The following is a 92,988-nucleotide window of genomic DNA, read 5'->3' as shown; positions in this document are numbered from 1 at the left end:
TCAATCGCTACACGGCCCTTGGCATACCCATCACAGAGCCCGTAGGATAAGTCCGGCTGGGGAAGGGGAAGTCCGTTCAAACCCCGATTTGTGCAACAGAGCCCATCGCCGATATTGCTTGTCGTGACGCCGACCGCGCGGATCTCCAGTGTTTCCTCATCCATACCGAGATGAAGCTTGCGCCACAGGCGTTTCTTTGATCCGCCATGTTTGCGCGCGTTCCATTCTCCTTCGCCCTCGGCCTTGATCCCGGTGGCATCGATCAGCAGGTGGAGCGGTCCCGATCCGCCCCGGTACGGGATGGCGACGTTCAGTGTCTTCTGACGGCGGCACAGGGTGCTGAAGTCCGGGACTTTCCAGTCCAGTCCTGCCAGACGGAGGAGGCTTTCGACGAACCCGGTGGTTTGCCGGAGGGGCATGCCGAACAACACCTTCATCGTCAGGCAAATCTGGATCGCTGCATCGCTGAACTCGGGCTGACGCCCCCGCTTGCCTGTCGGCAGCGCATGCCACGACATCTCAGGATCAAACCAAATTGATAGCGAACCGCGCTGCTTCAGCGCCGTGTTGTACGAAGGTCAGTTCCTGGTCTTGTACCTCGTAGGGGACCAACTGCTCATGCACCGTTGCTACCCCACTGGATTCAAACAGTGAATCCATCTCACCATTTGTGCAACAAAGCCCCCGAAGACCCTGGGCGCGATTCTGTATCAAAGGGCTGACCTGCCGGAATCTTTGGAAATCTGACCTGCCAACGCATGCATCATCCAGATTGCCGCCTTCGGGCGGCATTTTTTTGGAACTTTCGATGGCAGATAATCCCGTGGAAAATGGCAGAAAAGCCGCCCCGGTTGGTTTTGCGCAGATCTGGGGTGTTTTAAAACAATGACTTACAAGGTGCGCGCTGGCATCAATGGCATTTTTTCAGTGGTCCCGACATGCACAAGACACGAAAGGCCGGGCAAATTGCCCGGCCTTTTTGGTAGTGACATTAAGGTACCGTCTGACCGGCCATGCCCAGTTCAGAGAAGGGCGCGGACCTTTTCCAGCAGGGCGGCATTGACGGCAACCCCGTCGCTGGCGGCGCGAATGCGGGCCTGGTGGCGGCCGTCACCGGGCAGACGCGCCCCATCCTGATCCCGGAAAGACGCGATCAGCTCGCTCAGCTTTTCCTGAAACAGCCCTCCCGCTGTTGCCTGCGGGTCTATCGCAATGAAGAATTGGCCAGTCTTCGGCGGCCCGCCTGCGGTTCCGGAAAATGGGCTGGCAACCGCGCCAAGCGTGGCACCCGTCATGGCCGCGGCCATCAGTTCAACCGTAAGCGCGATGCCAACACCTTTGTACCCACCAGAGGGCACCATGGAGCCCTTGAGCCCGGCCTCGGGGTCGGTGGTTGGCTGGCCCTCTGCATCCAGAACCCAACCTTCGGGCACCGGGTTGCCTTCGCGGGCGTGTTTCATCACCTCGCTTTTGGCGATGGTGCTGGCGGATTGGTCGATCAGCAGCGCCGCGTTGCCCTCTGCATCGGGAGCGGCAATCGAGAACGGGTTGGTCCCCACGACCGGTTTCGCCCCGCCAGAGGGGGCAATGGAGGCAGGCGCATTGGTGAACCCGATCCCCAGCAATCCTGCCTGTGCCAGTCGCTGGGTGTGAACCCCAAGAACACCGCAGTTATAAGAGTTGTTGATCGCCAGAACCGCCACGCCCATTTCGCGTGCAAGCGGGATCAGTTTTTCAAAACCCGCATCAATCGAGCTGTGGGCAAAGCCTGTGCCACCATCAACGGTGACCACTGCCGGGCGCGGGGTATCCAGTTTTGGCACGGCCTGGCCATCGACCTTGCCGCATTCCACATGCTGGGCGTAGATCGGGATATAGGCGAGACCGTGGGATGCAACGCCGTCCGCTTCTGTCATCGCCGTCGCAACGGCAAGAGGGCGGGCGTTGGCCTCGGATGTGCCTGCGTTCACCAGCGCACGGAAAGCGAGATCTTCGATCTCGGTGAGGGTCAGCGTTTCGGTCGCGGTCATATCAGTCTTTCTGTTTGATGCGATAGGAAGGGGCAGCTCGGGCCAAAGGGCCCTGGCCTGCCCCGGCTCAGTCGTTGTCGCTTACACCTGCACCGGCACCTTTGAGGCGGCTTTCTTCCGTCGCCGGAGCAAAGGTGCGGTGGGCAAATTTCTCAAGCTGCGACCAGCTGTCTTCACAGACCTCGGCGCGCAACAGCGGTTCCTGCTGGCCCGTCATCTCGGCAGGTGCGGAAAACACCAGCGTCGGAGCCTGACGCAGGCGCAGGGCCTCCGGACTGGCCTGAACGCAGAGCCGCTTGCCGTCTGTGGCCAGGCGCGCCCCCTCCCACTCGGCAGCGACCGGCAAACCCAGGCGCAGGGCCGCACCACCCATGAACGGAACCGCAAGCAATGGCAGGCTCACGTTCTCCATCGTGATCTTGCCACGTTCAAGGAGCCGTGCCGCGCAATCGCTGAGAGAGGCGCCCGCAATCAGCGGGCTCATCCGGCGGGCCGGCGCATGCCAGACCTCCGCCCGCAGTGACACCGGAGAGACATCAATGGCGGGAATTCGATCATTCAGGTTCAGCAGCTCAGCCAGAAGCTCGGTGCCGGGAAAGCCAAAGGAGGACAGCCAGCGTGTGCCTTTGGCCGCCTCTTCTGCCAGCCCCCAAGACAGGCCCGCACCGCGCGCTGCCCGTTTGCTCATGGCTTCGATTTCATTCAGCGAATGGCTCACGCGGCGGTCTCCTGCAGATTGGGAAAGACCCAGAATTCAGCGTTCTCAGAGGTCAGTTCAAAAGGAAGGGGGGCATTGCCATACATGCAGATCCGAACCCAGCGGTCAGACCGGGGGTCAAATTGTGTTGCCCCGAAAAAGGACAGTTTGCAGCGCAACATGTCGATGGGTAGCACCCGGTCCGAAATGGTGTTGTCGCGGATTTCAGCGTAGGGCGCGCGCCCGACAATCTGGGCCCGCCGCAGGACGTGGCGGTGTTCGGGATGGCGCAGCAGAAACTCTGCCACTTGCGCCTCGTCCGGCCAATGGGCGAGCGCCCGGTAGAGCATCGCCGCATCCCGCCCCGGTGCGAGGGGTTGTTCGTATTCCTCGATCGGCTCTTCGAACCGTTCACCCAGACGCGGTTCCAGCTTTTCTTCGGAAACATACCAGGCTCGTGCCTTGTTTTGCGGGGCCTGCCAGTCCGTTTCGATGGCCCAGGAATAAATCTCGTGCAAAAGCCCGCGCAGATCACCGATGGTCATGGCCCCGGAAATCCGGAAGGTTGCGGTGTTGTCGGCGGACATTTCTTCGGCATAACCATCGACCAATGCGCCGTAGGGCTCCAGCATCAGCGAGGCGATCCACTCCTGGCCTTCAACTGTCAGCGCGTCTTCGGCCCAGCGGTACAGACCATCCCAAGGGTTCATCCCGGTCAGGGCATGGGCCTCGAGGTAGTGGTCGGTTTTCGCGACATCACTGCGCAACCCCGCCAGTTTCTCAATCTGGATGGGATGGTCGGAGTGCCATTTGGCAATGGTGATTTTGCTGCGTTCGACCAACCCGCGAAACAGGCTGACATCCTCGGGGCTTGCCTCGGCGATGTTGCGCACGGTCTGGATCGCCCGTTCCCGCGCGGCAACCCAGTTGTTGAACAGAACGGGATGGTTCAGCAGAAATGGCGCCATGCCAAGACCGGTGGAATTGCCGATCCCCATGGACCTTGCGATCTCGATATCCAGTTTGGCGGCGGTGGTGCCTGTGGCCGCCGCCCGGCAGTTGGCCATATGCTGAACCAGATCCATCACAAACCACCGGGTCAGATAGACAGACAGCATTTCAACCTGGAAAGGCGCGCGAAATTCGGGGCGGTCGGCAATCATCTCGCGGTCAGCTGCGCCCAGCTTGCCAGAGCCATAGACCGCCGTCGTCCGCATCAGATAACCCACCGCATCGATCTGCGCGCGATCAGGTTGCACCCCCGATGCCAGGGCCGTGACCACATGTTCCCACAGACGAACCGACCGGTTCGCCCGCGACACGGACAGTTCGCTTCCGCTCACACGGCCTGCTTCCTGCACAGGGATATTGCGGGACAGACGGTCGATATCGTCAGCGGTCGGCACGCCATCAAACAGGGTGAAGGTGGCATCCCATGCCTCGGCGATCACCCGGTCGGATCGTTTTTCAGGCGGAAGATCATGGGCAAATGCAATCAGGGAGTAAGACCGCTCAGGCCCATGCGCGGTATAGACGGCGTGGCCCTGCCCTGTCTCATCAATTTCAAACGCGGTCTGTTCAAATCGCCACTGCTCGCGCGCCAGACGGCGCGTCAGCACCCGCATGAAAGACAAACGCGACTGATGCATAGAGCCAAGACGCGCCAGGCGCATGACGGTATTAGGGTCGCGGCATAGGATCTCGTTCATTCAAGTTTGCCCTTGCTGTCTAGACGTTTCACGATGACCCGCCGACCTGTGCCAGCCGATCATCGCAGACGATACGCCGGGTGCAGAGACACCCGGCACATTGCTCAGCTATCTTTGCCTTTCGCCAAGGTGATGCGCAGCGCATCCCAAAGCGACGGCAGCAGGATCAACGACACTGGCACGGCGGTTACGACGATGAAGCTCTGCAATTTCGATACGCCACCCGATCCGACAGAGATCAAAATCACGGCCATCACGCCCATCGCCACGCCCCAGAACACCCGTACAGCGGTGCTTGGGCTGTCGCCTTCGCTCATGGTAGCGGAAATCACGTAGCTCATCGAATCCCCGGTCGTGGCCACAAAGATCGTGGTCAGGATCAGGAACAGGATCGAAATCACAAATCCCATCGGCAGGTTTCCGGTGATCGCAAGCAGCGCCGCAGGCAGGTTGAAGCCTTCAAACGCTGCCGAAATGGTACCGGGATCGGCCAGTTCCATGGCAATGCCGGTCCCTCCGATGATGGTGAACCAGAAATTGGTCACGATGGGCGCGATGACCGACAGCATGATGACGATCTGACGGATCGACCGCCCCCGCGACACCCGTGCGATGAACATGGCCATCAGCGGACCATACCCCATGAACCAGCCCCAGAAGAACACGGTCCACCAGCCCAGCCACCCCGGCTCGCCGAACAGACCAGCATCGCCACGGTAAAGCGCCATTTCAAAGAAGCTGCCCAGATAGGCGCCAAACCCGGCAAAGAAGGTGGCAAAGATAAAGCCGGTCGGCCCAGCCAGCAGAACGAACATCAAAAGCGCAGCGGCCAGGATCACGTTGACTTTGGACAACAGCTGAATGCCACGGGACAGACCCGTCATGGCCGAGATGGTGTAGATCGCCACGAGCCCCGCGATGACCACTGCCTGGGTTGCAAAAACATCCGGAAGTCCGAAGAGGTCCGACAATCCATAACTCACCTGCAGCCCCAGGAAACCGATGGGGCCAACGGTGCCAGCAACCACTGCGATGATGGACGACGCATCTGCTAGCACACCAATCGGGCCGTTGATCGCCTTGTCGCCAAACACCGGATACAGAAGGGTCCGCGGGGCCAGTGGAAGACCTTTTTCATAGTGGTAATGCATCAGCATCACGGTCGTCAGCGACCCCAAGATAGCCCAGGCAAGAAAGCCCCAGTGCATGAAGCTCTGCGCGATTGCGGGCGTGACTGCGGCCTCGCTGCCGCCTTGCGCAGCAAACAAGGGCGGAGAATAAAGAAAATGGGCGATCGGCTCCCCCGCGGCCCAGAACACCCCGCCCCCTGCAAGCAAGGTGCACATGATCATGGAACCCCACTGAAAGGTGGAAAACTCAGGTGCGCTGAGCCCGCCAAGAATGGCGCGGCCACCGGGCAGGACGCAAAGAACAAGTCCGATCAGAAACGTCGCGAGCAGCAGAACCTGCCAGTACAGGCCAAAGTAGGTCGCAGAGACATTGAAGCCCCAATCGACCATCGCAGAAAGACCTTCCAGATCGACCAGAGCCGCGGCGCAGAACAGCGCAATGAAACCACCCGACAACAGGAACAGCGGCGTGTTCAGCCCCCTGCCCTTGCTGCTGTGTTGTGTGTTGATAGATGTCTCAGACATCTGAACCTCCCCATCTGACCGGATCATTCTGTCACCGGCCCTGTTGTGTGCTGTCGCCCCAGATCAGGTCTTGGGGCCGAAATTCTCCGCAAAGAAGCGATACCAGTTGTCCCCCATGACACCGGCCACTTCGTCTTCATTCATCCCCACAGCCCGCAGGCCGTTCTGGATGTTGTCGAAATCACGATTGTCCCTGAACCAGCTGGGCATCTCCGGGAAACCCGGCGCGGCGGCTGATCCTTCGCCGTAGTCGATTTCCTTGGTCCAGCGACCGACGCGCATCCATTCGACAATGCTGTCGGGCTGATCCTGGCAAAGGTCGGTGCCGATCCCGAGGTGCTCCACCCCGTATTTGTCGGCGGTGCGTGCGATCATCTCGCAGAAACTTTGCAGGGTGCAGTCGGACTTGTCCTTGAGGTGGTGGGGATAGACCGAAAAGCCCAGCATGCCGCCGTGGCCGGTCACTGCGCGGATCACATCATCCTTCTTGTTGCGCAGCGCGGGCGACCATTCGTGCGGATTGGCATGGGTGATCGCGATCGGGCGGGTGGACATCTCCGCCGCCTCGATGGTGGAGCGGTCGGCAGAATGGCTCATGTCCACGACCAGGCCGACCCTGTTCATCTCCTTGATCACCTGCTTGCCCATACGGGTCAGCCCCATGTCCTCAGCCTCGTAACAGCCGGTCGCCAGCAGCGACTGGTTGTTGTAGGTGAGCTGCATGAAACGGGCGCCGAGCGTGTGCAGGATCTCGACCAGCCCGATGTCGTCCTCTATCGGCGAGGGGTTCTGAAAGCCAAAGAACACCGCGGTGCGCCCGGTTTCGCGGGCCTTGTCGATGTCGCTGGCCCACTGTCCCTTCATGATCAGATCCGGGTACTGCTCGAACCAGCGGTTCCACTTTTCGAAGTTCAGAACCGTCTCGCGGAAGGTCTCGTGATAGGCAATGGTGACATGGATCGCGTCCACACCCCCCTCGCGCAGCTGGCGAAAGATCTTTTCCGACCAGTTGGCATATTGCAGGCAGTCGATACGGTATCCGGTCATTCTATCCCTCCAATTACGCGGGATGGGCGCAGCCATCGGCGCACGCGCCGATAGCAACCAAGTTCATCTGCCCTTGCATCAGACCGGCTTACCGGCGCTGATGTAGGCGGTCTTGACGGTGGTGTAGAACTCCGCCGCTGCCTTGCCCTGCTCGCGCGGGCCATAAGAGCTGTCGCCGCGCCCACCGAAGGGCACGTGATAGTCCGTGCCAGCGGTCGGCAGGTTCACGGTCACCACACCGGTGCGCGCGTTGCGGCGGAAGTGGGTGGCGCGGGCCAGTGACTGGGTGACGATGCCCGAGGTCAGGCCAAAGTTGGTGTCGTTGACCACCGCCAGCGCCTCGTCATAGCTGCCGACCTTGATCACGCTGGTCAGCGGCGCAAACATTTCCTCGCGGTTGATGCGCATATCGTTGGTGGTGTTCAGGAACACGCCCGGCGACATGTAGAAACCCTCGTGCGGCATCTCCAGACGCTGGCCACCGCAGGCCAGTTCGGCGCCCTCGGTCTTGCCGAGGTCCACATAGGCCAGGTTTTCGTTCAGCTGCTGCTCGCTCACCACCGGGCCCATCTGCACGCCCGCTTCCAGCGCGTGGCCCACTTTCATGGCCTGTGCGCCTGCCACCAGTTTCTCAACAAAGGCATCGTGCACAGCTGCGTGAACCACGAGCCGGGAGGAAGCGGTGCATTTCTGCCCGGTCCCGCCAAAGGCACCCCCCAGCGCCAGGGAGACGGCCAGATCCAGGTCAGCGTCATCCATCACTGCCAGCGCGTTCTTCGATCCCATCTCCATCTGCACCTTGGTCAGGTTCTGGATGGCAGCAGCGGCAATCCCTTTGCCCACCGGCACCGAGCCGGTGAAGGAAATGGCGTTCACCTTGGGGCTTTCGACCAGGCGCTGGCCGATCGAGCGGCCGGAGCCCATCACCAGCGAGAACAGACCCTTGGGGATGTCCTGACGCGCGATGATCTCGGTCAGGGCAACAGCCGATGCAGGAGTGATGTTGGCAGGCTTCCACACCACGGCATTTCCATAGCAGAGCGCCGGCGCGATTTTCCACGAAGCCGTTGCGGTCGGGAAGTTCCAGGGCGAAATGATCGCCACCACGCCCACCGCCTCGCGGCGCACGTCCACTTCGATGTCCGGGCGCACGGAGTCGGCGTTTTCACCGATCTGGCGCAGGCACTCGGCAGCGTAATAGGTAAAGAACTGGCCGGCGCGGTAAACTTCGCCCTTACCCTCGGCCAGCGGCTTGCCTTCTTCGCGGCTCAAGAGCGTGCCCAGTTCTTCGGCCCGCGCCATCAGCTCGTTGCCGATGTTCATCAGAACCGCCTGTTTGCGCTCCAGCCCGTAAGCAGCCCATTCGCGTTGCGCCACCTGCGCCTGATTCAAAGTCGCCTCCAGCTGATCGGCGCTGGCTTGGGCGAACATGCCAACCAGATCGCTCAGATCCGACGGGTTGCGGTTTTCGATTTCGCTCTCGCCCGCCAGCCATTCGCCGGCAATCAGGTTTTTCTGGAGATCGGTCATGGATGCATCGCCTCTGACAAATTTGAGTTGCCACGGGTATGGACACTGACCCACCATTCAATCAAACTAAAATTACTGAACCCAACTTCAAGCAAACTGAAGCAAAGAGCGTGACCATCAAAATCGAACTCCTGCGAGGCTTTGCTGTTGTGGCACGCAGCGGAAACCTCAGCGATGCGGCTGACATTCTCGGGCGCACCCCGTCGGCCGTCTCCATGATGCTGAAGCAGTTGGAAACCCACCTCGGGGAGCCGCTGTTTGAAACCGACCGCAAGAACAAACTTACGGCGCTTGGCGCATATGTTCTGGAGCAGGCCGAACGCGAGTTGCAGCAGTTCGACAATATGGTCAAGGCAATCGAAGGCTACGCCAATGCCACCCATGGACATGTGCGTATTGCCACTGTCCCATCCGTAGCCGGATCCATCATGCCCGTGGTGTTTTCAAAGTACATCAAGGACTTCAGCAAGATGGACATCGAGTTGCGGGATATGGATTCCAACTCCATTCTGCATGAATTGTCCCGGAACCGTATCGACATCGGCATCGCGACCATGGGGGAAAACAGCGCGGGACTACACAGCCAGCATCTGCTGTCAGATGCCTTCGGCGTTATCTGTCACCCCTCTCATCCCCTTGCGCAGAATCGTGGGCCTGTCGACTGGCAGGCCCTGACGGGAGAGAGACTGATAGCAAACAGTCTCTCTGCGGGTATCGATGTGCCTGCCTGTAAAACACTACATGCAAATGCCCTGCTGACCGCACAGAACCTGACCTCCATCATGGCGATGGTACATGCCGAAATCGGAATCACGATTCTGCCGGAAATGGCTGCGCGGGCGGCAAACGCGACCGGGCTGATCTTTCGCCCATTGGCCGATTCGCTGGCAAAGCGGCAGATTCACATGCTCCGGAAAAGAGAGGCCGCCCTCTCCCCTGCCGCGCGGCTGGTCGAACAACACATTCTCGCCTGTACTGCAGACATGATCCAAGGACCAACGGCATGACCGATGCCCCTGCCCCCATTTCCCTCGCCATCCTGATCTTTCCCGGATTTCCGATGGCCTGTCTGACCTCCTGCATAGAACCGCTGCGGGCGGCGAATGAAATCTCCGGACAGGAAGCGTTCCGCTGGACCGTCGTCGCCGAAACAGAGGAGCCGGTGGCCTCTTCTGCCGGGGTGACCTTTGCGCCGGACGCAAAATTGTCCGATCTGCAACCGCACGACTATCTTCTGTTCACCGCAGGCCCGAACGCCCAGTTTGCACATCCCTCGCGGGCCAATGCAGCCCTGCAACGGCTGATGCGCAACAGAACCCGGCTTGGGGCCTTCAGCGGAGGCGTGTTCCCGCTTGCGCGGACCAAAATGATCGACACCAATCCACTGTCTGTCCATTGGTGCTATGAAGCCGCCTTCGAGGCGGAATTCCCCGAATTGGATGCACGCAGCACCGTTATCTGCGATGAAGGCGACTTTCTGACGATCTCTGGCGCATCAGCCGTTTTTGACCACATGCTGACCTTGATCGAAACCCATCTGGACGGCAGCGTCATGGCAGAGGTCGCCTGCTGGTTCCAACACCCCTACGTGCGCAGCGCCACCTCGGCTCAGAAAACCCCTGCCTTCTCCACGGCCAAGAGCATGGATTTGATGCCCAAAAAGGTTGCTCAGGCCATTGAGCATTTCGCCGAACATATCGAAAGCCCGATCCAGATCAGTGATGTCGCGGATGCCATCGGTGTTTCACCACGCTCGCTGGAGCGCAGCTTCAAGGAAGCCACAGGGCAAAGCCCGCTGAAGTACTATCGCATGATGCGCATGAACCAAGCCCGCCAGCTGGTGCTTTATTCCAGCACCTCGGTGACGGAAATCGCCTATATGGTCGGCTATGGCACGCCCGGTGCCTTTTTGCGGATCTACCGCGAAACGTTCGGCGTGACGCCGATCAACGACCGGCGTGCCAAGAACTCTCTTCGTGTCAAAAGCGGCGACGCTCTGCCCGCGGGATGACGCGGACGCGCCATTCTCAGGCGATGGAGCGCGCGGCCGTCACAAGGGCATGATGGAGCGATGCCGCAGAAGAGCGCGGCCCGAGAACCACCATCTGGTCCTCAGCCGTCCGCCACAGAAAAACGCCCAGATGCTCCACCGTGCTGCGACAGGCGCTGCCAGGGGGCATTGCACGCACATCAGCCTTGGTCAGGCGCTCAAACAGATCACACAGCTTCTTCCCGGTAACATCAAAGCGGCACCATGCGTCCGTCTGTTCCACCACCGAGGCCCTATCACCGAGCGTCGCCTTCAGTTGCTGCGCCAGCAGCTCGTGCGTTTCGTGCGGAGCCGCGCACATCCACTGTGACGGGCTGATCCAGAACGCAGCCAGTTTCCCCGCCTGCGCCGCCTTGCCAGCAACCGGCAAATCCAGACCGTGGTTCTGCGCCATTGCCGAGATCACGGCCGCCTCCTGCCCGTTTCGCGCCGCCACTGACGCAAACGCCGTCTCGACGGTCTCGGCGATTTCAAACGGCCCAATCCGGTCAACACGCGGCGTATGAGACCCAAGCGGGGTCAGTGGTTTCAGTTTATGCACGGAGCTTCTCCCCTTCCGGGTCCACAAAATGGGCGCTGACAATCTCGACCAGCATTTCCTGTTTCTCCAACGGGTTGACCAGACGCAGCTGCTCTCCCAGGCGCTCTGCCCCGCCTTTGACAAACCCAAGCCCAATGGCCGTCCCAAGAGTGGGCGAATAGGCAGCAGAGGTCACATATCCCTGATCATGCGCCGCATCGACAGGGCCCGACGCAGCCATCAGATGCCCCCCGGCAGGGAGGCTCTGTGCTGGGGTCACGGGCTTCAGGCCGACCAAGCGCAGGGCATCATCGGTGTTCATGCCCTCTCGGCGGCTCAGCACGTTGCCGATGCAGTCCTTCTTGCCAGACACCATCCGCCCCAGGCCAAGGTTCAGCGCGGTGGTCGTTCCGTTTAGCTCATTGCCCGCGGCATGTCCTTTTTCGATCCGCATGACCCCCAGCGCCTCGGTCCCGTAGGGGGTGACGTCAAACGCCTCGCCTGCGGCCATCATTTCCCGCATGAGCGCATCGCCATACCGGGTCGGCACCGCGATTTCATAGGCCAGTTCACCAGAGAACGAGATCCGGAACAGCCGCGCCCGGCAGCCCCCGCAAACAGTGATTTCACCGCAGGCCATAAAGGGAAAGGCGTCATTCGAGATATCAAACTCAGGATCAACGATCTTTTGCAGGAGTTTGCGCGCATTCGGCCCTGCAACCGCGTATTGCGCCCAGGCTTCGGTGGTTGAAATCAGCTGAACATCCATGTCCGGACACAGACACTGGCGGACAAATTCCATGTTCCGATAGACCAAAACGGCGTTGGCCGTGGTTGTGGTCACAACAAAATGGTCCTCAGCCAGGCGCGCGGCCGTGCCGTCGTCATAGGCAACACCGTCTTCGCGCAGCATCAGACCATAGCGCACCTTGCCAACTGGCAGCTTTGCAAAGCCATTGGCGTACATCATGTTCAAAAAGGCTGCCGCATCCGCCCCCTGCACATCGATTTTACCCAGCGTAGTGACGTCACAGATCCCGACAGAGCGACGGGTCTGCTGCACCTCGCGATCCACAGACTGGCGCCAATGGGTTTCACCCGGTTTCGGAAACCACTGCGCCCGCAGCCAGTTGCCAACCTCGACAAAAACGGCGCCCTGTTCCTCCGCCCAGGCGTGGCTCGGCGTCAGGCGGGTCGGATGGAAATCCTTGCCCACTGCGCGCCCAGCAAGCGCCCCCATGGCCACCGGCGTATAAGGCGGACGAAAGATCGTGGTTCCCGTCTGGGGAATGGACTTGCCGGTCAGCTCTGCCATCACCGCGAGGGCGCCGACATTGGACGTCTTACCCTGATCGGTCGCCATCCCAAGCGTGGTATAGCGCTTCAGATGCTCAACCGCGGTAAAGTTCTCCTGGTGGGCCAGCTTGACGTCCTTGACGGTGACATCGTTTTGAAAGTCGAGCCAAGCGCGCTTGGCGCCCTGCACGTGCCAGAAGGGCGTCAGAGACACGGGCGCGTCCTCCGCCTTTGGCAGCTCTGGCGCAGGCACTGTGAACCCCAGATCTGCCAGCGCCTCCCCTGCCTGCTCTGCCCCGCTGCGCAGGGCGGCGTCGGTGGACATGGCCCCCATCGCGGCCCCTGCAACATGCTGGCCAACTGGCAAGTCCTGCCCGGGGACAAAGGCATGGAGATCGCCATCCCAAACCGGGCGCCCCCGCTGATGGCAGGTCAGGCCAAGGTTCGGGTTCCATCCGCCGGACATGGCCAGCGCACCACAGGGGATGATCCGGGTTTTACCATTGGCCATCCGCACCGTGACAGAGCGGAGCCCCAACCGCCCGGCGGTTTCCACGATCTGTGCACCCGCAAGGAGCTCAATTCCGGGGATTTCAGGGGCATCTGGGCGTACGTCGACCACTGCAGGCACATCCACGCCTTTGGCCTGCAGGTCACGCGCGGTTTGATGAGCATCGTCATTGTTGGCAAAAATCACCACCGAAGACGCCGGTGTCGCAGCCCAGCGATTGGCAAAAGAGCGCACCGCCCCAGCCAGCATGATCCCCGGTCGGTCGTTGTTTTCAAACGCAATGGGCCGCTCAATTGCCCCTGTCGCGATGATCGCCCGCTTGGAGTAAATCCGCCAGAGCGTCTGGCGGGGCTTACCCGCATCAGGCGCTGCGACATGATCCGCGTTGCGTTCGACCGCGCCGTAAATCCCATGGTCATATGCCCCAAACACCGTCGTGCGCGGCAGAATGCGGACATTGCCCATCACTGCAAGCTCTGCCTGGACCTGACCCGCCCAATCTGCGCCCGCAATGTCCGCCAATGGCTGTGCTTCGCTCAACAGGCGACCACCCAGCAAGAAATCTTCATCTGCGAGGATCACCCGCGCACCCGCCCGGCCCGCCGTCAGCGCCGCCGCCAGCCCCGCAGGCCCAGCCCCGACCACCAAAAGATCACAGTGCAAAAACCCTTTGTCATAGGCATCCGGATCAGCGTCTCCTGTCAGGCGCCCCAGCCCTGCTGCCTTGCGAATAATGGGTTCATACAGTTTCTCCCAAAATGCCTTGGGCCACATGAACGTCTTGTAATAGAACCCGGCGGTCAGGAAATTGGCGAACCGATCATTGATCGCCATCATATCGCGTTCCAGCGAGGGCCAGCGGTTCTGCGACCGCGCGTCCAACCCGTCATAAAGCTCTGCGACCGTGGCACGGGTGTTGGGTTCCTGCCTGCCGCCGGTGCGCAATTCAACCAACGCGTTTGGCTCTTCGCTGCCCGCGCTCAGCAAGCCGCGCGGCCGGTGATATTTGAACGATCGCCCCATTAGGCGCACGCCATTCGCCATCAGCGCCGAGGCCAAGGTATCACCACTGCAGCCCTGATAGCTCTGCCCGTCAAAGCGAAAGGATAGCGGCTGACCACGATCTACCAGACCTCCGCTCAGCCGGTTCACCTGCTGCGTTGATACCGCGCTCATTGCGAGGGCTCCTGGACAAGGTTGGCCGCCTTTTGCGCAAGGGCAACATCCCGGGCCAGCTCGACCTTGAGGATCTCATGGGTGACAGTGTTGCGGGTCACGACCAGCCAGGAGCGATCCCCCTGTTCATGAAACCAAAGTTCACGATGCTCACCAGCCGGATTTTCGCGAAGATACAGATAGTCGTGGAACTGCTGCAGCGCGGTCTCAGACAGCCAGTACGGGCGGTTCATCAGCCCCGCATCGCCGAGATAGGTGAACTCCTGCGCATCGCGCGGCCCCAATAGCGGATGGTTGATAATCATCTCGTCTTGTCCTTAGTGCAGGTTGGGTTGGGCGCCCTGGCCCTTTTCGTCGATCATGTGACCGCTCATGAACCGGTCCAGGCGATAGGCCGTGGCGGTTTCATGGGGGCGGTCGGTTTTCAGGAGATGTGCAAAACAATAGCCCGCGGCAGGCGTGGCCTTGAAGCCGCCGTAACACCAACCGCCATTGAAATAGAGCCCTTCGATATCGGTCCGGTCGATGAAGGGAGAGCCATCCATCGACATATCCATGATGCCGCCCCAACTGCGCAGCAGCCGCGCCCGGCCCAGCGCCGGGATCAGGGACATGCCGCTTTCGACCACATCCTCGACCACTGGCAGATTGCCGCGTTGCGCGTAGGAATTATACATGTCGATGTCGCCACCAAAGACAAGGCCGCCCTTGTCCGATTGGCTGCAGTAAAAATGCCCCGCACCATAGGTGATGACGCCGGGAATGAACGGTTTCAGCCCCTCAGAGACAAACGCCTGCAGCACATGGCTTTCGATGGGCAGACGCATCCCTGCCAAGGCCATCACCCGGCTGGAATTGCCCGCAACCGACACGCCGACCTTGCCCGCGCCGATATAGCCACGAGAGGTCTCCACCCCTTGAACCTTGCCGCCCTCGATCCGCAGGCCGGTGACTTCGCAGTTCTGGATAATGTCGACGCCGCGCATGTCGGCGCCGCGGGCGTAGCCCCATGCCACCGCATCATGGCGCACGGTTCCGCCCCGGCGGTGCAGCAGCCCGCCCTTGATGGGAAAACGCGCATCATAAAAGTTGAGGAACGGGTACATCGCCCGCACCCCGTCCGTATCCAACAGCTCTGCATCCGAGCCGTTCAGGATCATCGCATTGCCGCGTCTGCGCGCTGCATCACGCTGGGCATCGGTGTGAACCAGATTAAGGATGCCGCGTTGGCTCACCATCGCGTTGTAGTTCAGATCCTGCTCGAGGTTTTCCCACAGCTTGAGAGAAAACTCATAAAACGGCTCGTTTCCGTCCAGCAGATAGTTCGAGCGGATGATGGTGGTGTTGCGGCCGACATTGCCGCCCCCAATCCAGCCCTTTTCCAGCACTGCGATCCGGGCAGCGCCAAACACTTTCGCCAGATAATAGGCCGTTGCCAGACCATGACCGCCGCCACCGATAATCACATAGTCATAGTGCGATTGAGGCGCGACATCCCGCCATTGCGGGCGCCAGCCCTTGTGCCCCGTCAGGGCCTCTTTGATCAGTCCAAGCGCAGAGTACCGCATGCCAGCTCCTGTTCCTTGCAGGAGCATTTGCCCAATAAGCGCGCCGACTGACCGTGGCGGTTCCGGACGAGTTTATATCCGGAACCGACATCGACCACCGATTGTCGCCCTTGGCGTGACGGGCAGTGGCATATGTTGTGCCGGCGCACCCTGTATCAACAAGAGCCCGTCTTAGGCTGAGCGCGCAGAAGAGGCAGGGAATGGAGCTGATTCTACGTGGTAATGCACCGTTTCTGACAGCGCTGCATCAATGGGGTCCGCCCCTCCCCGCGCAGCGCCGCCTGCAGAGCTGATCCTGAACTTGTCCACCAGATCCGCAAGTTTCGTAGCATCGCCGTCCAGCATATGCCCGGCGGCAGTCGCTTCCTCCACCATTGCGGCGTTTTGCTGGGTGACCTGATCCAATTGGCTCACGCCGGTGTTGATTTCGTTGAGGCCGGTTGATTGCTCAACCGCCCCTTCGGCGATCTCTGACACCAGTTGCGAGACATGATTGATCCGCTCGACAATGCTGGTGAGGGCATCACCTGCTTTCCCGACCAGCTCTACGCCGTGATCGACCTGACGCGAGCTGTCCTCGATAAGCGTCTTGATTTCCATCGCCGCATCAGAGGACCGCTGCGCCAAGGCGCGCACTTCGCTTGCGACCACCGCAAACCCACGCCCCGCCTCGCCTGCACGGGCGGCCTCTACCCCGGCATTGAGAGCCAGAAGATTGGTCTGAAAGGCAATATCATCGATCACCGAAATGATCTGAGATATCTTACCTGAGGATTGCTCGATCTCAGTCATGGCAGACACGGCGTTCTGCACCACGACCCCGCTGGTCTCTGCTTCCTGACGGGTTTCGGCCATCGTGTGCTCTACCGTGCGGGTTCGCTCGGCGCCAGAGCGGATGCTGGCGGTCATCTCTTCCAACGCTGCTGCGGTTTCTTCCAGCGTGGCAGCCTGGCTTTCGGTGCGATAAGACAGATCACTGGAAGATTGCCGAATTTCGGCCGCGCCGTTGCGAATACTGGCTGCCGCATCTGCGATCTGCCCGAACGTCGCCCCAAGCGTTGCAAGGGTATCGTTGAAATCGCCGCGCAATCCCTCGAAAGACGGCGGAAAGGGCGTGTCGATGGTTGCTGTCAGATCTCCATCCGACAGGCGTGTCAAATGCGCCTTCACGGTCTGGAAAACACCTGCCTGCTCTTCCTCTCTTTGTTTCTGGGCCGCCTCCAGGGATTGCGCAGAGGTGCGCATCGCCAGGGACTCGTCCTTGAAACCATCGACCGCGCGCGCCATGCGGCTCAGTTCATCATTGCCGGTCGTCCCCTTGATTTCGACATCAAAGTCACCGCGGGTAAAGGCGCCGACTGCCATGGTCAGGGCACGGATCCGACGGATCATCAGCTCAAAACAACCGATTGCAAACAGCATGACCGCGATGGAGGCCGCAACCGCAACCATCACGAGGCGATTGAGCGCAGTGCCGCTGCGCACCTCAACCTCGCGGGCGAATTCAACGATGCGGGTGTTGATCTTCTGCTCCTCGGCTCTCAGCAGGTCGATCCAGGCGGAAGATGCCTGAAACCACGCGCTGCCGGAAATATCCGCGGCCTGCCCTTTTTCGTAGTTGGCAACAAGTTGGCGGCGCAGCGTTTCCAGTGTCAGATACTCAGGTGACTGCTGCAAACCAGCAATCCAGCTGCCCTCGTCCAATGCTGCTGAGGCCTCAGCCAATAGAGCATCCTGCCCCCCGACAAGGGATACAAACCTGTCGTGCAGGGCCAGATCAAATCCCTGCCCAATTCCCACAGCACCCGTTGCACGTTCCAGACCGGCACGTTCTTTGGCGGTGCTCATCAGGAAGCGCGCCTGCAAGAGCGCCTGAAACCGGCTGGAATTGTCCACGCTGATCGCCGCCCGCGACACATGCAGCAGATTGTTGATGATGCCGGTGTAATAAGACGCCATGTCCGGCACCGGAATCGCCAGCCCGTCCACATTGGCCCGCATCAACGACAATTCAGCAAGGGCAGTTTCTGATGTGCGGTAGGCGTCTGGGTGGTCAGCTGCCAAGCGCGAAACCTGCCCCAACGTCCGCCCCAGCACGGCGTCGGTCGCTGCGCGTTGGCTTGTCAGATCCGCTGCGAAATTCTGCCCCTTGGAGGACAGAAACCCAGCCGAGAATCCGCGCTCTCGCTGGAGTTCATGGATCAGATCACCGATCAGCCCATCTTCCGCGGTCTTTTCAGCGGCAATGACAGCAACCTGATGGTTTTGTCGCTGATTGTTGATCTCCATCAGCACGAAAACCCCAGCCAGTGCCAAGAGGGGTCCAATTACCAGTAGCATTACAAGTCTAAGCCGCATGAAAACACCCAAAACAACCCAAAGATACACGCGCCATCCTGACAATCCTGGATTTACAAATGGTAACCCTAACAACCCTTGCGTGCAGATGATCGGATATCGTCCAAACTGTCCGTAATTGTGGCAAGAGGCGGCAGAACAGGACTAAACCAGAATGGTGATGTGCTCCGGTTCGGAGAGCCCCCCTGCGGGATCTGCCCGTTGCCGCGTCACGTTGCCGTGATCGCGCCCACAGATAGAGCCAAATTTTCCCGTCTTTTCAGATGCCTGAAAATACGGCGCGCACCCTGCGCGTTCGTTTTTGGCTGGGCCGCCGCGTCAGGGCATCGGCTGCGCTCTTGATTTCCGGCAGTGTTAGCGATAACGATGCCGCAAACATCACACTCTAGAGGCCGGATTTTTTGCACCGGCCTGCATGACCCAGTCGGAGTTGCACTTATGACCTTGAAAATTGCGATCAATGGATTTGGCCGGATTGGCCGTGGCGTGATGCGCGCCCTGCTGGAAAACAACGTCGAGGACGTCACCGTTGTTGCGATCAACGACCTGTCCCCGGCGGACACGCTTGCACATCTGCTCAAGTACGACAGCGTGCACGGCCGCCTCGCGGCAAAGGTCACGGTCGACGGCGACACCATGCAAGTCGGCAAGCACAGCATTCGACTGACCGCGATCCGCAACCCCGAAGAGCTGCCCTGGCAGGACGTGGACATTGCCTATGAATGCACCGGTCTGTTCACCACACGCGACAGCGCAGCCAAGCACCTGCAGAATGGCTCCAAGCGGGTTCTGATCTCTGCCCCCGGCAAAGAGGTCGACCGCACCGTTGTTTATGGCGTGAACCACGGCGATCTGACCAAGGACGACATTATCGTCTCCAATGCCTCTTGCACCACGAACTGCCTCGCACCGGTTGCCAAGGTTCTGGATGACGCCTTTGGTATCAAGACCGGCTACATGACCACAATTCACGCCTATACAGGCGACCAGCCGACCCATGACACCAGCCACAAGGATCTCTATCGGGCGCGCGCTGCGGCGCTATCGATGATCCCGACCTCGACTGGCGCAGCCCGCGCCATTGCCGAAGTGCTGCCCCACCTCAAGGGCCGCCTCGAAGGCTCTGCGATCCGGGTGCCGACACCCAATGTGTCTGTGGTTGACCTGAGCTTTGTGCCGGAAAAAGACGCCACAGTCGAAAGCGTGAATGCCGCGCTCAAGGCCGCGGCCGAGGGCGACTTGGCCGGCATCCTGTCCTACGAAACTGACCCGCTCGTTTCGATCGACTTCAACCATGACCCGCATTCGTCCTGTTTCGCCGCACCGCAGACCGCTGTCACCTCCGAAGGTCTGGTCCGTGTCGTAAGCTGGTACGATAACGAATGGGGCTTCTCCAACCGCATGATCGACACCGGCCGCCATATGGGCAAGGTGATGAACGGCTGATCAGAGCCGAGGCGTACAACCGCGCGTCACAATCGAAAAGGGCTGCCAATTGGCAGCCCTTTGTCGTTTCACAGGCCCATTTCGTCACGGGCACGCGGTGTTCAGATCCGAAAGATCGGCTGCAAGAGGCGCGGAACAAGGGAACGGAACCGCAACGCTGCGTCCGTCGCCGCAAGGCAGATGCACGCCACGCCGTCTTCGGCCACCGGGGTATGTTCCAGGTCATCGTCAGCCACCTCCAGATCGCCAACACCAAAGCGGCCGGTTTCGTCCCGAAACGCGCCCTGCAGGACCAGCGTCAGCTCCAAACCGTTGTGGCCGTGGTCTGGAACGGCTTGTCCTCCGGGGATGTACAAAAGTCGGACACTGCCGCCCTCGTCATGGCTGAGAATGGACTGGCGCACCCCCATGCCGAGGCTCTTCCACTTGGGCGGCAAGCCGCCGAGCGCCTCCATGACCGGTGCGGGAAAGATGCCGGACCGCTCATAGCGCGGGGTCTCAATGACCGGCTCGTCCAACATGTCAAAGACGCGCTGACGCAGCCCGCCGGAGAGATCGGCAGTGCCGCAGCTTTCCAGGATGGATCCCCCAACCGCCTCATGTGCGGTGGCGCGGGCGCGACAATCATCGCACATGGACAGGTGGGTTGCGACCACCAGCGAATAGGCCTGTGGCAGCGATCCTGACACATAGGCAACCAACAGAGGGTCCGGGATATGATGACGCACACCGGTCATGTCAGTCCTTGTTCCTTCAATTCGTGACGCAGCCGCTCTAGACCGAGACGGATGCGCGATTTTATCGTACCAAGCGGCAATCCGGTCTGGTCCCGGATATCCGAATGAGTGAGCTCCCCAAGGTAGGCCTTTTCGACCATTTCCCGCTGGGCGGGTTTCAGACGGCGCAACGCGGCGCGCAGTTTTTGTGTTTCCTGATCCAGCGCCAGCACCTGGGCTGCATCTTCCTGTGTCTCTTCCGGCAGCTTCAGCTCTTCCGGGACCGGCCTGCGCTCCTTGCGGATGACGTCGATCTGGCGGTTGCGGGCGATCTGAAAAATCCACGCAGACACCTGCGCACGCTCTGGATCAAACATCGCCGCCTTGCGCCACACGGTCAGCATGACATCCTGCACGACATCCTCCGCCTGACTGGGTGACATGCCAGAGCGGCAAATCACGCCTTTCAGTCGGGGCGCGAAATAGTCGAACAGGCGACCAAACGCCACCCGGTCGCGATTGTCGCGCACCGCCAGCATCCAGACCGTTTGGTCAGATAGGCTTTCCCGTTCCACTTTTTCCCTTTCACGCACAACACTTGTGTCACGGTCTACCGTAACTGGAGCGTCGAGCGCTGCAAGAGATTGGTCGCTTAGCGAGGTCAGCATACCGGGATTACGGTGCTTTTACGCTTTTGGATCACCGCGCCTGCCACTTTTTTCAAAAATTTTGTCTTCCAGATCATTTCATACGTTCATTTTTGATCCGACGCCCCCAACCCAGCGTAACAAGTTGAAAACACAAATGGAGACAGCATGTCATTTGATGCATTTTCATCTGCCCGCCAGCGTATCGCGATCGTCGGCGGTGGCATTTCCGGCCTGGCGGCAGCGTGGCTGTTGTCTAAGACGCATAACGTCACCCTATTCGAGGCCGCACCGCGCCTTGGCGGGCATGCCCGTACTGTTCTGGCGGGGCGCAACGGAGATCAGCCGGTTGATACCGGGTTTATTGTCTTCAACTACGTGAACTACCCGCATCTGACGTCGATGTTTCGCGATCTGGATGTGCCTGTTGTCAAAAGCGACATGAGTTTCGGAGCCACCATCGGGGACGGCAGCGTCGAATACGGTTTGCGCAACCTCGGTGCCCTCCTCGGGCAAAAACGCAACGCAGCGCGCCCTGCCTTTTACCGAATGGTGCGCGATATCCTTCACTTCAACGCCAAGGCTGTGCAGGCGGCCAACACTGATAGCGTCACAATCGGTGAGCTGGTGAACGAGTTGAAGCTGGGGGACTGGTTCCAACGCTACTACCTGATGCCGATCTGCGGGGCGATCTGGTCGACCCCGCCCGAAGAAATTCGCGATTTCCCGGCCCAGTCCCTGGTTCGTTTCTTCCGCAATCACGCTCTCCTCAGCGCAACGGGCCAGCATCAATGGTGGACCGTAAAAGGAGGCAGCATCGAATATGTCCGCCGCCTGACCGCGCGGCTGGAACAGATGGGGTGCCAATTGCGCCCCGGCACCGCCGTCCGTGGTGTTCAGCGCACCGCCGAGGGTGTGCGCATCCATCTGCCAGACGGCACCGAAGAGGCTTTTGATCAAGTCATCATGGCCTGTCATTCCGATGACAGCCTGCGTCTGCTGACACATCCGACAGAGGACGAAAAGAAAATCCTCGGCGCGATGCCCTATCAGGACAACGAAATGATCCTGCATCATGACGCGCAGCAAATGCCCAAGCGGCGCGCCTGCTGGTCCTCCTGGGTCTATAAGGCCGACCAGCAAGACGATCGCACCGCAATCGGTGTCACCTACTGGATGAACCGGCTGCAGAACATCGACGAACGCGATCCGCTGTTTGTCTCGCTGAACCCCGTCTCACCGGTGCGCGAGGAGATGATCTACGATCAAAAAACATTCCGCCACCCGGTGTTCGACAAGGCCGCATTGCGGGCGCAGCAACAGATCAAGGACATCCAAGGCGACAATCACACCTGGTTCGCGGGTGCCTACCTGCGTCACGGGTTTCACGAAGACGGGTTTGCCAGCGCCGTTCGGGTCGCACGTGACCTGCAGGCGCGGGATGCGCAGATCCATGAGAGGATCCCCGCATGAGCCATTGGCCCGACCATATCGCAGGCCAAACAACCCACGCGCGCCACGGGCAGATCTCCAACGCGTTTCGCTATGGCGTCGACTACGTGCTGATCGACCCGCGCAGCAGCCACGGCCCTCTTCTGTTTTCGCGCAACCGGTTTAACCTCGCCTCGGTGCGGGACCGCAACCACGGCGGACGCCCCGGCAAGGGATCAGGCGTTGCCTGGGCCGAAAGCGTGTTTGCAAATGCAGGTTTGTCACTAGAGGGCACCACGATCCGCCTGCTGACACAGCCGGGCTACCTCGGCCATGTGTTCAACCCCGTCAGCTTTTGGCTGGCCTTTCGCGGAGACCGCCTGCATGCGGTCATCGCCGAGGTGAACAACACCTTCGGCGATCGGCACAGCTATCTCTGCCACAAGCCTGATTTCACCGCGATCGCTGCCAGTGACCGACTGGTGGCGCAAAAGGTCTTTCACGTCTCTCCCTTTCAGGAGATTGCAGGCGATTACCGCTTCAACTTTGACATCACCCCCCGCCGCATTGCGATCCGCATCGATCACCGCAATGGCAAGGAGGGCGTGATCGCCACCCTCACAGGTCCACGCCGTCCGCTGACAAACCGCGCACTGCTTGTGGCCAGCCTGCGCCGTCCGGCAGGCACCATGCGCACCGTTGCCCTTATCTACTGGCAGGCGCTGAAACTGAAACTCAAGGGCGCGACGTACCGCCCTCGCCCCACACCACCCGAACACGAGATCAGCTGATGCTTTTTATTACCAAACGCGTAAAACATGACTTTCTTGACAGCTGCACCCGCATTCGCAACGGCAGCCTGCGGCTGACTACGCCAGAGGGCGACACCCACGACTTTGGCAAGGGCGACCCACAGGCGGATCTTCATATCCACGACTGGAGCGCGATCACCGCCACCGCGGCGCGCGGCGATATCGGGCTGGGAGAGACCTATGTGGCGGGGCTTTGGGAAACCTCCAGCATCGAGAATGTCATCAAGGTCGCGCTGCTCAATCTCGATCACCTGTCCGATTTTGCCTATCCCAGTTTCTGGGCAGGCCTGAAGTTTCGCGTTGTCGATCGGTTACTGCGTGCCAATTCGGTCAAGGGGGCATCGCGCAACATCAAGGCGCACTACGACGTCGGCAATGAATTCTACCAGCTCTGGCTGGACGAAAGCATGACCTATTCCTCCGCGCTCTATACACCCGGAGATGATGATCTGGGCCGCGCACAGACCCGCAAATACGACCGCGTGCTCAGCCGTCTCGGAGCGGGGGAGCGGATCCTGGAAATCGGGTGTGGCTGGGGCGGCTTTGCAGAACGCGCCACTGAGACAGGTCGCCATGTCACCGGGTTGACCATTTCACCCAGCCAGTTTGGTTATGCCGACGCCCGAATGGACGGGCGCGCCGATATCCGGCTCTGCGACTATCGCAACAGCGAAGGCACCTACGACAACATCGTCTCCATCGAAATGATCGAGGCCGTGGGCGAACGCTACTGGCCAAGCTACTTTTCGACGGTAAAGAGCCGCCTTGCGGAAAACGGGCGCGCCGTTATTCAGGCCATCACGGTTCAGGACAGCTATTTCGATATCTATCGCAACTCATCGGACTACATCCGCCAATATACCTTCCCCGGCGGGATGCTGCTGTCAGATGCGGTGATTTCCCATCAAGCCCGAAGCTCAGGGCTGAAGGTCAAGAACAGCTTTGCCTTTGGTCCCGACTACGCCCGCACCTGCCGCACCTGGGCCGATCGCCTGGTAGATATGTCGCCCAAGATCCAGGGCCTTGGCTATGGCGAAGGCTTCCTGCGCAACTGGCGCTACTACCTTGAGGCCTGCGCGGCCTCCTTTGAGGTGGGGCAGACCGATGTTGTCCAAGTGGAGATTGCTCATGCCTGACACTGCGATACCGATCCTCAGCCGACTGAGCGGCGTCATTGCCTCTTGTGCAACCGCTGCCTTTTGCAGTGTCGCCACCCCCTCAAAGGCCGAAATCGGCCTTTCGGCGCCAACCAAGCTGGGTGAAGTCACGTTTCGCTGGCTCGGTCTGCCACTTTACGACGCGAGCCTGTTTCTCGAAGGCGAACAGCAATTCGACTGGAACACGCCGCTGGCGCTGCGCCTGTCCTACCGCCGGGCCTTTAGCAAGGATCAGCTGATGCGCGCCACCGCCGCGGAAATCGAACGGCTGGAGGGCCAACGCCCGGATCAGGCCCAGTTTCTGCAAAAACTGGACCAGTGCTTTCGCGATGTCGGTGCAGGTGACAGTTTTGTTGCCAGTTCCCCCTCTCGCAACCAGGTGGCGCTATATCTGAACGGCCGACGCACCTGCTCTGTCCGTCACCCTGACGCGCGCAAGCGCTTTCTCAACATCTGGCTGTCCGACAACAGCCGTGCCGCGCGCCTCTCGCGGGAGCTGCGGGGCCAGTAATGCAGGCGCACCGGATCTCTCTCTTTGCGTTGATGCTGGCAGCCGCCGGCCTGCCGCTCTACATCCATCTGCCGCGATTTGCGACGGCGGAACTGGGTGTGAGCCTAGGCACGCTGGCGGTGGTTCTCGCGGGGATCCGGGTGCTTGATTTCGTGCAGGATCCCCTGCTGGGCTGGATCACCGACCGCTGGCCACAAGAAAGAGCAACCTTCGCAGCCCTCGCCGCATTTGGCATGGCAGGCGGTTTCATCCTTCTCTACTCGGCGCGGCCCAATGCCGGTGGCGTGGTGCCTTGGCTGGTTGTGGCGCTGGTGTTGCTGTTTACGGCCTATAGCCTTGGCACTGTCCTGTTTTATGGCCAAAGCACCACATTGGCAGGCAGCCCCGAGGCGCTGATCAAACTGGCAAGCTACCGCGAAACCGGGACATTGGCAGGCATCATCATCGCAGCCCTCGCCCCTACGGCGCTGGTCGCATTCGGTGCGGCGCAGGGGGGATACCCCGCCTTTGGGTGGGTGCTGGCGAGCCTGTGCGTTCTGGTGTGGTGGATGACCCGTGGACTATGGACCAATGAAGCGCCGCGTGAGGAGCCGCTCTCTCTTGGTGCGCTGCGCGATGCTGGCGGGATCAGGCTGTTGGCGCTTGCGCTGGTAAACAGCCTGCCCGTCGCCATGACCTCGACCCTGTTTCTGTTCTTCGTCGAAGACAAGCTGCTGCTGCCGGACCTGGCCGGGCCCTTTCTGGTTCTGTTTTTCCTGGCGGCCGGCCTGTCCGTACCCCTGTGGAGCCGGGCCGCCGAGCGGTTGGGCGCCCAGCAAGTGTTGTTTCCCGCAATGCTGCTTGCGATCCTGTCCTTTGCCGGGGCGGCCTTCCTCCCACAGGGGGCGGGCGTTGGCTTTGCGTTGATTTGCATCGGGTCCGGCGCGGCCCTTGGCGCCGATATGGTCATCCTGCCGGTCTTGTTTTCCCGCACGCTCGCGCGCGCCGGGCTACAGGCAGGTCAGGCATTTGGCCTGTGGTCCTTTGCCGCGAAACTTGCATTGGCTGCGGCGGCTGTCCTTCTTCTTCCTCTCTTGCATATGAGCGGTTTCCAACCCGGCGCCGAGAACAGCGCAGCGGCGCTTCAGACGCTGACCTGGGCCTACGCGGTCATTCCCTGCTGCATCAAACTCATCGCCGTGGCGATGGTTCTCCGACTACCCAGAAAGGTAATCTCCTGATGAAACTCCTGCTTGTAGCGATTATTGCCTTGCTGCTACTGGCGCTTCTTCGGCCCGGTTTCGGCTTTCGCAGCCAACGCCCGCACCACTACGAGGGAACCGGCCCCGTCTTTGACATTCGCACCCATCTGAGCGGCGAGATGATCTCGGAAGGGATCATCTATGGCCCGATGGGGCGCGTCGTATCGCGTTTTGTTGCGACGATGAACGGCGAGTGGAGCGATCACACCGGAACGCTGAGCGAGGATTTCGTTTATGCGGGCGGCAATACCCAGGCGCGCAAATGGTATCTCACCATGGGAGAAGACGGCGCATTCACAGCCACCGCGGATGATATCATCGGCGAAGGGCGTGGCCAGCAAACTGGCGCGACCGTTCAGCTGCACTACCGCATCCGCCTCCCCGAAAGCGCGGGCGGTCATGTCCTTGACGTCACCGACTGGATGTACCTGATGGAGAACGGCACCATCATGAACCGCTCTGAAATGCGCAAATTCGGCATCAAGGTTGCCGAGCTGGTGGCCACCATTCGCCCGAAAGGCAACTGAGATGTTTGCAGGCAAGACATGGTGGCTCGTCGGGGCGAGCGAGGGGTTGGGCCGCGCCATCGCAGCCAGGATGGACGCAGAAGGCGCGCGCCTGGTTCTGTCAGCCCGCAGCGCAGACAAGCTGGACGACCTGGCAAATGAACTGTCTGACGCCACCGCCCTTCCGTTGGATGTGACAGATCCTGACAGCATCCAGCAGGCGGTGGAGCATATCGGGCAAATTGACGGTGTGCTTTATTGTGCCGGTGCCTACGACCCGATGCCCGCACAGGATTGGGACCCCGAAAAGGTAGAGCTGATCTGCGACGTGAACTTCATGGGTGCGATGCGGGTCGTGGGGCGTGTCATCCCGCAGATGGTAAAGCGCAACAGCGGCCACATCGCCCTGATCGGCTCTCTGGCGGGTCACACTGGTCTGCCCGGCGCGACCGGGTATGGGGCCTCCAAGGCCGCGGTCATGCATATGGCAGAAAACCTGCAAGCCGATCTCCATAAGACGCCGATCAAGGTTCAGGTCATCAATCCGGGCTTTATCGAAACGCGCCTGACCGCCAAGAACGATTTCAACATGCCGATGATCCAGACGCCTCAGGAAGCGGCGGACGCCTGCATGCGCGCCCTGCGCAGCGGGCGGTTTTCAACCAGCTTCCCCGCGCCTTTTTCCTGGCTCTTTACCATTGGCAAACACCTGCCCCGCCGCCTGTTTCTGAAACTGATGGGAAGCTGAAAATGACCCTGCCCCGCAACGTGATCATCTTTGGCGCCTCCGGCGGCATAGGTTCGGCGCTGGTCGACCACTACGCAGCCCAGCCCAATGTCGAAACCCTCCACGCCGTTGCGCGCCGCCCCCTGCCCGAGCGGCCAGGCGTGCAAAATCATCGCGTCGACATCACGGACGAGGCCGCACTGGAAACGCTGGCCGGCCAGATCCGACAGTCCAAGGTCCATCCTGATCTGATCGTGGTCGCCACCGGAATTCTGTCGGACGAAGATGGCCTGCAGCCAGAAAAATCCTATCGACAACAATCCGTGGCTGCCTTTGAACAGGTCTTTGCGATCAACACCTTCGCCCCGGCGATGATTGCGCGCCATTTTCTCGGGCTGATGCCACGGAAATCCCCCGCTACCTTTGCCGCACTTTCGGCGCGCGTCGGGTCGATCAGTGACAACCAGCTGGGCGGCTGGCACGCCTATCGCGCCTCCAAGGCCGCGCTGAACATGCTGATCCGGAACTATGCCATCGAAATGGGACGCACCCATGAACAGCTGATTTGTGTCGGATTGCACCCCGGTACCGTGCGCACCGACCTGTCTGACCCGTTTTCCAAGAACGTCCCCGAAGATAAGCTGTTCGACCCGGCGCAAGCTGCAGGGTATCTGGCTGACGTGCTTGCAGGGCTTACCCCCCGCGACAGCGGCGCGGTGTTTGATTGGGCCGGAAAGGCGATCCCCGCCTGACAGGGGCCAACCCCAAGCCCTACCATCAGGCAAAACACAAGGCGGGTCCGCAAAGGTGGGGCTAGGCCGTTCCTGCCCGGCCTTGCCGCTCTCCCCTTGGGCGTGCGACACTGATCTTGTCCGGGCCTGCACCGGTAAACCGAACTGATCAGCCCACGGGACAGCATCGCCTTGAAATCCGTCCGCCTCCGCCTCCTGCTGCTTGCGCTGTTGCCGCTGGCCGTGATGATGCCGCTCTTGCTGGTTGTGGCGATGGCCCGATGGAACGCGGACTATGATGACGTTCTGATCGTCAATGTGGAAAGCGACCTAAAGATCGCGGACCAATATCTGCGGCAGCTGAAAAACGGAACCGGCGATGATCTGGCGGCGATTGCAGGCTCTGCCCGCTTTGCCGAAGTGCTGAGCGACCGCCCCCATCTTCAGCTGGATTTTCTGGATCGTGAACGCGCGCGGTTGCAGCTGGATTTTCTTTATTACCTGCCCATGCGCAGCATAGACCGCGATGCCCGCCGCTGGCCGGTGATCGAACGGGCAAGCACCGGCTTGCTGGCCTCTGAAATCGATATCTTTTCAGCGGCTGATCTTGATGCGATTTCCTCTGAGCTGAGCGCCCGCGCTCGCATCCCCCTGATCGAAACCGAAGCCGCCGTCCCCACCACCCGCCCGGCAGAAGATCGCGGCATGGTCATCCACTCTGCCGCGCCGGTGACGGTAGAGGGCGCGCGCGGCGTTCTGGTGGCCGGGCGGTTGCTGAACCGTGACCTTGATTTCATCGATACGATCAACGCGCTTGTCTATCTGGGCGACAGCCACAGGATCAGCCGCAAGGGAACCGCAACCCTGTTTCTGGGCGACACCCGTGTGTCAACCAACGTGCGCCTGTTTGAGGATGTCCGTGCCCTTGGCACCCGCGTGTCGCGGGCTGTTCGCAATGCGGTGCTGATCGAGGGAGAGACCTGGCTCGACCGGGCCTTTGTGGTCAACGACTGGTATATCTCCGGCTACCTGCCCCTGACCGACAGCTTTGGCGACCGGGTCGGCATGCTCTACGTCGGTTTTCTAGAGGCGCCTTTTGCAGCGGCCAAATTCTCGGCCTATTGGACCGTCGTTCTATCGTTCCTGTCGGTTCTGTTGCTGTCAGCGCCGCTGTTTTTGTGGCTCGCCAAGGGGATCTTTGCACCGCTTGAAAAGATGAGCCGTACAATGGGGCGGGTGGAACGGGGCGATCTGACAGCCCGCAACGGTCACATCGGGCGTCAGGATGAGATCGGTCAGGTCTCTGCCCATCTCGACAGCCTGCTGGATCAGGTGCAGGAGCGCGACCAGAAACTGCGCGACTGGGCAGAAGAGCTGAACGAGAGGGTCGACCAACGCACCGCCGAGCTGCGCGCGGCCAACGAAAAACTGGAAGCGACCTTCAAACAGCTGGTGATGAGCGAAAAGCTCGCCTCTATCGGGGAAATCACTGCCGGGGTCGCGCATGAAATCAACAACCCCGTTGCCGTCATTCAGGGCAATGTCGACGTGGTGCGCATGACACTTCCGCCGGAGGCCGGGGCCGAGGTCGCAACAGAGCTGGACCTGATCGACAACCAGATCCTGCGGATCAGCGCCATTGTCGGCAAACTGCTGCAATTCGCCCGCCCCTCAGAGTTTGGCACCTTCGAGGAAAGCCTGGATATGGCGCCGGTGGTCAGCGACTGTCTGGTTCTGGTCGATCATGTCGTCACCAAACAGGCAATCACTGTTGAGAAGGACTTCGAAACAAGCCCGCAGGTGCGGATCGATCCGGGTGAGCTGCAGCAGGTGGTGATCAACCTCATCCTCAACGCGGCCCAGGCCATGGGCGGGAGCGGCACGCTCACGCTCACCCTGCGGGAACTGGATCATGACGGGGCCCCCGGTGCGTGCCTTACCGTTGCAGACACAGGCCCCGGCATTGCCGAAGATGTGCTGCCTTCGGTGTTCAACCCGTTCTACACCACCCGCCTTGGCGAAGGCACCGGGCTGGGCCTGTCGATCAGCCAGACCCTGATTCAGCGGGTCGGCGGATATATCACCGCCGACAACCGCATCGTGGACGGCAGTGTCACGGGGGCCGTTTTCACCATCTGGCTACCAGCAGCACAGGCCGAACAGGCCGCCTGAGACGATCAAACGCCCCAACTTGCGCATTTGCGGTCAATCGTCTTGCGCGAAACACCCAGCCTGCGCGCCGCCTCTGCGCGGTTGCCGTCACAGGCATCCAGCACATGCATGATGTGGCGCTGCATCACCAGGTCCAGCGTATCCATCGCAGCACTGCCAGTCACGCTGCCCGTGCCTGCGAACTCCTCGGGAAAGCCTCCAAGGATCACCGATCGTTCGATCAGGTTGCGCAGCTCGCGCACATTGCCGGGCCAGTCGTAGCGGCTGAATTTCAGCAGGGTTTCCGCATCCAGTTCCAAAGCGGGCATCGCCAGGGTAGTCGAAAACTGCTCCATGAACAGTGCGGCCAGCTCAACGATGTCTTCCACCCGTTCTTTGAGCGGCGGCATCTGAATGTTGACCACATTGATCCGGTGATAGAGATCAGCCCGGAAACGCCCCTCCGCCACGGCCTGGTCCAGATCCGCGTTGGTGGCAAACAGAAAGCGCAGGTTTAGCGGAATGTCCCGCTCTGCGCCGACCGGTCTGATCCTCTGATCTTCCAGCACCCGCAAAAGAGCAGCCTGCACCTGTTCCGGCATCTGGGCGACTTCATCCAGGAACAGCGTGCCGCCATCGGCGTACAGGAACAGGCCATCCTGACGACGATCCTGCGCATCGACCATGCCAAACAGCTCATGTGCGATGCGATCCGGCGCGATCGCCGCGCAGTTGACCGCGACAAAAGGTTTGTCTGCCCGGTCCGACAACGAATGCAGCGTGCGCGCAGCGATTTCCTTGCCGGTTCCGCTCGCACCAGTGAACAGCACGGGCGTCGGCATTGGCGCCAGCCGTGTGATCATGTCTCGTGCGGTCTGGATCGCAGGCGATTTTCCCAGCAGTCGGCCACGTGTTGCGGTCCCTTCTGCAGAGAGGGCATGTTTCAGCAGATAATTCTCGCGCCGCAGATGTTTGCGATCCAATGCCCGCGCCACAGAGTTCAGGATCTGATTGGCCCGAAAAGGTTTCAGGACAAAATCCGCCACCCCGACCCGAAGCGCCTGAATTGCGGTTTCAAGATCCGCATAGGCCGTCACCAGCACCGTATCGGCAAAGAGCCCGACCTTGCGCTGCTCCTGCACCCACTCCAGACCGGTTTTACCGGGCATGATGTTGTCCAGGATCACCAGATCAAAATGGGCCTGATCAAGAATCGCGGATGCCTCGGCGGCCGAGGCCGCCTGTTCTACCCTTTTGCAGCGGGGCGTCAGGATCTTGGTCATGAAATTGCGCATGCCGGGTTCGTCATCAATCACAAGGATCGACGCGCCAGCCAGATTTTCCCCATATTCGTCGCGGGGTGCCTCGGCAGTGGTCAGCACAATCAGTCCAGACGTACAGAGGGGCCGGACAATTTCTCATCAGAGGCATAGCCTGCCCGATCCAGCGCGAAATTCGCACCGGCAGCAATCACGATGATGGCGGCAAATCCCGTCAACATGGCTTTCATTTGGTTAATTCTCCACCTTAGTTGCGCGCTTCATGAACGCGATCAGATCCAGCCGATCCTGCGGGTCGGTGATCCGCTGCATCGGCATTTTGGAACCGGGAATATAGTGATCCGGTCCCAGATCGAAGAGGGCATCGATTGTCGTCTCGTCCCAAATTATATCAGATCCATCAAGGATCTCGGAATAGCGATAGCCTGCAAGTGTGCCGGCCTTTCGGCCAAATACCTGATGCAGGCTTGGCCCTGCCTTGCGCCCCTCGTCCGGTGTCAGCGCATGGCAGATTGAACATTTGCGCATGAACTGCCGCTCACCGTTCGACATGGTTTCGGGATCCCGCAGAAAAGAGCGATTGCCAGCCATTTCCGCCTCCAACTCTCCCATCACTGCGACGGGCCAGCCATAGGCCACATCATCCAATCCCGCCGCCCAGATTGTCTGGCCGTCCAAAGAAAAGGCGAGCGCCCAGACGGGCCCCTGCCTACTGGCCCGAAAATCGGAATGGATGCGCCAGGCTTTGGTGTCCACAACCATGATATAGCCCTGCCCATCCCCCACGGCGAGCAATCCGCTGTCAGAATGATGCGCCATCGCAAGGACGGGACGGCGATCCAGCGTGAAATCGGCAATCGCTGCGCCCGTTTCACTGTGAACCACCCGCGTGGCCCCGTCGACCGCACCATAGGCAATCCATTTCCCAGTCGGATCATAGATCAGCTGGTTGATGCCAAATCCCTGCTGGACCAGCCGCTGCGGCGGGCTGTCAGGCTGGTCAAAGATCAGGATTTCTCCGGCCATCGTTGCCGCATAGACCGCCCCATCGGTGCCAATCGCCACATCATTGATGCCGCTACCCACCTTGATTTTGCGCGCCTCTCCCTCGCCAAGGGGCCACAGGCCGATCTCTCCGTCCCAACTGGCAGACGCCAGAAACCTCTGGTCAGGCGCGACAGCCAAGGCACGCACCTTTCCAAGGTGCTGACCAATAGGGACTGCCTTGGCCTCTCCCTCCTGCCAAAGGTAAAGCGCGAAATCATCACCCGCCGTGGCCAACCGGCCTGCATCGACAAATGCCAGCGCCGTGACGGCTGCTTCGTGGGCCTCCAGCCACTGGGGCGCCCGTCCCGTCCACAGGGCCGCTGCATTGTCGAAACTGCCGGTTGCAACCTGCCCGCTCGGTGACACATCCAATGCCATGACCGGGCCCCCGTGCCCCTTGAGGGTTGTGAATTCTGCGGCCTCTTGGGCTGTGGCTTCCGGCAGTGGCAAGGTCAGGGTGCCACCGCCGTTGTCCTGTGCCATCGCTGCCGCGCCCAGCCATAGAAGACCAAGCCCCGATAGCAGCGCAGCCCGTCCAACCTCTGCCATGCCACCTGACAGAGGCTGACGCAAAGCGCAGGACAGGGGCCGCAGCGCCATGGGCCTTACTCGGCCGGTGTGGCGCCTTTGGCGCTGGTGCCATCCGCCTTCGTGACTTCGCCCTTTTCGCGCATTTCCTCCAGCCAGATCGAATGGTGCTGATGCGCCCAGGCCTCGTCCACCTCGCCGGTGCCCATCGCATCAAACGCGCCTTCCATGCCGACAGAGCCGATGTAGATATGGGCAAGGATGATCGCCATCAGGACAAAGCTGACAATCGCATGCCAAGTCTGAGCCAGCTGCATTTCCTCCTGCGGGGCCAACTCAACAGGCAGCACGCCATAGCCCAGCCACTGGGGCAGACCGGAGTCGTTCAGCACCGCAAATGTCTTGGCAAACAGCGGGAGCTCAAACGGGAACAGCAGCGACAGGCCAGATACCGAAATCGATGCGCCAAGCACAATCACTGACCAGAAGATCAGCTTTTGGCCAAAGTTGAACTTTTTCGCAGGCGGGTGCGCCTTGCCAACGATGCCGCCCATCTGACGGATCCAGACAAGGTCCGTCCGGTTCGGGATATTGTGGGCCACCCACATCACAAACACCATGATAAGGGCCAGCATGAAGGCCCATGAGACGTTGTTGTGGACCCATTTGCTCCAAATCAGCAGACCCGCGTTGATGTCTTTGCCGAGATACGGCGCAATCACCATGCGCCCAAAAAGACTGGCAAGTCCGGTCAGACCCAACAGAATGAATGATCCCGCCAGCACCCAGTGGGCAAAGCGTTCGATGAACTGAAAACGGGTAACCGTGCGACCGGTCGAGGGTTCGTCGATCCGGATTCGCCCGCGAAGAAGATAGAACACCGCAAGCGCGCCCAATGTCCCAAGGAGCAGCCAACCACCGTATTGGCGCAACGGTCCGTCTCGGAAGGTGAGCCAGCGCATGCCGCCATCCTGCACCAAGACGGTGGCAACATCGCCTCCGGCAGAGACACGCAAATTGGCCGCATTATACCGGATCGCACGCCACAACTCCGGGTCGGACGCCCCGCCAAGGGTGCCGAGCTGTTCCGTGATCCCTGCGCCGATGGCACCGGCGCCCACATCGTTGCTCCGGAAACTGTCGTCGATCTTTTCGCCACGCTGGCGCGCCAGAATGTCCTCAAGCGTCTGTGCACCGCCGGTGGCGCTGCGATCAGGGGCCGCGGCGGCACCGCTGTCCTGGGCGGTAGCGATCCCGGTCAGCAGGGTCAGCTGCATCAGAATGGCAAAGGCAAGGCGCAGCATGGGCTACACTCCTTTTTGGATTGTCTTGTCATTTGAAATCGAAAATCGGGACGGCCCGCAGCGGCGGGCCATCCCTTTTGGGTGAAGGGGGCCGGATCAGCCGCCCTTCTGTTCGTAGGCGGTTCCCCAGCCCCAGGCACCAGTGCCAAAGCCACGGGCAACCACGCGCTCGCGGTAGACTGCGGACACCACATCACCGTCACCGGCCAGCAGCGCCTTGGTAGAGCACATCTCGGCGCAGATGGGCAGCTTGCCCTCTGCAATCCGGTTGCGGCCGTATTTGGAGAACTCCGCATTGGAATGCGTCTCCTCCGGACCACCGGCGCAGAAGGTGCATTTGTCCATCTTGCCGCGGCTACCAAAGTTGCCTGCCTGCGGATACTGCGGCGCACCGAAGGGGCACGCATAGAAACAGTAGCCACAGCCGATGCACAGATCCTTGGAGTGCAGGACGACGCCTTCTTCGTTCTGGTAGAAGCAATCCACCGGGCAGACGGCCATGCAGGGCGCGTCGGAACAATGCATACAGGCGACAGAGATCGACCGCTCGCCGGGGGTGCCATCATTGATGGTCACAACACGACGACGATTGATACCCCAGGGCACCTCGTGCTCGTTCTTACAGGCGGTGACGCAGGCGTTGCATTCAATGCAGCGTTCGGCGTCACAGAGAAACTTCGCTCTTGCCATATCTCTTCTCTCCTTATGCTGCGCTGATCTTGCAGAGAGTACACTTCGTCTCCTGCATCTGGGTCACGCTGTCGTAGCCGTAGGTCTGCGCGGTGTTGGAGCTTTCCCCAAGAACATAGGGGTCTGCGCCATCGGGATATTTGTCCCGCAGATCGGCACCCTGATAGTGGCCGCCAAAGTGGAACGGCATGAAGGCAACGCCCTCACCGACCCGTTCGGTGACCATGGCCATGACTTTGACCTTGCCGCCTTCGGGGCCTTCGACCCAGACCTGTGCGCCGTCCCGCACGCCGATGTTGTTGGCATCACGCGGGTGGATTTCGACGAACATGTCCTGCTGCAGCTCTGCCAGCCATGGATTGGACCGGGTTTCCTCGCCGCCGCCTTCGTACTCGACCAGACGACCGGAAGTCAGAATGATCGGGAACTCCTTGGAGACGTCGTTCTTCTGGATCGACGCATAGAGGGTCGGCAGGCGATAGGCATGACGATCCTCGTATGTCGGGTAGTCTTCGACCAGATCCCGGCGGTTGGTATAAAGCGGCTCGCGGTGGATCGGCACCGGATCCGGGAAGGTCCAGACCACGGCACGGGCCTTGGCGTTGCCAAAGGGCGCACATTCATGCGCAATCGCAACGCGCTGGATCCCGCCGGACAGGTCGGTTTTCCAGTTCACCTTTGCCACCTTGTCATCATAGTCGGACGGGAACGGAGACATGCTCTGCTCGCCGACTTCCTCGGTGTAGTCCGCAAACCCGTCGACACCGGCCGCCTTGGCGATATACGCCCGCTCGTTCGGGGTCAGTTCGGTGTGCCAGCCCAGATCCTTCAGCATCTGATAGGTGAATTCGGGATAGCCATCCTGAATGTCGGACCCCGCAGAGTAGACACCTTCGGCCAGCAGATTGTCGCCATCCCGCTCGACGCCGAAACGCGCACGGAAGGTCAGACCACCCTCTGAGACAGGCTTGGACATGTCATAGAGGTTCGGCGTGCCGGGGTGGTTCAGCTCTGCATTGCCCCAGCAGGGCCACGGCAGACCGTAGTAATCTCCATCAGCAGGGCCACCAACTGCGCGCAGCGTTGTGCGATCAAAGGTGTGCTGATTGGCCATGTGGGTCTTCAGGCGCTCTGGTGTCTGACCCGTGTAGCCGATGGTCCACATGCCGCGGTTGAATTCGCGGGTCACACTCTCGATGTTCGGCGTTTCGGCATCTTCCATCTCGATATTGCGGAAGAACCGATCGGCCCAGCCAAACTTGTTGGCGAACTTCGCGATGATCACGTGATCCGGCAGGCTTTCGAACAGCGGATCGACGACCTTGTCGCGCCACTGCAAAGAGCGGTTCGACGCGGTGACGGACCCACGGGTTTCGAACTGGGTACAGGCGGGCAGCAGATACACACCATCGGTACGATCATGCAGCACGGCAGAAACGGTGGGATACGGGTCAACAACGACCAGCATGTCCAGTTTCTCCATCGCCGTCTTCATCTCCGTCATACGGGTCTGAGAGTTCGGCGCGTGGCCCCACAGAACCATGGCCCGGACATTGTTGGGCTGGTCCATGTTTTCCTTGTCTTCAAGGATGCCGTCGATCCAGCGGCTGACCGGAATACCCGTCAGGTTCTGCATCGACTTGTCTTTGCCGTCGGCCCCTTTGAGGGTGTCAAACTGGCCAGCAAGCCATTCGCCATCTTCACCCCAGACACGACCCCAATGCGCCCAGGCGCCTTTGGACAGGCCGTAGTAGCCGGGCAATGTGTGGCTCAGAACGCCAAGGTCGGTCGCGCCCTGCACGTTGTCGTGGCCACGGAAGATGTTGGTCCCGCCACCCGATGTGCCCATGTTGCCCAGAGCCAGCTGGAGAATACAGTAGGCGCGCGTGTTGTTGTTGCCGGTGGTGTGCTGGGTGCCACCCATACACCAGATCACGGTGCCGGGGCGGTTGTTGGCCAACGTCCGCGCCACACGCTTCAGCTGGCTGCCGGGGGTGCCGGTGACGCGCTCGACCTCTTCCGGGGTCCATTTCGCCACTTCTTCCTTGATCTGATCCATGCCCCACACGCGGGTGCGGATGAATTCCTGATCTTCCCAACCGTTTTCAAAGATGTGCCACAGGATCCCCCAGACCAGCGCCACATCGGTGCCGGGACGGAAGCGCACATATTCGTCGGCATGGGCTGCCGTGCGGGTAAAGCGCGGATCACACACGATCAGCGGCGCATTGTTCTGCTCTTTGGCTTTCAGCACATGCAAGAGCGACACAGGGTGTGCTTCTGCAGGGTTGCCACCAATGATGAAGATCGCACGCGAATTGTGGATGTCGTTGTAGCTGTTGGTCATGGCACCGTAGCCCCATGTGTTCGCAACACCTGCAACAGTGGTCGAGTGACAGATCCGGGCCTGGTGATCCACGTTATTCGTGCCCCAATAGGCGGCGAACTTGCGGAACAGATAGGCCTGTTCGTTGTTGTGCTTGGCCGAGCCGAGCCAGTAGACGGAATCCGGACCGCTTTCTTCGCGGATCTGCATCATGCCGTCGCCGATCTCGTTGATCGCCTGCTCCCAGCTGATGCGCTTCCACTCACCGCCTTCTTTTTTCATCGGATACTTCAGGCGGCGTTCGCCGTGGGCGTGCTCGCGGACCGAAGCCCCTTTGGCGCAATGGGCACCAAGGTTGAACGGGCTGTCCCAACCGGGTTCCTGACCGGTCCAGACGCCGTTTTGCACCTCTGCCACAACGGTACAGCCGACCGAACAGTGGGTGCAGACAGATTTGATGGTTTCAACAGCACCCGCCGCGGCGGTTGCGGCATTTGCCTTGGTGACAGAGCCACCCGTGGCGCTGATGGCGGCAAGGCCACCGATGGCCAGGCCGGATCCGCGCAGAAACGCGCGGCGGTCAACGGAGCTTTCCGCAACCTTGGACAGGATACTGGTCCGCTGGGGGCGTCGCGCAACCCCGTTGGTCTTTTTCCTAAGCATGTGTTCCTCCCTTGCTTCCCTTTCGGGCTCGCTGGGGTTTCAGGGGCCATTGGCGGTCGGGCGTCACGCAACCAGTTGCCGCAGGCGTTGGCGGATCACCGGTGCGTCAGAACCGGAGACTGTCGTAATAGGCGCGGGTATGCGCGGTATCCTGCATCACCTCAGATGTCAGGTCTGGCTCGGCCGCCTCGGCCGTGCCGCCGGTCGTTGCAACCGCCACCGCCGCAATCGGCGTTGTGGTCGCTGCCAGCTTGAGAAAGTCGCGGCGGCTCTGGGCCTCCTCGGTCTTTCTGGTCATGTGATCCTCCTCCTCAGATAGTTGGTTCACGGGGTTGTGGGACGGCAGGCCGTCCCGGCTCAGGCGGATTGCTCCGCACTCATCCGAAATCCTTCGGCTTCAATGTCCATGAAGACACGGCCCACCGCGCCGACAGCAGCGTAGAGGACCGAATTCTTGGCGGCTTCGAGATCGGAAAAGAAATGACCAGCCCAGGGGCCGATGTGTTTGTTGTAAAACTGTTTCTGATCGCTCAGCGGGGAAGCAGACCCAAAACGCCCGGCAATCAGCGCGCCCATCATCTCCATCAGCGAGGCAATGTTGTCCTCCGGCTCATAGACATTTTCGGCCCGTGTCATGCCCCGCGCGGCCATATCCTGACGCAGCGATGCCAGCGGTTTCTCATTCAGGAAACCGGTGAGATAATAGCTGGCGTAAGGCAGCAGCTCGCCGCGACCCAATCCGATGAACAGCTTGTTGAACTCCCGCTCGGCAGCGGCCGGCTTGGTGAGACGGGCGATCTTGGCCAGCGCATTGATCGCTGTGCCCAAATCAGTGTCATCGCCTGCGAGTCCCGCCACCTGCTCCAGCAGCATCTCATCCGGCGGGCCGGACAGCATAAGCCCCAGAAAGTTGTAGAGATCCGCGCGCAGACGATCCTCATCCTGCGGGATTGCAGGGGCGGCATCCTGTGCGATGGTCTCTGTCTGGGCTTGCTCGGCGGTCATTTAGGTCTCCTCGCGGGTCTTGATCTAGGGCGTTTCAGCGATGTTTCAGGTGGCGGAAGCGCCGGTATCTGCCTCGGTCTCTGCAGCATGAGTGTCTGCAGCAAAGGTAAAGCGCATGCGGCGTGGCGCAGCTGGCACCGGCTCCGGCTCGTCCAGAACCACGGGATGTGGCGCCAAAGTCGCCTCAGCCTCCTCGACCGCATCCCTTGGCGACAGCAGGGCCATGGTTGGCGGGCGGACGGTTTCGGATTTCGGTGTTTCAGCCTGCGCGATCAGGGGGGCGTTCCCCTCACCATCTGTCGCATCGCAGACCGTTGCCTCCTCAGCGGGCTGGGCATCGCTGTTGTCGGCGGCCTCAGCCGTCGCGACCGCTTCGCCCTCTGTCGCCTCCTGCGCCTGGCGGGCCAGCTCTTCGACATGGGCGGTCATGCCCTTGCCAACCTGATAGGCAGTCTGCAGGTTTTCGATCACCATTGCGCTGTCAGTGAAGTCTTCGCCATAGTCCAGCAGCCCGTCCACGTTCGCCAGCACCGGATTGCTGGTCCACAAACGACGCAGGGCGCGGGTACGGATCCGCGCCGGTATGGTCTCTTTCAGGAAGACGCTGAAATCATCGCCCTGCTGCATCTCGTCCGGGTCCGGCAAATCCAGCTCTTCGAGGATCTCGGCGTCGGTCTTTTCCTCCAGCGCCTCCTCTGCAGCCTGACGGGCAGCTGCGGCGACCTCGGCGGCCTCTGCCTCCTGCTCTGCCGCAACACGGGCGCGGCGACGGGACCAGAAATCATCCCCTCTCATGACAGGCGCGCCTTCTTGAGAGACGGCGAGCGATAGACATCCGTTAGCTGGGAAATCCGTGGATCGCCAATGCCGTCTTCGCTGGCGTCGGTCTTTACGCGGTCACGGCGGCGTTTCTTGAACGGCTCATCCTGATAATGCAGCTTGGCAAAGTCCCGCACCCACGCGATCAGCCCCGCAGGCATCGGCACCTTTTCCACCAGATCCTCGCCATTGTCCGCGTAATCCTGCGCCTCATAGGGGGATGCGGTCACCAGCAGCACTTCCAGCGGACAATCCCCTTCCACGCTGTCACGCAATACGACGTAGATGCAGGGTGGTTCGGCTGTCAGGCCATGCAGGTAGGCCTCTGCCTCCGTCCGGTGCAGCTCCAGCGGGAGGGTGGCCGCGTGGAATTCGCTGACCCCATCCTCCTCGCGCAGCAACTGCCAGCGCGCCTCCCCTGCTCCCGGCAGAACCGCCGTCGCCTTCCAGGACCAGCGCGCCCAACGGGTCACCCCCGGCTGACGGCGCATCACAACGCCCAGCGGCATCACAACCGTCTTTGCATTCGGATCGATGGTTTGCGTCACGTTGACCGCCCTGTCGGTTTTGTCGCTTTCCTCAAAGAGTGCCGCATCGTGACGGGCTGCCGAAAGATAAGATTTGCTGATTGCTCGATAAACAGGCGGTATCGGTCAATCTGACCAAGCTTTCAGCGACCAACGGGCCCGACCGGACGAAAAGTCTATCTTGAGCTTTTCAGTCGGAAAAATGCCCGGCCGTCAATCGCACGCCGCCAATGCGAATCACTCAACCTCTGGCCGCTACGACCAACAGCAAGCACACCGCGAAATCCGGTTTACGACCTGCGGGAATCATGCCTACTCTAAGGCCCGTTCCGGCGAAAAACCGCCACTTCAGGCAGCACTACAAAGCGCGAGGAAACATGCCTAAACATCTGATTTTATGTGACTGTTCCGGCACTCAGAACCTCGATAAAGAGGCCCTGTCTCAAGCGACCGGCCTGCCCTGCTCCAAGGTGCATTCCGCGCTTTGCACCACCCAGATAGAGCAGGCTGCCACGGCGCTTGAAGGCGAAGATGCAATTATTTGTTGTGCCCAGGAACACCGCTTTTTTGATGCTCTGGCAGAGGAGCTGGGCCGCCCCTCGCCTGCCTATCTCGATCTGCGTGACCGGGCAGGATGGACCACCGATCAGGCCTCAACACTGCCCAAAATGTCCGCATTGGTTGCCGAGGCCCTGCTGGAGATCCCCACAAGCAAGACAGTAGATGTCCATTCCGAAGGCCTCTGCCTGATCCTTGGGGCGCCGGATGTGGCCTTTGCGGCGGCTGAAAAACTGCAGGATACGCACGCCGTGACCGTGCTTCTTGAGCAGCCAATCGACCCACCGATGACCCGCGCCTACGACGTCATTTCAGGACATCTGCGACGGGCGCAGGGGGGGTTGGGACAGTTTGCCGTGACAATCGATCAGCTGCAGCAGCTGGATGTAACGGGCCGCAACTGGACCTGGGACGCTCCGCGAGATGGCGGCCAATCGATCTGCGACATCATCCTTGATCTGCGCGGCGATCGTCCGCTGTTTCCGGCACCGGAAAAACGTGAAGGCTATGTCCGCGCTGACCCCAAGTCCCCCACTGCGTTGGCGGATGCCATCCTGACCACGAGCCAGTTGATCGGCACCTTCGAAAAACCACTCTACGTGCGCAGCGAGCCGCTCTTGTGTGCCCATTCGCGGGCGGGCCAGACCGGTTGCACCCGCTGTCTGGACGTCTGCCCGACCGGCGCCATCAGCCCGGATGGCGACCACGTCAGCATCGACCCGATGATCTGCGCCGGTTGCGGGTCCTGCGCCTCGCTGTGCCCCTCTGGCGCCATCACCTATGACGCCCCGCCAACCGACGCCCAGATGCGCCGGATCCAGACGTTGGCAAAGGCCTATCTGGACGCAGGCGGCACCTCTCCGCGCCTGCTGGTCGTGGATGCCTACGGGCGCGAGATGATCGAGCTGACCGCCCGCCACGGCCGGGGTCTGCCCGCCGACGTGATCCCGCTGTCGGTCGATGCGCTCAACAGTTTTGGTCATGCCGAGGCGCTGGCGGCGCTGACTGCCGGCTTTGCCGAGGTCAACGTCCTTCTCTCGCCCAAGGCCGAACGCGATACGCAGGACCACGAAATTGCGCTGGCGGCAGCGATTGCGGGGGACCACCTGCGCCTGTTGGAGCCTGCTGATCCCGACCAGCTGAGCGAGCAGCTTTTTGCACCCGCCAAGGGATCCGCTGCCGTGGAAACACCCCAACGGCCAATGGGCACCAGACGCCAGATCACCCGGCAGGCCGCCAAGGCGCTGATGCCCGATGCGGACATGTTACCCCTGCCCGAGGGCGCGCCATATGGTGCGGTGCTTGTCGCGTCGGACAAATGCACCCTTTGCCTGTCCTGTGTTTCGCTCTGCCCCTCCGGTGCGCTTGGTGACAATCCGGACCTGCCGCAGCTCCGCTTTCAAGAGGACGCCTGCCTGCAATGCGGGCTCTGCGCCAATGTCTGCCCGGAGAATGCAATCAGCTACGAGCCCCGCCTAAACCTCACGTCTGCGGCGCTGTCACAGGTTGTCCTGCACGAAGAAGAGCCCTTTGCCTGCGTCGAATGCGGCACGCCATTCGGGGTAAAATCCACCATCGACAAAATCACCGAAAAGCTCGCAGGGAAACACTCCATGTTTGCCAATCCAGATGCCGCACGGATGATCCAGATGTGTGACGACTGCCGGGTCAACGCGCAGTTCCACCAGCAGAACAATCCTTTTGCCGGTGCTGATCGCCCCCGCGTGCGCACCACCGAGGACTATCTGAGCAAACGCAAGGACCACTAAGTCGCTCGCCCGACCTGCCCAGATCTGCCCCGACCGGGGCGGCGGGCCCACTTTTCACGGAACCTTCACAGCCGACGGCCCCGACGCAAGACGATGACGACTCTATTTCTGTTCCAACGGCGCGCCCAAATCAGCTGGGGCCAGCAGGGCCACATAGGCCATGATGTTTTCCAGCTCCTCCAGCGTCATTTCCACGGGAACGATCGGCGAGGGTCTGGCCTCGTCGAAAGGCGCGGTTACATCTGCGATCTGGGTAAAGGCAGGATGGGGTTTCAACGCATAAAACGCCTGAAAGCGGCCCTCCCAGTCGGACAGCGTTCGCAGAACGAAAAACGATGGCGTCGAGCCGATGCTGTTGATGCGTCCTGCCTCATCGACCGCGTGGCAGCGACCGCAATGAACGCGCGACAGGCTGTAGCCGAGGTCGGCATCGCCATCCCACGACAGTTCGGCCACCTCCGCTTCGCGGACCTCGGGGGCCCGAAACATTGCCACGCCAGCTGGGGCATAGGCCGCAATGGCGCGCACACCGACATCGGAGGTCAGCCATTTGCGCAGACGCTTGGCCCCGGCATGGTCAGGCGCAATCAGATCAAGATGCCAGGTCGTGTCGGCATCGGAAAACACTGGCGTGCCCGCCGCTGTGCCGTCGAGCCGCGCCTCCGCCGCTTCATCCACGGGAACCACATGAACGCGGATCTGGGTTTTCAGGGAAAATCGCGGCAGGATGTAGGCCAACAGCCCGGTGTCCACCAGCGCCTGTGGCACAGCCAGGCGGACAAGGCGCGGGGTCTCTTCAGCGCGGAGCGGGCCACCGGGCACAATGCCCCCCGCAAGCAGCAGCACAGCCGCACAAACCGCCAAAAACCGTATCCGAACCCGCAAAAGACTGCATACCAAACCCATACGAAATGCTAGGAAACCACCTACATCTTCGTCAAGGCGTGATCTCGGCCCCGCCGCAGCCGCCCCGAAACTGAAGACAAACAAATAACCAAGGAGCAACCCCGGCGTGTCTCTCTCTCGTGAAACCGTTCTTGAAACGCTCAAGACCATCAAGGATCCGCTCTCCGGCAGCGATATCGTCGCCGCAGGTATCGTGCGTGCGCTGAACATCGAAGAGGGCACTGTCCGCTTTGTTCTGGAAATCGACCCAGCCAAATCCGACGTTTACGCGCCGGTGCGGGACGAAGCAGATGCCAAGGTTGCGGCCCTTCCCGGCGCGGGCAAAGTCTCGGCCATGCTGACCGCCCATTCCGAAAAGGCCCCGCCGGATCTGAAGCCCAAGCAGGCCGCCCAGCCGCAAGGCCCGCAGAAAATCCCCGGCGTAGACCGCATCATCGCTGTTGCTTCGGGCAAGGGAGGCGTCGGCAAATCCACAGTGTCGGCAAATATCGCCTGTGCTCTGGCCGCGCAGGGCCGCCGTGTGGGCCTGCTGGACGCCGATGTCTACGGCCCCTCGCAGCCGCGCATGCTGGGTGTCTCTGGCCGCCCTGCTAGCCCCGATGGCAAAACGATCCTGCCGATGCGCAACCACGGTGTCACCATGATGTCGATTGGTCTCATGACCAATGAAGACCAGGCTGTTGTCTGGCGTGGCCCGATGCTGATGGGGGCCCTTCAGCAGATGATGATGCAGGTGCAGTGGGGCGCGCTGGATGTGCTGATCGTGGACCTGCCACCGGGCACCGGTGACGTGCAGATGACGCTGGCGCAAAAGGCACATGTGGACGGCGCCATCGTGGTGTCCACGCCGCAGGACGTTGCCCTGATCGACGCCCGCAAGGGCATCGACATGTTCCAGAAACTGAACGTGCCGATCATTGGCATGGTAGAAAACATGTCCACGCATATCTGCTCCAACTGCGGGCACGAGGAACATGTCTTTGGCCATGGTGGCGTCGCGGCCGAGGCTGACAAGCTGAACGTGCCGCTGCTCGCAGAAATCCCGTTGCATCTGGATGTGCGCGTGGCCGCCGACGGTGGCGCGCCGATTGCCGTCAGCAAACCCGACAGCGCACAGGCCAAGGCGTTTCACGATCTGGCGGCAGATCTGATCGCCAAAGGTCAGGCCTGATCCGGTGGCCGCCATGAGCGAACTCAGCTTTCCGCCTCTGATGGAGGGGCTTGCGCTCAGCGGGGCAGAGGATCCCTTTGCGCTTGCCTGCCAAAAGGCAGTGCTGGGCTGCGATGCGGGTCTGGTGGTCTACAACCTGTCCCACGACCGGTTGCAGGCTGCCCTCGTTTTCGCGCCCGAGGTCGCGCTGCAACAGGCTATGACAATGCTGCCCGTCTGTGGCATTGCGCTGCAGAACGCCCTGGGTGCGCTGGCCCCACCAGAGGTCGCGGTGCATCTTCAATGGGATGGCGGCTTGCGGATCAATGGCGGCCGGTGTGGCCGCCTGCGCGCTGCCTCCAGCACGGCAGAGCCATCAGAGGTGCCTGATTGGCTGGTCATCGGTCTGGACCTGCCGCTTTGGCCGCCGGGCGAGGGTGAAACCGGCGATCACCCGGAGGACACGGCCCTATATGCCGAGGGCTGCGCCGATGTGGACGCAGGCCAGCTTCTGGAAAGCTGGGCGCGTCACGCGCTGCACTGGATCAACCGCTGGGAGGACGAAGGCACCGAACCCGTCCATGCCACCTGGCGGGGTCTGGCGCAGGACATGGGCGAGGCCATAAGCCACAAGGGCCAGACCGGCACATTTCTTGGGGTGGATGAAGATTTCGGCCTGCTCCTGCGCGATGAGACAACCACCCATCTGATCCCTCTCACCACCCTACTGGAGACCCCATGATGCAGCTTGCCCGTGCCATTCATTTCGACGAGAGCGATCAGAACGTCTTTGCCAGCCCTGCCCGCACCGGCGAGTGGTGCATTTCCGGCGGGTTTGAGTTTTCAAACTGGGGCGAGGCCGATCTGATCGGCAAACAGCGTCAGGCCTTTGCGAACGGCTGGATGGGGCTGGAAACGGGTGGGCGGGCGACCTTTGTCGCAGTGACCAAGATTGAAGAGGCCGAGATGGCGACCCTCCGCGATCTGCTGGCCCAGCATTTTGTCACCTACTACGGCGCCCCAGGGATAGAGGCCGCGCGCCCCGTCGCCCAGGAAGAGCTCGCGCACATGGCTGACCTCTGCGCCGATCATGCCCCCAACACGCTGCTGACTGTGATGCGCGAACTGACAGAGGCCGGAGTAAAGGAGAGCTTTCGCGCCATCGAAGCGCAGGACGCTGGGCTGGAACAATTCGCCATCCACGTGACCGACGACTGAGATTGACAGCCTGACCAAACAACTGGCCCGAAAAATCGACTGGCCCGATAACAGAAAACGCCGCGCAGACCCGCGCGGCGTTTTGCATTTCGTCATTCCCAAAAGGCGACAGCGTTACGGTTTGGCGTTGAACACGAACAGGGCTTCGCCGTTGATCTGGTAGCTGTTGATCAGATCCTTTGCCTTGTCCGACACCAGCCAGTTCTCCAGCTCGGCCACCAGTTCCGTTTTGACATGAGGGTGCTTTTCCGGATTGACCGGCAGATAGGCGTATTGGTTGAACAACACCGGATCGCCGGAATACAGCAGCGCCAGATCTCCCTTGTTGGCAAAGTTGAGCCAGCTGGCACGGTCGGACATGATATAGCCGTTCATCCCTGCCGCAGTGTTGAGCGCAGCGCCCATGCCTGCCCCCACAGCATTGTACCAATCGCCAAACCCTTCCGGGTACAGATCGGCGGATTTCCACAGGCTCAGCTCTTTCTTGTGGGTGCCGCTGTCATCACCACGGCTGACAAAGGCCGCTTGCGAGGCCGCAACCTTCTGCAAGGCATCCGCAGCAGAGCCAGCCTCTGCCACCCCAGCCGGGTCTGCCTTGGGTCCGACAAAGACGAAATCATTGTACATGATCTCACGGCGATGGGTGCCATTGCCGCCTGCCAGAAACGCCTCTTCGGCTTTCTTGGAGTGGACCAGGATCGCATCCACATCGCCCGCCTCGCCCAGACGGATCGCCTGACCCGTCCCGACAACCAGCAACTGCACCTCAAGGCCCAGATCGGCCTTGATCTCCGGCAACAGCACCTCTGCGAGGCCCGAGTTGTGGAAAGACGTGGTCACCGCCATCTTCATCTCGTCGGCAAAAGCCGCCGTGCCCATAGCAACAGCCGCTAGCGCGCCCAACAACATGTGTTTCATTCGACAATATCTCCGTTCAAAAATGCACGTGCCTGATCTGTCTGCGGCCCTGCAAAAAACGCCTCAGCCGGGGAAAACTCCGCGACCTTGCCGTGCAGCACAAACAGAACCTCATCGGCCAGGCGTTGCGCCTGCCCCATATTGTGGGTCGACATGATCAACCGCGTCCCCGACGCCGCGACCTCTGTCAGAATCTCCTCGATCTCGCGCGTGGCCCGCCCATCAAGGGAAGCACAGGGTTCATCCAGAAAAAGCAGCCGTGGTTTGCGGATCAGCGCGCGCGCCAGCGCCAGTTTCTGCCGCTCGCCGCCCGACAGCAGGACCGCGGGTCGTTGCAGCGCATCGCCGCCCAGCCCGATCCGCTCGGCCCAGATCGTCGCCTCCGCCAATGCCTCTTGGCGTGCAACCTTGTTGAGCCGCAGGGGATAGGCGATGTTTTCCACCACGGAACGGCGCATCATCACAGGGGTTTGAAACACAAACGCCTGTTGGCGTTGCGCCTGTTCCGTCGGGCAAGCCCAGCTTATCTGCCCACCGCCGAGACGCAAAATCCCGTGCAACATCTTCAGCAACGATGTCTTACCCGCGCCATTGGGACCAATCACGATCGACGTGCCCTGCCCACCCAGCTGCAGATCAACAGGGCCCACAAGAACCTTGCCGCGCCTGCGCACCGACGCATTGCGCACCGAGACCGGAAACAGATCGCTCACCACCGGCCCTCACTCTCGGTTTTGCCCAGCCAGTGGATGGACAAGTTCACCGCCACAGCCAGCGCAATCAGCACAAACCCCAGCCCCAGCGCCATGGCAAAATCCCCCTTGCCGGTCTCAAGCGCGATCGCCGTTGTCAGAACCCGTGTGGCATGGTCGATGTTGCCCCCCACGATCATGATCGCGCCAACCTCGCCGATGGCGCGGCCAAACCCGGCCAGCGCCGCGGTCAAAAGCGCGCGGCGCCCATCCCAGAGCAGGGTGCAGATCCGCTGAAACTGGGTCGCATTCAGGGAAATCAGCAAATCGTGATAGTCGCTCCACAAATCGCGCAGCGACTGATGCGCGATGGACGCGACCAGCGGCACGATGATGATGACCTGCGCGATGATCATGGCCGTTGGTGTAAACAACAGCCCCAGCACCCCGAACGGGCCAGCCCGCGACAGCATCACATAGACAACCAACCCCACCACAACCGGCGGCAACCCCATCAGCGCATTCAAAACCGCAATCGTTGCCCGACGCATGCGGAACCGGCGCACCGCCAAAAGGGCGGCCAGCGGCAGCGCAATCAGGCAGGCCACCGCCAGGGCGCTGAGCGTCACCCGAAGCGAGCGCAGCGTGATCTCAACCAGATCCGCATCCAGCGTCACCAGCAGCCAGGCCGCCTGCATCAATCCGTCCCAAAGATCCGACATGTAAGCGGGCCAACTCTCCCTTGGGACCGGACGCACCGCTTCCCTGACTGCGTGTTTCGTTTCTCAAAATCACAATAATGCAGCCCCCAGAAGCCGAAAATGGCCCTGCGCCGGAAAAAGGACAATTTGACCGCGGCGCGTTAGCGCCACCAGCAAATCTGCGGACAAAAGGGGACAGGGCACGCCACAGGCCTTCTGTTGCCGATAGCCTCCAATTGGAGCCGATTTACCCGAGGACGCGCCGCGAAAAGCGGGATTAAGTCACTGCATTTGCTTGCGTGCGAAATATGAACATGAAAGAACACCACCCCAAAGTGCCATCTCTGGCGCAGCTTTGAGGAAATGCCATGTTCGATCTGCAAACCATGCGCGATCAGCTCGCCAACCACTACGACCTTGCCCCCAATCCGGCGCTGGCAGAAGAGATGTCCGACATCTACAGCCGCATGGACCGCGTGGTCAGCCCCGCGGACTGGGTGATGTTTGCCCCCTATGTGGCCGCCATCCTCGAGCTGAAGAAAAAGCGCAACGCGGTGATCCTTGCCCACAACTACATGACGCCGGAAATCTATCACGGTGTTGCGGATGTGGTTGGCGACAGTCTCCAGCTGGCGATCGAGGCCGCAAAGGTCGAGGCTGACGTGATCGTCCAATGCGGCGTGCACTTCATGGCCGAAACCTCCAAGATCCTCAGCCCAGACAAAATCGTCCTGATCCCCGACATGGACGCAGGCTGTTCGCTGGCCGAATCCATTACCGCCGAAGGCATCGCAGAGATGCGGGCAAAATATCCCGGTGCGCCAGTGGTGACCTATGTGAACACCACCGCAGAGGTCAAAGCGGCCTCTGACATCTGCTGCACCTCTTCGAACGCGGCCCAGATCGTCGCGGCGCTTGACAGCGACACCATCATCATGACCCCGGATCAGTACCTGGCGCAGAACATCGCCCAGCAGGTGCCGCAAAAGAACATCGTCTGGTGGGAGGGCTCCTGCATCGTACACGAGCAATACACCGCCAAGGATCTGCGCGACTTCCGCGAGTGGAACCCCGGCACACGCCTCATTGCGCATCCCGAATGCCCGCCGGATGTGGTGAACGAGGCGGATTTCTCTGGCTCGACCAGCGGAATCATCAAATATGTCACCGACGAGAAACCGGAAAAAGCCCTGCTGATCACCGAATGTTCGATGGCCTCCAACATCGCTGACGCTCTGCCCGAGGTCGATTTTGTCGGTCCCTGCAACATGTGCCCCTACATGAAGATGATCACGCTGGAGAAAATCCTCTGGTCGCTGCACACCATGTCCGAAGCGGTAGAGGTTGACCCGGAGGTCGCCGAAGGGGCCCGCGTGGCGGTGCAGAAGATGATCGACCTCAGCCAGAAACTGGGGATCTGATCCTTGGACCGCCCCGGCGCACAGGGCACGACTGGCACCCCCGTGACGGAGGCCCCGGCCTCTGAACATGTTGATGTGCAGGCCCTGACCGAAGGCACCGCAACCTGCGATACCAGCCGCATCATCATTGTCGGGGCCGGCATGGCTGCGCTTTATGCGGCTCTTGAACTGGCGCCGCGCCCCGTGCTGATGATCTCTCCGGAAACGCTCGGCGATGGGGCGAGTTCGGCTTGGGCGCAGGGCGGTGTTGCCGCCGCGATGGACCAGGCGGACAGCCCTGCAGCCCATGCCAGCGACACCGTGCGCGCAGGGGCTGGCACCGTCGATGCGGCCGTTGCTGCCATGGTCACGCAGGTTGCACGCGACCATATCCTCGACCTCACCGATCTTGGCACCCCATTCGATCGCACCCCGGACGGCGGATTTGTCATGAGCCGCGAAGCCGCCCATTCGATGGCGCGGGTTGTTCGGGTCAAGGGCGATCAGGCCGGCAAGCAAATCATGGAAACACTGATCGCTGCCGTCCGCGCCACACCGTCGGTACAGGTGCAGGAAGGCACGCAGGCGGTTCGTCTGGAATGCGTCGGCGATAGCGTGACCGGTGTCTGGGTCAGCGACGCCACCGGCACCTCTGCGCCGCTTCTGATCCGCGCCCCTGCGATCCTGCTGGCTGGCGGCGGATCTGGTGGGCTGTTTGCCCATACCACCAATCCCCCCCGCATCCGCGGCCAGGTCATCGGCTTTGCCGCCCGTGCAGGTGCGCAGATCGCAGATCCTGAGTTTGTGCAGTTCCATCCAACGGCCTTTGACATTGGCGAAGACCCCGCCCCCCTCGCAACCGAGGCCCTGCGCGGCGATGGTGCGACGCTCATCAACGCCGAAGGCGACCGTTTCATGCTGGCCGCCCACCCCGACGCAGAGCTCGCCCCCCGCGACATCGTTGCCCGGGCGATCTTTGCCGAAACACAGGCCGGACGTCGGCCCATGCTCGACACGCGCGCAGCCTTGGGCGCTGAGGTTCTGAGCCGCTTTCCCACCGTTGCCGAGACCTGCGCCCGCGCAGGCATTGATCCCGTGACAGAGCCGATCCCCGTCGCAGTGGCAGCCCACTATCACATGGGCGGCATCGACACCGACCTGCAAGGCCGCGCCAGTCTGGAGCGTCTCTGGGTCTGCGGCGAAGCCTCCTCGACCGGGCTACACGGCGCCAATCGGCTTGCGTCCAACGGGCTGCTGGAGGCGCTGGTCTATGCCCGCACGGCGGCCCAGGATATCGCCGCCACCCTTGGCCCGGCACCCGAGGATAGCGATCAGGCGCCACCCGAACTGCATCTGACCTTTGCGCCCGCCACGACACCTGCCGCCCCCGCCAGTGCAATTGCAGAGCTGCGCGAGACGATGACCGCTCATGTGGGTGTGCGCCGCGACGAGGCCGGGCTGAAAACCGCGCTCGCCACAATCGAGACCCTGCTGGCGCACTACGGTGACGACGAGAGTTTTGCCAATATGTGCGCCACCGCCACCCTGATTGCTGCCGCCGCCCTCGCCCGCCGCGAGAGCCGGGGTGGCCATTTTCGCGATGACTTTCCCGCCGCGGACCCGGATCTCGCCCACCGCACCCGAATTACCCTCACCGAGGCCCGCGCCATCCGCGCCGCCGCCGCACAGGATCTGACATGACCCCGTCCTTTGCCACCCTTCCCGATCTGATTGTCGAACCGCTGGTCCGCGCAGCCTTGCTCGAAGACCTCGGCCAGAGCGGAGATGTCACCACCCGCGCAGTGATCCCTGCCGCCACCACCTATGAAGCCCGCCTGAACGCCCGCGACGCAGGCGTCGTCTCGGGGATGCAGATCGCCCGGATCGCCTTTCATCTGGTGGATCCTGCTCTGCGGATCGAAACGCTGGTCCCGGATGGCAGCCCCTGCACGCCGGGACAGACATTGATGACCATTTCAGGATCTGCCGCATCAATCCTGTCCGGTGAACGTGTGGCTCTGAACTTTGCTGGGCGTCTGTCCGGCATCGCCAGCCTCACCAACAGCTTTGTCGCCGAAACCAAAGGCACCCAGACCCGCATCACCTGCACCCGCAAGACCACGCCGGGGCTGCGCATGGTCGAAAAACAGGCCGTCTTGCATGGCGGCGGCTACAACCACCGTTACGGGCTGTCGGACGCCATCCTGATCAAGGACAACCACATTGCCGCCGCCGGCGGTGTCGCCGCGGTTCTCAAGGCCGCCAAGGCCAACGTCAGCCACATGATGAAGATCGAAATCGAGGTCGACACCCTTGCTCAGCTCGAAGAGGTTCTGGCAACGGGTGGCGCGGATGTGGTTCTGCTGGACAATATGGACACATCAACCCTCGCCAAGGCGGTCTCCATGGCAAAAGGCCAGCTGGTGACCGAAGCCTCCGGCAACATGCGCAAGGAACGCATTGCCGAAGTCTCAGCCACGGGAGTGGACTATATCTCTTCGGGCGCGCTGACCCATTCGGCCCAGACCCTGGACCTCGGCCTCGACTTCTGAGCCGCGCCTTCAGAACCTGACATGAAAACGGGGGCCAGTCGGCCCCCGTTTCTGTTTTCCCCGATCAGGCAGGTCAGCCGCCATGCGGCATGTTTTCGGCCGGCTCACGAATGGGGGTCGCAGACAGCATCACCACGCTTGCCCCCTCCATGTTGCGGACCTCATAGTCCGCCCCCTCGGCGCCGGCCTGCACCTCTTCGGGCAGATGCGCGCAGGCCGCAGGCTCAATCGCGCACATCACCACATCCCGCCCGGTCAGCTGCGTCAGGCGAAAGGCCACCGCCAGATCATGCTGCAGACCCGACGCCTCACCCGAGGGCAATGACAGATAGGTGCCTGTAACATAAATCGGCCCCGGAGCCGGGCTGATCTGCGCCGCCATTGCGCGGCTGTCGCCCTGCCAGGCCGTCACGTCGCGATGCTGCAACAGGCTGAAAGCCACATAGATCAGCGCGAAAAACGCCAGAAGATTGCGCCCAAGCCTGTCCCAGCCGCCCCCACGCAGCGCCATCTGTTGGGAAAACAGCCCCAACAGCACCGCATAGTAGAGCCACACAAACCCCGACACCCGCGGCGGCAGGATAATGCCGGTCTTGATCGTCTGCACAAAAATCAACCCCATCCCCAGGGCAATGCCTGCCAGCGGATAGATCGCCCGCCAGGGATCCGCCTTGCCAACCAGCCAAATGGCCCAGGTAAACACCCCCAGCTGGAACACCGTCAACGGCAGGAAATGAAAGGAGACAAGCGAGGCAGAAGACGACAGGAATGTCCCAATGATGCCCAGGTTCTCAAGGGCCGATGCCAGATCATGGGCCGGGTTGGGGTTCCGCCACTCTGCCATCGGCACGCCAAAGATGCCGTGGAACAGATAGTTCAGTGTATAAATCGACCCCATCGCCAGCGCGAAGGACAGGATGAACACCCCAAGCGTCAGCGCGAGATCCTTGGCCGAACGCCGCACATCCGCCCGCGTCAGACAGAACGCCAACAGAAAAAACGGAAACGTCGTATAGGCCATCAGCGCCAGCGGCACAAAAGGCACCAGCAACCAGCGGCATGTTCTGGCCGACAGGACCGTGCTGGCCAAGGCAAAGGTGGCGACAATTGCCATGCCGGGAATGAGCGTGTTGAACCACCAAGAGATCAACAGCGACGGCGCCGACAGGCCCGCGATCAGGGCAACAGCGCCCTTGCGCCACAACTCTTCCCGCGCGCCCAAGGCGTTATGGGCCAAACAACCCAGCACAATCGCCCAAAGCCCGTTGTAGATCAGGTAATTGGCCCAGCTCGGCAAAAGCACATCACGCATGTGCCACAGGTAATTCACCCAGCGCCCTTCGGTCAGGGTCTTGATATAGTAGATCTCTGCATCACCAAACAGCGCCGGATAGTCGTCGTGACGGATCAGCGGATCGGGCAGCTGAAATGCTGCCGCAACCAGCAACCCCACATAGGCCACCAGAATAGTCGCCCACAGGTGCCGGGACGTTCCCGAAACCGCGCGACCACCCAGCCCGGATGCGTCAGCAATATAGGTCATGACTTCACGCGATGAACGCCGGGGGCCGTGCCAGCTGCACGGGCCTGCCGGGCAATGACCGCCGCACGCGCCTGGGCAATCTTGGTCACCATCGGGCGTGGCATCAGCGACACAACCCCGCGACGCAAGCGCCAGCCAAAGCTGCCTGCCAGCGGCACTTTTTGCCCTGTCGGCACTTCTGTCTCAAGCACCGCCTGCGGCAGGCCTTTGCGCCCCGCTTCGTTGACGTACAAAACCGTGTTGTAGCGATACCAGGGTTCCACGCCATCGGCCGATTTCAATGCCGGGCGCACACAGTCAAACGCAGTATAGCCGCGCGCTTCAAACAACTCTTGCCAGAACGAAAGGGGCTGCTCGTTGATGTGGAACTCGCCGCCCTGCCCCGGAACCGCGGCGGAAAACAGCACGCGGTCGGCGTGGCGGGTCAGACCATCAACCAGCTTCGCCGACGCGGCGTTTGGCAGATGCTCCCCCACTTCCAGACTTTGGGCCAGGTCAAATCGGCGGCCAAGATCGAAATCCTGTGTCAGATCTGCGGCATGAAACTGCGCCGCAGGAATGGCAAGGCGGCTGCGATCGACATAATCGCCATCCACACCCGCAACATCCTCAACACCAGCCTTGGCCCACTCGCTCAGCCAGACCCCACGTCCACTGCCCAGATCAAGAACGCTTTGCGCTGCCAGCCAAGGCTGCACAGCCGCAATCAGCGCCTGCGCCGAGCTGCGCGCTCCGGTATCGATGTAGTCGTAGAACTCGTTCGAATAAACATGCGACATGACTGTCTGCTCCTGTTTTACGCGCCGACGCCGGCGTAAACCCAAAGTCGGAAGAAGAGGTAATTCTGAACCGGCAACAAGACCGCTGCGATCCCGGCTGCCAACCACGAAGGCCAGTCCAGCGCCGGCCCGACAAGACCGGTCAGAATGGCCGAGGTCACAAAGCCAAGGCCGATGGTGATGCAAAAGCGCAGGGCCTGACCGGGTTCCGCCAACTGCTGGCGAAAGGTCCAGGCGGTCTGGCCGACATACTGGACCAGCACCGCAATCCCGAAGGCGAGCGCATTGGCAGCCCAGATCGCCAGCCCCAGCGACAGAAACCCGACATAAAGCATCACATACAGCGCCGCGACCGTAACACCGACGATGGCAAAGCGGATCAGATGCGCCGGGTCTTTATCCAGCAAGGCGCGGATCATGAGGCTTCCTTTTGCTCCGCCGCAGTGCGAGCCGCGCTTTGTGTGGCGCTGCGACCGCTGTCGCGCGCCTCAGGGCCGAAATCCACCGGATGCGCCATTGGCTGGCCGGTTTCCTGCGACTGGAAATACAGCGGGCGTTGTTTGCTCTCCATGTAGAGACGGCCCACATACTCCCCCAGAATACCGAGAGTGAGCAGCTGGATCGCCGAGAAGAAGGAAATCGCCAACAGAACCGAAGCCCAACCTGCAACCGTGTTGAACAGGATCAGCGAGCCGAACACATAGATCGCCATGAAAACCGTCACCAACAGGCTGACAAAGGACAGCCGCGTGGCAATTTTCAGCGGTTTGGTGGAAAAGCCGGTCAGGGCATCTGTTGCAAAGCGCAGCATGGCCTTCAGCGGATATTTCGTCTCTCCCGCGACGCGGGCCTCTCGGACGTATTCCAGACCGATCTGATGGAACCCCGCCCAGGCAAACATGCCCCGAATAAACCGCGCCCGCTCTGGCATCTGCAAAACGGCATCCAGCGATCTGCGGCTCACGAGGCGGAAATCGCCCGTATCCTTGGGAATATCAACGTCAGACAGCGCATTGAGCGTCCGGTAGAACAGGAAAGCGGTCGCTTTCTTGAACCGGGTTTCGCCCTGGCGTTCGGCACGGCGGCCATAAACCACGTCATAGCCGCGATCCATCATCATCATCATGTCAGGCAGAATTTCCGGCGGATCCTGCAGGTCGGCGTCCAGCATGAAGATACGCGCGCCTGTTGCGGCCTCCAGCCCCGCGGTCAGAGCAATCTGATGGCCACGGTTGGCTGACAGGCGAATGCCACGCACCACCGGATGACGCTTGTGCGCGGCTTCCATCGCGGCCCAGGTCTCGTCGCTGGAGCCATCATCCACCAGAATGATCTCAGCCCGCTCTTTCCAGGGTTCGATGGCCTGCACCAAACGGTCCACCAAAAGAGGGATGGACTCTTCTTCGTTATAGCAGGGTACAACAACGGATAGATGCACCTTCTCACCCCAGTTCTGTTTATCGTCTGCTCCTGACCGGAAGGACCATCCATCCGGCCGCCTGACGCGGTTAAGGCAAAATCAGGGGGGTATTTTGCCCTGAAATGGTTAACGCGTTGTTCCGTTTTTGGAGACATAACGTGGCCAGAACATGGCGAACTGGCGGTCAATCGGGGGAAAAACAGCGATTTTTAACTGGTTTTGATGCGAAATCACAAACAATCGCGCGGCAAGCTCTCGCGCCATTCCTTAACGCAGACCTCGTCTTCTGCCGGTCCTTCGGTTGCCACAACCTTGCGCCAAAGGTGGAAATTCTCGCGACCCCCCTGCATCAGGTTGTCGGTATCGACCTGCACCTGCCAATCACCCCGCGCAAAGGTAAACCGCCACTGGCTGGAGAATGTCGCACTCGCCGGATCATCCGGATGGATCGCATAACGCATGGCCACGTGGCTGCCGACCTCCATACCATGCACCGGATCAATGGCCGCGCCATAGTCGTCGAAGGTCTCTAAAACCAGCGTTCCGTCGGCCTCTTCATAGGTGTTGGATGTGCCAGAGGGCGCCCGCGTCACCTCTGCCTGATACGTCGGATACTCCCGCACAGCGCCTGGCGCCTGCGCCGCGACCTCTTCTGCGACCGACCGTTCCGGCAGGATCAGTGCACAGCCCTCCAGATGCAGCGTCAGCGCCACAGGCTCGGGCGAGGGCCAGACGATCGGCCAGTAGGACGTCGACAGCGCCAGCCGCAGCTTGTGGCCTGCCCGCAGGTGATGGGCACATTCGTTGAGCGCAAACTCAACCTCATAGCGTTTGCCGGGCACCAGCGGCGCGGCGGTTTCATGGCTGTCATCATGGCACAGGTTGCGCCCCCGGTAGGTGATGCGCTGCGACACGCCATCCGGCGCCACATCACAAAGCCGCGCCATCACCTGCGCCACGGGCTTGTCGACAGAAAACGCCAGCCGCACCCGCGCCCGCCCCAGCAGCTCCAGCGGGGCATCCAGTGGCTGCGTCTCAAAACAGGTGGACAGCGCATCATCCCCCGCCTGATCGCCCGGCAGTTCATTGTCGATCCGCATGCCCGCGCAGAAATAGCCGCTCGCAGCACCAAGGCTTGCCGGATTTGACACCACCGCCTCGCCTGCATCCGGGGTGGCCTGCAACAGGCCCTGTTGCCCCAGATGATGCACCACCTCGCGCACATTCGCAGACGGCCAGGCTGTTTCGGCAATCCAGCGGCCCTGCCGGGGTTTGTTTTCCTTTGTCGGGTTGAAATGCTCCTGCATGTAGGTGCGATAGTCGGGCAAGGTCTCTGCCCCGCTGTCTTCGCCCTTCAGCCAGCGATCAAACCAGCGCAGCACCTCTGCGTGGAAATCATGGGCCTCCAGCTTGGAGATATGGGCATAGCGGTGTTCCCAAGGACCGATAAGCGCCTTGGCCGGGGCCTGCATCTGCGCGGCAAGGGCGGGTGGCGCGTTCACATAGGCATCGGCCCAGCCAGTGATCGCAAGCACCGGTGCCTTGATCGCAGACCAGTCCTCGCAGACCGATCCATGTTTCCAGAAATCATCCCGCCGACTGTGACGCAGCCAGTCTGCCGCCATGAAAGGCAGCGTTTCGATCCGCTCCACCCAGGCCGCACGCCAGTCGGGGCGCAGATCAGGATCCAGCGGGCGGGTTTGGTAGGCATGCATCTGCGACGCCCAATTGGCATTGTCGCTCAGCAGGCAGCCGCCCATGAAATGGATATCATCGGCATAGCGATCCACGGTTGAGGCCACGCTGACCACCGCCTTCAGCGCTTCGGGCTGGCGTGCGGCCAGTTGCAGACCGTTAAAGCCGCCCCAGGAAATCCCGATCATGCCGATATTGCCGTCGCAACAGGGCTGCGCCGCAAGCCAGGCCAGCACCGCCTCGCCGTCGCTCAGCTCCTGTTCGGAATACTCATCGTCAAACAGCCCCTCGCTGTCGCCCGTACCCGCGATATCCACCCGCAGACAGACATAACCTTCGGCTGCAAAAACCGGATGTGTGGTGGCGTCACGCGGCGCGGTGCCATCGCGTTTGCGGTAGGGCAGATATTCAAGGATCGCGGGAAACGGCCCCTCTCCAGCCGGAAGCCACATCCGCGCGGCAAGGCGACGACCATCCGGCAGCGGGATCCAGATATGTTCATTTACTGTCGTCGTTGCGGCCATCTGGTTTCCCTTCTCAAGTGTCTGCGTTTTGATGCACCCGCCCCCCGGCAATAAACCGAGGCAGGCCGAGCCATCGCTGCCAGCCAAGATGATCCGTTTGCGACCGTCTCGCCCAGCCGCGACATCAGCCAGCCGGTGCTGGCAATACCCCCCGCAGGCCTAGTTTTTGCTGCCCGGCAAGATCGGCGCGGATTTCTCCAGCGCCAGCTCCGCATCGGAAAACACCCAAGGGCCCCGCACACCCGGCACCCCTTCGGGCGCGATCTGCATCTGGCGGTGTTGGATCTGCGGGTCGTCAAACGCCTGCCCGATGGTGTTGATCGGTCCCGCAGGCACGGTCGCGGCCTCCAGCGCCGCCAATAGATCCGCCTGCCCCCATTGCGCCAGCGCCGCCGCCAGCATCGGGGTCAGATCCCCCCGGTTGGCCACCCGCAGCTGGTTCGAGGCAAAACGCGGATCAGCCGCAAGCCCGGCCATATTCAAAACCTCGCACAGACGCGCAAACTGACCGTCATTTCCAACAGCAAGGATCACGTGGCCGTCCCGCACCGCCATCACCTGATACGGGGCAATATTGGGATGCTCGTTGCCCATCCGTGTCGGGCTTGTGCCGGTGGCGAGATAGTTCATGTTCTGATTGGCCAGCACAGCCGTGGCACAGTCCAACAGCGACATGTCGATATGCTGTCCGCGCCCGGTGGTATGGCGCTGCTCCACTGCCGCCAGAATGCCGATGGTGCCATAGAGCCCGGTGACGATATCCGTGATCGCCACACCGACCTTCTGTGGCTCACCATCTGGCGCACCGGTGATCGACATCAGCCCCGACATGCCCTGCAACAGAAAATCATAGCCCGCCCGCGCAGCATAAGGGCCATCCTGCCCAAAGCCTGTGACCGAACAATAGATCAGGCGCGGATTGATCTCTTTCAGGCTGTCATAGTCAAGCCCGTATTTCGCCAGCCCGCCCACCTTGAAATTCTCGATCAGGATATCGGCGCCCCGGATCAAATCCAGCACCGTCTGCTTGCCCTCTTCGGTGCGGAAATCAGCAGTCACACAGGTCTTGCCACGGTTCGCAGCATAGTAGTAGGCAGCGGTCTTGTCGCCATCACGCTCAATGAACGGAGGGCCCCAGCGGCGCGTGTCGTCGCCCTCCGGGCTTTCGACCTTGATGACCTCCGCCCCCAAATCAGCCAGCGACTGCCCGATCCACGGCCCCGCAAGAATCCGCGCGAGTTCGACAACTTTCAGTCCTGCAAGCGGTGTCATGGATCCCTCCCCAGCTCCACGGGCCCAGCGCCCCCTCGTAGTCTGTCAGAGACTTAGCCCATGGCCCACGGCGGCGGCAATGAATTTGATCAAAAATACCGGCGATGCGCGCAGGCGTCGCAGCCGGTCAACGCCGACCTATTCGAACCACGCGGCCCAGCCGTCCAGATAATAGCCAACCAGTGCATGAGACTGGATAGAGTTCACCTCTGCAGGCACCTTTGCCATATCCGCGCTGAAAACCTGAGCGGCCTGCCAGATCTCGTCGCTCAGATAGCGCAGGTTGTCAGGCAACATCAGGTCGCGGTCGCGCAGCGGCGACTGGCTGGCCATCACAAAGCCCCAGGCACCAAAGCTTGGCACATAGGTGTGATAGGGCCGCACAAAGAGCCCCTCGCCCGGCTGTTGGGGGTTGCGCGCAGCCGCCAGCGTGTTGGCAACCGACCAATAGGCCTCGCGCGCAAACAGGGGCGAGCCGGCCTGCGTGACAACAATGCCCTGCCCACTCAGCCGTTCGGCCAGCGCGCCATAGAACTGGCGGGAATAGAGTTTGGACAGCGCCAGGTTCTTCGGGTCCGGCAGATCCACCAGAACCACGTCAAACAAGGCATTGCTCTGCTCGACAAAGCTCCAGGCATCCGCAGTCACCACCTCGACCCTGGCATCCTGCAGCGCATGATCGTTCAGCGGGGCAAGTTGTGGATGATCGCGAAACAGCTCGGTTACTCGCGGATCAAGATCGACCAGCGTCACCGCATCGACATCGGGCCAGCGCAGCACCTCGCGCACCGCCATCCCGTCGCCACCTCCAAGGATCAGCACAGACCGCCGCCGCGGCGCCAACGCCAGCGCAGGGTGCACCAGCATCTCGTGATAGCGATACTCGTCAAGCGTATCGAACTGAATGGAATGATCCAGAAACAGCCGCACCCGATCACGGTAGCGGGTGACTGTGATCTGCTGATACGGCGTGGCCTCACTCAGGATGATATCATCCTCATAAAGGCTCGCCTCGGCCACCGAAACCAGCCGTTCTGCCTGCACCAAACCCGCGATGGTCAGCACAAAGGTCAGCGCCCAGACGCCAACTTGCTGGCGCGTTGCATCCCTGCGAAACAGCCACAATGACACCCCCGCAACGGCAAGGTTCAGCGCCCCGAACGCAAGGCTCGCCGACATCAGCCCCAGATGCGGGACAATCAACAGCGGAAAGGCAAGCGAAGCCGCCAACGCGCCGATGTAGTCAACGCTCAGGACGTTCTCGAACCGGAACTGCGGCGCGCCCACCTCTTTCAGCACCCGCGCAATCAGCGGGATCTCCATCCCCGACAGGACACCGGTCGCGATCAGCAGCCCAAACAGCGGCAGCGACACGCTGCCTGCCCAGGCGTAGCTGTAAAACACCACCGGCGCCATGAAGCCGCCCACCAGCCCCAGAAGGATCTGCGCCCAGATGAAGCCCCCCATCGCCTGCCCGACAAAGCGCGAAGCCCAGGCACCAACCCCCATCGCGGACAGGAACACCCCGATCACCATGGAAAACTGGCGCACGGAATCTCCGAGAAGATAGCTCGACAGGGTGGCCGCAATCAGTTCGTAGATCAGGCCCGAAACCGCCACCAGAAAGGTGGCAGCCAAAAGCCAAAGCGCCTGCATCCGGGCCTGATCTGCGACGTGGCTCATGACAGGATGACGGCCGCGATGATGATGGAAATCGCCACAAACAAAAATCCGATGACAATGGCCAGCGCCACATTCTGATCCTGTTCGATCTCCTTCAGGATGGGAAAGGGCGTCATCCAGTCCAGCACTTTCCACACGATCCACATGAGAGAGACACCAACAAAGGTGTAGACGACGGTGCTGATGATCTCAGCCAGCTGCACAGCTGCAAAATAGTCCATTGGATCCTCTTTCGCGTTACTTCACGCTTCTGTTTAGGGCATTGCCTGCGCTTGCCGCCCGGATAGAGGCGGTCAGGTCAGAGCTCGCACCACCGTAACCGGTGCGCGCGACATAGGTGGCGCTGCCAATGGCAATCGCCGCCAGCAGGCACATGAAAATTCGAAATGCGGTCATCTGCGTCCCTCACAGGCAGCGCCATGCCGAGACGGCAGATCCTGCTGGTCTTTCAGCCATATGGTTCGGGTCAATCCTCGTCCTCCCAATCGCTGCCGGCCATCCGCATCTTGCGGTTCAGCAGATGCCGCCCGCCCGGAAAAGCCGCCAGCAGGGCAAAGCCAAGAGCAAGCATGTAAAGCGCAAAGCCGGACGCCAGACCGCTATGCGCGCGAATGCGAATTTCCGACTGCTGCTGGGGCGCGGGCCCGCCTTTGGGGTTTGTCCAGATACCACTCTCATCCGGGTAGAGCCCCAGCGTATAGCTGCCCGCAACGGGCGCATGGAATTTCAGCTGCGCGGCGTTGTCGCCTTCGCTCCAGTTTTCCCCGCCTTCGCGGCCATAGTAATATTCCACACCCCGCGCAGCTGAAAACAGAAGCTGATCCTCCGGGTCGGTCAGCTCCAGCTCATAGGTGGCCCAGCTGTTACTTCCGTTGCCCCGCAAATCAACACTGACCAGATCTCCGGCGTTCTCCACCTCGAAGGTGAATTCTCGCGGCAGGTCCGCAGCGCGCACAGTTTGCCCGGGCAGCACCAGATCCCCCGAAACAGCCGAAAGGGACATACCGATGCCTGCACTCAGCACCACCCCCGCAAGGCCCAGCCAGATCAGAAATTTGCCGTTGGGAGTGCGCGGCATGGGCGACAAAGGATGCATCCGGTAGGATCGCGGCATAGAACAGCCAAAGCTCTCGGCAAAGGCGTATTTGTCCAACGCGACAGAGTGGTACACCTCCCGCTCCATCCCGCTTTTGGAAAACGTCAGCATAGACGGCACGCAATCCGCAGGCCCGGCGTTTTTCGCCTCAGCCCGGCTGCGCCCGTCCATGGCCAGATGCAGCACGCTGACAGAGGATGTCACCTTGTCACTGCGCGGCACCCAGGTGAATTCCCCTTCGGCATAGATCACCCGGCTGTTGGAGGTCTCGTAATACACATAGCGGCGCCCACGCTCCCAGACGCTGAGGCGCGAATTTGCCGTCTCTGCGCTATGCGCCGACAGCCAGCAGTCGCTGCGATGGCGGCGGGTAAAGATCACTTCGCCCTGCTCGAACGTCAGCCAGGCATAGCCATGTGTGGGCGAAAAGATCTGGTAGTCGATCCACTGCCATGTCCGCCCGCCCCAGCGCTCCTCCAGCTGCAACAGACCGATCACGGTATAGCGCACGCCAAAAATTTCGCCGCTCTGACCGATCTCCAGCATCGTGTCCGGACGGGGCGTTTCGTTGAACTTGCGCAGGGCGCGATAGCCCTCGACCGCATCCAGCGCGGTGCCACAATAGGGGCAGACATGGACAATCACCCGCCCACCGCCAAGCACGTCGAGCCCCGCCCCACATGCGGTGCAGTTCACCGCCAAAAGATCTGCAGCGCGGCTCATGTCTGACGCCCCGCGATTTCAAACGGATCCAGCCAACGCCCCTGAAACCACGTCTCGCCGTCCTCGTCCTGCTCCAAGGACAACAGCAGGCCATCGGGGCCCTGCAAATTGACATAGCGCTGGCGATCCCCCACCGCGATACGCTCGTCGAAACTGCCGCGCACGGCAATGCACTCGGCTTCCGACGTTTCCGTAGCAGTGTAGTTGCGCCCCTTATGGGCAAACTCCGCACCCAATCGCGGCCAGCCGGCGATCACCGGCGCCAGATCGCGCGGAATGCGGCTTTGCAGGATCACGTCCCCCTCATCGACCGACAGCCAATATCGCGCTTCATCCGGGGCAACCGCCCAGAATTCATCCCAAGTGCCCCGTCCATAGGAAAACCGCGCATGTCCCAGAATATGCAGCGCAACGCCCTCCACCACGACCTGATCGTCCAGATGAAACAGCAACGGCGCGTCATGCATCACCCCACTGTCGCCCGCCGCCAGCGCCTGACCTGCGGACAGAAAAACACTCGTCCCGCAGGAGGAGCAGCTCATCTGGCGAATACTCTTGAGGGCAACAGGCAGCCCCGCGCCGCAATTGGGACAGTTGAACTCGGTCATGGGGCCAAGTTCCCCATCCCTGCCACGATGGCAAGCGGGAAAAACCTTACCAAACTCCCGCTCCGCGATACACGGCGTAACACCACCGCAAGCGCAACACCCGATCAAAGGCATGGACACAGATAACTTGCCTACTAACTTTGTCGTAGTTGGAGAACTGCTATATTAGGGCGTTACAAACGATCATGTTAGCGCTAACTAGTGCGCAGGAGCGGACCGGGTGATTCGCGCCCTCCGCCGCATGAGACAACGGAGACGGACCATGACCCAGACCTGGCAGAAGCTGGCCAAGCATCGCGCAGATACCGCGGGGGTGCCGATCCTGTCGCTGTTTGACACGGCAAACCGGTTCGAGACGTTTTCGGCCGAAACCGACGGTCTCCTGCTGGATTACTCCAAAACCGCGCTCGACGCCACGGCGATGGACCTTCTGGAACATCTCACAGCCGAAGCAGGCCTCGCGGATCGCATCAGCGCCATGTTTCGCGGCGAGAAGATAAATACCACCGAAGACCGCGCCGTTCTGCACACCGCGTTGCGCGCCACTGCCGACACGGCGATCAAGGTCGATGGTGACGATGTTCTGCCCGCCATCCGCCACACCCTCCAACAGATGGAGAGCTTTGCCGAAGCCATCCGCACCGGAACCATCCGCTCCAGCACCGGCGCAAAATTCACCGATGTCATCAACATCGGCATCGGTGGTTCAGATCTTGGTCCGGCGATGGCCACCCTCGCCTTGGCCCCCTATCACGACGGACCTGCCTGCCATTTCGTGTCCAATGTGGATGGGGCCCATATCGCCGACACGCTAAAGGGGCTGGACCCGCAGACAACCCTGGTCATCGTCGCGTCAAAGACCTTCACCACCATTGAAACGATGACCAATGCCGAAACAGCCATCCGCTGGCTGCAGGCAACGCTAGGTGACAAAACACCCGAACATCTGGCCGCCGTCTCCACCGCACTCGACAAGACCGCCACCTTCGGGATCGCGCCCGAACGGGTCTTTGGTTTTGCCGATTGGGTGGGCGGGCGATACTCCCTTTGGGGGCCGGTTGGCCTGCCAATCATGATCGCCATCGGGGCGGATAACTTCCGCGAATTTCTGGCAGGCGCCGCAGCAATGGACGCTCATTTTCGCACCGCGCCCTTCCGCGACAACCTGCCGGTGATGCTGGCAATGGTCGGCATCTGGCACAACAACATCTGTGGCTACGACAGCCGCGCAATCCTGCCCTACGATCAGCGTCTGTCCCGCTTCCCCGCCTATCTCCAGCAGCTTGACATGGAAAGCAACGGCAAGAGCGTCGCGCTGGATGGCAGCCCCCTGCCCCGCGCCTCCGGCCCCATCGTCTGGGGAGAGCCGGGCACAAATGGCCAGCACGCCTTTTATCAACTGCTGCATCAGGGCACCCGTGTGGTGCCAGCCGAATTCCTCATCGCCGCCGAGGCCCATGAGGCGGATCTGACCCATCACCACCAGCTGCTGGTCGCCAACTGCCTCGCCCAATCCGAGGCGCTGATGCTTGGCCGCTCGCGCGAGGACGCCCGCGCCATCGCCGCCAAACGCGGCTTCACCGGTGAGGCGCTGGAAGAGATGGCAGGACATCTGTCCTTTGCAGGCAACCGCCCGTCTGTAACCCTCGCCTATCCCAAACTGACGCCCTTCGTGCTCGGCCAGCTGATCGCCCTCTACGAACATCGCGTCTTTGTCGAAGGCGTGCTCTGGGGGCTGAACTCCTTTGACCAATGGGGCGTGGAACTGGGCAAGGAACTCGCCGTCAGCCTGCTGCCGCTGGTCGATGGCTCCGCCCCGGCCGACGCCCACGAGACCAAAGACGGCTCCACCCGCGGGCTGTTGTCCAAACTCACCTGATCCCCGCCGCCCCCTCCATTCCTCAGCCGACAGAGAGAAAGCCATGGTTTCCCGCGTCATTCCCGTCCAGTCCTTTGACCTCGTGCTGTTTGGCGCGACCGGAGACCTTGCCCGCCGCAAGATCCTGCCCAGCCTGTTCCACCGCTTCCAGATCGGCCAGTTCGCGGATGATTGCCGCATCATCGGGGCCTCGCGCAGCGAAATGGACCGCAAGGGATTTCAGGACATGGTGGCCGATGCCATCCGCACCTTCGGGCAGGCAGGCGAGATCACCGAAGAGGAAATCACCGCCTTTCAGGACATGCTGCATTACACCGCAGTGGATGCGCGCGGCGAAAACGGCTGGGACACGCTTGCAACCCATCTGCGCGATGACGTCGTGCGCGCCTTCTACCTGTCGGTCGGTCCCAGCCTGTTCCCCGACATCGCAGGCCGCCTGCGCTCTACCGGGATCGCCACCCCCGACAGCCGCATCGTGCTAGAGAAACCCTTCGGCCACGATCTGGCCTCGGCGCAGGCGCTGAACGCCGCCTTGCGGGCCAATTTCGAGGAACACCAGATCTACCGGATCGACCACTATCTCGGCAAGGAAACCGTGCAGAACCTGATGGCCCTGCGCTTTGCCAACTCGCTGTTTGAACCGCTGTGGAATTCCTCTCACATCGACCACGTGCAGATCACCGTGGCCGAGAGCATCGGCGTCAAGGGGCGCGGCGAATACTACGACAAATCCGGCGCCATGCGCGATATGGTGCAAAACCACCTGATGCAGCTTCTGTGCCTCACCGCGATGGAACCCCCCGCCCGTTTCACCCCCAACGCCGTGCGCGACGAAAAGGTCAAGGTGATCGAGGCGCTGAACCCCGTCGCACCCGAGGCCATCGCCCGCGGCCAGTATCGCGGCCCCAGCGGCGAAGCCTACCGCGATCACGCAGGCAACCCCAACAGCACCACCGAAAGCTTTATCGCGATGAAGGTAGAGGTCGCCAACTGGCGGTGGGCCGGCACGCCATTCTATCTGCGCACCGGCAAATGCCTGCGCGCGCGCGAGTCGGAAATCGCCGTGTTCTTCCGTGATCCGCCGCATAACATCTTTGCCGAAGACACCGGCACCGGTGGCATCAAGGGCAATGTGCTGGTCATTCGCCTGCAACCGGACGAAGGCATCACCCTGCGCACCACCATCAAGGATCCCGGTCCCGGCGGCATGCGCCTCACGGGGGCCAATCTGGACATGACCTTTGCCGACAGCCTGCCAGAGGCCGGCCGGCCGCAAGACGCCTATGAGCGGCTCATCATGGATGTGATCCGGGGCAATCAGACCCTGTTCATGCGCGGTGACGAGGTCGAGGCCGCCTGGGCCTGGGCCGACCCGATCATCGCAAGCTGGAGCGAGGCCAATGATGTTCCCCAACCCTATGACCCCGGCAGCTCCGGACCAGAGGACGCGCTGCTCCTGATGCACCGCGACGGCCGCCGCTGGCGCGGTATCGGCGACTGAACCGCCTGTCCCGCTCTTTCCTTGGGCCACCCCGGCCCAAGGCCACCCTTCGCCCCTGAGGCACCTGCTGACTGAAAGAGGCACCCGAATGCGACTGAATGCGACCCTTACCGCCGTCACCGAACGGATCATCACCCGCAGCGCCAAAACCCGCACCGCCTATCTGGAACGGATGCGCGCCGCAAAATCCCAGGGTCCGGCCCGCGCGCATCTGTCGTGCAGCGGTCAGGCCCACGCCTATGCCGCCACCGGTCAGGACCAGTCGAAACTCGCGACCGAGTCCGCAGGCCACCTTGGCATCGTGACTGCCTACAACGACATGCTCTCGGCCCATCAGCCGTTTGAAACCTCCCCCGCCGCGATCAAGGAAGCCGTGCGCGAAATCGGCGGCACTGCGCAGGTTGCAGGCGGGGTTCCGGCCATGTGCGATGGCATCACCCAGGGCGAAGCGGGCATGGAGCTGTCGCTGTTTTCACGCGACGCCATTGCCATGGCGACAGGTGTTGCGCTCAGCCACAACGTCTTTGACGCCACCGTCTATCTCGGTGTCTGCGACAAGATCGTGCCGGGTCTGGTGATCGGCGCCCAGGTCTTTGGCCACCTGCCCGCCGTGTTCCTGCCCGCAGGCCCGATGACATCCGGCATCTCCAACGACGACAAGGCCAAGGTGCGCCAGAAATTCGCCGCCGGTGAAATCGGCCGGGACGAGCTGCTGAAATCCGAGATGGCCGCCTACCACGGCCCCGGCACCTGCACCTTTTATGGCACCGCCAACACCAACCAGATGCTGATGGAGTTCATGGGCCTGCACCTGCCCGGCTCCTCCTTCGTCAATCCCGGCACCGAACTGCGCGACGCCCTGACCCGCGAAGGCGGCAAGCGCGCCTTGACCCTGTCGGCCCTTGGCAACCACTACACGCCGGTCTGCGATATTCTGGATGAAAAGGCCTATGTGAACGGCATCGTCGGCCTGATGGCCACGGGCGGATCCACCAACCTGCTGATCCACCTGATCGCAATGGCCCGTGCCGGTGGCATCATTCTGGATTGGCAGGATTTTGCGGATCTTTCCGATATCGTGCCACTCTTGGCGCGGGTCTATCCCAACGGTCTGGCAGATGTGAACCACTTCCACGCCGCAGGCGGGCTTGGCTTCATGATCGGGGAGCTGCTCAATGCGGGCTTCCTGCATGACGACACCAAAACCGTCGCAGGCGAAGGTCTGGACGCCTACACCCACGAACCCTTCCTAGACGGCGGCGCGCTCACTTGGCGCAAGGGCAGCAGCGAAACCCTCAATGACAAGATCCTGCGCCCCGCGTCCGACCCCTTTCAGGAAACAGGTGGCCTCTCCCGGCTGACCGGCAATCTTGGCACCGGCGTGATGAAAATCTCGGCCGTCGCGCCCGAACACCGCATTGTCGAGGCACCCGCCCGCGTGTTCCATGACCAGGACGAGGCAAAAGCCGCCTTCAAGGCTGGGGAACTGGACAAGGGCGATGTCGTGATCGTTGTCCGCTTTCAGGGACCCAAGGCCAACGGCATGCCCGAACTCCACTCTATGACGCCCTTCCTTGGCATCATGCAGGGGCGCGGCCAGAAGGTGGCGCTGGTCACCGACGGGCGGATGTCCGGAGCCTCGGGCAAGATCCCCTCTGCAATCCACGTGGTTCCCGAGGCCCTGGATGGCGGCCCCATCGCCAAAATCCGCGACGGCGACATGCTGCGCGTCAATGCCGAAACCGGCGAGCTGGAAGTACTGGAAGAGGGCTTCCTGGCGCGCGAGGCCGTGGTTGCGGACCTTTCGGCCTATCAATACGGCACGGGCCGCGAGATGTTCGCCCTGTTCCGCAATTCTGTCACCTCCGCCGACACCGGCGCCACCGTATTCGGAGACTGAACCATGGCCATCACCCCGCAAGACGCCAGCATCCGCACCCGTGAGATCTGCAATCTCGCCCCGATCGTGCCTGTTCTGGTGGTCCATGATGTGGCCCACGCCCGCCCGCTTGCCGAGGCCCTGGTCGCAGGCGGCCTGCCCGCGCTGGAGGTCACATTGCGCACCCCTGCAGCGCTAGAGGTGATTGCCGAAATGGCCAAGGTCAAAGGCGGCGTTGTCGGCGCAGGCACATTGGTCACCCCCGATGATGTCACCCGCGCCATTGCCGCTGGCGCGCAGTTTGGCGTCTCGCCCGGTGCGACAGACAGCCTCTTGGATGCCTGCGAAGCACAGGGCCTGCCCATGCTGCCCGGCGCGGCCACCGCCTCCGAAGCGATGCGGCTTCTGGCGCGCGGCTATGACATGCTGAAGTTCTTCCCGGCAGAGGCCTCCGGCGGCGCGCCTGCCCTGAAAGCGATCAGCGCACCGCTGCCACAGATCAGCTTCTGCCCGACCGGGGGCGTAAGCCCGGACAACGCACACAGCTACCTGTCGCTCTCCAATGTGGTCTGCGCCGGTGGCAGCTGGGTGGCCCCAAGCAAACTGGTCGAAGCCGGAGATTGGGACGCTATCCGCGATCTCGCCCGCGCCGCAAGCCAACTGGCACGCTGATCCAGCCACTGACACAGCATGAAAAACGCCGCCCTGCCGATCACAGCAGGGCGGCGTTTTCACTTCACCGTTCAGGGCCTGTCAGCTCTCCGCCTTACCCCTCCAGTTCAGAGCGCCATGGCGGGTTGGCACCAGCCCGCGACACCGTGACAGCCGCCGCCTTGGCGCCATACTCCAGGCAGGCCCGCAGCTGTTCCTCGGCGATGTCGCCGCGCGCCGCATCTGTCAGCACACCCGCCGCATGGGCCGCTGCCAGAAATCCTGCGTTGAACGTATCCCCGGCCCCGACCGTATCGGCAACAACCGCCGACACCGCAGGCACCGCGACCTCAAGACCGGACCGCAGGATCCCCCGCGCGCCCTCGGCGCCGAGGGTCAGGATCACCAGCCCCGGCCCCGTTCCTGCCTCCCCCGCGAGAACCTGCCGGATCTTTGCCTCGATCGGGGCGTCGCCCGGATAGATCCAATGCAGATCCTCATCGGACACTTTCACGATACCGGCCCCCGCCACCATCGCCGCCAGCCTGCTGCGATAGGCCGCTTCGTCCTTGGCAAACCCCGCCCGCACATTGGGGTCGATCATGATCGTGCGCCGCCCCCGCTCGCGCGCGGCAAGGGCTGCATATGTCTCGGCCGCCGCGCCGTTGCACAGGGAAATCCCGCCAAAGAACAGGGTGTCCACCGCATCCGGCAGCTCCGGCAAACGGTCAGGACGCAGATGCCCCCCGGCGGAGTTTTCGTCAAAGAAATGATACTCGGCATGGCCCCCAACCAGATGCACAAAGGCCAGTGTGGTGGGTTGGGCAGACACCTCCGACAGGCTGTGATCGACCCCGGACGCATCCAGCGCCGCCACCAGCTGCTGACCAAACAGATCGCTCGACAGGCCGGTAAACAGCCCCGCCTGCATCGCGTCCCCAGTCCCCAGCCGACCCAGCGCCACCGCCGTGTTGTAGACCGCGCCACCACAATGCGGCACAAACCCCATCTGCGCCGCCGCCCCTTCGACACGCGGCACCGCCGTTTCGACAGGCGCCGGGATCATGTCGATCAGCGCCTCGCCACAACAGAGAATCATTCAGTCTGTCCCTTCCAAGTAATCTGCGCAGGCAGCGCCGCTGCCAGGATCCTGTCGGCATTCACCATATCATTGCCATCAGCCCGCGCCTCAGCCTCGGCGGGGGCAAGCCCGTGGATGTGCCACCGCTCCACCAACCGCTGCCGCAGCACCGAGCGCGGCACATCAACCCGCACCGACAGATCCCACATCGGCGCCAGATCGCGCCAGCCGTCGCTGTCAAACAACAGGTAATTGCCCTCCAGAACCGCAACCTCGCACGCCCCGTCAACAGCCCCCGCCCCGGCAATCGCCAGATCAAGAGAGCGGTCAAAGATGGGATAGATCACATCCCGATCAGATGCCAAGGCCGCCACCAGCCGCGCAAAACCGCGCTGATCAAAGGTCTCTGGCGCCCCTTTGCGCGGCAGCAGATCGCGCTCTGCCAGCAGCCGGTTATCCAGGTGAAACCCATCCATTGGCACCACTGCCGCCTGCGTGCCTGCCGTACATAGTGCCTCTACCAGACGGCTTGCCAGGGTGGATTTGCCGCTGCCCGGTGCCCCCGCAAGCGCCACCAGACGCCGCGCGCGACCGGCCTGTTGCGGCCGTGCCTGCACCGCGTCGACCAGATCCGACAGGGCTGTCAGCGTGTCGGTCTTGCTCATGCCTCTGCGAGCTCCGCTGCAGGTTCTGCCGCGCCGGTCATATAGGCCACCGCATCCGACATGCTGTGCGCCTTGGGGTCGATCACACACAGCCGCTTGCCCAGCCGGTGCACATGGATGCGATCCGCGACCTCAAACACATGGGGCATATTGTGGCTGATCAGGATAATCGGAATGCCCCGTGATTTCACATCCTGGATCAGCTCCAGCACCCTGCGGCTTTCCTTCACCCCCAGCGCCGCCGTCGGCTCGTCCAGAATGATTACCTTTGAACCAAACGCCGCGGCGCGGGCCACGGCCACGCCCTGACGCTGCCCGCCAGAGAGCGTCTCGACTGCCTGATTGATGTTCTGGATGGTCATCAGCCCCAGCTCGTTCAGCTTTTCGCGGGCGATCTCCTCCATCCGGGCGCGGTCCAGCTGCCGCAGCAAATTCCCCCGCCAGCCGGGTTTGCGCAGCTCGCGCCCCATGAACATATTGTCCGCAATCGACAACGCAGGCGACATCGCAAGGGTCTGATAAACGGTCTCGATCCCCTCTTCGCGCGCATCAATGGGGCTGGTGAACTGCACCTTGCGCCCCTCCAGCCAGACCTCCCCCTCATCCGGGATCACCGCGCCGGAAATCGCCTTGATGAGCGAGGATTTCCCGGCGCCATTGTCCCCGATCACCGCCAGGATCTCACCCGGCATCAGGTCAAAATCACAGTGATCCAATGCGGTCACCCGACCATAGCGTTTGACCAGACCGCGGGCTTTCAAAATGGGTTCCATCACACCGATACCTTTCTGATCCACTGGTCCACGGCCACCGCCGCAATGATGAGAAGGCCGATCAACAGATAGGTCCATTGCGCATCTGCCCCCAGCAGGCGCAAGCCAAGGGTAAAGACCCCGACAATCAGCGCCCCAAAGAACGTCCCAAGGATAGACCCGCGCCCCCCAAACAGCGAGATCCCCCCGATCACCACCGCCGTTATGCTCTCGATATTGGCAAGCTGACCCGAGGTGGGCGACACCGAGCCGATGCGCCCGATCATCGCCCAACCGGCAAAGGCGCAGATCAGACCAGACAGCATATAGACCGAGATCAGCACGCGGTTCACCTTGACGCCTGACAGCTCTGCCGCATCGGGGTCATCCCCCACCGCATAAACATGCCGCCCCCAGGCCGTATGGCGCAGCACATAGGCCAGCAGGATCACCAGCAGCACCATGAAGATCACCCCATAGGTAAAGACAGCCCCGCCAAGCTTGATCTTTTCGCCAAACAGCTGCAGCAGCGGCGCCTCGGCGGCGATGGTCTGGCTGCGGATGGTTTCATTGGCGGAATAAAGGAAATTCGTCGCCAGCACGATCTGCCACATGCCCAGCGTCACGATGAACGGCGGCAGCTTCATCCGCGCCACCAGCCAACCATTGATGAACCCGCAAAAGGTGCCGCAGATCAAACCGCAGACAACAGCGATTTCCGGCGGCAGGCCGTAGCGAAAGGTGAACTGCCCCATGACCACGGAACTCAGCACCATGATGGCGCCGACCGACAGATCGATCCCCGCCGTCAGGATCACAAGCGACTGCGCGCAGGCCACGATGCCCACAATCCCCACCTGCTGCAGGATCAGCGTCAGCGCAAAGGGGGAAAAGAACTTGCTGCCTAACAGCAGGCCAAACACGATCACCGACAGCACCAGCACGATCAGCGGCACCAGCGACGGCGTCACATGCAGAAGATGCTGGAATTTCTGGATGAAACTCTGATGGCCCTGATCGAACTCGGCCGTTTCCTGCGGGCTACCGGCGGCAGCGGCTTCATAGCTCTGCTGGGTAGACATGGTATCCTCCAAATCACCCACGCACCGGTGGGGTCAGTCCTTGTTTTCTGTCTCGATGCCCGCCAGTGCCGGGAACCATGTGCAGGCAAACCTGCGTCGGGAAAAAAGGGCGGCCTCAATGGGCCGCCCTCCCCATCACCAAGCGGGGATACGGGGCCCAGCAGGCTGCGCCCCGTCCATCGGCCTTACCCCCAGCAGAGGTTCATGCCCTCATTGGTGTCGATGCTCTCCACACCCTCGGCAGGCTGATCGGTCACCAGCGCAACACCCGTGTCAAAGAACGCCTTGCCCGGTGTCGGCTCCGGCTTTGCCCCGGTAGAGGCCCAGGCGCTGATCGCCTCGATCCCCTTGGACGCCATCAGCAGCGGATATTGCTGCGAGGTCGCACCGATCACACCGTCCTTGATGTTCTGCACACCAGGGCAACCCCCATCGACAGAGACGATCAGCACGTCATTTTCGCGCCCGATCGCCTTCAGCGCCTCATAGGCACCCGCAGCGGCAGGTTCGTTGATCGTGTAGACCACATTGATCATCGGATCCTTGGCCAGCAGGTTCTCCATCGCGCGGCGGCCACCTTCCTCGTTGCCTGCGGTGATATCGTTGCCAACAATGCGCGGATCGGTCTCGTCCCCCCATTTGTTGGGATCACCCAGATCAATGCCAAACCCCTGCAGGAAACCCTGATCGCGCAGCACGCCCACGGTCGGCTGGCTTACCGCAAGGTCCAGCATGGCAATCTTGGCATTGGCAGCCTCATCGCCCAGGCTCGCCGCCGCCCATTTGCCAATCAGCTCACCCGCCAAGAAATTGTCGGTGGCAAAGGTCGCATCCGCCGCGTCGATCGGCTCCAGCGGCGTATCAAGGGCAATCACCACAAGGCCCGCATCCCGTGCCTGCTGCACCGCCGGCACAATGGACGAGGTGTCAGAGGCGGTCAGCAAAATGCCCTTGGCGCCATCTGCAATGCAGGTCTCAATCGCGGCCACCTGGGTTTCATGGTCGCCGTCAATCTTGCCCGCAAAGGACTTGAGCGTCATGCCCAGTTCCGCGGCCTTCGCCTCGGCCCCTTCCTTCATTTTCACAAAAAACGGGTTGGTATCTGTCTTGGTGATCAGGCAGGCGGTCACACCCTCTGCCGCAAATGCAGACCCGGCCGTGGCCGCGAAACTCAATGCAGTACCCAAAAGCAATTTCTTCATGATGTCCTCCCTCAGCATCACTCATAAACCAACAAGGCCGTCGGACTGCCTCGTTGCCCAATAGGAGCCACGATTCTGCGGCTCGGGTCAATATATAAATCAACTTGACTTATTAAGTCGATATCCGCACTTTTCTCATGTCTCAAACCGTGATTAGGGTCCGCCGCATGGAACAAGAGCAAGTCAGATCCCTCAGCGGCGGCGTAAATCAGACAGGTGTGCGGGTTTTTAACGAACGCTTGATCCTGTCCCTGTTGCAACGCAACGGCCCCATGCCCGGCAGCGCACTCGCCCGCGGCACCGGCCTGTCCTCGCAGACCGTCTCGGTCATCCTGCGCAAACTGGAAACCGACGGGCTCCTGAAACGCGGTGAGGCGCAGCGCGGCCGTGTGGGCAAACCCTCGGTGCCGATGGGGCTCAATCCGGATGGGCTGTTTTCCTACGGGCTGAAGATCGGCCGCCGCAGCGCCGAGGTTCTGCTTCTTGATGTCTGTGGTGCGGTGCGCCAGCAACTGCGCCTGCGCTACCCCTATCCAACCCCGCAGGTGGTGTTTGACTTCCTGCAAGACAGCCTTGCCCGGATCGAAACCGCCCTGCCCGCCGATCAGATCAGCCGCATCTGCGGCATCGGCATCGCCACCCCCTTCCAGCTCTGGACCTGGCACGAGCAGATCAACGCCCCGAAGGCCGCGCTGGATGACTGGAGATCACTTGATTTCGCTGCGGAAATTTCCCGGTTCAGCGATCTGCCCGTCCATGTCGTAAATGACGCAACAGCCGCCTGCCGCGCCGAACATATCTACGGTCGGGGCAAGGCCTATCGCGACTATGCTTATTTCTACCTTGCGGCCTTTATTGGCGGGGGCGTGGTGCTTAATCACCGCGTTCTGGAAGGCCCGCATGGCAACGCAGGCGCGCTTGGCTCGCTGCCCACGATCACCAAGGACGGCAAGGACGCGAAACTCCTTGATGTGGCCTCCATGCACCTGCTCGAACAGCGCCTCACCAATCAGGGCGAAGACCCGGACCGCCTGTGGCAACAGCCAATGGACTGGAGCGGGCTGGAACCCGCAGTAGAGCCCTGGCTGGATCAAGCCGCCGAGGCCATTGCCCGTGCCAGTCTGACCACCTGCGCCGTGTTTGATTTCGAGGCCATCCTGATCGACGGAGCCCTGCCCGCCGCAATCCGCACAACGCTGGTACAGCGCACCCGCGCCGCCCTTGCCAGCCTCGACGCCCGCGGCCTGATCCTGCCCAGGATCGAAGAGGGCTCCATCGGCCCCAACGCCCGCGCCCTCGGCGCCGCCAGCGGCCCCATCATCTCGCAATACCTGCTCGACACCGACTCCGTCTTCAACGCAGCCCTGTAGCGACAATCTGTGCAGAATTTTACCAAATATTGAGCAGACGCCACCATCATGCTGTCAAACTGAAAGACTGCTTTTCGACAAATTGAGAGTTTTCTGCATGGCCTGCCTGCTTCTTCCAACAACCCCAAATAACCCGTTGCTTTCTCCAGATGACGAGCAGCGGGTCGGTGCGATGACATTGCGCAGGAACAGAAAGCTGCAGTTTGTCGAAAACGCATCGTTTGATCCGAGCATAACTTACTACGATGCCTCTTATGAGAACAGCCAGGCACACTCGACTCAGTTTTCCCAGCACATGGATGACGTGCTCAAACTTCTGATTGATCGTTATCCTGCTGGAAGTCGCCTCGTCGAAGTTGGCTGTGGCAAGGGCGATTTCCTCGACAAAGCAAATGACACAGGTCACTTTGTCTGTAGAGGTTTTGACACCACCTATACAGGGAACGCTCCCTATATCGAAAAGCGCTACCTGAAAGAAGATGATAGGATTGAAGCTGATATTGTTGTGCTAAGGCATGTCTTAGAGCATATCCCGCAGCCTCATACTTTTATTTCCATGCTAGCCAAGATCTTCGGCGAGGCTGAAATTTACGTTGAAGTACCGAATCTCGACTGGATTCTGGAAAACAATACCTTTTTTGACATCACCTATGAGCACGTAAACTACTTTAGCCAATATGCACTTTCCGCCCTATTCGGGCGCAAGGTCAAGATGGCCAACTTGTGCTTCTCGGATCAATATCAGTTCGTCATCGCAAATCTTGCTGAAGCCACCACCCAATTCACCAGTGCGTATGATGGCGAAAACTGGGATGATGTTAGCTTCGACGATTTGTTTCCTGCGCTGACAAAACAGATAGTAAATCTGGAAGGAATGACACAACATACAGGGAAATGTTACTTCTGGGGAGCAGCAACAAAGGGGTGTATGTTCCTTTGGCATGCGAACAGGCTCAATCGACTGGTAGACGTCGTACCATACGCAGTGGATATCAACCCAGACAAACAAGGTCGTTGGTTGCCAGGATCCAAAACAGCGATACGAGCCCCTGAAGATTTTTACAAAGACGCAAAGCCCGGTGACCTTCTCGTCATTTCCAACCCGGCCTACCAGCAGGAAATAAAATCCGAACTCTCCCGCCGGGATCTCGATTTTGTTTCAGTGACCTGTATCTAGGGTCAGGATGCATTGATTTGGCACCACTGGTTTACCTGATCTTGTTCCTGACAAGTCACATCGACGCAGAAATACTGGTTGTATTTCAAGGTGATGTAACGCAGCTCATGAGCAAGATCAGGTAAATCTTACAGACGCAGGGAGCGCTGCAAAGCAGCGGCTTTGACCGCTTTGAAATTGGCCCCGCCAGTTCCTGCGCGCTCAAAACCCCTGCTAAATTGCCCTTCCTGCGCCAGTGATGCCAAATCAATGCATCCTGACCCTAGGCTCATTCGAGGTCTCAGAAACGCCAGCTTGTCATTTTGGCTTCTTTGCTCTCCCCACCAGTCAAAAAGCGCAGCTGATGCTGCGCTTTTTATTGTCTGTCGTGTTGTCAGAACTGGGTCAGCGGATGCGTCGCAGGAACCCGCCTCTGGCCACCGTGATCAGCAGCCGGTCATGGATATCGGCGTCGATCTCGAACCGGTCATCTTCGCGCAGATAGGCTTCAACTGCGGTGCGGGGATTGTCCCCCTTGCCCCAGGGCCGGTCCGGGTAGGTGTCGTCATCCATGTCCTCAATCAGCGTATCAAACACCACGCAATAGCTGTCGACAGAAGTCAGATCCGCATAGGCGCGCAGCTCTTCCAGAACATGTTCGTGGGTGTGATTGCTATCCAGGCAGATCAGCACCTTTTTGTAGCCCTTGGCAAATTCCCTCACCTGCTGCACCACCGCCCCATCGATAGAGGAGCCCTGGATCATCTCGATGCGAGAGCGCATGGGATGGGCCTCAATGGCGGCGCGATTGTGGGGACGGATGTCGATGTCGATACCCAGAACCTTGCGCTGCGATTGCGCCGGGTCCAGCGTGGTGCCCGCTTCGATGGCCTCATGCATGTCCAGCTGCGCCAGCATCGACGCCGAGAAGATAAGGGAGCCGCCATGGGCAATCCCGGTTTCGATGATCAGATCGGGTTTGATCTGCCAGATCAGCTCCTGCATCGCCACGATGTCCTGCGGATACTGAATGATCGGACGCCCCATCCAGTGGTAGTTGTAGGAATACTGCGTATGCGCCGAGGCCCGCAGGAAGGCGAGTGCAGACTCCTGCAAACCGGTGTGGTTGCGCATCATATCGAGGCGGGCGGGGATATCGGCGGCAAAGGCTGTCATCTCTGGTCTCTCATTCTGTGTCATATGGTGTCTCGTGGGTCAGGCCGGGATGGGCTGTAAAATCGGCGAACGGGCCGGCGTGCTGTCGTCCGGTGGGCGCAGGCCGATCACCACCGGCGGATCATCCGGGTTAGCGGGGCGTACGCCAAAGCGCAGCAAATCACGGCGACCATAGGTGTCGGCGATCGTCTCGGCCAATTGGCGCACCGTCGTGCCGGTGCCGCTTGAGATATTAACAGCGCCCAGCCGTGTCCCCAGCAGCTCGCGGACCAGCAGCTCTGCCGCCACATCAATGTCGAGAAAATCACGCACCTGATCCCCGGCGGACAGCTCCACGCTGTTCCCGGCCGCCAGCTGACGGTGCAGATAGGCAATCAGCCGACGCGGATCCTCGCCTGCCCCATAGAGATAAAACAACCGCGCCCAGAGAAAGGAAACGCCAGCCAGCGGCAGCATATGCCCAAGCGCCAGTCCGCACGCCGCCTTGGCCGCTGCATAGGGCGAGCGCGGCGCAAGCGGGGCATCAGCCGCCACCGCACCCGGGCTCAGATCATATTCCAGGCAGGTGCCAACCCCGACAAAGCGTTCCACCCCGGCCGCAATCGCCCCTCGCGCCATTGTCAGCGACCCGCTGAGGCAATCAAAGTTGCGCGCCGACAGCTGATACTGCCCTGGCTCTGCGTACCAAGCCAGGTGAAGCACACCGTCACACCCCGCACAGGTCTGCGCCCACCAGTCCTGCGACTGATCAAAAAGATCGGCGCATTCCACCACCTGATCCGCGGCCCCCACCCCATCAATCCGCCCATCGCTGCCCGCACGCACCACATGGCGCAGCGGAATACCCAGACCGCGCAGCTGCCGGGTGACAGCGCGTCCAACAAATCCCGTCGATCCGGTGAGCAATAGGCGCGAGATCGTCATGGCAGCACCGTCAGGCAAACTTTTGCATAAGATCACCCTCAGTCAGCGCCACCAGCGCCTGCTCGGCGGCTGCGGCATGCAGCGGGTTGTCCGCCTGCCCAAGGTTGAAGACGATATCATTCTCGCGGATATCAGGCGCCGCCTCGACGTGGCGCAGCGGCACGCTTGCGATCCCTTGCAGCACCTGCATCGTCTCCGCAGGACAATTGCCAAGCACCGCAACGCCCTCCGCTTGCAGCAGATCGGGCAGAACCACACAGATATATTGCAAGGCCGCCGCAAGCCGGATCTGCGCCATCCGCTCTCCGATCGCTGGCCCCTGCCCCAGACCGCGCAGACGCGCCGCCAAGGTGTAGGTATCAATCGGGTCACTGCCATTCTGCATCCGCAACGACAGCGCGACCAACATCCGTTCGATGATGATATGATCAATCTGGCTACGCCGCTTTTGCAGATCGCTCAGCCCGCCTTGCTCTCTCGCCAAGCCAAACAGGTAATCAAGCCCACCACGATAGAGATCCCAGCCCGACTGCACCTCCTCAAAACCCAGCTGCGCCCGATCATCCCCGTCAAAGTGGCGGCTTACGGAATAGTAAAACGGCTCGGTCCCAAAAATCACATCTCCCGCACCCAAGTATTCGCAGGGCATGGTAAAGGCCCAGAAGGCAAGGTCATTGGCAAGCGGCGTGAGGTGTTTCTGCACCGCAACGCGAACCACCGAAATCTCCGCAAAAACCTTGTTGTCCAGCACATGCTCCAGCAGGCCCACATAGTTGCCCTGGGGGACGGTCACCTGACCTTGCTGCTGGTAGAACGGTGCTCCATAGGCGCCTGTAACCAGATCCTTGGTGAGCCAGGGCGCGTAGTAAATCCCGGCTTTTGGATTGGCGTCCATCTGTTCAATCGCCCGGATCACCCCTTTGAAGGCGAGCCGATCATCATCCGCCAGATAAACCGCATATTCCCCGGCCGAGGCGCGCAACGCTCCTTGAACATTGCGCTCTGCGCCGATGTTTTCACTCTGGCGCATGTAACGCAACGGGAGCTGACCCTCCATCGCGGCCACGACCTCGGCGGTCTCATCTGGTGAGGCATTGTCCGACACGATCACTTCGACAGGCCACGGCAGTTGGTGCAGATCCTCAGCCAAAGAGGCAAGCAACGTCCTCAGGTAAGAGGCCCGGTTAAAGGTCGGGATGCAGATGCTCAGTTTGATATCAGCCATGGTCAGCCTGCTTTCTTTTCGTGGATTGCACCCTGCAAAGGGGACACACGGCCCCCTTGGGCCGGGGCGGACAGTGGCGCGATGCTGGCGCTGCACTGCTGGCCTTGGGTGGCCTGCACCGGCGCCGGGCGTGGCATCACGGTCCAAAGTGTGGTGCCGTGGGTTTCAGTGATCCAGGCCAGATCGGCAGCGATCTCTTCGCGCAGGTTCCAGGGCAGGATCAGCAAGTGGTCCGGGGGGCTCTGATGCAGGGCGTCGGGCGCCACCACCGGAATATGAGCCCCCGGCAGAAACCGCCCCTGTTTAAACGGGGCCGCATCCGCGATGAAGCTCAGCAGGCGACTGTCGATGCGGGCATAGTTGAACAGCGTCGTGCCCTTGGCCGCAGCCCCATAACCGGCAACCGTCTCGCCCCGCGACCGGCAACGCACAAGGAAATCAACCAATGCGTCCGCCGCCTGATCTGCCTGCGCCTGCAGACCTGCGTAATAGCCCGGATCCTGAACACCCATCGCCCCCTCAGCCCCGCCTGCAGGCGGCACCGCCGTGGCTTCACGCGCGAGGAGCGCGCTGACGCTCGCCTCGGTCGCGTGCGCCGCGTCGTCATGGCAGGCCCAGACCCGCAGACTGCCACCGTGGGTGGACAATGTGCTGACGTCAAAAACCCGCAGGCCCGCACCGGCCAGAATGCGCTGAACCGTGGTCAGCGACAGATAAGAGAAATGTTCGTGATAAACCGTGTCAAACTGCCCCTGCTCGACCAGTTGGCACAGATGCGGAAACTCCAGCGAAATCACCCCTTCAGGTGCCAGCAACCCGGCTAGCCCCTTGGTGAAATCGTTGATATCGGGCACATGGGCATAGACATTGTTGCCGACAATCAGGTCAGCCCCTTGGCCCTTGCGCTCCTGGCGCAGGGCCTCTGCCGTCGCCGCGCCGAAAAAGGTCTGGCGTGTCTCGACCCCCTTGGAGCGGGCGACCTCAGCGGTGCTGGCGGTCGGCTCAAACCCGAGGCATGGCACCCCGGCGGCTACGAAATTCTGCAGCAGGTAGCCATCGTTCGAGGCGATCTCGACCACAAAGCTGTCGCCCCCAAGCCCCAACCGTTCAATCGCGCCATTGCAGAAACGGGTCGCATGGTTGAGCCAGCTGCGGGAGGTCGAGGAGAAATAGACATACTCCGCATCAAACAGCTCTTCTGCGGCGGCGAAATCCTCGGTCTGGACCAGATAGCATTGCGGGCAGAACAACAGGCGCAGCGGATAATGAACCTCTGGCGTGCGCAGCTGTTCCGCCTTGAGATAGGCGTTGGACGGGGGCGCGTGGTTGAGGTTCAGAACCTCCTGCGACAGCTCGGTCGCGCAATGCCGACATTTCATGACAGCACCTCCTGTTTGGTGCGGGATGGACTAGGATTTGGTGCAATTTCGCAAAGCCGCGGCAGCGTCAGATCCCGCTCAGACACGGCAACCGGGGGCAGCGGCCATTGGATCGCGAGATCGGGATCATCAAAGGCCACGCCTGCCTGATGGGCCGGGCTGTAGGGGCGCGAATGACTGTAGTGCAGCATCACATCGTCGCTCAGGGTCTGAAACCCGTGCGCAATGCCTTCGGGGATATAGACGCCACTGCCCGACGCCCCGTCCAGTTCCAGCGCGCACCACTGCCCGTAGGTGGCAGATTGCGGTCGCAGATCGACCAGCACGTCATGGATGCGGCCCGCAAGGCAGACAAGCAGCTTGGTCTCGGCAAATGGCGCGGTCTGATAGTGCATGCCCCGCAGCGTGCCCCTTCGGGTGCTGCGCGACAGGTTGGTCTGTGCCCACTGGCTCACCAGCCCCGCCTCAGCAAAGGTCTCGGCGCAGAACAGGCGACCAAAGGCACCACGGGGATCGGGCTTGGCCGACCAGCCGATGCGATAAACCCCCTCCATTGCAAACGGTTCGATCTTCATGCGGCGGCCTCGAACCGGGCGATCTGCTCTTCGCTCACCTCACGGGGATCGGCGCCGCCTTGCACCGCAGCGTACCAGTGCATGGTCTCTGCCACGCTATCCTCAAACGCCCAGCGAGGCTGCCAGCCAAGCCGCTGCTGCGCCAGGGTGCTGGACAGGCACAGGCGTCCGGTTTCCACCGGATGAGCCGCTTCTGGGCCATCGCAGATCACGTCCAGATCTGCGCCGGGATAGGCACTGCCGGCCGCTTTGACCAACTCAGCCACGGATTTCTCTGCCTGGGCATCCGGCCCGAAGTTCAGCGCATCAGGGACGCTGCTGTCCTCCGCCTGCGCCAAGGCCTCGGCCAATTGCATATAGCCTGCAAGCGGGTCCAGAACATGCTGCCAGGGGCGCACAGACTGGGGAAAGCGCAGATGCAGCGACTGACCCGCTGCGATGGCGCGCACGATATCCGGCACGATCCGGTCATCCGCCCAATCGCCACCGCCGATCACATTGCCAGCCCGCGCGGTCACGATGCGAATGTTTTCGCGTTCGAGAAACGACGCCCTGTGGGAGGCCACCAACAGCTCGGTGGCCGCCTTGCTGGCGCTGTAGGGATCGTGGCCGCCCAGCTGATCGTCTTCGGTAAAGGCATGGCTGCCCAAGACCGGCGCATAGACCTTGTCGGTGGTGGCCACCACAACGGTCATCGCTGCCCCATCCCGGCGCCTGCGGTTCATCACCCGCAACAGTTCCAAAAGGTTCAGCGTGCCGGTCAGATTGCTGTCCCAGGTTTCAACCGGATCCAGATAGGACTGGCGCACCAGCGGCTGCGCGGCGAGGTGAAACACAACATCGGGGCAATAGGCTGCGTAGTTGTCGATCAGGGCCGACCGGTCGCGCAGATCACAGATATCGCCGGGGATCAGCTCTTGCAGATTGGCAGCGGCAAACAGGCTCTGGGTCTCTGCAGGCAGGGCAAGCCCGCGCAAACGCGCTCCCTGCCGGGCCAGCATCAGCGCAAGCCAGGCCCCCTTAAAGCCCGTGTGACCGGTCACAAGGACCGATTTGCCCTGCCAGAACCCGCTCACGCCCAAACCTTCCACGGCGCCTGACCCGAAGACCAGAGCCCGTCCAGGTAGTTCTTGTCGCGCTGGGTGTCCATTGCCGCCCAGAACCCACTGTGTTTGTAGACAGACAGCTGCCTGCGCGCGGCCAGACGTTCGATCGGCTCTTTTTCCCAGATCGTATCCGGCCCCTCGATACCATCAAGCGCAGACGGCTCGCAGACGAAAAAACCACCGCTGACCCAATGGTTGTCGCCCGCGGGCTTTTCCACGAACCGGGTCGCCGTATGCCCGTCCATCTCGATACTGCCAAAGCGGCCTGCGGGCTGAACAGCTGTCACCGTGGCCTCTGTGCCCTGCGCACGGTGGAACGCAACCAGTGCGTTCACATCCACATCCGCAACGCCATCGCCATAGGTCATACAGAAGGTTTCATCGAGATACTGGCGCGCATGGGCCAGACGCCCGCCCGTCTGGGTCATCTCGCCGGTATCCAGCATGGTGACTTTCCAGGGCTCACAGTTCTTTTGCAAAAGCGCCAGCTCACCGGTGCGCATATCCACGCAGATATCCGCGTTATACAGCACGTAGTTGGTGAAATATTCCTTGATCATATAGCCCTTGTAGCCACAGCAGATCACGAAATCGGTAAAGCCCTGCGCGCCAAAGGTTTTCATGATGTGCCACAGGATCGGTTTGCCGCCGATCTCGATCATTGGCTTCGGCCTCAGATGGCTTTCTTCGCTGATCCGGGTTCCCAGACCACCGGCGAGAATAACGACCTTCATGCGTTCCTCTTTTGCGTTGCAGTTTCACCGCGTGGCACCGGGATCGCATGGACGTGGTTAAGGGCGGGTGAATCTTACCGCAAAGGCTACAAATTTATTCAATCCGCAGGCGGTTTCGCCAAACCGCAGTCCCGTACAAACACATCGTTGAGATAAGATTGCCCCTCCAGCACAAACGCAGTCTCTCCTGCCCAGTCAAACTCCTGGCTCAGGTAAAACCGTTTGGCAGGTAGGTTTTCGGCGTTTGAGGCCAACCAGACAGCGGGCACGCCCTGCTTTGCGCAATGGGCCAGCGCCGCCGACAACAGCGATCGCCCCAGACCGCGACCGTGATGGCGCGGCTGAACATAAAGCGTGCGGATCTCGACATCCGGGCCACCTGGAACTGGCGCGGGAGCCCCCATATCGACGCGGATATAGCCATCAATCCCCATGCGGTTCTGCGACACGATGATATGACTGGTTGGCGCGGCAATCACCGCCCGCATCCGCGCAGGCGTGTATTCTTGCAGCACATAATCCGCAAACGCGGCCCCCACCCCCTCGCGCAGATAGGTCGCCACCCAGACCTCAACCGACAACGCCGCCAAGCTGGGCGCATCCGCCATTTCCGCCACCCGCAGGGTGAGATCCGGGTGATCGGTCATGGCGTCATTCCTTGGTCTGCAAATACGATTGCGCGCTGGTGAACATGGACGCCACAAAGGCACGCGCCCTACGGGCGCAGGTCAGCCTTTCAGCCGGGCAATCTCGCGCGCCTCACCCTCAAATCTCCTCCACATCCATCACGCCATCCAGTGATTTCAGCGCGCCTTTGATCTGGGGGTTGATGGGGAAGGGCTGGCCCAGGTCCATCTCGACATCGCCGGGCAAGGCGGGGTCCTGGAGGTACATATAGACCTCTCCCCGCGAAGCGTTGCGGGCGGCTTTCTTTGCGTCTTCAAGAACTTGCGCAACCGTCGCCACCGCTTTTGCGTCCGAAACATAAACCCGAAGGGACGACCGGCCCGCATCGGCAATGGCGGCATCCACGGGCCCGACAGACCGCACCAGCAGCTTCAGCTGATCGCTTTCCATCGTCGCCTCAGCGGTGATTACCACCTTGGCGCCGGTGTCCAGAAACTCACGGCTCTTCTCCAGCACCTCGGAAAACAGCGTGACCTCATAGGCGCCTGACGTATCCGACAGCTGGGCAAAGGCAAAGCGGTTGCCGCGGGCGGATTTGCGTTCCTGCCGCCCAGCCACAACCCCGGCCATCTTGGCCATGAACGGGCCGCGCTCTGCCTTGGCGGTGACCTCATCCAGCGTCATCACATCCTTGCGCTTGAGCGCAGGCATATAGTCATCCAGCGGATGCCCCGAGAGGTAGAAACCGATGGCCTTGAATTCCTCGGACAGGCGTTCGGCGGGCAGCCAGTCGGGCACGTTGGGCAGTCGCGGTTCCGGAAGGTCTTCGCCCGCCTCGCCGAACAGCGACACCTGATTGGAGTTCTTCTGCTCCTGAATGGCGGCAGAGTAATCCACCAGCGCGCCGAGGCTTTCAAACACCCGGCGGCGGTTGCTGTCCAGCTGGTCAAAGGCCCCGGCCCGCACCATCATCTCAAGCGGACGTTTGCCGACCTTTTTCAGATCGACCCGGCGGGCAAAATCAAACAGCGTCGCAAACGGTTTGTCCTGCCCGCTTTCGCGCCGTGCCGCCGTCACCAGGCGCATCGCCTCCACGCCGACGTTTTTCAGCGCGCCCAGCGCATAGACCAGCTCTCCCTTGACCACATTGAAAGTCGCCTCCGAGCGGTTCACGCAGGGTGGCACATAGGGCAGGCCCAGGCCTTTCTTGACCTCTTCAAAGTAGATCGCCAGCTTGTCGGTCAGATGGATATCGCAGTTCATGACGCCGGCCATGAACTCAACCGGGTGGTTCGCCTTCAGCCAGCCGGTCTGATAGCTGACTACCGCATAGGCGGCCGCGTGCGATTTGTTAAAGCCGTAGTTGGCGAATTTCTCCAGAAGGTCGAAAACCTCCGAGGCCTTCTTGGCAGGCACCCCGTTTTCCGCCGCGCCCTTTTCGAATTTGGGGCGTTCGGCATCCATCGCCTCTTTGATCTTCTTACCCATCGCGCGGCGCAGCAGGTCCGCGCCGCCAAGGGTATAATTCGCCATCACCTGGGCGATCTGCATCACCTGTTCTTGGTAAACGATGATGCCCTGGGTTTCCTCAAGGATATGGTCGATCAGCGGATGCACGGATGTGATTTCGCGCTGGCCGTTCTTTACCTCGCAATAGACCGGGATGTTTTCCATCGGGCCCGGACGATAAAGCGCCACAAGCGCCACGATGTCCTCGATACAGGTGGGTTTCATGCGCTTCAGCGCATCCATCATGCCGGTGGATTCCACCTGGAACACCGCCACCGTCTTGGCGCGGGAGTAGAGGTCATATGTAACCTTGTCATCCAGCGGAATGGCGTTGATCTGGTTCTCCGCCCCCTCAGGCGGGTCATAGAGCTGGGTGCCGTCTGCGGCGATGTGCAGGTCGCGGCCCGACTGGAAAATCAGGTCCATCGCGTTCTGAATGACGGTCAGTGTCTTCAGGCCGAGAAAGTCGAACTTTACCAGACCGGCCTGTTCCACCCATTTCATGTTGAACTGGGTCGCAGGCATGTCCGAACGCGGATCGCGGTAAAGCGGCACCAGCGCATCCAGTGGCCTGTCGCCAATCACCACACCCGCCGCATGGGTACCGGCAGAGCGCAACAGACCCTCGACCTGCATGCCGTATTTCAGCAAGCGGTCAACGACCTCTTCGTTCTCCGCCTCCTCGCGCAGACGCGGCTCTTCCTTGAGCGAGTCCGCAATCGACATCGGCTTGACGCCCTCGACCGGGATCAGCTTGGACAGCCGGTCCACCTGGCCATAGGGCATCTGCAAAACCCGCCCCATGTCGCGCACCGCCGCCTTGGACAAAAGCGCGCCAAAAGTGATGATCTGCCCAACTTTGTCGCGGCCGTATTTCTCCTGCACGTATTTGATCACCTCTTCCCGGCGGTCCATGCAGAAGTCGATATCGAAGTCGGGCATCGACACCCGTTCCGGGTTGAGGAAGCGTTCAAACAGCAGGCTGTAGCGCAGCGGGTCAAGGTCGGTGATCGTCAGCGCATAAGCCACGAGAGAGCCCGCACCAGAGCCCCGCCCCGGCCCGACCGGAATGTCGTGGTCCTTGGCCCATTGGATAAAGTCCGCAACGATCAGGAAGTAGCCGGGAAAACCCATCCCCTCGATGATGCCCAGCTCGAAATCCAGTCGCTCCTGATATTCCTCGACGCTCACCGCATGGGGGATCACAGCCAGACGCTGCTGCAGGCCCTCATTGGCGATGCGGCGCAGTTCGGCCACCTCGTCATCGGCAAACTTCGGCAGGATCGGATCGCGCCGATACGCCATAAAGGCGCAGCGTTTGGCGATCTCCACGGTGTTTTCCAGCGCCTCTGGCAGATCGGCAAACAGCGCGACCATTTCTTCCTGGCTTTTGAAGTAGTGCTGCGCAGTCAGGCGGCGGCGCGGCTCCACCTGATCGACATAGGCCCCCTCTGCGATACAGATCATCGCGTCATGGGCCTCGTACATTTCCGTATTGGGGAAATAGACGTCATTGGTGGCAACCAGCGGCAGGTCCATCGCATAGGCCATCTCGATATGGCCGCGCTCTGTCAGCTGCTCCGCTTCGGGCTGGCCGTGCTCGCCCGGATGGCGCTGCAATTCCACATAGAGACGATCCGGAAAGATCGCTTTCAGCCGCTGCATCAATGCCTCGGCCGCCGAGCGTTGCCCCATCTGCAACAGCCGCCCCACCGGCCCGTCAGGCCCACCGCTGAGACAGATCACATCCCCTGCATATTGGGCCAGCTCTTCCAGCGTGACATGCGCCAGCTCACTGCCTTCGCGCATATACAGGCAAGAGTTCAGCTTCATCAGATGTTCATAGCCTGTCTCGCTCTGCGCGAGCAGCACCAGCGGCGCGGGCGGCTTGGGCCGCTCACCGGGGGCGGGATCCGTGAACCGCAGATCCACCTGACAGCCCATGATCGGCTGCACCCCTGCACCGCTGGCAGAGACCGAAAACTCCAGCGCTGCAAACAGGTTGTTGCTGTCTGTCACCGCAATTGCGGGCATCTCGTATTTCTTGCACAGATCCGGCAGCTTTTTCAGCCGCACGGCACCTTCCAGCAACGAGTATTCGGTATGGGTGCGCAGGTGAATGAATCGGGGATTTTGGGTCATGGCGCCAAGCTACCGCCGCAGGCCGCCAGAAGGAAGCGGGAAGGCAGCGACGTGACACCGAGGTCCGCGCAACCACTCGCAAGGAATGCGCAAGAATAAGGCAGGATTATTCCGCTTTGTTTGAAACTCTTTCCGCACCCTGCACGCCAGCCCAAGGCCAGAGAGGGTGAAACGGTTTAAAAATAACGGCATACAGCGGCACACCGCAATGATCTTGCGCCCCAATATTGTCTCATGGCAGAGTCACTTTTCCTTGCCAGACGGACAGCGCCCTTTCTAGGCTGTTGCCAACACAGGGAAAACCAACATCAAGACGCCCGCCATGTCTTCTACGTCGCATCGAAGGGATGGCACCCAGGGAAAACCAAGGTAACGCGACGGGTTTCTAACATGACGATCACCTTTCGATTGAACGGTGAAGAGGTCTCGCTCAAGGATGTTTCTCCGACGGCGACACTGCTGGACTGGCTGCGCGAAGACCGCGGGCTGACCGGCACCAAGGAAGGCTGCAACGAGGGCGACTGCGGCGCCTGCACCGTGATGGTGACCGACGCCAAAGGCGCCAAGCCGCTGAACGCCTGCATCCTGTTCCTGCCCCAGCTGCACGGCAAATCCATCCGCACCGTCGAAGGCGCGGCAGGCCCCGATGGCCAGCTGCATCCGGTGCAAGAGGCGATGATCACCCACCACGGCAGCCAGTGCGGTTTCTGCACGCCGGGCTTCATCATGTCGATGGTGACCGCCCACAAGAACGGCGCGTCCGACCACGATGACCAGCTGGCAGGCAACCTCTGCCGCTGCACCGGCTATGCCCCGATCATTCGCGCCGCCGAAGCCGCCAGCGCTGCGCCGGTCCCCGACTGGATTCGCAGCGAGGATGCAGCCAACCTGCCAGCAACAGACGGCGATGCCGCCTCCCTGCGGCCCGGCTCTGCCGACGCATTGGCCGCAGCCTATGCCGCGCGGCCCGAGGCGACGCTGATTGCGGGCGCCACGGATGTCGGGCTCTGGGTGACCAAACAGCTGCGCGATCTGGGGGATGTGATCTTTCTTGATAGCTGCGATGACCTGAAAGACATCACCGAACAACCCGACGGCAGCCTGCGCATCGGGGCGATGGTCGACATGAACCGCCTGCGCAGTACCCTCGCCGCGCGCCACCCGTCTTATGGCGAAATGCTGCGCCGCTTTGCCAGCCAGCAGGTGCGCGCCGCCGCCACCATCGGCGGCAATATCGCCAATGGCTCCCCCATCGGAGACAATCCACCCGCGCTGATCGCGCTTGGTGCAACGCTTGAACTGCGCAAGGGCGACAGCCGCCGCAGCCTGCCGATTGAAGAGTTCTTCATCGACTACGGCAAGCAGGACCGCCAGCCCGGCGAATTCGTCGAGGCCATCACCCTGCCCGCACGGCCTGCCGAACAGGGTGATGGCCTGCGCGTCTACAAGCTCTCCAAACGCTTTGATCAGGATATCTCTGCGGTTCTGGGCGCGTTCAATCTGACCGTTGAGGACGGCCAGATCACCGCCGCACGCATCGCCTTTGGCGGCATGTCAGGTGTGCCCAAGCGCGCCAGCCACGTAGAGGCCGCGCTGATTGGCCAACCCATGTCCTCTGCCACGCTCGCCACTGCGCGGGGCGAATTTGCCCGCGACTTCACCCCGATGAGCGATATGCGCGCCTCTGCCGACTACCGGCTGGAGGCGGCGGCAAATATGCTCGCGCGCTACTTTGACGATCTGGGCCAGACGCAGACGCCCACCCATGTGCTGGAGGTGAAGTGATGGCTGTTGCAAAACCTCTCCCCCATGACGCGGCGCGTCTGCATGTGACCGGTCAGGCGCGTTACGTCGATGACATCCCGTCGCCGCGCGACACGCTGCATCTGGCCTTTGGCCTGTCGACAGTGGCCCACGCAGACATCACCGCACTGGATCTGGATGCCGTCCGCCAAAGCGACGGCGTGGTGGCCGTGCTCACCGCTGACGATCTGCCCTTTGACAACGACGTCTCGCCCTCCGCCCATGACGAGCCGCTGTTGGCCAATGGATCGGTCCACCATATCGGCCAGCCGGTGTTTCTGGTGGTCGCCACCTCGCATCGTGCGGCACGGGTTGCGGCGCGCAAGGGTCAGATCAGCTATGCCGAACGCCCTGCCCTGCTGACGCTGGAGGACGCGCTGGCCGCAGACAGCCGGTTCGAAGATGGCCCCCGCATCTACACCAAAGGTGACGCAGACAGCGCCATCACCTCGGCGGCCCATGTGGTCGAGGACACATTCGATCTTGGCGGGCAGGAACATTTCTACCTTGAAGGTCAGGCCGCAATGGCCCAGCCGCAGGAAGACGGCGGCATGCTGGTCAACTCCTCGACCCAGCACCCGACCGAAATCCAGCACAAGGTGGCAGAGGCCATCGGCCTGCCAATGCACGCCGTCCGGGTCGAGACCCGCCGTATGGGCGGTGGCTTTGGTGGCAAGGAAAGTCAGGGCAACGCGCTGGCCGTGGCCTGCGCCATCGCCGCCCGCGCCACCGGCCGCACCTGCAAGATGCGCTATGACCGCGACGACGACATGACCATCACCGGAAAGCGCCACGCCTTCCGCATCTCCTATCGCGCGGGATTTGACGCAGAGGGGCGCATTCAGGGGGTGGAGTTCACCCATCTGGTCGATTGCGGCTGGGCGCAGGATCTGTCGCTGCCGGTGGCCGATCGCGCCATGCTGCACAGCGACAACGCCTATCTGATCCCCGCAATTCGCATCGAAAGCCACCGGCTGAAAACCAACCGTCAAAGTGCGACCGCCTACCGTGGCTTTGGCGGGCCTCAGGGCATGGTCGGGATCGAGCGGGTGATGGATCACGCGGCCCATAAGCTGGGGCTCGACCCGGTAGAGCTGCGCCAGCGCAATTATTACGCGCCGATGCAGTCCGCCACCGCGCCAGCGGGCGCGCCCCACGACAGCTTTGTCCCCGCGCCGGATGCGGCAGGCGATCTTGCCTCTCGCGGGGCGCCGGCTGCCCCCGCCGATGTCACCACACCGGCGGCAGATGTACAGACAACCCCCTACCATATGCCGGTAGAGGATTTCATCCTGCACGAGCTGACCGCCGAGCTGCTGGACACATCGGACTATGCAACCCGCAAGGCGGACATCGCCACGTGGAACGCCGGGAATGACCGCTTCAAGCGCGGCATTGCGTTTTCGCCGGTAAAATTCGGCATCTCCTTCACACTGACCCATCTCAATCAGGCAGGCGCGCTGGTGCATGTCTATCAGGACGGGTCGGTCCACCTGAACCACGGCGGCACGGAAATGGGCCAGGGCCTGTTCCAGAAGGTCGCGCAGGTCGCTGCCAGCCGCTTTGGCATCTCGCTGGAAAAGGTAAAGATCACCGCAACCGACACGGCCAAGGTGCCCAACACCTCGGCCACGGCGGCCTCCTCCGGGTCGGACCTGAACGGCATGGCGGTCAAGGCCGCCTGCGACACCATCCGTGACCGCATGGCAGCCTATCTGGCCGAGCGCTACCAGCAGCCCGTTTCGGCGGTGCGCTTTGAGGGCGATCGCGTCATCATCGGCAGCGAAGAGCTGAGCTTTGAGGCGGCGGCGATGGAATGCTACACAGGCCGCATCAGCCTGTCGTCAACCGGGTATTACAAAACCCCGAAACTGGAATGGGACCGCATTCAGGGCAAGGGGCGCCCCTTCTTCTACTTTGCCTATGGCGCGGCCATCACCGAGGTGGTGGTGGACCGGCTCACTGGTGAAAACCGGATCCTGCGGGCAGATGTTCTGCATGATGCGGGGGCCTCGCTGAACCCCGCGCTGGATATCGGCCAGGTGGAAGGCGCCTATGTGCAGGGGGCTGGCTGGCTCACGACAGAGGAACTGGTCTGGGATCAGACCGGCAATCTGCGCACCCATGCGCCCTCGACCTACAAGATCCCCGCCTGTTCGGACCGGCCCGATGTGTTCAATGTCGCGCTTTGGAACGGCGAGAACCGCGAGGACAGCATCTATCGCTCAAAGGCAGTGGGGGAGCCGCCCTTCATGCTGGGGATCTCGGCCTGGCTTGCGCTCAGCGATGCGGTTGGGGCCTATGGTGGCAGCTACCCTGCGCTGAACGCCCCCGCGACATCCGAAGAGATCTGGCGCGCGGTGCGCCGCATCGCGCCGGAGGCCTAGGAATGGGGTTCGACCTACAGGATCTGAGCCGCCAGATCGCGGCGCATGGGCCGGTGGTGCGGGTGGTGATTGCCGCCATCCGCGGCTCCTCCCCCCGCGAGGTCGGCGCCGCCATGCTGGTCTGGGACGGCGGCCAATCCGGCACCATCGGTGGCGGCACCCTGGAACATGAGGCCGCAGAGGCCGCCCGCCGCCAGTTGCAGACCGGTAACCGCCGTCTGCAGACCACCCGTGCGCTCGGCCCCGATCTGGGCCAGTGCTGCGGTGGCTCTGTCACATTGTGGAGCGAGATCTACAGCGCCGATGACCTCGGTGATCTGGACACAGACATCATCCTGCGCCCACTGGATCGCAAAGGCGCAGACACCCCGCCATTGGCACTGCGCCGCCAGATGGGGCTCGCCCGCAGCCAGGGACAGCGCCCGGAACCGCAGCTCAGCGATGGCTGGTTTCTGGAACCCGTGCACCGCCCCGACACGCCACTGTGGATCTGGGGGGCGGGCCATGTCGGCCGCGCCCTGGTCGGTGTTCTGGCGCCTCTGCCTGATCTCGACATCACCTGGG

The 92,988-nt window shown here is 61.4% G+C and carries 81 protein-coding genes (1 of these 81 cut by a window edge); 28 read left to right on the top strand and 53 right to left on the bottom strand.

Annotated elements, in window-relative coordinates; all coding sequences use genetic code 11:
• From NIT7645_RS17655 to NIT7645_RS17620, 7 genes are all read right to left on the bottom strand, one after another.
• A partial coding sequence (locus tag NIT7645_RS17655; RefSeq protein WP_370728922.1) for an IS5 family transposase occupies window positions 1–560 on the bottom strand: 560 nt, incomplete at its 3' end.
• A 462-nt stretch (window positions 561–1,022) separates the two neighbouring features.
• A complete protein-coding gene (locus tag NIT7645_RS17645) occupies window positions 1,023–2,030 on the bottom strand; it encodes an Ldh family oxidoreductase (RefSeq protein WP_008559982.1) in 1,008 nt (335 codons plus the stop codon).
• Window positions 2,031–2,097: 67 nt separating this feature from the next.
• Window positions 2,098–2,748: a DUF3726 domain-containing protein gene (locus NIT7645_RS17640; protein WP_008561580.1), complete on the bottom strand. Its 651-nt coding sequence runs from the start codon at window positions 2,746–2,748 to the stop codon at window positions 2,098–2,100.
• Window positions 2,745–4,436, bottom strand: coding sequence for a hypothetical protein (locus NIT7645_RS17635; RefSeq protein WP_050687668.1), 1,692 nt, complete (start codon window positions 4,434–4,436; stop codon window positions 2,745–2,747). Before NIT7645_RS17635 ends, NIT7645_RS17640 begins: the two co-directional genes overlap by 4 nt.
• A 104-nt stretch (window positions 4,437–4,540) precedes the next feature.
• Complete coding sequence (locus NIT7645_RS17630) at window positions 4,541–6,091, bottom strand: BCCT family transporter (RefSeq protein ID WP_050687676.1); 1,551 nt, start codon at window positions 6,089–6,091, stop codon at window positions 4,541–4,543.
• Window positions 6,092–6,154: 63 nt separating this feature from the next.
• Window positions 6,155–7,138, bottom strand: a complete 984-nt coding sequence (locus NIT7645_RS17625; RefSeq protein ID WP_050687666.1) for a membrane dipeptidase — start codon at window positions 7,136–7,138, stop codon at window positions 6,155–6,157.
• Between the two features lie 78 nt (window positions 7,139–7,216).
• Entirely contained in the window at window positions 7,217–8,668 is a 1,452-nt protein-coding gene (locus NIT7645_RS17620) for an aldehyde dehydrogenase family protein (protein ID WP_008562168.1), read from the bottom strand.
• 110 nt (window positions 8,669–8,778) lie between these two features.
• On the opposite strand from NIT7645_RS17620, the gene NIT7645_RS17615 reads away from it, so the two are divergent.
• Together NIT7645_RS17615 and NIT7645_RS17610 are read left to right on the top strand one after the other, a co-directional pair.
• Window positions 8,779–9,675 (top strand): LysR family transcriptional regulator, encoded by an 897-nt coding sequence (locus NIT7645_RS17615; RefSeq protein ID WP_037303095.1) that lies wholly within the window; start codon window positions 8,779–8,781, stop codon window positions 9,673–9,675.
• The gene (locus tag NIT7645_RS17610) at window positions 9,672–10,679 is read left to right on the top strand and encodes a GlxA family transcriptional regulator (protein ID WP_008560835.1); all 1,008 of its coding nucleotides are present in this window, start codon (window positions 9,672–9,674) and stop codon (window positions 10,677–10,679) included. Before NIT7645_RS17615 ends, NIT7645_RS17610 begins: the two co-directional genes overlap by 4 nt.
• A gap of 16 nt (window positions 10,680–10,695) precedes the next feature.
• Here the strand turns inward: NIT7645_RS17610 and NIT7645_RS17605 are convergent, their stop codons facing one another.
• The 5 genes from NIT7645_RS17605 to NIT7645_RS17585 form a co-directional block, all read right to left on the bottom strand.
• Window positions 10,696–11,259, bottom strand: a complete 564-nt coding sequence (locus NIT7645_RS17605) for a sarcosine oxidase subunit gamma (protein ID WP_050687664.1) — start codon at window positions 11,257–11,259, stop codon at window positions 10,696–10,698.
• Complete coding sequence (locus tag NIT7645_RS17600; RefSeq protein WP_008561652.1) at window positions 11,252–14,221, bottom strand: sarcosine oxidase subunit alpha family protein; 2,970 nt, start codon at window positions 14,219–14,221, stop codon at window positions 11,252–11,254. Before NIT7645_RS17600 ends, NIT7645_RS17605 begins: the two co-directional genes overlap by 8 nt.
• Entirely contained in the window at window positions 14,218–14,526 is a 309-nt protein-coding gene (locus NIT7645_RS17595) for a sarcosine oxidase subunit delta (protein ID WP_008562059.1), read from the bottom strand. The genes NIT7645_RS17600 and NIT7645_RS17595 overlap by 4 nt, the downstream gene beginning before the upstream one ends.
• A 12-nt stretch (window positions 14,527–14,538) precedes the next feature.
• Window positions 14,539–15,789 (bottom strand): sarcosine oxidase subunit beta family protein, encoded by a 1,251-nt coding sequence (locus NIT7645_RS17590; protein ID WP_008559410.1) that lies wholly within the window; start codon window positions 15,787–15,789, stop codon window positions 14,539–14,541.
• Between the two features lie 171 nt (window positions 15,790–15,960).
• Entirely contained in the window at window positions 15,961–18,129 is a 2,169-nt protein-coding gene (locus NIT7645_RS17585) for a methyl-accepting chemotaxis protein (RefSeq protein ID WP_242656131.1), read from the bottom strand.
• Between the two features lie 456 nt (window positions 18,130–18,585).
• Between NIT7645_RS17585 and gap the strand changes: the two genes are divergently transcribed.
• Window positions 18,586–19,593: a type I glyceraldehyde-3-phosphate dehydrogenase gene (gene gap, locus NIT7645_RS17580; RefSeq protein ID WP_008560641.1), complete on the top strand. Its 1,008-nt coding sequence runs from the start codon at window positions 18,586–18,588 to the stop codon at window positions 19,591–19,593.
• Between the two features lie 101 nt (window positions 19,594–19,694).
• Here the strand turns inward: gap and NIT7645_RS17575 are convergent, their stop codons facing one another.
• Both NIT7645_RS17575 and NIT7645_RS17570 read right to left on the bottom strand, forming a co-directional pair.
• Complete coding sequence (locus tag NIT7645_RS17575; protein ID WP_008559178.1) at window positions 19,695–20,330, bottom strand: ChrR family anti-sigma-E factor; 636 nt, start codon at window positions 20,328–20,330, stop codon at window positions 19,695–19,697.
• Complete coding sequence (locus NIT7645_RS17570; RefSeq protein ID WP_037302695.1) at window positions 20,327–20,977, bottom strand: sigma-70 family RNA polymerase sigma factor; 651 nt, start codon at window positions 20,975–20,977, stop codon at window positions 20,327–20,329. Before NIT7645_RS17570 ends, NIT7645_RS17575 begins: the two co-directional genes overlap by 4 nt.
• A 147-nt stretch (window positions 20,978–21,124) precedes the next feature.
• Here NIT7645_RS17570 and NIT7645_RS17565 point away from each other — a divergent pair, with 147 nt between their 5' ends.
• From NIT7645_RS17565 to NIT7645_RS17525, 9 genes are all read left to right on the top strand, one after another.
• Window positions 21,125–22,429 carry an NAD(P)/FAD-dependent oxidoreductase gene (locus tag NIT7645_RS17565; protein ID WP_008559654.1) on the top strand — a complete coding sequence of 435 codons (1,305 nt, stop codon included), beginning with the start codon at window positions 21,125–21,127 and terminating at the stop codon, window positions 22,427–22,429.
• A complete protein-coding gene (locus tag NIT7645_RS17560; RefSeq protein ID WP_050687662.1) occupies window positions 22,426–23,178 on the top strand; it encodes a DUF1365 domain-containing protein in 753 nt (250 codons plus the stop codon). The genes NIT7645_RS17565 and NIT7645_RS17560 overlap by 4 nt, the downstream gene beginning before the upstream one ends.
• The gene (locus tag NIT7645_RS17555; RefSeq protein WP_050687660.1) at window positions 23,178–24,335 is read left to right on the top strand and encodes an SAM-dependent methyltransferase; all 1,158 of its coding nucleotides are present in this window, start codon (window positions 23,178–23,180) and stop codon (window positions 24,333–24,335) included. The genes NIT7645_RS17560 and NIT7645_RS17555 overlap by 1 nt, the downstream gene beginning before the upstream one ends.
• Window positions 24,328–24,867: a chalcone isomerase family protein gene (locus NIT7645_RS17550; RefSeq protein WP_008562239.1), complete on the top strand. Its 540-nt coding sequence runs from the start codon at window positions 24,328–24,330 to the stop codon at window positions 24,865–24,867. The genes NIT7645_RS17555 and NIT7645_RS17550 overlap by 8 nt, the downstream gene beginning before the upstream one ends.
• Window positions 24,867–26,087 (top strand): MFS transporter, encoded by a 1,221-nt coding sequence (locus NIT7645_RS17545; protein ID WP_008563138.1) that lies wholly within the window; start codon window positions 24,867–24,869, stop codon window positions 26,085–26,087. The genes NIT7645_RS17550 and NIT7645_RS17545 overlap by 1 nt, the downstream gene beginning before the upstream one ends.
• Entirely contained in the window at window positions 26,087–26,635 is a 549-nt protein-coding gene (locus NIT7645_RS17540) for a DUF3833 domain-containing protein (RefSeq protein WP_008562669.1), read from the top strand. The genes NIT7645_RS17545 and NIT7645_RS17540 overlap by 1 nt, the downstream gene beginning before the upstream one ends.
• A 1-nt stretch (window position 26,636) precedes the next feature.
• A complete protein-coding gene (locus NIT7645_RS17535) occupies window positions 26,637–27,362 on the top strand; it encodes an SDR family NAD(P)-dependent oxidoreductase (protein ID WP_008562451.1) in 726 nt (241 codons plus the stop codon).
• A 2-nt stretch (window positions 27,363–27,364) separates the two neighbouring features.
• Entirely contained in the window at window positions 27,365–28,093 is a 729-nt protein-coding gene (locus NIT7645_RS17530; RefSeq protein WP_008560085.1) for an SDR family NAD(P)-dependent oxidoreductase, read from the top strand.
• 171 nt (window positions 28,094–28,264) lie between these two features.
• Entirely contained in the window at window positions 28,265–30,244 is a 1,980-nt protein-coding gene (locus NIT7645_RS17525; protein ID WP_008558857.1) for a sensor histidine kinase, read from the top strand.
• Window positions 30,245–30,249: 5 nt separating this feature from the next.
• On the opposite strand, the gene NIT7645_RS17520 is transcribed toward NIT7645_RS17525, so the two are convergent.
• The 10 genes from NIT7645_RS17520 to NIT7645_RS17480 form a co-directional block, all read right to left on the bottom strand.
• On the bottom strand, window positions 30,250–31,611 hold the full coding sequence (locus NIT7645_RS17520; RefSeq protein WP_037302693.1) for a sigma-54-dependent transcriptional regulator: 1,362 nt from the start codon (window positions 31,609–31,611) through the stop codon (window positions 30,250–30,252).
• Entirely contained in the window at window positions 31,608–31,733 is a 126-nt protein-coding gene (locus tag NIT7645_RS19785) for a hypothetical protein (RefSeq protein WP_008558747.1), read from the bottom strand. The genes NIT7645_RS17520 and NIT7645_RS19785 overlap by 4 nt, the downstream gene beginning before the upstream one ends.
• A 4-nt stretch (window positions 31,734–31,737) precedes the next feature.
• Window positions 31,738–33,150: a c-type cytochrome gene (locus NIT7645_RS17515; protein ID WP_008561920.1), complete on the bottom strand. Its 1,413-nt coding sequence runs from the start codon at window positions 33,148–33,150 to the stop codon at window positions 31,738–31,740.
• A 5-nt stretch (window positions 33,151–33,155) separates the two neighbouring features.
• Window positions 33,156–34,382 carry a formate dehydrogenase subunit gamma gene (locus NIT7645_RS17510; RefSeq protein ID WP_008559261.1) on the bottom strand — a complete coding sequence of 409 codons (1,227 nt, stop codon included), beginning with the start codon at window positions 34,380–34,382 and terminating at the stop codon, window positions 33,156–33,158.
• Between the two features lie 96 nt (window positions 34,383–34,478).
• Complete coding sequence (gene fdh3B, locus NIT7645_RS17505) at window positions 34,479–35,072, bottom strand: formate dehydrogenase FDH3 subunit beta (protein WP_008559327.1); 594 nt, start codon at window positions 35,070–35,072, stop codon at window positions 34,479–34,481.
• A gap of 13 nt (window positions 35,073–35,085) precedes the next feature.
• A complete protein-coding gene (locus NIT7645_RS17500) occupies window positions 35,086–38,061 on the bottom strand; it encodes a formate dehydrogenase subunit alpha (RefSeq protein ID WP_008558904.1) in 2,976 nt (991 codons plus the stop codon).
• A 106-nt stretch (window positions 38,062–38,167) separates the two neighbouring features.
• Window positions 38,168–38,359 carry a twin-arginine translocation pathway signal protein gene (locus tag NIT7645_RS17495; RefSeq protein WP_008562985.1) on the bottom strand — a complete coding sequence of 64 codons (192 nt, stop codon included), beginning with the start codon at window positions 38,357–38,359 and terminating at the stop codon, window positions 38,168–38,170.
• Window positions 38,360–38,418: 59 nt separating this feature from the next.
• Complete coding sequence (locus NIT7645_RS17490; protein WP_008559540.1) at window positions 38,419–39,066, bottom strand: TorD/DmsD family molecular chaperone; 648 nt, start codon at window positions 39,064–39,066, stop codon at window positions 38,419–38,421.
• A gap of 45 nt (window positions 39,067–39,111) precedes the next feature.
• Window positions 39,112–39,861 carry a DUF3306 domain-containing protein gene (locus NIT7645_RS17485; RefSeq protein ID WP_008558870.1) on the bottom strand — a complete coding sequence of 250 codons (750 nt, stop codon included), beginning with the start codon at window positions 39,859–39,861 and terminating at the stop codon, window positions 39,112–39,114.
• Window positions 39,858–40,394, bottom strand: coding sequence for a DUF3305 domain-containing protein (locus tag NIT7645_RS17480; RefSeq protein ID WP_037303090.1), 537 nt, complete (start codon window positions 40,392–40,394; stop codon window positions 39,858–39,860). Before NIT7645_RS17480 ends, NIT7645_RS17485 begins: the two co-directional genes overlap by 4 nt.
• Before the next feature lie 395 nt (window positions 40,395–40,789).
• On the opposite strand from NIT7645_RS17480, the gene NIT7645_RS17475 reads away from it, so the two are divergent.
• Window positions 40,790–42,739, top strand: a complete 1,950-nt coding sequence (locus NIT7645_RS17475) for a 4Fe-4S binding protein (RefSeq protein ID WP_008560620.1) — start codon at window positions 40,790–40,792, stop codon at window positions 42,737–42,739.
• 102 nt (window positions 42,740–42,841) lie between these two features.
• Here NIT7645_RS17475 and NIT7645_RS17470 read toward each other — a convergent pair whose 3' ends face one another.
• Window positions 42,842–43,603 (bottom strand): hypothetical protein, encoded by a 762-nt coding sequence (locus NIT7645_RS17470; RefSeq protein WP_008560443.1) that lies wholly within the window; start codon window positions 43,601–43,603, stop codon window positions 42,842–42,844.
• A gap of 148 nt (window positions 43,604–43,751) precedes the next feature.
• Here NIT7645_RS17470 and apbC point away from each other — a divergent pair, with 148 nt between their 5' ends.
• The 3 genes from apbC to NIT7645_RS17455 are packed head-to-tail and all read left to right on the top strand — an operon-like array spanning window position 43,752 to window position 46,013.
• Window positions 43,752–44,816, top strand: coding sequence for an iron-sulfur cluster carrier protein ApbC (apbC, locus tag NIT7645_RS17465; protein WP_008562157.1), 1,065 nt, complete (start codon window positions 43,752–43,754; stop codon window positions 44,814–44,816).
• Between the two features lie 13 nt (window positions 44,817–44,829).
• Window positions 44,830–45,537 carry a DUF4444 domain-containing protein gene (locus tag NIT7645_RS17460; RefSeq protein ID WP_037302691.1) on the top strand — a complete coding sequence of 236 codons (708 nt, stop codon included), beginning with the start codon at window positions 44,830–44,832 and terminating at the stop codon, window positions 45,535–45,537.
• The gene (locus NIT7645_RS17455) at window positions 45,537–46,013 is read left to right on the top strand and encodes a DUF6505 family protein (protein ID WP_037303089.1); all 477 of its coding nucleotides are present in this window, start codon (window positions 45,537–45,539) and stop codon (window positions 46,011–46,013) included. Before NIT7645_RS17460 ends, NIT7645_RS17455 begins: the two co-directional genes overlap by 1 nt.
• Before the next feature lie 114 nt (window positions 46,014–46,127).
• Here NIT7645_RS17455 and NIT7645_RS17450 read toward each other — a convergent pair whose 3' ends face one another.
• Genes NIT7645_RS17450 through NIT7645_RS17440 form a run of 3 tightly spaced genes read right to left on the bottom strand, consistent with a single transcriptional unit; the run spans window position 46,128 to window position 48,345 of the window.
• The gene (locus NIT7645_RS17450; protein ID WP_008561295.1) at window positions 46,128–46,931 is read right to left on the bottom strand and encodes an ABC transporter substrate-binding protein; all 804 of its coding nucleotides are present in this window, start codon (window positions 46,929–46,931) and stop codon (window positions 46,128–46,130) included.
• Window positions 46,928–47,644, bottom strand: coding sequence for an ATP-binding cassette domain-containing protein (locus NIT7645_RS17445; protein WP_008562639.1), 717 nt, complete (start codon window positions 47,642–47,644; stop codon window positions 46,928–46,930). The genes NIT7645_RS17450 and NIT7645_RS17445 overlap by 4 nt, the downstream gene beginning before the upstream one ends.
• Window positions 47,641–48,345: an ABC transporter permease gene (locus NIT7645_RS17440; protein WP_008559368.1), complete on the bottom strand. Its 705-nt coding sequence runs from the start codon at window positions 48,343–48,345 to the stop codon at window positions 47,641–47,643. The genes NIT7645_RS17445 and NIT7645_RS17440 overlap by 4 nt, the downstream gene beginning before the upstream one ends.
• A gap of 347 nt (window positions 48,346–48,692) precedes the next feature.
• On the opposite strand from NIT7645_RS17440, the gene nadA reads away from it, so the two are divergent.
• From nadA to nadC, 3 genes are read left to right on the top strand one after another with little or no spacing between them, the layout of a single operon-like run.
• Entirely contained in the window at window positions 48,693–49,745 is a 1,053-nt protein-coding gene (gene nadA / locus NIT7645_RS17435; RefSeq protein ID WP_008560047.1) for a quinolinate synthase NadA, read from the top strand.
• Between the two features lie 3 nt (window positions 49,746–49,748).
• On the top strand, window positions 49,749–51,425 hold the full coding sequence (locus NIT7645_RS17430; protein WP_008561113.1) for an L-aspartate oxidase: 1,677 nt from the start codon (window positions 49,749–49,751) through the stop codon (window positions 51,423–51,425).
• Entirely contained in the window at window positions 51,422–52,276 is an 855-nt protein-coding gene (nadC, locus tag NIT7645_RS17425) for a carboxylating nicotinate-nucleotide diphosphorylase (RefSeq protein ID WP_008559622.1), read from the top strand. The genes NIT7645_RS17430 and nadC overlap by 4 nt, the downstream gene beginning before the upstream one ends.
• Before the next feature lie 73 nt (window positions 52,277–52,349).
• On the opposite strand, the gene NIT7645_RS17420 is transcribed toward nadC, so the two are convergent.
• The 11 genes from NIT7645_RS17420 to NIT7645_RS17370 form a co-directional block, all read right to left on the bottom strand.
• The gene (locus tag NIT7645_RS17420) at window positions 52,350–53,819 is read right to left on the bottom strand and encodes a hypothetical protein (protein WP_008561185.1); all 1,470 of its coding nucleotides are present in this window, start codon (window positions 53,817–53,819) and stop codon (window positions 52,350–52,352) included.
• Window positions 53,816–54,598, bottom strand: a complete 783-nt coding sequence (locus NIT7645_RS17415) for a class I SAM-dependent methyltransferase (RefSeq protein WP_008561983.1) — start codon at window positions 54,596–54,598, stop codon at window positions 53,816–53,818. Before NIT7645_RS17415 ends, NIT7645_RS17420 begins: the two co-directional genes overlap by 4 nt.
• Window positions 54,599–54,615: 17 nt before the next feature.
• On the bottom strand, window positions 54,616–55,017 hold the full coding sequence (locus NIT7645_RS17410) for a GtrA family protein (RefSeq protein ID WP_008562232.1): 402 nt from the start codon (window positions 55,015–55,017) through the stop codon (window positions 54,616–54,618).
• On the bottom strand, window positions 55,014–56,036 hold the full coding sequence (locus NIT7645_RS17405) for a glycosyltransferase family 2 protein (RefSeq protein ID WP_037302690.1): 1,023 nt from the start codon (window positions 56,034–56,036) through the stop codon (window positions 55,014–55,016). The genes NIT7645_RS17410 and NIT7645_RS17405 overlap by 4 nt, the downstream gene beginning before the upstream one ends.
• A 212-nt stretch (window positions 56,037–56,248) precedes the next feature.
• Window positions 56,249–58,237 carry a CocE/NonD family hydrolase gene (locus tag NIT7645_RS17400; RefSeq protein ID WP_050687656.1) on the bottom strand — a complete coding sequence of 663 codons (1,989 nt, stop codon included), beginning with the start codon at window positions 58,235–58,237 and terminating at the stop codon, window positions 56,249–56,251.
• 159 nt (window positions 58,238–58,396) lie between these two features.
• Entirely contained in the window at window positions 58,397–59,509 is a 1,113-nt protein-coding gene (locus NIT7645_RS17395; RefSeq protein WP_008560678.1) for a CaiB/BaiF CoA transferase family protein, read from the bottom strand.
• A 138-nt stretch (window positions 59,510–59,647) separates the two neighbouring features.
• The gene (locus tag NIT7645_RS17390; RefSeq protein WP_008561325.1) at window positions 59,648–61,192 is read right to left on the bottom strand and encodes a polyamine aminopropyltransferase; all 1,545 of its coding nucleotides are present in this window, start codon (window positions 61,190–61,192) and stop codon (window positions 59,648–59,650) included.
• Window positions 61,189–61,413 (bottom strand): DUF350 domain-containing protein, encoded by a 225-nt coding sequence (locus NIT7645_RS17385; protein ID WP_008562343.1) that lies wholly within the window; start codon window positions 61,411–61,413, stop codon window positions 61,189–61,191. The genes NIT7645_RS17390 and NIT7645_RS17385 overlap by 4 nt, the downstream gene beginning before the upstream one ends.
• Before the next feature lie 16 nt (window positions 61,414–61,429).
• Window positions 61,430–61,588: a hypothetical protein gene (locus NIT7645_RS19565; RefSeq protein WP_008561785.1), complete on the bottom strand. Its 159-nt coding sequence runs from the start codon at window positions 61,586–61,588 to the stop codon at window positions 61,430–61,432.
• A 70-nt stretch (window positions 61,589–61,658) separates the two neighbouring features.
• A complete protein-coding gene (locus NIT7645_RS17375; RefSeq protein ID WP_008562013.1) occupies window positions 61,659–63,011 on the bottom strand; it encodes a DUF4178 domain-containing protein in 1,353 nt (450 codons plus the stop codon).
• Window positions 63,008–63,619, bottom strand: coding sequence for a DUF4178 domain-containing protein (locus NIT7645_RS17370; protein WP_008560354.1), 612 nt, complete (start codon window positions 63,617–63,619; stop codon window positions 63,008–63,010). The genes NIT7645_RS17375 and NIT7645_RS17370 overlap by 4 nt, the downstream gene beginning before the upstream one ends.
• A gap of 262 nt (window positions 63,620–63,881) precedes the next feature.
• On the opposite strand from NIT7645_RS17370, the gene pgi reads away from it, so the two are divergent.
• The 4 genes from pgi to eda all read left to right on the top strand — a co-directional run bounded on the left by pgi (window position 63,882) and on the right by eda (window position 69,550).
• A complete protein-coding gene (pgi, locus tag NIT7645_RS17365; protein ID WP_008559866.1) occupies window positions 63,882–65,498 on the top strand; it encodes a glucose-6-phosphate isomerase in 1,617 nt (538 codons plus the stop codon).
• A 43-nt stretch (window positions 65,499–65,541) separates the two neighbouring features.
• On the top strand, window positions 65,542–66,999 hold the full coding sequence (gene zwf / locus NIT7645_RS17360) for a glucose-6-phosphate dehydrogenase (protein ID WP_008561947.1): 1,458 nt from the start codon (window positions 65,542–65,544) through the stop codon (window positions 66,997–66,999).
• An 88-nt stretch (window positions 67,000–67,087) separates the two neighbouring features.
• A complete protein-coding gene (gene edd / locus NIT7645_RS17355) occupies window positions 67,088–68,899 on the top strand; it encodes a phosphogluconate dehydratase (RefSeq protein WP_050687654.1) in 1,812 nt (603 codons plus the stop codon).
• Window positions 68,900–68,902: 3 nt separating this feature from the next.
• Window positions 68,903–69,550: a bifunctional 4-hydroxy-2-oxoglutarate aldolase/2-dehydro-3-deoxy-phosphogluconate aldolase gene (gene eda, locus NIT7645_RS17350; protein ID WP_050687652.1), complete on the top strand. Its 648-nt coding sequence runs from the start codon at window positions 68,903–68,905 to the stop codon at window positions 69,548–69,550.
• Between the two features lie 94 nt (window positions 69,551–69,644).
• Here the strand turns inward: eda and NIT7645_RS17345 are convergent, their stop codons facing one another.
• The 5 genes from NIT7645_RS17345 to NIT7645_RS17325 form a co-directional block, all read right to left on the bottom strand.
• Window positions 69,645–70,628 carry a carbohydrate kinase family protein gene (locus NIT7645_RS17345; protein ID WP_008558768.1) on the bottom strand — a complete coding sequence of 328 codons (984 nt, stop codon included), beginning with the start codon at window positions 70,626–70,628 and terminating at the stop codon, window positions 69,645–69,647.
• Window positions 70,625–71,275, bottom strand: a complete 651-nt coding sequence (locus tag NIT7645_RS17340) for a nucleoside/nucleotide kinase family protein (protein ID WP_008560036.1) — start codon at window positions 71,273–71,275, stop codon at window positions 70,625–70,627. Before NIT7645_RS17340 ends, NIT7645_RS17345 begins: the two co-directional genes overlap by 4 nt.
• Window positions 71,272–72,048, bottom strand: coding sequence for an ATP-binding cassette domain-containing protein (locus NIT7645_RS17335; RefSeq protein ID WP_008559813.1), 777 nt, complete (start codon window positions 72,046–72,048; stop codon window positions 71,272–71,274). Before NIT7645_RS17335 ends, NIT7645_RS17340 begins: the two co-directional genes overlap by 4 nt.
• Complete coding sequence (locus tag NIT7645_RS17330) at window positions 72,048–73,109, bottom strand: ABC transporter permease (protein WP_008563236.1); 1,062 nt, start codon at window positions 73,107–73,109, stop codon at window positions 72,048–72,050. The genes NIT7645_RS17335 and NIT7645_RS17330 overlap by 1 nt, the downstream gene beginning before the upstream one ends.
• Window positions 73,110–73,294: 185 nt before the next feature.
• Window positions 73,295–74,311, bottom strand: coding sequence for a sugar ABC transporter substrate-binding protein (locus NIT7645_RS17325; protein ID WP_037303086.1), 1,017 nt, complete (start codon window positions 74,309–74,311; stop codon window positions 73,295–73,297).
• Window positions 74,312–74,478: 167 nt separating this feature from the next.
• Here NIT7645_RS17325 and NIT7645_RS17320 point away from each other — a divergent pair, with 167 nt between their 5' ends.
• Together NIT7645_RS17320 and NIT7645_RS17315 are read left to right on the top strand one after the other, a co-directional pair.
• Complete coding sequence (locus NIT7645_RS17320; protein WP_008558755.1) at window positions 74,479–75,681, top strand: ROK family transcriptional regulator; 1,203 nt, start codon at window positions 74,479–74,481, stop codon at window positions 75,679–75,681.
• A gap of 97 nt (window positions 75,682–75,778) precedes the next feature.
• Window positions 75,779–76,858 (top strand): class I SAM-dependent methyltransferase, encoded by a 1,080-nt coding sequence (locus tag NIT7645_RS17315; RefSeq protein ID WP_008561610.1) that lies wholly within the window; start codon window positions 75,779–75,781, stop codon window positions 76,856–76,858.
• Window positions 76,859–77,242: 384 nt separating this feature from the next.
• Here NIT7645_RS17315 and NIT7645_RS17310 read toward each other — a convergent pair whose 3' ends face one another.
• From NIT7645_RS17310 to dnaE, 9 genes are all read right to left on the bottom strand, one after another.
• The gene (locus NIT7645_RS17310) at window positions 77,243–78,037 is read right to left on the bottom strand and encodes a cephalosporin hydroxylase family protein (RefSeq protein WP_242656132.1); all 795 of its coding nucleotides are present in this window, start codon (window positions 78,035–78,037) and stop codon (window positions 77,243–77,245) included.
• A gap of 15 nt (window positions 78,038–78,052) precedes the next feature.
• On the bottom strand, window positions 78,053–78,937 hold the full coding sequence (locus NIT7645_RS17305) for an NAD-dependent epimerase/dehydratase family protein (protein WP_008559198.1): 885 nt from the start codon (window positions 78,935–78,937) through the stop codon (window positions 78,053–78,055).
• 10 nt (window positions 78,938–78,947) lie between these two features.
• Window positions 78,948–80,162, bottom strand: coding sequence for a glycosyltransferase family 2 protein (locus NIT7645_RS17300; RefSeq protein ID WP_008560971.1), 1,215 nt, complete (start codon window positions 80,160–80,162; stop codon window positions 78,948–78,950).
• Between the two features lie 2 nt (window positions 80,163–80,164).
• Window positions 80,165–81,541, bottom strand: coding sequence for a class I SAM-dependent methyltransferase (locus NIT7645_RS17295; protein ID WP_008562060.1), 1,377 nt, complete (start codon window positions 81,539–81,541; stop codon window positions 80,165–80,167).
• Window positions 81,538–82,116 carry a dTDP-4-dehydrorhamnose 3,5-epimerase family protein gene (locus NIT7645_RS17290; protein WP_008561318.1) on the bottom strand — a complete coding sequence of 193 codons (579 nt, stop codon included), beginning with the start codon at window positions 82,114–82,116 and terminating at the stop codon, window positions 81,538–81,540. Before NIT7645_RS17290 ends, NIT7645_RS17295 begins: the two co-directional genes overlap by 4 nt.
• Window positions 82,113–83,192: a CDP-glucose 4,6-dehydratase gene (gene rfbG, locus NIT7645_RS17285; protein WP_008559720.1), complete on the bottom strand. Its 1,080-nt coding sequence runs from the start codon at window positions 83,190–83,192 to the stop codon at window positions 82,113–82,115. Before rfbG ends, NIT7645_RS17290 begins: the two co-directional genes overlap by 4 nt.
• On the bottom strand, window positions 83,189–83,956 hold the full coding sequence (rfbF, locus tag NIT7645_RS17280; protein WP_008559629.1) for a glucose-1-phosphate cytidylyltransferase: 768 nt from the start codon (window positions 83,954–83,956) through the stop codon (window positions 83,189–83,191). The genes rfbG and rfbF overlap by 4 nt, the downstream gene beginning before the upstream one ends.
• A 98-nt stretch (window positions 83,957–84,054) precedes the next feature.
• Window positions 84,055–84,603 (bottom strand): GNAT family N-acetyltransferase, encoded by a 549-nt coding sequence (locus tag NIT7645_RS17275; protein WP_008562066.1) that lies wholly within the window; start codon window positions 84,601–84,603, stop codon window positions 84,055–84,057.
• A gap of 118 nt (window positions 84,604–84,721) precedes the next feature.
• The gene (dnaE, locus tag NIT7645_RS17270; RefSeq protein WP_050687650.1) at window positions 84,722–88,234 is read right to left on the bottom strand and encodes a DNA polymerase III subunit alpha; all 3,513 of its coding nucleotides are present in this window, start codon (window positions 88,232–88,234) and stop codon (window positions 84,722–84,724) included.
• 390 nt (window positions 88,235–88,624) lie between these two features.
• Here dnaE and xdhA point away from each other — a divergent pair, with 390 nt between their 5' ends.
• The 3 genes in view from xdhA to xdhC are tightly spaced (at most 2 nt apart) and all read left to right on the top strand, a layout consistent with a single transcriptional unit that may run on beyond the window.
• Window positions 88,625–90,019, top strand: a complete 1,395-nt coding sequence (xdhA, locus tag NIT7645_RS17265; RefSeq protein WP_050687647.1) for a xanthine dehydrogenase small subunit — start codon at window positions 88,625–88,627, stop codon at window positions 90,017–90,019.
• Window positions 90,019–92,424 (top strand): xanthine dehydrogenase molybdopterin binding subunit, encoded by a 2,406-nt coding sequence (gene xdhB / locus NIT7645_RS17260; RefSeq protein ID WP_050687645.1) that lies wholly within the window; start codon window positions 90,019–90,021, stop codon window positions 92,422–92,424. The genes xdhA and xdhB overlap by 1 nt, the downstream gene beginning before the upstream one ends.
• Before the next feature lie 2 nt (window positions 92,425–92,426).
• Window positions 92,427–92,988: the 5' portion of a xanthine dehydrogenase accessory protein XdhC gene (gene xdhC, locus NIT7645_RS17255; protein WP_008559404.1), read on the top strand. 392 nt of this gene lie beyond the right edge of the window; only the first 562 of its 954 coding nucleotides appear in the window; its start codon is at window positions 92,427–92,429; the stop codon falls past the right edge of the window.

Origin of the sequence: Phaeobacter italicus, assembly GCF_001258055.1 — a bacterium.
In the GTDB taxonomy this organism is placed as follows: Bacteria; Pseudomonadota; Alphaproteobacteria; order Rhodobacterales; family Rhodobacteraceae; genus Phaeobacter; species Phaeobacter italicus.
Note: the sequence above shows the minus strand (reverse complement) of the source record. Positions and strands in the feature narration are given on the sequence as shown.

Bases quoted from the DNA above. Each gene is read 5' to 3' on its own strand.
- eda (WP_050687652.1), top strand. From the start codon at position 68,903: ATGGCCATCACCCCGCAAGACGCCAGCATCCGCACCCGTGAGATCTGC.
- NIT7645_RS17290 (WP_008561318.1), bottom strand. From the start codon at position 82,116: ATGAAGATCGAACCGTTTGCAATGGAGGGGGTTTATCGCATCGGCTGG.
- NIT7645_RS17570 (WP_037302695.1), bottom strand. From the start codon at position 20,977: ATGCTGACCTCGCTAAGCGACCAATCTCTTGCAGCGCTCGACGCTCCA.
- NIT7645_RS17555 (WP_050687660.1), top strand. From the start codon at position 23,178: ATGCTTTTTATTACCAAACGCGTAAAACATGACTTTCTTGACAGCTGC.
- NIT7645_RS17410 (WP_008562232.1), bottom strand. From the start codon at position 55,017: ATGATCCGCGCCTTGCTGGATAAAGACCCGGCGCATCTGATCCGCTTT.
- NIT7645_RS17390 (WP_008561325.1), bottom strand. From the start codon at position 61,192: ATGAGCCACGTCGCAGATCAGGCCCGGATGCAGGCGCTTTGGCTTTTG.
- NIT7645_RS17460 (WP_037302691.1), top strand. From the start codon at position 44,830: ATGAGCGAACTCAGCTTTCCGCCTCTGATGGAGGGGCTTGCGCTCAGC.
- NIT7645_RS19565 (WP_008561785.1), bottom strand. From the start codon at position 61,588: ATGACCGCATTTCGAATTTTCATGTGCCTGCTGGCGGCGATTGCCATT.
- nadA (WP_008560047.1), top strand. From the start codon at position 48,693: ATGTTCGATCTGCAAACCATGCGCGATCAGCTCGCCAACCACTACGAC.
- NIT7645_RS17345 (WP_008558768.1), bottom strand. From the start codon at position 70,628: ATGATTCTCTGTTGTGGCGAGGCGCTGATCGACATGATCCCGGCGCCT.
- NIT7645_RS17420 (WP_008561185.1), bottom strand. From the start codon at position 53,819: ATGACCTATATTGCTGACGCATCCGGGCTGGGTGGTCGCGCGGTTTCG.
- NIT7645_RS17485 (WP_008558870.1), bottom strand. From the start codon at position 39,861: ATGAGAGGGGATGATTTCTGGTCCCGTCGCCGCGCCCGTGTTGCGGCA.
- NIT7645_RS17545 (WP_008563138.1), top strand. From the start codon at position 24,867: ATGCAGGCGCACCGGATCTCTCTCTTTGCGTTGATGCTGGCAGCCGCC.
- NIT7645_RS17620 (WP_008562168.1), bottom strand. From the start codon at position 8,668: ATGACCGATCTCCAGAAAAACCTGATTGCCGGCGAATGGCTGGCGGGC.
- NIT7645_RS17535 (WP_008562451.1), top strand. From the start codon at position 26,637: ATGTTTGCAGGCAAGACATGGTGGCTCGTCGGGGCGAGCGAGGGGTTG.
- pgi (WP_008559866.1), top strand. From the start codon at position 63,882: ATGACCCAGACCTGGCAGAAGCTGGCCAAGCATCGCGCAGATACCGCG.
- NIT7645_RS17480 (WP_037303090.1), bottom strand. From the start codon at position 40,394: ATGCCGCTGGGCGTTGTGATGCGCCGTCAGCCGGGGGTGACCCGTTGG.
- NIT7645_RS17415 (WP_008561983.1), bottom strand. From the start codon at position 54,598: ATGTCGCATGTTTATTCGAACGAGTTCTACGACTACATCGATACCGGA.
- zwf (WP_008561947.1), top strand. From the start codon at position 65,542: ATGGTTTCCCGCGTCATTCCCGTCCAGTCCTTTGACCTCGTGCTGTTT.
- NIT7645_RS17495 (WP_008562985.1), bottom strand. From the start codon at position 38,359: ATGACCAGAAAGACCGAGGAGGCCCAGAGCCGCCGCGACTTTCTCAAG.
- NIT7645_RS17440 (WP_008559368.1), bottom strand. From the start codon at position 48,345: ATGTCGGATCTTTGGGACGGATTGATGCAGGCGGCCTGGCTGCTGGTG.
- gap (WP_008560641.1), top strand. From the start codon at position 18,586: ATGACCTTGAAAATTGCGATCAATGGATTTGGCCGGATTGGCCGTGGC.
- NIT7645_RS17305 (WP_008559198.1), bottom strand. From the start codon at position 78,937: ATGACGATCTCGCGCCTATTGCTCACCGGATCGACGGGATTTGTTGGA.
- NIT7645_RS17340 (WP_008560036.1), bottom strand. From the start codon at position 71,275: ATGAGCAAGACCGACACGCTGACAGCCCTGTCGGATCTGGTCGACGCG.
- NIT7645_RS17515 (WP_008561920.1), bottom strand. From the start codon at position 33,150: ATGGCGCTGCGGCCCCTGTCCTGCGCTTTGCGTCAGCCTCTGTCAGGT.
- NIT7645_RS17450 (WP_008561295.1), bottom strand. From the start codon at position 46,931: ATGAAACACATGTTGTTGGGCGCGCTAGCGGCTGTTGCTATGGGCACG.
- NIT7645_RS17335 (WP_008559813.1), bottom strand. From the start codon at position 72,048: ATGGAACCCATTTTGAAAGCCCGCGGTCTGGTCAAACGCTATGGTCGG.
- NIT7645_RS17370 (WP_008560354.1), bottom strand. From the start codon at position 63,619: ATGACCGAGTTCAACTGTCCCAATTGCGGCGCGGGGCTGCCTGTTGCC.
- NIT7645_RS17645 (WP_008559982.1), bottom strand. From the start codon at position 2,030: ATGACCGCGACCGAAACGCTGACCCTCACCGAGATCGAAGATCTCGCT.
- fdh3B (WP_008559327.1), bottom strand. From the start codon at position 35,072: ATGGCAAGAGCGAAGTTTCTCTGTGACGCCGAACGCTGCATTGAATGC.
- xdhB (WP_050687645.1), top strand. From the start codon at position 90,019: ATGGCTGTTGCAAAACCTCTCCCCCATGACGCGGCGCGTCTGCATGTG.
- NIT7645_RS17330 (WP_008563236.1), bottom strand. From the start codon at position 73,109: ATGTCTACCCAGCAGAGCTATGAAGCCGCTGCCGCCGGTAGCCCGCAG.
- NIT7645_RS17590 (WP_008559410.1), bottom strand. From the start codon at position 15,789: ATGCGGTACTCTGCGCTTGGACTGATCAAAGAGGCCCTGACGGGGCAC.
- dnaE (WP_050687650.1), bottom strand. From the start codon at position 88,234: ATGACCCAAAATCCCCGATTCATTCACCTGCGCACCCATACCGAATAC.
- NIT7645_RS17550 (WP_008562239.1), top strand. From the start codon at position 24,328: ATGCCTGACACTGCGATACCGATCCTCAGCCGACTGAGCGGCGTCATT.
- NIT7645_RS17630 (WP_050687676.1), bottom strand. From the start codon at position 6,091: ATGTCTGAGACATCTATCAACACACAACACAGCAGCAAGGGCAGGGGG.
- NIT7645_RS17585 (WP_242656131.1), bottom strand. From the start codon at position 18,129: ATGCTACTGGTAATTGGACCCCTCTTGGCACTGGCTGGGGTTTTCGTG.
- rfbF (WP_008559629.1), bottom strand. From the start codon at position 83,956: ATGAAGGTCGTTATTCTCGCCGGTGGTCTGGGAACCCGGATCAGCGAA.
- NIT7645_RS17595 (WP_008562059.1), bottom strand. From the start codon at position 14,526: ATGATTATCAACCATCCGCTATTGGGGCCGCGCGATGCGCAGGAGTTC.
- NIT7645_RS17300 (WP_008560971.1), bottom strand. From the start codon at position 80,162: ATGGCTGATATCAAACTGAGCATCTGCATCCCGACCTTTAACCGGGCC.
- NIT7645_RS17475 (WP_008560620.1), top strand. From the start codon at position 40,790: ATGCCTAAACATCTGATTTTATGTGACTGTTCCGGCACTCAGAACCTC.
- NIT7645_RS17565 (WP_008559654.1), top strand. From the start codon at position 21,125: ATGTCATTTGATGCATTTTCATCTGCCCGCCAGCGTATCGCGATCGTC.
- NIT7645_RS17320 (WP_008558755.1), top strand. From the start codon at position 74,479: ATGGAACAAGAGCAAGTCAGATCCCTCAGCGGCGGCGTAAATCAGACA.
- NIT7645_RS17540 (WP_008562669.1), top strand. From the start codon at position 26,087: ATGAAACTCCTGCTTGTAGCGATTATTGCCTTGCTGCTACTGGCGCTT.
- NIT7645_RS17490 (WP_008559540.1), bottom strand. From the start codon at position 39,066: ATGACCGCCGAGCAAGCCCAGACAGAGACCATCGCACAGGATGCCGCC.
- NIT7645_RS17310 (WP_242656132.1), bottom strand. From the start codon at position 78,037: ATGACACAGAATGAGAGACCAGAGATGACAGCCTTTGCCGCCGATATC.
- NIT7645_RS17400 (WP_050687656.1), bottom strand. From the start codon at position 58,237: ATGGCCGCAACGACGACAGTAAATGAACATATCTGGATCCCGCTGCCG.
- NIT7645_RS19785 (WP_008558747.1), bottom strand. From the start codon at position 31,733: ATGAAAGCCATGTTGACGGGATTTGCCGCCATCATCGTGATTGCTGCC.
- NIT7645_RS17375 (WP_008562013.1), bottom strand. From the start codon at position 63,011: ATGAGCCGCGCTGCAGATCTTTTGGCGGTGAACTGCACCGCATGTGGG.
- NIT7645_RS17510 (WP_008559261.1), bottom strand. From the start codon at position 34,382: ATGCTGCGCCTTGCCTTTGCCATTCTGATGCAGCTGACCCTGCTGACC.
- NIT7645_RS17385 (WP_008562343.1), bottom strand. From the start codon at position 61,413: ATGGACTATTTTGCAGCTGTGCAGCTGGCTGAGATCATCAGCACCGTC.
- NIT7645_RS17395 (WP_008560678.1), bottom strand. From the start codon at position 59,509: ATGACACCGCTTGCAGGACTGAAAGTTGTCGAACTCGCGCGGATTCTT.
- NIT7645_RS17560 (WP_050687662.1), top strand. From the start codon at position 22,426: ATGAGCCATTGGCCCGACCATATCGCAGGCCAAACAACCCACGCGCGC.
- edd (WP_050687654.1), top strand. From the start codon at position 67,088: ATGCGACTGAATGCGACCCTTACCGCCGTCACCGAACGGATCATCACC.
- NIT7645_RS17275 (WP_008562066.1), bottom strand. From the start codon at position 84,603: ATGACCGATCACCCGGATCTCACCCTGCGGGTGGCGGAAATGGCGGAT.
- NIT7645_RS17325 (WP_037303086.1), bottom strand. From the start codon at position 74,311: ATGAAGAAATTGCTTTTGGGTACTGCATTGAGTTTCGCGGCCACGGCC.
- NIT7645_RS17295 (WP_008562060.1), bottom strand. From the start codon at position 81,541: ATGAAATGTCGGCATTGCGCGACCGAGCTGTCGCAGGAGGTTCTGAAC.
- NIT7645_RS17610 (WP_008560835.1), top strand. From the start codon at position 9,672: ATGACCGATGCCCCTGCCCCCATTTCCCTCGCCATCCTGATCTTTCCC.
- xdhA (WP_050687647.1), top strand. From the start codon at position 88,625: ATGACGATCACCTTTCGATTGAACGGTGAAGAGGTCTCGCTCAAGGAT.
- NIT7645_RS17315 (WP_008561610.1), top strand. From the start codon at position 75,779: ATGGCCTGCCTGCTTCTTCCAACAACCCCAAATAACCCGTTGCTTTCT.
- NIT7645_RS17600 (WP_008561652.1), bottom strand. From the start codon at position 14,221: ATGAGCGCGGTATCAACGCAGCAGGTGAACCGGCTGAGCGGAGGTCTG.
- NIT7645_RS17575 (WP_008559178.1), bottom strand. From the start codon at position 20,330: ATGACCGGTGTGCGTCATCATATCCCGGACCCTCTGTTGGTTGCCTAT.
- NIT7645_RS17625 (WP_050687666.1), bottom strand. From the start codon at position 7,138: ATGACCGGATACCGTATCGACTGCCTGCAATATGCCAACTGGTCGGAA.
- NIT7645_RS17530 (WP_008560085.1), top strand. From the start codon at position 27,365: ATGACCCTGCCCCGCAACGTGATCATCTTTGGCGCCTCCGGCGGCATA.
- NIT7645_RS17500 (WP_008558904.1), bottom strand. From the start codon at position 38,061: ATGCTTAGGAAAAAGACCAACGGGGTTGCGCGACGCCCCCAGCGGACC.
- NIT7645_RS17635 (WP_050687668.1), bottom strand. From the start codon at position 4,436: ATGAACGAGATCCTATGCCGCGACCCTAATACCGTCATGCGCCTGGCG.
- nadC (WP_008559622.1), top strand. From the start codon at position 51,422: ATGACCCCGTCCTTTGCCACCCTTCCCGATCTGATTGTCGAACCGCTG.
- NIT7645_RS17455 (WP_037303089.1), top strand. From the start codon at position 45,537: ATGCAGCTTGCCCGTGCCATTCATTTCGACGAGAGCGATCAGAACGTC.